Annotated in this window: 111 protein-coding genes and 1 pseudogene (1 of these 112 cut by a window edge); 58 read left to right on the top strand and 54 right to left on the bottom strand. The window is 65.4% G+C overall.

What is annotated here, in order from left to right:
• The 4 genes in view from ACZ92H_RS18600 to ACZ92H_RS18585 are tightly spaced (at most 6 nt apart) and all read left to right on the top strand, a layout consistent with a single transcriptional unit that may run on beyond the window.
• Positions 1–106, top strand: the end of a protein-coding gene (locus ACZ92H_RS18600; protein WP_465050564.1) for an HlyD family secretion protein. Its footprint begins 869 nt before the window's first position; the window shows 106 of its 975 coding nt (coding positions 870–975); the start codon falls outside the window, past its left edge; the stop codon is at positions 104–106.
• A gap of 6 nt (positions 107–112) precedes the next feature.
• Positions 113–1294, top strand: coding sequence for an ABC transporter permease (locus ACZ92H_RS18595; RefSeq protein WP_465050563.1), 1182 nt, complete (start codon positions 113–115; stop codon positions 1292–1294).
• On the top strand, positions 1291–2439 hold the full coding sequence (locus ACZ92H_RS18590) for an ABC transporter permease (protein WP_465050562.1): 1149 nt from the start codon (positions 1291–1293) through the stop codon (positions 2437–2439). The genes ACZ92H_RS18595 and ACZ92H_RS18590 overlap by 4 nt, the downstream gene beginning before the upstream one ends.
• A 2-nt stretch (positions 2440–2441) precedes the next feature.
• Positions 2442–2960: a hypothetical protein gene (locus ACZ92H_RS18585; protein WP_465050561.1), complete on the top strand. Its 519-nt coding sequence runs from the start codon at positions 2442–2444 to the stop codon at positions 2958–2960.
• Here the strand turns inward: ACZ92H_RS18585 and ACZ92H_RS18580 are convergent.
• The gene (locus ACZ92H_RS18580; RefSeq protein ID WP_465050560.1) at positions 2957–3841 is read right to left on the bottom strand and encodes a LysR family transcriptional regulator; all 885 of its coding nucleotides are present in this window, start codon (positions 3839–3841) and stop codon (positions 2957–2959) included. The two genes, ACZ92H_RS18585 and ACZ92H_RS18580, sit on opposite strands and share 4 nt — an antisense overlap.
• Positions 3842–3940: 99 nt before the next feature.
• On the opposite strand from ACZ92H_RS18580, the gene ACZ92H_RS18575 reads away from it, so the two are divergent.
• The 9 genes from ACZ92H_RS18575 (at position 3941) to ACZ92H_RS18535 (ending at position 13362) form a co-directional block, all read left to right on the top strand.
• Complete coding sequence (locus ACZ92H_RS18575) at positions 3941–4792, top strand: alpha/beta fold hydrolase (protein WP_465050559.1); 852 nt, start codon at positions 3941–3943, stop codon at positions 4790–4792.
• 3 nt (positions 4793–4795) lie between these two features.
• Positions 4796–5401, top strand: coding sequence for a glutathione S-transferase family protein (locus ACZ92H_RS18570; protein WP_465050558.1), 606 nt, complete (start codon positions 4796–4798; stop codon positions 5399–5401).
• Positions 5402–5476: 75 nt separating this feature from the next.
• Entirely contained in the window at positions 5477–7057 is a 1581-nt protein-coding gene (locus tag ACZ92H_RS18565) for an AAA family ATPase (protein ID WP_465050557.1), read from the top strand.
• Positions 7054–7533 (top strand): hypothetical protein, encoded by a 480-nt coding sequence (locus ACZ92H_RS18560; protein ID WP_465050556.1) that lies wholly within the window; start codon positions 7054–7056, stop codon positions 7531–7533. Before ACZ92H_RS18565 ends, ACZ92H_RS18560 begins: the two co-directional genes overlap by 4 nt.
• 9 nt (positions 7534–7542) lie before the next feature.
• The gene (locus tag ACZ92H_RS18555) at positions 7543–8514 is read left to right on the top strand and encodes a hypothetical protein (RefSeq protein WP_465050555.1); all 972 of its coding nucleotides are present in this window, start codon (positions 7543–7545) and stop codon (positions 8512–8514) included.
• Positions 8511–10292 carry a VWA domain-containing protein gene (locus ACZ92H_RS18550; protein ID WP_465050554.1) on the top strand — a complete coding sequence of 594 codons (1782 nt, stop codon included), beginning with the start codon at positions 8511–8513 and terminating at the stop codon, positions 10290–10292. The genes ACZ92H_RS18555 and ACZ92H_RS18550 overlap by 4 nt, the downstream gene beginning before the upstream one ends.
• Positions 10293–10379: 87 nt before the next feature.
• Positions 10380–10973, top strand: coding sequence for a hypothetical protein (locus ACZ92H_RS18545; protein WP_465050553.1), 594 nt, complete (start codon positions 10380–10382; stop codon positions 10971–10973).
• Positions 10974–10975: 2 nt separating this feature from the next.
• A complete protein-coding gene (locus tag ACZ92H_RS18540) occupies positions 10976–12337 on the top strand; it encodes an acyl-CoA synthetase family protein (RefSeq protein WP_465050552.1) in 1362 nt (453 codons plus the stop codon).
• Positions 12334–13362 carry an AAA family ATPase gene (locus tag ACZ92H_RS18535; protein ID WP_465050550.1) on the top strand — a complete coding sequence of 343 codons (1029 nt, stop codon included), beginning with the start codon at positions 12334–12336 and terminating at the stop codon, positions 13360–13362. The genes ACZ92H_RS18540 and ACZ92H_RS18535 overlap by 4 nt, the downstream gene beginning before the upstream one ends.
• Here the strand turns inward: ACZ92H_RS18535 and ACZ92H_RS18530 are convergent.
• Positions 13334–13915: a TetR/AcrR family transcriptional regulator gene (locus ACZ92H_RS18530; protein ID WP_465050548.1), complete on the bottom strand. Its 582-nt coding sequence runs from the start codon at positions 13913–13915 to the stop codon at positions 13334–13336. The genes ACZ92H_RS18535 and ACZ92H_RS18530 overlap by 29 nt on opposite strands.
• 175 nt (positions 13916–14090) lie before the next feature.
• Here ACZ92H_RS18530 and ACZ92H_RS18525 point away from each other — a divergent pair, with 175 nt between their 5' ends.
• The gene (locus ACZ92H_RS18525; protein WP_465050547.1) at positions 14091–14894 is read left to right on the top strand and encodes an SDR family NAD(P)-dependent oxidoreductase; all 804 of its coding nucleotides are present in this window, start codon (positions 14091–14093) and stop codon (positions 14892–14894) included.
• A gap of 122 nt (positions 14895–15016) precedes the next feature.
• Here the strand turns inward: ACZ92H_RS18525 and ACZ92H_RS18520 are convergent, their stop codons facing one another.
• The 11 genes from ACZ92H_RS18520 to ACZ92H_RS18470 all read right to left on the bottom strand — a co-directional run bounded on the left by ACZ92H_RS18520 (position 15017) and on the right by ACZ92H_RS18470 (position 30495).
• Positions 15017–16315, bottom strand: coding sequence for an O-acetylhomoserine aminocarboxypropyltransferase/cysteine synthase family protein (locus tag ACZ92H_RS18520; RefSeq protein WP_465050545.1), 1299 nt, complete (start codon positions 16313–16315; stop codon positions 15017–15019).
• A gap of 93 nt (positions 16316–16408) precedes the next feature.
• Positions 16409–17320: a carbohydrate kinase family protein gene (locus tag ACZ92H_RS18515; RefSeq protein WP_465050544.1), complete on the bottom strand. Its 912-nt coding sequence runs from the start codon at positions 17318–17320 to the stop codon at positions 16409–16411.
• Positions 17317–18951, bottom strand: coding sequence for an alpha-amylase family glycosyl hydrolase (locus ACZ92H_RS18510; RefSeq protein WP_465050543.1), 1635 nt, complete (start codon positions 18949–18951; stop codon positions 17317–17319). Before ACZ92H_RS18510 ends, ACZ92H_RS18515 begins: the two co-directional genes overlap by 4 nt.
• A 2-nt stretch (positions 18952–18953) precedes the next feature.
• Complete coding sequence (malG, locus tag ACZ92H_RS18505) at positions 18954–19844, bottom strand: maltose ABC transporter permease MalG (protein WP_131377298.1); 891 nt, start codon at positions 19842–19844, stop codon at positions 18954–18956.
• Between the two features lie 10 nt (positions 19845–19854).
• Positions 19855–21366 (bottom strand): maltose ABC transporter permease MalF, encoded by a 1512-nt coding sequence (malF, locus tag ACZ92H_RS18500; RefSeq protein ID WP_131377295.1) that lies wholly within the window; start codon positions 21364–21366, stop codon positions 19855–19857.
• A 141-nt stretch (positions 21367–21507) separates the two neighbouring features.
• On the bottom strand, positions 21508–22728 hold the full coding sequence (gene malE, locus ACZ92H_RS18495; RefSeq protein ID WP_465050542.1) for a maltose/maltodextrin ABC transporter substrate-binding protein MalE: 1221 nt from the start codon (positions 22726–22728) through the stop codon (positions 21508–21510).
• 98 nt (positions 22729–22826) lie between these two features.
• The gene (locus ACZ92H_RS18490; RefSeq protein WP_131377292.1) at positions 22827–23912 is read right to left on the bottom strand and encodes an ABC transporter ATP-binding protein; all 1086 of its coding nucleotides are present in this window, start codon (positions 23910–23912) and stop codon (positions 22827–22829) included.
• A gap of 84 nt (positions 23913–23996) precedes the next feature.
• The gene (locus tag ACZ92H_RS18485; RefSeq protein ID WP_465050541.1) at positions 23997–25637 is read right to left on the bottom strand and encodes an alpha-amylase family glycosyl hydrolase; all 1641 of its coding nucleotides are present in this window, start codon (positions 25635–25637) and stop codon (positions 23997–23999) included.
• A 326-nt stretch (positions 25638–25963) separates the two neighbouring features.
• Complete coding sequence (locus ACZ92H_RS18480) at positions 25964–26977, bottom strand: substrate-binding domain-containing protein (protein ID WP_131377287.1); 1014 nt, start codon at positions 26975–26977, stop codon at positions 25964–25966.
• A 446-nt stretch (positions 26978–27423) separates the two neighbouring features.
• Positions 27424–28644 (bottom strand): maltoporin, encoded by a 1221-nt coding sequence (locus ACZ92H_RS18475; protein WP_465050540.1) that lies wholly within the window; start codon positions 28642–28644, stop codon positions 27424–27426.
• Positions 28645–28923: 279 nt separating this feature from the next.
• Entirely contained in the window at positions 28924–30495 is a 1572-nt protein-coding gene (locus ACZ92H_RS18470; RefSeq protein ID WP_465050539.1) for an MFS transporter, read from the bottom strand.
• Positions 30496–30601: 106 nt separating this feature from the next.
• On the opposite strand from ACZ92H_RS18470, the gene ACZ92H_RS18465 reads away from it, so the two are divergent.
• The 3 genes from ACZ92H_RS18465 (at position 30602) to ACZ92H_RS18455 (ending at position 34693) form a co-directional block, all read left to right on the top strand.
• A complete protein-coding gene (locus tag ACZ92H_RS18465) occupies positions 30602–31528 on the top strand; it encodes a LysR family transcriptional regulator (RefSeq protein ID WP_131377279.1) in 927 nt (308 codons plus the stop codon).
• A gap of 313 nt (positions 31529–31841) precedes the next feature.
• Positions 31842–32963 (top strand): patatin-like phospholipase family protein, encoded by a 1122-nt coding sequence (locus ACZ92H_RS18460; RefSeq protein WP_465050538.1) that lies wholly within the window; start codon positions 31842–31844, stop codon positions 32961–32963.
• An 89-nt stretch (positions 32964–33052) separates the two neighbouring features.
• Positions 33053–34693, top strand: coding sequence for a methyl-accepting chemotaxis protein (locus tag ACZ92H_RS18455; protein WP_465050537.1), 1641 nt, complete (start codon positions 33053–33055; stop codon positions 34691–34693).
• Between the two features lie 155 nt (positions 34694–34848).
• Here the strand turns inward: ACZ92H_RS18455 and udk are convergent, their stop codons facing one another.
• The 3 genes from udk to ACZ92H_RS18440 all read right to left on the bottom strand — a co-directional run bounded on the left by udk (position 34849) and on the right by ACZ92H_RS18440 (position 37040).
• Positions 34849–35490 (bottom strand): uridine kinase, encoded by a 642-nt coding sequence (gene udk, locus ACZ92H_RS18450; protein WP_131377269.1) that lies wholly within the window; start codon positions 35488–35490, stop codon positions 34849–34851.
• Between the two features lie 114 nt (positions 35491–35604).
• Positions 35605–36144 (bottom strand): hypothetical protein, encoded by a 540-nt coding sequence (locus tag ACZ92H_RS18445; protein WP_465050536.1) that lies wholly within the window; start codon positions 36142–36144, stop codon positions 35605–35607.
• A gap of 74 nt (positions 36145–36218) precedes the next feature.
• Entirely contained in the window at positions 36219–37040 is an 822-nt protein-coding gene (locus tag ACZ92H_RS18440) for a hypothetical protein (RefSeq protein ID WP_465050535.1), read from the bottom strand.
• Positions 37041–37150: 110 nt separating this feature from the next.
• On the opposite strand from ACZ92H_RS18440, the gene ACZ92H_RS18435 reads away from it, so the two are divergent.
• The 6 genes from ACZ92H_RS18435 to ACZ92H_RS18410 all read left to right on the top strand — a co-directional run bounded on the left by ACZ92H_RS18435 (position 37151) and on the right by ACZ92H_RS18410 (position 41714).
• Positions 37151–37417: a hypothetical protein gene (locus ACZ92H_RS18435; RefSeq protein ID WP_465050534.1), complete on the top strand. Its 267-nt coding sequence runs from the start codon at positions 37151–37153 to the stop codon at positions 37415–37417.
• A gap of 455 nt (positions 37418–37872) precedes the next feature.
• Positions 37873–38613, top strand: coding sequence for a creatininase family protein (locus tag ACZ92H_RS18430; RefSeq protein ID WP_465050660.1), 741 nt, complete (start codon positions 37873–37875; stop codon positions 38611–38613).
• Between the two features lie 55 nt (positions 38614–38668).
• Positions 38669–39943, top strand: coding sequence for a YncE family protein (locus ACZ92H_RS18425; protein WP_131377260.1), 1275 nt, complete (start codon positions 38669–38671; stop codon positions 39941–39943).
• A gap of 144 nt (positions 39944–40087) precedes the next feature.
• Positions 40088–40459, top strand: a complete 372-nt coding sequence (locus ACZ92H_RS18420; RefSeq protein WP_465050532.1) for a VOC family protein — start codon at positions 40088–40090, stop codon at positions 40457–40459.
• 27 nt (positions 40460–40486) lie between these two features.
• Complete coding sequence (locus tag ACZ92H_RS18415) at positions 40487–40816, top strand: DUF2628 domain-containing protein (RefSeq protein ID WP_465050531.1); 330 nt, start codon at positions 40487–40489, stop codon at positions 40814–40816.
• 262 nt (positions 40817–41078) lie between these two features.
• Complete coding sequence (locus ACZ92H_RS18410; RefSeq protein ID WP_131377255.1) at positions 41079–41714, top strand: phasin family protein; 636 nt, start codon at positions 41079–41081, stop codon at positions 41712–41714.
• A 158-nt stretch (positions 41715–41872) separates the two neighbouring features.
• On the opposite strand, the gene ACZ92H_RS18405 is transcribed toward ACZ92H_RS18410, so the two are convergent.
• On the bottom strand, positions 41873–42856 hold the full coding sequence (locus ACZ92H_RS18405; RefSeq protein WP_465050530.1) for an alpha/beta hydrolase: 984 nt from the start codon (positions 42854–42856) through the stop codon (positions 41873–41875).
• A 93-nt stretch (positions 42857–42949) separates the two neighbouring features.
• Positions 42950–43867, bottom strand: coding sequence for a LysR family transcriptional regulator ArgP (locus ACZ92H_RS18400; RefSeq protein WP_465050529.1), 918 nt, complete (start codon positions 43865–43867; stop codon positions 42950–42952).
• A gap of 205 nt (positions 43868–44072) precedes the next feature.
• On the opposite strand from ACZ92H_RS18400, the gene ACZ92H_RS18395 reads away from it, so the two are divergent.
• Entirely contained in the window at positions 44073–44678 is a 606-nt protein-coding gene (locus ACZ92H_RS18395; protein WP_131377246.1) for a LysE/ArgO family amino acid transporter, read from the top strand.
• Here the strand turns inward: ACZ92H_RS18395 and ACZ92H_RS18390 are convergent, their stop codons facing one another.
• Positions 44679–46115, bottom strand: coding sequence for a coniferyl aldehyde dehydrogenase (locus tag ACZ92H_RS18390; RefSeq protein WP_131377244.1), 1437 nt, complete (start codon positions 46113–46115; stop codon positions 44679–44681).
• Between the two features lie 139 nt (positions 46116–46254).
• Here ACZ92H_RS18390 and trxC point away from each other — a divergent pair, with 139 nt between their 5' ends.
• From trxC to ACZ92H_RS18365, 5 genes are all read left to right on the top strand, one after another.
• Positions 46255–46707: a thioredoxin TrxC gene (gene trxC, locus ACZ92H_RS18385; RefSeq protein WP_465050527.1), complete on the top strand. Its 453-nt coding sequence runs from the start codon at positions 46255–46257 to the stop codon at positions 46705–46707.
• A 146-nt stretch (positions 46708–46853) separates the two neighbouring features.
• Positions 46854–47363: a MarR family winged helix-turn-helix transcriptional regulator gene (locus ACZ92H_RS18380; protein WP_465050659.1), complete on the top strand. Its 510-nt coding sequence runs from the start codon at positions 46854–46856 to the stop codon at positions 47361–47363.
• Positions 47360–48142, top strand: coding sequence for a HEAT repeat domain-containing protein (locus ACZ92H_RS18375; protein WP_131377235.1), 783 nt, complete (start codon positions 47360–47362; stop codon positions 48140–48142). The genes ACZ92H_RS18380 and ACZ92H_RS18375 overlap by 4 nt, the downstream gene beginning before the upstream one ends.
• A 77-nt stretch (positions 48143–48219) precedes the next feature.
• Positions 48220–48555, top strand: a complete 336-nt coding sequence (locus tag ACZ92H_RS18370) for a DUF6616 family protein (protein WP_465050526.1) — start codon at positions 48220–48222, stop codon at positions 48553–48555.
• A gap of 64 nt (positions 48556–48619) precedes the next feature.
• Entirely contained in the window at positions 48620–49213 is a 594-nt protein-coding gene (locus ACZ92H_RS18365; protein WP_465050525.1) for a DUF1287 domain-containing protein, read from the top strand.
• On the opposite strand, the gene pdxR (ACZ92H_RS18360) is transcribed toward ACZ92H_RS18365, so the two are convergent.
• The gene (gene pdxR, locus ACZ92H_RS18360; protein ID WP_465050524.1) at positions 49182–50654 is read right to left on the bottom strand and encodes a MocR-like pyridoxine biosynthesis transcription factor PdxR; all 1473 of its coding nucleotides are present in this window, start codon (positions 50652–50654) and stop codon (positions 49182–49184) included. The genes ACZ92H_RS18365 and pdxR (ACZ92H_RS18360) overlap by 32 nt on opposite strands.
• A gap of 104 nt (positions 50655–50758) precedes the next feature.
• On the opposite strand from pdxR (ACZ92H_RS18360), the gene ACZ92H_RS18355 reads away from it, so the two are divergent.
• A complete protein-coding gene (locus ACZ92H_RS18355; RefSeq protein ID WP_131377223.1) occupies positions 50759–51199 on the top strand; it encodes a carboxymuconolactone decarboxylase family protein in 441 nt (146 codons plus the stop codon).
• Between the two features lie 80 nt (positions 51200–51279).
• Positions 51280–51582, top strand: a complete 303-nt coding sequence (locus ACZ92H_RS18350; protein ID WP_465050523.1) for a hypothetical protein — start codon at positions 51280–51282, stop codon at positions 51580–51582.
• Between the two features lie 100 nt (positions 51583–51682).
• Here the strand turns inward: ACZ92H_RS18350 and ACZ92H_RS18345 are convergent, their stop codons facing one another.
• Entirely contained in the window at positions 51683–52858 is a 1176-nt protein-coding gene (locus ACZ92H_RS18345; protein ID WP_465050522.1) for a multidrug effflux MFS transporter, read from the bottom strand.
• Positions 52859–53047: 189 nt separating this feature from the next.
• On the opposite strand from ACZ92H_RS18345, the gene ACZ92H_RS18340 reads away from it, so the two are divergent.
• Entirely contained in the window at positions 53048–54037 is a 990-nt protein-coding gene (locus ACZ92H_RS18340; RefSeq protein ID WP_465050521.1) for a serine O-acetyltransferase, read from the top strand.
• A gap of 212 nt (positions 54038–54249) precedes the next feature.
• On the opposite strand, the gene ACZ92H_RS18335 is transcribed toward ACZ92H_RS18340, so the two are convergent.
• From ACZ92H_RS18335 to ACZ92H_RS18315, 5 genes are all read right to left on the bottom strand, one after another.
• On the bottom strand, positions 54250–54729 hold the full coding sequence (locus tag ACZ92H_RS18335; protein WP_465050520.1) for an META domain-containing protein: 480 nt from the start codon (positions 54727–54729) through the stop codon (positions 54250–54252).
• A gap of 73 nt (positions 54730–54802) precedes the next feature.
• Positions 54803–55741, bottom strand: a complete 939-nt coding sequence (gene bla / locus ACZ92H_RS18330) for a subclass B3 metallo-beta-lactamase (RefSeq protein WP_465050519.1) — start codon at positions 55739–55741, stop codon at positions 54803–54805.
• Between the two features lie 100 nt (positions 55742–55841).
• Positions 55842–57233, bottom strand: coding sequence for an LLM class flavin-dependent oxidoreductase (locus ACZ92H_RS18325; RefSeq protein WP_465050518.1), 1392 nt, complete (start codon positions 57231–57233; stop codon positions 55842–55844).
• Positions 57234–57236: 3 nt separating this feature from the next.
• Positions 57237–58064, bottom strand: coding sequence for a MetQ/NlpA family ABC transporter substrate-binding protein (locus ACZ92H_RS18320; protein WP_131377201.1), 828 nt, complete (start codon positions 58062–58064; stop codon positions 57237–57239).
• 21 nt (positions 58065–58085) lie between these two features.
• Positions 58086–59300, bottom strand: coding sequence for an acyl-CoA dehydrogenase family protein (locus ACZ92H_RS18315; RefSeq protein WP_465050517.1), 1215 nt, complete (start codon positions 59298–59300; stop codon positions 58086–58088).
• A 275-nt stretch (positions 59301–59575) separates the two neighbouring features.
• Here ACZ92H_RS18315 and ssuE point away from each other — a divergent pair, with 275 nt between their 5' ends.
• Genes ssuE through ACZ92H_RS18290 form a run of 5 tightly spaced genes read left to right on the top strand, consistent with a single transcriptional unit; the run spans position 59576 to position 64047 of the window.
• The gene (ssuE, locus tag ACZ92H_RS18310; RefSeq protein ID WP_465050516.1) at positions 59576–60196 is read left to right on the top strand and encodes an NADPH-dependent FMN reductase; all 621 of its coding nucleotides are present in this window, start codon (positions 59576–59578) and stop codon (positions 60194–60196) included.
• A 25-nt stretch (positions 60197–60221) separates the two neighbouring features.
• The gene (locus tag ACZ92H_RS18305) at positions 60222–61226 is read left to right on the top strand and encodes a sulfonate ABC transporter substrate-binding protein (protein ID WP_465050515.1); all 1005 of its coding nucleotides are present in this window, start codon (positions 60222–60224) and stop codon (positions 61224–61226) included.
• Between the two features lie 15 nt (positions 61227–61241).
• Positions 61242–62402 carry an FMNH2-dependent alkanesulfonate monooxygenase gene (gene ssuD / locus ACZ92H_RS18300; protein WP_131377192.1) on the top strand — a complete coding sequence of 387 codons (1161 nt, stop codon included), beginning with the start codon at positions 61242–61244 and terminating at the stop codon, positions 62400–62402.
• A 1-nt stretch (position 62403) separates the two neighbouring features.
• Positions 62404–63195: an aliphatic sulfonate ABC transporter permease SsuC gene (gene ssuC, locus ACZ92H_RS18295; protein WP_131377189.1), complete on the top strand. Its 792-nt coding sequence runs from the start codon at positions 62404–62406 to the stop codon at positions 63193–63195.
• Positions 63196–63216: 21 nt separating this feature from the next.
• The gene (locus tag ACZ92H_RS18290; protein WP_131377186.1) at positions 63217–64047 is read left to right on the top strand and encodes an ATP-binding cassette domain-containing protein; all 831 of its coding nucleotides are present in this window, start codon (positions 63217–63219) and stop codon (positions 64045–64047) included.
• On the opposite strand, the gene ACZ92H_RS18285 is transcribed toward ACZ92H_RS18290, so the two are convergent.
• Together ACZ92H_RS18285 and ACZ92H_RS18280 are read right to left on the bottom strand one after the other, a co-directional pair.
• Entirely contained in the window at positions 64004–64714 is a 711-nt protein-coding gene (locus tag ACZ92H_RS18285) for an HAD-IA family hydrolase (protein ID WP_131377183.1), read from the bottom strand. The genes ACZ92H_RS18290 and ACZ92H_RS18285 overlap by 44 nt on opposite strands.
• 55 nt (positions 64715–64769) lie before the next feature.
• Positions 64770–65237, bottom strand: a complete 468-nt coding sequence (locus ACZ92H_RS18280) for an META domain-containing protein (protein ID WP_465050514.1) — start codon at positions 65235–65237, stop codon at positions 64770–64772.
• Between the two features lie 150 nt (positions 65238–65387).
• Here ACZ92H_RS18280 and ACZ92H_RS18275 point away from each other — a divergent pair, with 150 nt between their 5' ends.
• The 5 genes from ACZ92H_RS18275 (at position 65388) to ACZ92H_RS18255 (ending at position 70558) form a co-directional block, all read left to right on the top strand.
• A complete protein-coding gene (locus ACZ92H_RS18275) occupies positions 65388–66329 on the top strand; it encodes a hypothetical protein (protein WP_465050513.1) in 942 nt (313 codons plus the stop codon).
• Complete coding sequence (pdxR, locus tag ACZ92H_RS18270; RefSeq protein WP_465050512.1) at positions 66326–67801, top strand: MocR-like pyridoxine biosynthesis transcription factor PdxR; 1476 nt, start codon at positions 66326–66328, stop codon at positions 67799–67801. Before ACZ92H_RS18275 ends, pdxR (ACZ92H_RS18270) begins: the two co-directional genes overlap by 4 nt.
• A gap of 182 nt (positions 67802–67983) precedes the next feature.
• Positions 67984–69126: a benzoate/H(+) symporter BenE family transporter gene (locus tag ACZ92H_RS18265; protein WP_465050658.1), complete on the top strand. Its 1143-nt coding sequence runs from the start codon at positions 67984–67986 to the stop codon at positions 69124–69126.
• A 96-nt stretch (positions 69127–69222) separates the two neighbouring features.
• On the top strand, positions 69223–69975 hold the full coding sequence (locus tag ACZ92H_RS18260) for a CPBP family intramembrane glutamic endopeptidase (RefSeq protein ID WP_465050511.1): 753 nt from the start codon (positions 69223–69225) through the stop codon (positions 69973–69975).
• A 40-nt stretch (positions 69976–70015) separates the two neighbouring features.
• The gene (locus ACZ92H_RS18255; RefSeq protein WP_131377165.1) at positions 70016–70558 is read left to right on the top strand and encodes a gamma carbonic anhydrase family protein; all 543 of its coding nucleotides are present in this window, start codon (positions 70016–70018) and stop codon (positions 70556–70558) included.
• On the opposite strand, the gene ACZ92H_RS18250 is transcribed toward ACZ92H_RS18255, so the two are convergent.
• From ACZ92H_RS18250 to ACZ92H_RS18220, 7 genes are all read right to left on the bottom strand, one after another.
• Entirely contained in the window at positions 70531–71481 is a 951-nt protein-coding gene (locus ACZ92H_RS18250; protein WP_465050510.1) for an acyl-CoA desaturase, read from the bottom strand. The genes ACZ92H_RS18255 and ACZ92H_RS18250 overlap by 28 nt on opposite strands.
• Positions 71481–71798 carry a DUF3144 domain-containing protein gene (locus tag ACZ92H_RS18245; protein WP_131377159.1) on the bottom strand — a complete coding sequence of 106 codons (318 nt, stop codon included), beginning with the start codon at positions 71796–71798 and terminating at the stop codon, positions 71481–71483. The genes ACZ92H_RS18250 and ACZ92H_RS18245 overlap by 1 nt, the downstream gene beginning before the upstream one ends.
• A gap of 76 nt (positions 71799–71874) precedes the next feature.
• The gene (locus ACZ92H_RS18240) at positions 71875–72375 is read right to left on the bottom strand and encodes a gluconokinase (protein ID WP_465050509.1); all 501 of its coding nucleotides are present in this window, start codon (positions 72373–72375) and stop codon (positions 71875–71877) included.
• A gap of 2 nt (positions 72376–72377) precedes the next feature.
• Positions 72378–72881, bottom strand: coding sequence for an outer membrane lipoprotein YfiB (gene yfiB / locus ACZ92H_RS18235; protein WP_465050508.1), 504 nt, complete (start codon positions 72879–72881; stop codon positions 72378–72380).
• A 17-nt stretch (positions 72882–72898) separates the two neighbouring features.
• Positions 72899–74164: a diguanylate cyclase DgcN/YfiN gene (gene dgcN / locus ACZ92H_RS18230; RefSeq protein ID WP_131377153.1), complete on the bottom strand. Its 1266-nt coding sequence runs from the start codon at positions 74162–74164 to the stop codon at positions 72899–72901.
• Entirely contained in the window at positions 74161–74766 is a 606-nt protein-coding gene (gene yfiR, locus ACZ92H_RS18225) for a regulatory sequestration protein YfiR (RefSeq protein ID WP_465050507.1), read from the bottom strand. Before yfiR ends, dgcN begins: the two co-directional genes overlap by 4 nt.
• Before the next feature lie 182 nt (positions 74767–74948).
• Positions 74949–76601, bottom strand: a complete 1653-nt coding sequence (locus ACZ92H_RS18220; RefSeq protein WP_131377150.1) for a Na+/H+ antiporter — start codon at positions 76599–76601, stop codon at positions 74949–74951.
• A 190-nt stretch (positions 76602–76791) separates the two neighbouring features.
• Between ACZ92H_RS18220 and ACZ92H_RS18215 the strand changes: the two genes are divergently transcribed.
• From ACZ92H_RS18215 to ACZ92H_RS18200, 4 genes are all read left to right on the top strand, one after another.
• Positions 76792–78102: a c-type cytochrome gene (locus tag ACZ92H_RS18215; RefSeq protein WP_465050506.1), complete on the top strand. Its 1311-nt coding sequence runs from the start codon at positions 76792–76794 to the stop codon at positions 78100–78102.
• Between the two features lie 29 nt (positions 78103–78131).
• The gene (locus tag ACZ92H_RS18210; RefSeq protein WP_131377144.1) at positions 78132–78599 is read left to right on the top strand and encodes a (2Fe-2S)-binding protein; all 468 of its coding nucleotides are present in this window, start codon (positions 78132–78134) and stop codon (positions 78597–78599) included.
• Positions 78592–80910, top strand: coding sequence for a xanthine dehydrogenase family protein molybdopterin-binding subunit (locus ACZ92H_RS18205; protein ID WP_465050505.1), 2319 nt, complete (start codon positions 78592–78594; stop codon positions 80908–80910). The genes ACZ92H_RS18210 and ACZ92H_RS18205 overlap by 8 nt, the downstream gene beginning before the upstream one ends.
• A 179-nt stretch (positions 80911–81089) precedes the next feature.
• Positions 81090–81755, top strand: coding sequence for a dienelactone hydrolase family protein (locus tag ACZ92H_RS18200; protein ID WP_131377138.1), 666 nt, complete (start codon positions 81090–81092; stop codon positions 81753–81755).
• A 9-nt stretch (positions 81756–81764) separates the two neighbouring features.
• Here the strand turns inward: ACZ92H_RS18200 and fghA are convergent, their stop codons facing one another.
• The 6 genes from fghA to ACZ92H_RS18170 all read right to left on the bottom strand — a co-directional run bounded on the left by fghA (position 81765) and on the right by ACZ92H_RS18170 (position 85609).
• Positions 81765–82631, bottom strand: a complete 867-nt coding sequence (gene fghA, locus ACZ92H_RS18195) for an S-formylglutathione hydrolase (RefSeq protein ID WP_465050504.1) — start codon at positions 82629–82631, stop codon at positions 81765–81767.
• A 56-nt stretch (positions 82632–82687) separates the two neighbouring features.
• Complete coding sequence (locus tag ACZ92H_RS18190; protein WP_465050503.1) at positions 82688–83551, bottom strand: NAD-dependent protein deacetylase; 864 nt, start codon at positions 83549–83551, stop codon at positions 82688–82690.
• A gap of 47 nt (positions 83552–83598) precedes the next feature.
• Complete coding sequence (lepB, locus tag ACZ92H_RS18185; protein ID WP_131377130.1) at positions 83599–84270, bottom strand: signal peptidase I; 672 nt, start codon at positions 84268–84270, stop codon at positions 83599–83601.
• Between the two features lie 175 nt (positions 84271–84445).
• A complete protein-coding gene (locus tag ACZ92H_RS18180; RefSeq protein WP_131377128.1) occupies positions 84446–84691 on the bottom strand; it encodes a hypothetical protein in 246 nt (81 codons plus the stop codon).
• On the bottom strand, positions 84688–84939 hold the full coding sequence (locus ACZ92H_RS18175) for a hypothetical protein (protein WP_131377126.1): 252 nt from the start codon (positions 84937–84939) through the stop codon (positions 84688–84690). The genes ACZ92H_RS18180 and ACZ92H_RS18175 overlap by 4 nt, the downstream gene beginning before the upstream one ends.
• A gap of 130 nt (positions 84940–85069) precedes the next feature.
• Complete coding sequence (locus ACZ92H_RS18170; protein WP_465050502.1) at positions 85070–85609, bottom strand: GNAT family N-acetyltransferase; 540 nt, start codon at positions 85607–85609, stop codon at positions 85070–85072.
• An 83-nt stretch (positions 85610–85692) separates the two neighbouring features.
• On the opposite strand from ACZ92H_RS18170, the gene ACZ92H_RS18165 reads away from it, so the two are divergent.
• Positions 85693–86085 (top strand): VOC family protein, encoded by a 393-nt coding sequence (locus tag ACZ92H_RS18165; protein WP_131377120.1) that lies wholly within the window; start codon positions 85693–85695, stop codon positions 86083–86085.
• Position 86086: 1 nt separating this feature from the next.
• Here the strand turns inward: ACZ92H_RS18165 and ACZ92H_RS18160 are convergent, their stop codons facing one another.
• On the bottom strand, positions 86087–86671 hold the full coding sequence (locus ACZ92H_RS18160; RefSeq protein WP_131377117.1) for a DinB family protein: 585 nt from the start codon (positions 86669–86671) through the stop codon (positions 86087–86089).
• Between the two features lie 159 nt (positions 86672–86830).
• Between ACZ92H_RS18160 and ACZ92H_RS18155 the strand changes: the two genes are divergently transcribed.
• Positions 86831–87829, top strand: a complete 999-nt coding sequence (locus tag ACZ92H_RS18155) for an HDOD domain-containing protein (protein WP_465050501.1) — start codon at positions 86831–86833, stop codon at positions 87827–87829.
• A 40-nt stretch (positions 87830–87869) separates the two neighbouring features.
• Here the strand turns inward: ACZ92H_RS18155 and ACZ92H_RS18150 are convergent, their stop codons facing one another.
• From ACZ92H_RS18150 to ACZ92H_RS18115, 8 genes are all read right to left on the bottom strand, one after another.
• A complete protein-coding gene (locus ACZ92H_RS18150) occupies positions 87870–88571 on the bottom strand; it encodes an ABC transporter ATP-binding protein (RefSeq protein ID WP_131377464.1) in 702 nt (233 codons plus the stop codon).
• Positions 88572–88575: 4 nt separating this feature from the next.
• On the bottom strand, positions 88576–89289 hold the full coding sequence (locus ACZ92H_RS18145; protein ID WP_131377111.1) for an ABC transporter ATP-binding protein: 714 nt from the start codon (positions 89287–89289) through the stop codon (positions 88576–88578).
• Complete coding sequence (locus tag ACZ92H_RS18140; protein ID WP_465050500.1) at positions 89282–90256, bottom strand: branched-chain amino acid ABC transporter permease; 975 nt, start codon at positions 90254–90256, stop codon at positions 89282–89284. The genes ACZ92H_RS18145 and ACZ92H_RS18140 overlap by 8 nt, the downstream gene beginning before the upstream one ends.
• On the bottom strand, positions 90253–91125 hold the full coding sequence (locus tag ACZ92H_RS18135; protein WP_131377105.1) for a branched-chain amino acid ABC transporter permease: 873 nt from the start codon (positions 91123–91125) through the stop codon (positions 90253–90255). Before ACZ92H_RS18135 ends, ACZ92H_RS18140 begins: the two co-directional genes overlap by 4 nt.
• Before the next feature lie 103 nt (positions 91126–91228).
• Positions 91229–92395 (bottom strand): ABC transporter substrate-binding protein, encoded by a 1167-nt coding sequence (locus tag ACZ92H_RS18130; protein ID WP_465050499.1) that lies wholly within the window; start codon positions 92393–92395, stop codon positions 91229–91231.
• Between the two features lie 112 nt (positions 92396–92507).
• Entirely contained in the window at positions 92508–94049 is a 1542-nt protein-coding gene (locus ACZ92H_RS18125) for a class I adenylate-forming enzyme family protein (RefSeq protein WP_465050498.1), read from the bottom strand.
• Positions 94050–94060: 11 nt separating this feature from the next.
• Positions 94061–95215 (bottom strand): acyl-CoA dehydrogenase family protein, encoded by a 1155-nt coding sequence (locus ACZ92H_RS18120; protein WP_131377097.1) that lies wholly within the window; start codon positions 95213–95215, stop codon positions 94061–94063.
• A 50-nt stretch (positions 95216–95265) separates the two neighbouring features.
• A complete protein-coding gene (locus ACZ92H_RS18115; RefSeq protein WP_465050497.1) occupies positions 95266–96090 on the bottom strand; it encodes an IclR family transcriptional regulator in 825 nt (274 codons plus the stop codon).
• A 274-nt stretch (positions 96091–96364) separates the two neighbouring features.
• Between ACZ92H_RS18115 and ACZ92H_RS18110 the strand changes: the two genes are divergently transcribed.
• Together ACZ92H_RS18110 and ACZ92H_RS18105 are read left to right on the top strand one after the other, a co-directional pair.
• Positions 96365–98371, top strand: coding sequence for a TonB-dependent receptor plug domain-containing protein (locus ACZ92H_RS18110; protein ID WP_465050496.1), 2007 nt, complete (start codon positions 96365–96367; stop codon positions 98369–98371).
• Positions 98372–98404: 33 nt separating this feature from the next.
• Positions 98405–98944: a molybdopterin-dependent oxidoreductase gene (locus ACZ92H_RS18105; RefSeq protein ID WP_465050495.1), complete on the top strand. Its 540-nt coding sequence runs from the start codon at positions 98405–98407 to the stop codon at positions 98942–98944.
• 56 nt (positions 98945–99000) lie between these two features.
• Here the strand turns inward: ACZ92H_RS18105 and ACZ92H_RS18100 are convergent, their stop codons facing one another.
• From ACZ92H_RS18100 to ACZ92H_RS18090, 3 genes are read right to left on the bottom strand one after another with little or no spacing between them, the layout of a single operon-like run.
• Positions 99001–99930, bottom strand: coding sequence for an alpha/beta hydrolase (locus ACZ92H_RS18100; protein WP_465050494.1), 930 nt, complete (start codon positions 99928–99930; stop codon positions 99001–99003).
• Positions 99927–100793: an alpha/beta fold hydrolase gene (locus tag ACZ92H_RS18095; protein ID WP_465050493.1), complete on the bottom strand. Its 867-nt coding sequence runs from the start codon at positions 100791–100793 to the stop codon at positions 99927–99929. Before ACZ92H_RS18095 ends, ACZ92H_RS18100 begins: the two co-directional genes overlap by 4 nt.
• Positions 100794–100829: 36 nt before the next feature.
• Positions 100830–101891, bottom strand: a complete 1062-nt coding sequence (locus ACZ92H_RS18090) for a sugar phosphate isomerase/epimerase family protein (protein ID WP_465050491.1) — start codon at positions 101889–101891, stop codon at positions 100830–100832.
• Between the two features lie 140 nt (positions 101892–102031).
• On the opposite strand from ACZ92H_RS18090, the gene ACZ92H_RS18085 reads away from it, so the two are divergent.
• Positions 102032–102631 carry a TetR/AcrR family transcriptional regulator gene (locus tag ACZ92H_RS18085; protein WP_465050490.1) on the top strand — a complete coding sequence of 200 codons (600 nt, stop codon included), beginning with the start codon at positions 102032–102034 and terminating at the stop codon, positions 102629–102631.
• A gap of 25 nt (positions 102632–102656) precedes the next feature.
• On the opposite strand, the gene ACZ92H_RS18080 is transcribed toward ACZ92H_RS18085, so the two are convergent.
• Positions 102657–103028 (bottom strand): flagellar basal body protein, encoded by a 372-nt coding sequence (locus ACZ92H_RS18080; protein ID WP_465050489.1) that lies wholly within the window; start codon positions 103026–103028, stop codon positions 102657–102659.
• 260 nt (positions 103029–103288) lie between these two features.
• On the opposite strand from ACZ92H_RS18080, the gene ACZ92H_RS18075 reads away from it, so the two are divergent.
• The 7 genes and pseudogenes from ACZ92H_RS18075 to ACZ92H_RS18045 form a co-directional block, all read left to right on the top strand.
• Positions 103289–104383 (top strand): alpha/beta hydrolase family protein, encoded by a 1095-nt coding sequence (locus tag ACZ92H_RS18075; RefSeq protein ID WP_465050488.1) that lies wholly within the window; start codon positions 103289–103291, stop codon positions 104381–104383.
• Between the two features lie 112 nt (positions 104384–104495).
• Positions 104496–106004 carry an NYN domain-containing protein gene (locus tag ACZ92H_RS18070; protein WP_465050487.1) on the top strand — a complete coding sequence of 503 codons (1509 nt, stop codon included), beginning with the start codon at positions 104496–104498 and terminating at the stop codon, positions 106002–106004.
• A 140-nt stretch (positions 106005–106144) separates the two neighbouring features.
• Complete coding sequence (gene trhA / locus ACZ92H_RS18065) at positions 106145–106762, top strand: PAQR family membrane homeostasis protein TrhA (RefSeq protein WP_131377069.1); 618 nt, start codon at positions 106145–106147, stop codon at positions 106760–106762.
• A gap of 108 nt (positions 106763–106870) precedes the next feature.
• Positions 106871–107752, top strand: a complete 882-nt coding sequence (locus ACZ92H_RS18060; RefSeq protein ID WP_131377066.1) for a LysR substrate-binding domain-containing protein — start codon at positions 106871–106873, stop codon at positions 107750–107752.
• Between the two features lie 9 nt (positions 107753–107761).
• A complete protein-coding gene (locus ACZ92H_RS18055) occupies positions 107762–108001 on the top strand; it encodes a hypothetical protein (protein WP_465050486.1) in 240 nt (79 codons plus the stop codon).
• A gap of 565 nt (positions 108002–108566) precedes the next feature.
• The gene (locus tag ACZ92H_RS18050; RefSeq protein ID WP_465050485.1) at positions 108567–110936 is read left to right on the top strand and encodes a membrane-bound PQQ-dependent dehydrogenase, glucose/quinate/shikimate family; all 2370 of its coding nucleotides are present in this window, start codon (positions 108567–108569) and stop codon (positions 110934–110936) included.
• 142 nt (positions 110937–111078) lie between these two features.
• Positions 111079–111187: pseudogene (locus tag ACZ92H_RS18045) on the top strand (IS1595 family transposase); the annotation flags it as partial.

Below are 111187 nucleotides of genomic sequence, written 5' to 3'. Positions count from 1 at the left end.
CCGCCCGGGCGGCACGGACTTGCGCACGTTTGAAATCCGCCTGCGTCCCGCCATCAAGGTCGACGGCTTGCGCCCGGGCATGTCGGTCGTGTTTCCGCCGCTCTGATCGGCGATGAGCGAAGCGGATAAAGTAGCGGGTTCGGCGCTGGCGCGCGAGTGGGGGCGGCTGCGCGGCGACTTCTGGGATATGGGCATGCTCAGCTGGATTCCCCTCGTCCTGTGTGCCATCCTGTGGCTGGTGTTTTCTGCAGGCATCGCGCGCGATTTGCCCATCGTCGTCATCGATAACGATAACTCCACCCTGTCGCGCCAGCTTACGCGCTGGCTGGACGCATCGCCCGGCATCGCCGTGACGGCGAAAGTGGCGTCCAGCGACGATGCCTTGCATCAGTTGCGCGAGCGCACGGCGTTCGGCTACCTGGTGATACCGGGCGACTTTGAAAAGAAATTGCTGGGCGGCCGCCAGGCCACCGTGCAATGGATGTATAACGCGCAGTTTTCCTCGCACGCGGGCGCCTTGCTGCGCGACGTGCGCACGGTCAGCACGACCTTGTCGGCCGGCATCGAGATGACGGCCCGCGTGAAGAAGGGCATGGCGCCCCTGCAGGCGGCGGCCCAGTTCGAACCGATCCGCACCACCCTGAACAGTTTGTATAACGAAAACATCAGCTATGAAGCCTTCCTCACGCTGGCCCTGATGCCGTCCATGCTGCAGATTTTCATCGTCGTTGCTATCGTCACCAGCATCGGCCGCGAATTGCGCGACGGCACCGTGCCGCAATGGCTGGCCTCGGCCCGTGGCAGCTGGCTGCGTGCCGTGGGCGCCAAGCTGCTGTTTCCCCTGATCGCCTATGTGGCGCTGGCGCTGCTGTATCTGCTGTTCTTCAGCCTGGCGCGGGGCTGGGCCGTGGCGGGCAGCTTGCCGGCGCTCATGCTGAGCATGCTGCTGCTGGTGCTGGCTTACTGCGGCCTGGGCACCTTGCTGATCGCGGCAACCCTGTCCATGCGGCTGGCCCTGTCCGGCGCCGCGTTCATTACGGCGCCGGCGTTTGCCTTCGCGGGCCAGGCCTTTCCTTTGCTGTCCATGCCGCCGCTGGCGCGCGCCTGGGCGGAAGCCTTGCCGCTCACGCATTATCTGCAGCTGCAAACCAAATACTGGCTGGCCGGCGCGCCGTGGCGTTATGGCGTGCAGGAAATGCTGATACTGGCCGGCATCGCCATCGGCTGTGGCGCCGTGGGCCTGTTGCTGTTGGCGCGCCGCGCCAACGCGTCTGCCGCCTGGGGGCGCACATGACCTGGGCCGCCTTCCGCGCCACCTGGCGCGCCATGCTGACGGACAAGGGCGCGCTGACCTTGCTGTTCATCGGCGGCATCATTTACTCGTTCTTTTATCCCTTGCCGTATTCGACGGAAATCGTCCAGCGCGTGCCCGTGGCCGTCGTCGACCAGGACCGCAGCGCCATGTCGCGCCAGATGACGCGCTTTGCCATGGCCCACCCGTCGCTGCAGGTGGTCGCCGTCACGCCCGACCTGCCCGTGGCGCAGGATTTGCTGTGGCGCGACCAGGTGATGGGCGTGCTGATCATTCCCGACGGCTTGCAGACGGACGTGCTGGCCGGGCGCGCCGCCCACGCGCAAGTGGCGGGCAACGGCTTGTATTTGATGCTCAACAAGGTGGCCTTGAATGGCCTGGCCGAAGTGGTGGGCACGGTGTCCGCCGGTATCGAACTGAAACGTCTTGGGGCGGGTACGCCATCGACGGTGCAGGCCAATGAGCAGCGCTCGCCCATCGCCTTCGACGCCGTGCCCCTGTTTAACGTGAAGGAAGGTTATGGCGCCTATGTCGTGCCCGGCGTGGCCACCCTCATCGTGCAGCAGACCTTGCTGATCGGCATGACCATGCTGTTCGGCACCTGGTATCAGCGCAAGAGTTTTCCCCTGGCCGGCAAGCGCACGGCCGGTGGCTACGCGGGCATGCTGCTGGCATTTGCTTCCGTGGCCTTCCTGAATTGCTGCTATTTCTTCGGTTTCGTCTTCTGGTTCCAGGATTACCCCCGTGGCGGCAACTTTGGCGGCATGCTCCTGCTGCTGGTGCTGTTCTCGCTGGCCGAAGCGGCGTTCGGCATGCTGCTGGGCATGCTGTTCCGCACGCGCGAGCGGGGTACGCAGCTGATGATCGCCACCTCGATGCCCGTGCTGTTCCTGGCGGGCCTGACCTGGCCCGTGTCATCCATGCCCGTCGTGCTGCAATGGCTGCGCTGGCTGCTGCCGTCGACGGCCGGCATCCAGGGCTTTGTGGCGCTCAACCAGATGGGCGCCTCGCTGTATGAAATCCGCCATGAAGTGGCGGGCTTGCTGGCCTTGCTGCTGGCCTGCGTGGCGCTGGGCTGGTGGCGCTGGCGCGCCGAGGCGCCAGCACCCGTCATCAAACAAGGGTGAGCATGCAATCAGAGAAAGCGCTGGAGCCCCCACTGGCTGTGGCGGAAGAAAGGTATGCCACGATTTTGGCATCGATACTGGCTTATACGCAGTTCTGTGATACACATGGCGACGACGACAACGCCGAATACGACAGACTCGCGGATCAATTGCAGGCACTAAGCGGAAAGGATATTTCCCGCTTCAATTTGCGCGAGTGGTGGGAAGAGGAGGGCGCGGAAGTGCTGGCGTTCAGGGTCGCCTTGCCCGACCCCGTGAAACGCGACGGCGTCAGCAGGACAGACATCGCGCACATCGTTGCCAGAATAGGCCGCTTCGAGTTGCCCGAAAAAGACGCCAGCGAACCACGCTTCCAGCAGGTATTCAGCGCTTTTCTTGATGACTACTACCACGCCTGGCTGAAGCTGCACTGCCAGACCTACAACTACCAGAAAATATTCGGTGTGCACAAGGACAAGGACGGAAAGCGCTGGTGGTTGACCGACGACGAGAAGGTTGACCTGCTCTGGTCGCATCGCTAGCGACGGGATCCATCATGCCTCGTGTTCTGCAATGCTGCCAGCAGCAGCTGGCAAAAACCGTCACGCACGGGGTCGGGCAGGTTGTCATTGGCCCGCAGCAGGCTGGCGACACGGGGTAGCGGCGCCAGCCGCTCCAGTGCCGCATGCCGGTGCACGCCCTGGCCCAGCTTGCGTTCATTGACCACCGCCATGCCCAGGCCGGCGGCAATCGCGGTCAGCACGCCCGCCACCGACGGGCATTCCAGGCCCACGCTCCAGGCCATGCCGGCCAGGCCCAGTTTTTCCTCGGCCAGCCGGCGGTAAAAGCAGTGCGGCCCGTAGGTGATCAGCTTGACGGTCTCGCCCGGCAAAGTCTGTTCTGCCGTGGCAGCGCACCAATGCAGCGTTTCTATCCATAATAGCGTGTCGGCCGGCGCCGCCATGCCGGCAAAATCCTGATGCAAAATCACATCGAACACGCCGTCGGCAAAGCGTTCGCGCAATACCTGGCTTTGCTCCACCACCAGTTGCACGTCCACCTTGGGGTGGTGATGCGAGAACTGCGACAGCACCGCGCACACGTCCGTCAATGAAATCTGCTCCGTCACGCCGATGCGCAGCCGGCCATGCATCGCAGATGGCGAAAAATGGGCGACGGCGTCATCGTGGGCATCGAGTATGTTGACGGCATGCCGCAGCAGCATGGCGCCCTGGTCGGTCGTGCCAAACAGCCCGCCGCTGCGCGCCAGCAGCAGGCAATCGAGCTGCTGCTCCAGTCGCTTGATTTTCCAGCTGACGGCCGACTGGCTCAGATGGAGCAGGCTGGCGGCCTGGCTCATGCTGCCGGTTTGTACCACTGCCCTGAACACACGCAGGGCATCGACGGATAGGCGCACATTCATAGGTTATGACAAAAGTTGTATTGAGGAGAAAAATAATGTCACTGGCGTCATGTTCAGTCAAGCCTTAGCCTGCAGGTTCCGCAAACAAAAGGACATCTGATGACGAGTCAAGAACCGCTGTTGAATGGCCATGCCCTGATCTACGGCCACCGTATCGCCACCGGCATCCATGGCGCAGGCACGCCGCTGGTGCTGGTGCATGGCACGCCGGCGAACAGTATTATCTGGCGCGAACTGGTGCCGCTGTTCGTCGATGCCGGTTGCCAAGTGCACCAGTATGACTTGCTGGGCTTTGGACGGTCGGAGCGGCCCGTAGAGGCCGATACCTCGGTAGCGGCGCAGGTGGCCTTGCTGGCGGCCTTGCTCAACCACTGGCAACTGCCGACCTCCCATTTGTTCGGCCACGATATCGGCGGCGCCATTGCGCTGCGCCTGGCGTTCGACCACGCGTCGCGCCTGCGCAGCTTGAGCATCGCCGACGCGCCCAGCTACGATTCCTGGCCGTCGCCCACCTGGAAGCATCTGCGCGATGATTTCGCCCGGTGTGCGTTGACGCCCGCCAGCGAGCATCGCGCCACGATGGCGCGCCAGCTGGGCATGGCCGTTTTCCACAAGGATCGGATGCAGGGCGAGCTTCTGCGGTGTTACCTGGAGCCGCTGTGCGGCGTGGTGGGCCAGCCCTCGTTTAACCAGCACCAGGTGGCGCACTATAACGCCTGTTATACGATGGACTTTGCCGAAAAACTGCCGCAGCTGACCGTGCCGGTACAGATATTATGGGGCCAGCAGGACGAGTGGCAGCCGGTGGCGTATGCCCATCGCCTGCAGCGCGATATTCCCGGCGCCAGCTTGCACCTGTTTGACGAGGCCGGGCACTTCCTGATGGAGGATGCGCCAGCGGCCGTCGCGGCGCAAGTGATCGCGTTTATTCATCAACTGGAGAGGAGTTAAACCATGATATTGATCGGCATGCTCGATTCGCCCTACGTCAGGCGCGTTGCCATCGGTATGAAAGTGCTGGGTCTGGAGCATGAACACCGGCCCCTGTCGGTGTTTTCCGATTTCGACCAGGTACAGGCCGTCAATCCTGCCGTCAAGGTGCCGACCCTGGTCGCCGATGACGGCCAGGTGCTGATGGACTCGACGTTGATCCTGGCGTATCTGGAGGAACTGGCCGCGCATGCTCCCCGCATCAGGCCGGAGCCGGGCCGGGCCAGCCTGCGCGCGCTGTGCCAAACCAGCTATGCTTTGGCAGCCTGCGACAAAGCCGTGCAGATCGTCTATGAGCGGCGTCTGCGCCCGCAGGAAAAGCAGCACCAGCCCTGGCTGGACCGCGTCCAGCTGCAGTTGCATGGGGCCTGGACCCAGCTGGAAGCGTCACTGCGCCAGGAGGCGCCAGACTGCTTGAGTATTGCCGGCATCACCATTGCGGTGGCCTGGAGTTTTGCTCAGCAGATGGTGCCCGACGTGATGGCGGCCAGCGATTATCCGGCTGTGGCCGCGCTGGCGGCCCTGGCCGAGCAGCAGCCGGTGTTTTTGGCCACGCCAATGGCGGGCTGAGTTGCTTGTCATCTGAACCGGTGCTTGCAGGTGGCTTGTGCAATAATTTCATTTCCTTAACGGAAGAGTATTGCCATGCCGTCTTTTAATCTGTTCCAGCGCCTGTCCCAAGCCCCCACCAAGCCCAAGGCGGCGCCTGCCGCGCGGCAGTTTGACGTGGCGGATTTATACCAGGGGCCCATCGCGCTGGACGGCGACGGCGAGGCGCAAGCGCGACCGTTTGACGAAAAGCTGCGCCAGGCCTATTTCTGGATCGTCAACCACGCCATCATCAGCCCCCATTACGACATCGAGTACAACGACGGCCCGTCGCAGACGTATGCCGTGGGCGACAGCCGGCGCACCCTGAACCTGCCATCGGCGCAAAGCTATTCCAGCTTCATTCTGCTGCCCCTGCTGACGTTCGCCACGCGCCGCAAATGCCTGTTCGTCGGCGGTCCGGGACGGGGCAAGACGGCCAGCGCCTTGCTGATGGGCGTGCTGGCCGGCTCCACCGTCAAGGAAGTCAAGCGCGCCATGCAGCATGGCCACCCGCAGATGACGGTGGCCGACCTGCTGGGCAACCCGCTGCCGGCGGACCTGGTGAACGCGCAAAGCATGGACGACATCCGCATCGCCTGGCGCGCCTGGCTGGGCATGCGCGTGAAGATCGTCGATGAATACAACCGCATCCCCACGCGCACGCAAAGCGCGCTGCTCACCGTCATGGGCGACAACTACGCGGAAGTGCTGAACCATATCTACGAGTGCCCGGAAGCGGCCTGGTATCTGACGGCCAATGACGACCAGGGCGGCGGCACCTATCAGGTGATCGAGGCGCTGCGCGACCGGGTCGACGTGACGGTGCAGGCGCTGGCTTTCAATCCGCGTTTTTTAAACGAGCTGCTGCTGCGCGTGGAAGAAAATGTGCGCCCCGAGGAGCTGGTGCCGCCCGATATCATCTTCACGGAAGCGGAAGTGGACCGGATTGGCAACGATATCCGCCAGGTCGTCGTGCCCGACGCCGTGCGGCGCCGGCTGGAATTTTTCGCCAGCCAGTTCGAGCTGTTCGAGACGGCGGGCGGCCAGTTCGAATACATGACCAAGGATACGGCGCGCCTGGCTGGCGCCGACCGGGGTGCCGCGCAGGCGGCCGACAATGGGCGCGACCGCCTGAAGGACCTGGGCTGCCAGACCTTGAATGGCATTTCCGTGCGCACCCTGATGGCGCTGCTGATCTATGCCAAGGCCATGGCGTATTTCCGCGGCAACGGTGAAGTGGCGCTGGACGACTTGCGCCAGGTACTGCCGTTCGTCCTGCATAACAAGCTGCAGCCGGACCCGGATGCGCCATTCTTCGCGCTGCCGGAAAACGCCGCCTACCGCAGCGACAGGCTGGGCTGGCTGCGCCGCCTGTTCGATTTGTCGAACGATGAATTCAACCGCCTGGACCTGGACCGCGACGATCCCGTGGGCGTGCTGTCCGCGGAATTCGACCTGGGCCTGGACGGCGTCAGCGAACGCGAAACCCTGGCGCGCCTGAACCGCATCGAAAAACTGATCGGCGAGCGCACGAAGGGACGCAAGCTGTATGGCCCCCTGTACGACGACCTGCTGAAATTGAAGTATCTGCACCAGCGCTATACGAATTACCGCAGCTGGCTGCGTTCGCAATGAATGACGCGCTGAATATCGATCACTGCCGCGGCTTTCTCGACGCGCTGGCCAGGTTGAACAGCGAGGCCAGCGACCTGTGCGCGAGCTATGAGCTGCAGCGCCTGCCTGATGCGCCCGACCTGGCCACGGCGCTGGGCTTGCGCGTCGAGGAATACGCCTTGCATGCGAGCGCCCCGGCGCGCGAACTGCCGGCGCTCCTGTGGCAGATCACGGTGGCACCGTGCGGTCGCGCGCAGCTGGAGCAGGCATGCCAGCGCTGGTTCTTCTCGTCGGACCACATGCGCGCGGCGCCGCCGGAGCGTTTTCGCGCCTGCCTCGTCAACGCCTTCCTGGAAGCGCTGGACATGTCGCTGGCCGGATTCGCCGCGCACGCCGTGACGATGACGCCGCCAATATGGTACGCGATCCACTGGGACGAGATCGCCTTCGAGCGAGATGGCGAACGCTATCTGCTGCACTTTTCGCACAGTGATTGAGGGACGGCGATGATTTCTCCTGCCTTTGCGGCCATCCTGGCCAGCGGCCGCGCCCAGTTCAACGGCCGCGCCGCGGAAGCGCGCCGGCGCTTTCCGGCGCTCGACATGGCCGCCTTCGGCGCCTTCTTGCGCGACGGCGTCGATCCGCTGGTGGTGGCCGTGGCCGCCGCTGCGCCCGAGCGCGCGGGCAGCGTCGCCCTGGCCGCCTACGACATGGCGCTGGAACTGGTGGGCCATGGCCTGGCTGGGCCGGCCGCAAAAAATCCTTTTCTGAACGGCGTGTGGCGCGAGCTGGCACCGGCCTTTGCGCCGCTGCTGGCGGCGGCGCCCGTCGAGGCGCTGGGCATGCTCAGCAATGCCGCCATCCACCTGGGCGGCGTGGCAGGCGCGCGGTCCGCGCAATGGCAGCGCGAACTGGCCGCCCTGGCGCCGCAGGTCGCGACCCTGGCGCAGTTGCGCGCCGTGGGCCAGGTGCTGGCGTGGCGCGCCGGCGTCGCGCAGTTCCGCCTGGGCGCGCTGGCCGCCGCCGACACCTTGCCGCCCGCGCTGGCGCTGGCCGCCTTTGGCGAGCCGGGCGCGCACTGGCCGCAGGTGCATGCGCAGCTCATGGCCAATCCCTGGCGCGGCAATGCCGATGGCCGGGAGTTCGGCAGCTTTACTGGCCTGGGCGGCGGCTTCGGCACGCCGCCGCAGGTGCGCGCCACGCCGGACGGTTTTGCCGTGCGCAGCGCCGAGCGTCATTATTTGCTGGTGGCCGACGCCTATGGCGCCGTGCTGCATGGCGCCACGGCGCAGGAATTTGAGTCGGCGCAAACCGGCGTGCCGGCATTCGTGCGCCTCGATGGCGCCACCGTGCATGTCGGCGCGCGCAGCATCGCGCTCGACCTGCCGCCCGGCGACATCGCGCTGGCCGCGAATACGCATACGCTGGCCATCACCTCGCCGTGGACGCATGCCATCCGGCTGCTGCCGCTCGTATGAAGAGCGATGCCGATACCGCGCTGATCGACGCCTGGCGCGCCGCCTGGCCCGAGGCGCTGGCCGTATGGAGCAAGTTTACGCGCTTGCGCGATCCCAGCCTGTGCGCCAGCCGCGTCGAGGCCAGCGGGCAGGGCTTGTCCGGCAGCTTCGCCATGATCCGGCTGCTGGACCAGAGCGTGGTGGTTGACTTGCCGCTGGTGACGGAGCTGGGGCTGGACGACTACGCGCTGGAAATCCTCGCCCATGAAATCGGCCACCACATCCTCGCACCGGCCAGCGCCACTGACCAGTTCCGCCTGCTGGCCCGCATGCGCCGCGCCTTGCCGACTCTGGAGCAGCACGCACCCATGGTGGCCAACCTGTACACGGACCTGTTCATCAACGACCGCCTGCAGCGCCAGGCGAACCTGCGCATGGCCGATATCTACCGCAAGCTGCAGCAGGGGCGGGAGGCGGCGCCGGACGGCAAAGCCAGCGGCGGCGTCTGGACCTTGTACATGCGCATCTACGAAAACCTGTGGCAGTTGCAGAAGGGAGACCTGGGAGGAGGGGCGGCCGACGAGCGCCTGGACACGGACGCCTGGCTGGGCGCGCGCCTGATCCGCGTGTACGCGAATGACTGGATGCTGGCGGCGGGCCGCTTCGCCACCTTGCTCCTGCCCTACCTGGTGGAAGACACGGATGCCCTGGGCGGCGGCCTGGATCCCAGCCGCTATCTGCAGGACACGCGCGATGCGGCCCGCGGGTGCCAGACATATGGCGCGCAGCAGATCGAGGATGACGAGGAGGGCGGCGCCATCCATCCCGTCCACGACACGCGCATTTCCGGCCTCGATGGCGAAGAGCCGCAGGGCGATGCGCCGGCCAGGCCGGGCGGCGGCCAGCTGCGCGAGCCGTTCGAGCTGGGCGACATTTTGAAGGCGTCGGGCGTAGACCTGAGCGACCATGAAATCGCCATCCGCTATTACCGCGAGCGAGCCTTGCCGCACCTGGTGGCATTCCCCAGCCGCCCCGCGCCGGAATCGCAGGAGCCGCAGATGGAAGGGCTGGAAGCGTGGGAGACCGGCGATCCGCTGGAAGACGTCGACTGGCTGCAGTCGGTGCTGCAGTCGCCGCACCCCGTGCCTGGCGTGACCACCGTGCGCCGCGTGTATGGCCGCGAACCGGCGCGCGCCGTCGACGCCGTGCCCGTCGACCTGGACATGTACGTGGACAGTTCCGGCTCCATGCCGAACCCGCAGGCGCACACCTCGTTCCTGACCCTGGCCGGCGCCGTCATTGCGCTGTCGGCTCTGCGCGCCGGCGCCAAGGTGCAGGCGACCCTGTGGAGCGGCAAGAACGAAGTGATGCAGACGCCCGGCTTCGTGCGCGACGAAGACTTGATCCTCGGCGTGCTGACGGGCTTTTTTGGCGGCGGCACCTGTTTCCCCATCCACCGCCTGCGCCAGACGTATGCGGCCCGGCGCGAACGGCCGGCGCATATACTGATGATTTCCGACGATGGCATCACCACCATGTTCGACAAGGATGAACTGGGCAACAGCGGCTGGGATGTCTCGGCGAAAGCGCTGGCCCAGGGCGGCGCGGGCGGCACCATGGCGCTGAACCTGGCGCGCGACTGGGATGGCGCGGCCAGCCACACATGGCTGCAGCAGACCTATGACGATTTGAAACGCGCGCGCCGCGAACAGGGCTGGGATATCCATGCCGTCGAGCGCTACGAGGATTTGCTGGATTTTGCGCGGGCGTTCAGCCGCAGGCACTATGTGAAGAGCTAAACAAGATGAATATGCGCAGCAAAATTCCGGGGGCAGACCCGGTGGGTCTGACCCCAGTATTTGCCGTTGGGTTAAGGTAACGACATCATGATGCAAATTGGTCCCGACCTCGAAACCCTGACCCACCGCCTGGCCGACACGCCCGTCGAATTCCTCGCCGAGCCGCGCATTGCCGGCGTCGCCAATGCGCAGGCGGTGGCCGTTGCCGCGCTGGTCAACGACATTTTGCTGCTGCATGGCGCCCGCGCGCCGGCTTCTTCCCTGCAGGGTTTTATGGGCGCGCAGGTGAAGGCGGACCGCAACCGCCTGGCGCTGGCCATGATCGCGTGCTGGCTGCTGGCCGACGCGTGGTTCATCGCGCAGGGCCTGGCACAGCAGGACTTGCTGCAGGTGCTGGGCGAGGCGGCGCGCGAGCTGGCCGCTGCCACGCCGGCCCACCAGTTCACGCAAGACCCGGAGCGGCGCGAGGAACTGGCGCGCATCGTGCTGGCGCGCCTGGGTTTCCGGCCGCGCGACGAAAGCGTGGCGCAGGCCACGGACAGGCTGTCCGCCATCAGCGGCACGGAGCGCCGCAGGCTGCTCGAAGCGAGCCGCCTGGCCGAACAGCGCGCGCGAGAGATACGCGAAGCGCTGGCGAAGAAGGCAGCCGAGGAATCGGCCGACAAGTGGTCGCGCGAATGAGCGTGGAGAGTAATCAGCCCGCCGGGGCCTGGGAATCGGACCGCGACTACTGCCCCACGTTGACGCGCGACGGCGCGCGCATGCTGGAAACACTGCGCAGCCATCCTGCGGCCCCCCGCTACCGCAACCGCAGCGGCAACAAGCTGCTGGCCGCGGAGGTGGCGGCCTTGCGCGTCTACGAGCAGGAAGTGATGCTGGCGGATATCGGCTGGAGCACCGATGCGCCGCCAGTCTGGCTGCCGGGGTTCCTCAAGGCGACGTATGCCACGGTGCCCCATTACCGCGCCTGCGGCTCGCCGCCGGCGCGCTTGCAGGACGTGCAGCCCGTCAGCCGCGCCGAGCTGGCGCACGACATCGCCGCCTTCGTGCCCGACGACGCGGACCTGGCGCGCATGATCAATTTCCAGACGACGGGCACCACGGGACATCCGCTGCTGATCGCTTCGCACCCGCTGGTGGCGGGGCGCTACCTGGCTTTCCACAAGCGCGCGCTGGCGCGCTTCGGCGTGACCCTGCGCCATGGCGCGGGGCAGGTGGGCGTGATGCTGCTGGGGCATCAGCGCCGTTGCTTCACCTACGTCTCCGTCACGCCCACGATGGGGGAATCGGGCCTGGCGAAGATCAACCTGCACGTGGACGACTGGCGCGATGCGGACGACCGCGCGCGCTATCTGGACGCCATGGCGCCCGAGCTGATCGCGGGCGACCCCATCTCGTTTGCCGAGCTATTGACCCTGCCGATGACGCACAAGCCGGCCGCGCTGCTGTCCGTGTCGATGATGCTCCTGCCCGGCATGCGCGCGCGCCTGGCGGCGGCCTTCGGCTGCCCCGTACTCGACATTTATTCGCTCAACGAAGTGGGCCCCGTCGCCGTCTACGACGAGCGGGCGGGCGGCCACGTGCTGCTGCAGCACCGGCTGTACGTGGAAATCCTCGATGGCCAAGGCAACGTCGTGCCCGACGGGGAGCGCGGCGAAATCACCGTGACGGGCGGCTTCAATTTCTGCCTGCCCCTGCTGCGCTACCGCACGGGCGACTACGCGTCGCTGGCGCATGGCCCGCATGGTCCCGTGCTGGCGGGGCTCGCCGGACGCAGTCCCTTGCGCTACCGGACGGACAATGGCGACTGGATCAATAATATCGACATCACGCACGCCCTGAAACCGCTGGCCATCGCCGTGTTTGGCGTGCACCAGCATGCGGACGGCAGCATTGCGCTGCGCCTGGCGCCGAACGCCATGCCGCAGGCGGACCGGGCGCGCGCCTTGCTGGCGCCATTTTTCGGCGCCATCGCCGTCGAGACTTTGCTGGCGGAAGACAAGATCATTCAATACACCTCGGATTTGCGGGAAGCGGCAGTATGAGCAGCTATAAACGGGGCCTGGTGGTGGGCAAATTCTGTCCGCTGCACCTGGGCCATGAACTATTGATACGGCGCGCCACGGACGCCTGCGAAGAACTGCTGGTGGTCAGCTACACCCGGCCCGAGTTTCCCGGCCTGGAGCCGGCGCGGCGCGAAGGCTGGCTGCGGGCGCGGTTTGCGCGGGCGACTGTCGTCGTGCTCGATGATGCGCGCCTGGCCGCCCTGTGCGCGGCGCGCGGCGTGCCGGCGCGGACCTTGCCGCACAACGAAGACGACGGCGAGCTGCATCGCCACTTCATGGGCTGGCTGTGCTGGACGGTGCTGGAACTGCCCGTCGATGCCGTCTTCAGCAGCGAAGAGTATGGCCCCGGCTTTGCGCAGGTGCTGCAGCAGCATTACGCGCAGGGCGCCGTGGCGCATGTCAGCGTGGACCAGTCCAGAACACTGGTGCCTGTTTCAGGAACGCTGGTGCGGCAAGACCCGCATGCGCACGGCGCGTTGTTATCGCCCGTGGTGCGCGCCAGTTTCGTCAAGCGCGTGTGCGTGCTGGGCGGCGAGTCGAGCGGCAAGACGACGCTGGCGCAAGCGCTGGCGGCGCATTTCGAGGCAGGCTGGGTGGCCGAATATGGGCGCGAGCTGTGGGAAAGCCAGGCTGGGATATTGAGTTATGACGATCTGCTGAAAATCGGCAGGGAGCAGCTGCGGCGCGAAGCCGCGGCCGCGGGGCAGGCGCGGCGCTGGCTGTTTTGCGATACCTCGCCCCTGACCACGTATTTTTACTGCGTCGAGATGTTCGGCAAGGCGGAGGCGGAACTGCTGGAACTGGCCGGCCATGGCTATGACCTGGTCGTGCTGTGCGCGCCCGATTTCCCCTTCATCCAGGATGGCACGCGCCGCGACGACAGCTTCCGGCTGCGCCAGCATGCGTGGTACCAGGCCGAACTGGCGCGGCGCGGGATCGCCGTTGTCCATGCGTCAGGTTCTGTGGACGAGAGGGTCAGGCAGGTGGCGCAGGTGCTGGGCTAGGCGCATACGCGGCCTGCACCGCCGCCAGTATCTCGTCCGACAATGCGCCATCGTCGACGGCGCGCGCCAGCGCCACGGCGCCCACCATGGCCGACAGCATGACGATGGCTTCCTGGCGCGGGTTGCGTTTTTTCGGCCACGGAAAATGCGCCGCCAGCTTGCCGATGATGGATTTCAGGTGGAAGGTGAAGGCAGGCAGCACTGCCGGCTGCTTGCGCGCGTCGCCGGCCAGCGCCGCCAGCAAGCAGCCGTTGCCCGGGGCATCGCGGTGGGCCGCGCTCACATAATCGCGCACGTACTGGCGCATGGCGTCCGGGCTGGCCGTGGCGGCATCGAGCGCCGCGCGCGAGTGCGCCGAGCCGTGCAGGGTGCTTTCCGCCATCAGCGCTTCCTTCGATGCGAAGTGGTTGTAGAAGGGGCCGTGCGTGAGTCCCGTCGCCTTCATGATCTGTCCCACGCTGACGCCGTCAAAGCCCTGTTCGCGGAACAGGCGCGCCGCTTCCGTCAGGATGCGCTGGTGTTTTTCAGCCGTTTCGGCCGCTGGGTATCGCATGCTGTGCTCCTGAATAATTTCTGTTGACATCATACATGATGTGCCTCATGCTTGCGGCATTAAGCATGATGATCGTCATGTTTAATGCCGCAGCAAAGCATGATGATTATCATGCTTGAGCCATCCTGTTGCAGGTTTATCCAATGAAGTGACGCACTCTTATAAAGGAATCACCATGAGCACAACGAACGCACAAGGCACGGCCCTCGTCACCGGCGCTTCTTCCGGCCTGGGCGCCGTGTATGCGGACCGCCTGGCCAGCCGCGGCTTTGATTTGATCCTGGTGGCGCGCCGGGTCGAGCGCCTGGGCGTGCTGGCCAGGTCGCTGGCGGAAAAGTACGGCGTGGCCGTGCGCGCCATGGCGGCCGATCTGTCCGCGCCGGACGACCTGCAGCGCGTGGCCGACGAACTGGCGTCGAATGCCGCCATCACCATGCTGGTGAATAACGCGGGCGCATCGACCCTGGCGCCTGTCATCGATACGCCGAAGGCGGGCATCGCCACCATGGACAAGGTTAACGTGACAGCCGTGGCGGAGCTGAGCTACGCCGTGCTGCCGCAGTTCAAGCAGCGCAACAGCGGCACCATCATCAACATCGGTTCCGTGCTGTCCTTCCACATCCTGCCCGTCAGCACGGTCTACAGCGCCACCAAGGGCTATGTGATGAATTTCACGCGGGGCTTGCAGCAGGAGTTGGCGGGCACGGGCATCGTGGTGCAGCTGGTGCTGCCCGCATCGACGGCGACGGAAATCTGGGAATTGAGCGGCGTGCCGCTGGCGCAGCTGGACCAGGCCACCATCATGCGCGCGGAAGACTGCGTCGATGCGGCGCTGGCTGGGCTGGACCAGGGCGAACTGGTGACCTTGCCTTCCGTGGAAGAGCAGGAGCTGTGGGAGCGTTTCGACGCGGCCCGCCTGGCCCTGTTCGCGGGCGCGATGCGCGGCAAGCCGGCATCGCGCTACGGCATCGCGGGCTGAGACTCGCGAGAGAGGAAGCTACAGGGGGCGCACGGGGATGCAGATGTTTCGCCCATCCAGGAGGGGACTTCATGCCGCCGATGATGGCATGAAGTCCCCTCCGGGCGGCGTGGAAAAGAGGCTTACGCCGCGTTCAAGGCCTGCTCCAGGTCTTCCCGCAAGTCGTCGATATGCTCGATGCCCACGGACAGGCGCAGCATGTCTTCGGACACGCCCGCCTTGGCCAGTTCGTCGGCATTGAGCTGGCGGTGCGTGGTGGACGCCGGGTGGGTGGCCAGCGACTTGGCGTCGCCGATGTTGACCAGGCGCGTAAACAGCTGCAAGGCGTCGAGCACGCGGGCGCCGGCCGCGCGCGGGTCCGAGTTGACATTCGCACCGGCGGCCAGCTTCAGGCCGAAGGACAAAATGCCCGAGGCGCGGCCACCCATGTATTTTTTCACCAGGGCGTGGTCCGGGTGGTCCTCCAGGCCAGCGTAGTTGACCCAGGCGACTTTCGGATGGTTTTTCAGGTGCCTGGCCAGGGCCAGCGTGTTGTCGCAGATGCGGTCCATGCGCAGGGCCAGGGTTTCGATGCCCTGGATCAGCTGGAAGGCGCTCAAGGGCGAGATGGCGGCGCCCATGTTGCGCAGCGGGACGACGCGCGCGCGGCCGATGAAGGCGGCCGGGCCGAACGCTTCCGTGTAGACGACGCCGTGATACGACACGTCCGGCTCGTTCAGGCGCTTGAAGCGCTCCTTGTGTTCTGCCCACGGGAAGGTGCCGCTGTCGACGATGGCCCCGCCCACGGTGGTGCCGTGGCCGCCCAGGTATTTGGTCAGCGAGTGGACGACGATGTCGGCGCCATGCTCGATGGGACGGAACAGATAGGGGCTGGGCACCGTGTTATCGACGATCAGCGGGATGCCGTGCGCATGCGCGATCTCGGCCAGCCTGGCCACGTCCGTGACGTTGCCCAGCGGGTTGCCGATCGATTCGCAGAAGATGGCCTTGGTGCGCGCGTCGATCAGCGCGGCGAAGGTCTCGGGCTGGCGCGCATCGGCGAAGCGCACTTCGATGCCGATCTGCGGCAGGGTGTGGGCAAACAGGTTGTAGGTGCCGCCATACAGCTGGCTGGCGGAGATGAAATTGTCGCCCGCTTCGGCGATGGTCTGGATCGCATAGGTGATGGCGGCCATGCCCGAGGCCACGGCCAGCGCCGCCACGCCGCCTTCCAGCGCCGCGACGCGCTTTTCCAGCACATCCTGCGTGGGGTTCATGATGCGCGTGTAGATATTGCCGGCCACCTTGAGGTCGAACAGGTCGGCGCCATGCTGGGCATTGTCGAAGGCATAGGCCACCGTCTGGTAGATGGGGACGGCGGCGGCCTTGGTGGTGGGGTCGGGTGTGTAGCCGGCATGCACGGCCAGGGTTTCGATTCTCATGGGGTCTCCGGTTGCTATGGTCTGTGTGGTGAAATCCGCAGCCATTGTGCCATGCGACCATTGTCTCGATGCTACGCTTGATAGAATATTAAGTCATAAGCTAGTGCATGCTTGATATAAGCCGTGCAGCTCTTCCCGGTTGATGAAACGTTCATGCGTGCCATGGCTGGCACAGGCAAAAGCGCCGGCGATGGCGCCGCGGCGCATGGCGGTGTCCAGGTTCGCGTCATCGAGCCATGCCTGCAAGAAGGCGGCCACGAACGAGTCGCCCGCGCCATTGCTGTCGATCACGGGCAGCTGCAATCCTGCCGCCGGGTAGTGGCGCACCTCGCCGCTGTCCCGATCCAGCAGGTAGGCCCCATCCGCGCCCGCCATGGCCACGACGATTTGCGCGCGGCCATCCGAAACAATCGCGCGCATGACGGACTCCGTGCGCTGGCCCAGCGCCGCCGTGCTGAGGAAGACCAGGTCGGAGCGCAGGGCAAAGACCTGGTGATGGGGATTGAGGCCATCCCAGTCGTGCAAATCGGTCGACACCGTCGTGCCGCACAGCAGCGCATCGTCGTACAGGTCGGCTACCCAGCCCATGATGGAAAAGTGCGCGTGGCGCGCCGGTCCCAGGTAGGGAAGATAAAAAGCGGAGGGCATGCGCACGTCGTCAGGATGGCGGCCGTCGTACAGCGACAGCCGGCGTCCTTGCGGGTCGACCAGGTTGACGCTGCGGCGCGTGCCGGACGGCTCCACGATGTGTGAAAAATCGAGCCTGGCTGCCTTGTAGCGCTGCAAAATCGCCGCGCCTTGCGCATCGTCGCCGAGGAAATCGATGAACTTGCAGCGCAAGCCCAGTGCATGGCAGCCCAGCGCCACGCCATTGCCCGTGTGCGCCACGTAGTCGCGGATGGGCGGCACGTGCACGGAATCGGCCACGGGCAGTTGCAGGGACGGGACGCGCACGATGGTGTCGATGCCGGCGCCGCCGACCACTAAAATGTCATAGGTACTCATGGTGCTGCCCTTTCCAACAGGACGGTGCCGGCCGCGCTTACCGCGACGGCGCCATCGTTGACGATGTAAGTTTGGTTCGTGTAGGCGTCGCGCAGCAGGGCGCCATCGGCGAACACGCCGTGCACCTGCAGTGCGAGCGCGCCTTGCGCTTCGGGCACGGCGATGACGGCGTCGTCCGCCGTCACGCGGGCAAACGCATACGGTTTTTCAGCGACCAGGCGATGCTCGCCGCGCGCCAGGGCAGGGTGGCGCAGGCGGAACTGGCCCAGCTTGCGCGCATGCGCCAGCGTGGCAGTGTCCAGCGAGGCCCAGTTCATGTCGGAGCGCGTCGCCTGCTGCTCGTCGCCGGCGGGCGCCGCGCCAGGCGGGCGCGCGCTTTCATCGCCATAGAACAATTGCACGCCGCCGGGCGCCAGCAGCAGCGCGGACAAGCCATGCCTGATGCGCTCGCGCGGGAACAGGCTCGTGTCGTGCGACGAGATATACGACAGGATGTCGTGGCGGGGGCTTTTATCCAGCAGGCCCGCGTACTGGCGGTAGACGCCATCGATGCTTTTCCAGTCGCCGCTCGCGCGATGCTGGAAATCGAAATTGATCATCGAATCGAAGCCCGCGTCATGCCAGCTGCTGCGCTCGGGGCCATGGCCCCACGCTTCTCCCGTCATCCAGAAAGGCGCATCGTCGATCTTTTGCTGCGGGTGGCGCGCCTTCCAATCCTTGAGCGCATCGGTGGCGGCCGCGCGCAGGGCCAGCCAGCTGGCCGGTTCCACGTGCTTGACGGTGTCGGCGCGGAAGCCGTCGACGCCGAATTCGCGCACCCAGTCGGCCAGCCAGTGCACCAGGTAGCCGCGCACGGTCGTATCGGGCAGGGCCACGGCGCGCGTGTCGGCCTTGCGCTGCAGGATGGGCGGCAAGCCCACGGCCTTGCCGCTTTCCGTGCGGAAGTCGGGCAGATAGGCCAGCTGCATGGTGAAATCAGTCTCGCCGCCGTCCGGATAGCCGGGCAGGCCGGCGCGCACCCAGTCCGGTCCCCACCACTGCTTGAACTCGAAGTTGTTGTAGTCGATGAAGCTGTGATAATCGCGCAGGGTGGCTGTTTCATGGCCTGGCCACAGCACGGGCACCTTGTATTCGGCCAGGGTGCGCAAGTCCGCGTAGCCGGGGTGGTTCAGCACCACGTCGAACAGCACGCGGATGCCTTGCGCGTGGGCCGTATCGATCATCTCGCGCAGCTCGTCGCGCGTACCCATGCTGGCATCCATGGTGGTGTAGTCGAGGGCCCAGTAGCCGTGGTAGGCGTAGTGCCGGAATTGCTGCTTGCCGCCTACTACCCAGCCGTGGATCTGCTCGTAGGGCGCCGTGATCCACAGGGCGTTCACGCCCAGCGCCGTGAAATAGCCGGCCTTGAGCTGCTGCGTGATGCCGGCGATGTCGCCGCCGTGAAAGCTGCCGACATCGCCGCCTTGCGGGTCGGCGGCGCGGCCGTAACTGTGGTCGTTGCCGGGGTTGCCGTTGGCGAAACGGTCCGTCACGGCGAAGTAGACGATGGGATTGTCAGCGAAGCCGACGCTCCCTGCCTGCGCCGAAGCGCTGAGTAACAGGGCGGCCAGCGTAGTCAGGGTGCGCCGCATGGTCAGCCTTTCACGCCGCCGGCCGTCAGGCCGGAGATCATCCATTTTTGCGCCAGCAGGAACACGGCCGTGATGGGCAGGCCGGATAGGATGGCCGCCGCGGCGAAGTCGCCCCACAGGTATTTTTGCTCGTACAGGAACAGCTTCGAACCGACGGCCAGGGTCAGGTTGTTCTGTTCATGCAGCAGCACGGAGGCGATCGGGTATTCGATGATGGCGCCGATGAAGGACAATAAAAACACCACCATCAGGATGGGCACCGTCATCGGCAGCAGCACGTAGACGAAGGCTTGCCACTGGGTGGCGCCGTCGACCTTGGCCGCTTCCTCGATCTCGACGGGGATGGTTTGATAGTAGCCCTTGATGGTCCAGATATGCAGGGCGATGCCGCCCGTGTAGGCCAGTACCAGGCTGCCGTGGTGGTCGATGCCCAGCCACGGCACGTAGCTGCCCAGCACGTCGAAGATGGCGTAGATGGCCACCAGGGCCAGCACGGCGGGGAACATTTGCAGCAGCATCAGCGCGGACAGGGTCTGCGACTTGAAGCGGAACTGCATGCGCGCGAACGCATAGGCGCAAGTGGTCGACAGCAGCACGGTGACGGTGGCGCTCATGCTGGCCACCTTGATGGAGTTCCACAGCCACAGCAGCACGGGGAAGTCCGGCTCGACCAGGGTGCCGTTGGGCGCCTGGTAGGACATGCCCAGCGCCAGGCGCCAGTGCTCGAAGCTGATCTCGGGCGGTATCAAACTGCCCGAGGCGAAGTTGCCTGGGCGCAAAGAGATCGACAAGATCATCAGGAAGGGGAACATCACGAGCGCGATCAGCGCGATGACGGCGACGTGGGCCGCCAGGATGCGCCAGCGGTTGGAGCGGTCGACAACGATAGCCATGGTCGGTCCTTTATGCTTTGTTCATGCGCGTCAGGCGCATGTTGACCAGCGAAATCGCGGCCACGAGGAAGAAGATCAGGGTCGAGATGGCGGCGGCCAGGCCGAAGTTCTGGCCCGAATCCTCGAACGCGATGCGGTAGGTGTAAGACACGAGCAAGTCCGTCGTGCCGGCCGGCAGGGTGGTGTCAAGGAAATCGGGACGTCCGCCCGTCAGCAAGCTGATCAGCACGAAATTATTGAAATTAAAACCCAGGCTGGCCACCATCAGCGGCGTGAGCGGCTTGATGATCAGCGGCAGGGTGATCTTGAAGAAATTTGTCAGCGGTCCGGCGCCGGCCAGGGCCGAGGCTTCGTACAGGTCCGCCGGAATCGCCTTGATCAGGCCCATGCACACCACCATCATGTAGGGGTAGCCCAGCCAGGTGTTGACGATCAAAATCATTGCCTTGGCCAGGGTGGTGTCCGAGAACCAGGCTGGCTTGATGCCGAACAGGGCGTCGAGCACCAGGTTGATTTCGCCAAAGTTATTGTTGAACAAGCCCTTGAAGACGAGGATGGAAATGAAGCCGGGCACGGCATACGGCAGGAACAGCAGGGTGCGGTACAGGCCGCGGAAGCGCAGCGCGTCCCAGTTCAAGAGCACGGCCAGCACCATGCCCAGGCCTGTCGTGGTGGCCACGCTGATCAGGGCGAAGACGATGGTCCACACGAAGATGCGCAGGAAGGGCCCGCGGAACGCTTCATCGGAGAAAATCTTGACGAAGTTGGCGAAGCCCACATTGACCTTGAAGCCCGGTTCCAGCTTGGTGCCGTCCGGCATTTCATAAAAGCCCGTCTTGAAATTCGGCTTGACCAGTTCGCCCGTGGCGACTTTCTTGAGCGTGTTGTCCGGCAACTGCTTGTAGACGTGCGCGACGGGGCCGAATTCGCGCAAGCCCACCATGCGCAGCTCGATCCTGTTCGGCAGCACGAGGGTGAGCAGCTTCAGATCCTTTTGCAGGGCGATGATATCCTTGATGGGCAGCGGCGGGGCCAGCACGGGCGCCTGCACGGGATCGAGCGGCGCCACTTCCACGGTCAGGGGCACGGCGCGCTTGAGGGCCAGCGGCTGCGTCAGCAGCACTTCGCCCGTGTCCGGGCTTTCCAGGCGCAAGCGGTATTCCTTGTCGTCCGGATGCACGGTCAGGGCATAGCCCGTGCTTTCCACGCGCTGCGTCTCGTCCAGCAGATATTGCGTGGCCCGCTCGTAGGTGAGCAGGTTGCGCGAGCTGAAATTGGTAAAGCCGATCGACACCGTGTACACCATCGGCAGCAGCACGAAGACGATCACCGCCGTGATGCCGGGAAACAGATAGCGGTAGGCATAGGCGCGCGGCGACGTGAAGACAAACGTCGTCAGGGTCAGCAAGCCGAGGAAGACGGCGGCCAGCATGGTCTGGCCGGAAATGTACAACATGAAGAGCAGATACAGACCCAGCGCCATGCTGATGGTCAATACCGTAGGGCCGATAAACTTGCGCACGATGGGATACCTGTGAAGATGGAATGATACGAGATGGCGTAGGTCGGATTAGCGGCCATGCCGCGTAATCCGACAACATTGTTGGCTGCTGGTGTCGGATTACGGCCCTTCGGGCCTAATCCGACCTACGCCTTGACCTGCTTAATTGGCGGTCGTAATCCGCTTCGCCGCCGCATCCAGGCCATCCTTGGTGGTCTGGCGGCCTTGCGTGATGTTTTCCAGCGCCGATTGCATCGACGACCAGAAGCGGCCCATTTCCGGGTTGTTCGGCATCGGGCGGCCCGCCTGCGCGCTTTCCATCGTCGCCTGGATGTTCGGGTTGGCTTTCAGTTCCGCGAACAGCACCTTGTTCGCTGGCGTGCCCAGCGGGACGTCGGCGTTGATGGTTTTCAGCCCATTAATCTGCAGCATCTGGTTTTCCAGGAATTCCGTCGCCAGGTCCTTGTTCGGGCTGGCTTTCGAAATCATCGCGCCCAGCACGCCGACGAATGGCGTGGCCGTCTTGCCGGCCACGGTAGGGATCGTTGCCACGCCGAAGTTGATCTTCGACTTGCGCGCGTTGTCCCACGACCATGGGCCGTTGATCATCATGGCGATCTTGCCCTGGTTGAAGCCCGCTTCCATCTCGGCGTAGCCGGCGCCCTTCGGCATGGCGCCGCTGTTGATCAGGGCCATGACGGCGTTCACGCCCGCCTGCGAGCCGGCATTGTTCACGCCCGTCTTGGCCGCATCGTAGCGGCCGTCGCTCTTGACTTCAAACGGGAAGCCGCCGCCCGCGCCCAGCAATGGCCAGGTGAAATAGGTATTCGTGTAGTCCCACAGGATGGCTTTCTTGCCCTGGCCCGAGAGTTTTTTATCCAGCGCGGCGATTTCCTCGAAGGTTTTCGGCGGAGTCGGCACCAGGTCCTTGTTGTAGACGAGGGCGACGGCTTCGATGGAGATCGGGTAGCCCCAGGTCTTGCCGCCGACGGTAAACGCGTTCCATGCCAATGGCAGGATGGCGGCGCGCGCTTCCTTGCTTGGCGTCAAAGGCTGCAGCAAGCCGGCGTCGATCCAGGTACCGATGCGGTCATGCGGCCAGATCCAGATGTCCGGGCCCTTGCCGGCGGCGGCGGCCTGCTGGAATTTGTTCGGCGCATCTTCCGGATGTTCGACGACGACCTTGACGCCGGTCTTCTTGGTGAATTCCTCGCCGACCTTGGCCAGGCCCTTGTAGCCCTTGTCGCCATTGATCCAGATCAGGAGGGTGCCTGCTTCGGCCGCGTTGGCCAGGCTGGCGGCGGCCAGGTTGCCAATGCCGGCCAGGGCGGCGGCGATCAGGGTGGTTTTGATGAAGCTGCGTTTCGGGTGCGTGATGGACATGTCAATCTCCAGTAGTTTTTTTTTGATGTGTATCAAGGCTGAAACAGTGCAACCAGGCCAGGCGGCGCCTGTAGCGCCTGGCCCGCAAAAAAAGAGGGTCAGGTACGGGTCTGGCCGTGCTCGTCGAACACGTGGACGCGGGCGGGCGCCACCTGCAGCGCCACGGACTGGCCAATCGCCCAGTCCGTATCGGCATCGGCGCGCACCACCAGCGGCTCGTCGCCGCCCGGCACTTGCACGTACAGATAGCTGATGTCACCCAGTTTTTCCACCGCCTGCACGGCCGCCGTGATGGCGGACGCGACGCCGGGCGCGCAGGCCTGCACGTGTTCCGGGCGCGCGCCGACGGTCACTTGCGTGCCGCTGGCCAATGGCTGCGCCAAGGCCGCCTGCAGCATGCCGCCCGCGCTGGTGGCGATGGTGGCGACGCCGTCCGCGTAGCTGTGGATTTTGCCCTTGAGGAAGTTCATGCGGGGCGAACCGAGGAAGCCGGCAACGAACAGGTTGGCGGGGTGGTGGTACAGGTCCAGCGGCGCGCCCACCTGTTCGATGCGGCCCGCGTTGAGCACGACGATGCGGTCGGCCAGGGTCATCGCCTCGACCTGGTCATGCGTGACGTAAATCATGGTCGAGCGCAATTCGCGGTGCAGGTTCGCCAGCTCGATGCGCATCTGCACGCGCAGCGAAGCGTCGAGATTGGACAGCGGTTCGTCAAACAGGAAGACGTCGGGCTTGCGCACGATGGCGCGGCCGATGGCCACGCGCTGGCGCTGGCCGCCCGACAAATCCTTGGGCTTGCGTTCGAGCAAGGGCTCGATGCGCAGGATCTGCGCGGCGCGCTGCACGGCGTCGGCGATCTGGACCTTGCTCATGCCGGCCAGTTTCAGGCCGAAGGCCATGTTCTGCGCCACGCTCATGTGCGGGTACAGGGCATAGCTCTGGAAGACCATGGCGATGCCCCGCTTGGCAGGGGGCACGTCGTTCATGCGGGTCTTGCCAATATACAAGTCGCCGCCGCTGATCTCTTCCAGGCCGCAGATGCTGCGCAGCAAGGTTGACTTGCCGCATCCCGATGGTCCCACGAAGACCATGAACTCGCCATCGGCGATCTCCAGGTCGATGCCGTGCAGGGTTTGCACGTCGCCATACGCTTTCTTCAGTCCTGCCAACTTCAGTCCCGCCATGTCGTCCTCACTGTATCAATTCGTCCCCGCTGATGCGCGGGGCTCGTTATTGTAATTGGCGGCATGGCCGCCAAAGCCTGCGATTTACGCCAGGGTGCCGAACCAGCCGCCATGTGGCGGCAGGGTGATCTGCCCGGCTTGCTGGCTGCCCGGCAAGCCGTGGCCGGCCAGGTCGGCCGCCGGCGCCGCATCGGGCCAGGCGAACGTGACGGCTTGCGTGCCCAGGTTGAAGGCGGCCAGCACGGATGGCTGTCCTGGCAAGTCGCGGCGCAGGGCCAGCACGGGTTCCGGGGCGTCGAAGAAACTGATGTCGCCGCTTAGCAATTGCGGCCGGGTACGGCGCCAGGCGAGGATCGCTTGCGCAAAGTGCAGGGGCGAGCTTGCATCCTGCTGTTCCACGTCGACGGCCCGCTCCAGATGCTCGGGCGGCACGGGCAGCCAGGGTTTTGCCGCGCTGAAGCCGCCGTGCGGCGCATCGGCCACCCATGGCATCGGCGTGCGGCAGCCGTCGCGGCCCTTGAACTGGGGCCAGAACGGGATGCCGTACGGGTCTTGCAGCGCTTCGAAAGGCAAGTCCGCTTCCGTCAGGGCCAGTTCGTCTCCCTGGTACAGGCACGGCGTGCCCTTCAAGGCCACTTGCACGGCCAGCACCACCTTGGCCAGGGAGGGCGACGGGTTCTCGCCGCCCCAGCGGGTCATGACGCGCACGCTGTCGTGGTTGCCCACGGACCAGGAGGCCCAGCCGTCGGTCACTTTGGCTTCGAATTCTTCCACTTGCGTGCGGATGTGCGCGGCCGAGAATTCCGCCGTCAGCAAATTGAAACTGTAGGCCATGTGCAGCTTGTCGCCGCCCGTGGTGTAGGCGGCCATCGTCGCCAGCGCGTTGTCGTCGCCCACTTCGCCGATGGAAATAGCCTTGTATTCATCGAGCACGGCGCGCACGCGCTGCAGGTAGGCGATGTTTTCCGGCTGCGTCTTGTCATACAGGTGCGACTGCATGCCGTAAGGATTGATGGCGGACACGCTGCTGGCATCGCGCTGGGCGGCCGGCGGATTGTCGCGCAGCTGGGCATCGTGGTAGGGGAAGTTGCACGAGTCGAAGCGGAAGCCGTCGACGCCCCGTTCCAGCCAGAAGCGCAGGTTGTCCAGCTGCGCCTGCTGCACGGCCGGGTTATGGAAATTCAGGTCGGGCTGGCTGGCGAGGAAATCGTGCAGATAATACTGGCCGCGGCGCGGCTCCCATTGCCAGGCCGAGCCGCCAAACACGGACAGCCAGTTGTTCGGCACGGTGCCGTCCGGCTTCTGGTCAGCCCACACATACCAGTCGGCTTTCGGATTGTCGCGGCTGGCGCGGCTTTCCACGAACCACGGATGGACGTCGGAAGAGTGCGACAGCACCTGGTCGATCATCACTTTCAAGCCCAGTTCATGGGCGCGCGCCACCAGGCGGTCAAAATCGGCCAAGGTGCCAAACATGGGGTCGACATCGCAGAAGTCGGCCACGTCGTAGCCGAAGTCCTTCATCGGCGACGTGAAGAAGGGCGAGATCCAGACGATGTCGGCGCCCAGGGCGGCGATGTAATCGAGTTTCGAGGTAATGCCGGGCAAGTCGCCGATGCCGTCGCCATTGCTGTCGAGGAAGCTGCGCGGGTAGACCTGGTAGATGACGGCGCTGCGCCACCAGTCGGCGGGCAGGTGGGCGAGATTGTTCTGGATGGTCGGCATGAATGATTTCTTAAAAGTTGCCTGAGCTTGTCAGGGCGAGCGCTGCTGGTTGGTAGGCGGGCGTCTTATTTTAAAATTCAAAGCGCTTTGGGTGTGAAATGAGTATAGTTCAAAGCGCTTTGAAAAGTAAAGCGATACACGCGCAAGACATACGATTTTTTTATGAGGGTAATTCAGGGAGGGGATGTTCATCCCCTGGCCGGAGATGCAACCCGCAGCAAGGGTGGGGGTCAGACCCGCCGGGGGCATGCGTCCCAATGGGACGCATGCCGATCACGCAGCGACTGCTCCCGGCATTTCGCGGGTGGCGCGGTGAGAGGCATGAATCATGCGCGCATGACGGGGCCCGCCGACTCGCCCGGCAGCAGTTCGCACGGCCACAGTTCCTGCAAGTCGGTGACGGGCGTGCCGTCCATCAGGGCCAGCAGCATGTGGATCATCTTCGCGCCGGCGCCGCGCGGGTCGGGCTGGACGACGGTGGTGACGTTGTGGCCGGCCAGCGAATCTTCCATCACGCCCCAGACGATCAGCGACATGTCGCGGCCGATGCCGATGCCCGCGTCGAGCAGCGCGCGCACGGCGCCCACGCCGGACATGTGATTGTCGACGATGACGGCCGTGGGGCGGGGCGAGCGCGCCAGCAGGCGCTGCATGGCCTGGTAGCCGGCGCGGCGGTCGTGCGCGTTGTCGACCAGGTTGTCCGGATCGACGGCCAGGCCGCCCGCCTGCATGGCGCTCTGGAAACTCTCGACGCGCTGGCGCACGAAGTTCAGGTCCGGCGTGGCGCTGATCAGGCCGATGCGCTGGTGGCCCAGCTGCGCCAGGCGCTCGACGGCCAGGCGCATGCCCGCCTCGTTGTCGTAGTCGAACCAGGCGTGCGGCTGGTTCAGCTGCGTGCGGCCATGCGCGACGAACGGCATGCCCTGCTGCGCCAGGTAGGCGATGCGCTCGTCGAACGGTTTCGTGCGGCCCACGACCAGGCCATCGATGCGGCGGCCCTTGACCATGCGTTCATAGGTGTGGAATTCATTGGTGGCCGAGGCGGGCGCGATCATCATGTCCATCTGCTGCGCTTCCAGCGCTTCGGACATGCCGCCGACGATCTCGATGAACATGGGGTCGGCCAGGTCGTTGGGCATCAGCGGATAGATGATGCCGACGATATTCGTGCGGCCCACGGCGAGGCTGCGCGCCATGGGATTGGGCCGGTAGCCGGCCGCCTGGGCGGCGGCCATCACCCGTTCGCGCGTGCGTTCACTCACTTCCGGATAGCCATTCAAGGCGCGGCTGACGGTGGTTTCGGAAATTCCTAGCGTTTTGGCGAGATTTTTGAGGTTCATGGATGCTGCAGTCGGGATCTATCCAGGGTGAGTCTTGCCGCTGCCGGCGTCCGGCGGGTGGGCGGAGGCGGCGCGGTGCGATGTCGGGTAGTTTATCTGATAAACGCCGAGTCGATCAGGGTCGTGATCGCTGGCGGCAATGCCCAAAAAAATACGCGGGCAAACCCAGGGGCGCCCGCGCTAAAAGAGGATACTGCTGAATCACTACAGTGAAGCTGCCGGCCATTGCGTGCAGCGGCGAAATGGTGGGTCCGGATAAAACATGCCCCTGGATAAGCGGGCGGTGTTGCTGCCTTTCATGACACTTGACCAGACCTCCTGCGCGGCGCGATTTGCGGCCTGCGATGCTCGCTGACCCGGCGTCCCCGTACCTGCGTACGGCTGCGCTTTTCAGCCGCAATTCCCTGCCGCTCGTTACGGCCTGCTCAGGTGTCGACAGTGCTGGATTACCACCACGACTCGACCTGGAATCCCATCGAGCTGCCGTTGGTCTTGCCGCCAAACACGCCTGTCGACGACAGTGCCGATTCCGCGGCGGCGGCCGACTGGGCTGCCTTGTTCCATTTGGCATAGGTGTAGAAGGCGCGCAGCACGGGGCGCGACCAGAAGCTGTTGCCGGCCGACAGTTGCGGCGCGAACGTCAGCTTGGTCAGGTTGCGGCTCTCGCCGCCTTCCGGCTTGACGATGTCGTGGCCCAGTTCCACGGCCAGGCTGTAGTTGTCCGTGAAGTGGTAGACGGGGCGCGCGCCGATCGACGTCCATTTGCTGCTCACGCCCGCCGTTTCCTTGTCTTCATACACGAACGTCGCCATGCCCGACCAGGCGCCTTTCGGCTGGATCATGATCTGTTCCGTCAGGCGCGTGACCTTGTCGTCCTTGTCGGCGCCCAGGCTGAAGCCGCCCGTATTGGCGGCGCTGCCTTTGCCGAACTGCAAAGCTACCTTGTTGAAGCCGCCCAGCAGGTTGCCTTGCGTATGCATGACGGTCAGCAAGTGGCCGCTGGCGACGGGGGCTGCGCCTTGCGCGTTGCGCTTCTGGTTGAATTGCAGGCCCAGGGTCAGTTCGCCATCCGGGTTGACCTTGATGCCGGAGAAACGCAAGTCGTGGGACAGGCCCATGCGCTTGCTGTCGCCGTCGTCGGCCGTGCGCACGATGGCGTAGGCCAGCTTGGCCGCGCCCAGGTCGATGTTTTCCAGGCCGGCGCCGGGGCCGCTGTTATTCCAGAAGTAGTAATCGGTGATGTGCACGTCCTGGCGGTCGTAGTAGCGCTTGCCGACCCAGGCGCGCGCGTCGGCGAAGGCGCCCGAGCCGATCTTGTCGGCCACCACGTTCATTTCGCGCCACGACGGGTCCGATTGCTCCCAGTCCTGGTTCTGGTTGACGGAAAACGCCACCAGCGTATTGATGCGGAAGGTGGTGCCATTGCTTGCCTTGAACGCTTCGCCGCCGAATTTCAGCTCGCCGTAGGTCTCGCACTCATTGCCCAGGCGATACTTGGACGAGGCGCCAGCCAGGCCGAAACAGGCTTCCTTGCCACCTTCGCTGCTGGTGCCGAAGCCCGAGCGGATGTAGCCGCCGAAGTCGATCGGCAGGGCGGCCTGGGCGGCAGAAGCGCTCAAGGCCAGCGCCACGGCGGCAGGCAAAGCTTTCAAGAAATGTTTGTTCATTGCGTCTCCAGAGTTTTTTATAGGTTTATCAGTGCAGGATCGGCGTGCAGGAACTTGCTTATGCACAGCCAAAGCGCTTTAAATATGTTTCAAAGCGCTTTGAGTATAGTTCAAAGCGCTTTGATAAGTAAACTCGTTTTATTCTTGGAAACTTTTGTGGTGTTGCGAAGAAACATCAGGGCAGGCGGCGGCGCGTGGGCGCCGCCGTGCAGGGGAAGGGGCAAGCCGCGCAGCAGTCTCCGCGCGGCGGACAGGGCGCGGTGTCGTTGCGCGCCGCGATCAGGCGCAGGTCTTGCCCGCAGGCAGGGTGGACGTGGCCGATGCGCACTGGCTGCGGGCCGGATGGCGCAGGAACGCCAGGATCAGCAGGGCGGAAACGGTGGTGATGCCGGCCAGCACATACAGCAGGTGGCGGAAGGCCGTGCCATATGCCTGCGCCAGCTCTGCAGCGCCGGCCTGCGGCAACAGCGCGCCCGCATGGCGCAGTTCACCCAGCGCCAGGAAGGGCGCGGCCAGCGCGGCCTGCTGCGGTGCCAGGCCGGGCACGCTGCCCAGCGCCGCCACCGTGAGCGTGCCCAGCAGGGCGCTGACGATGGCCAGCGCCAGTCCCTCGCCCGCCACGCGCGTCGTATTGAAGATGCCTGCCGCCATGCCGGCCCGTTCCACGGGCACGACGCTGATGGCCAGGCCATCCATCAAGCCCCACGGCAGGCTGATGCCGCAGCCGATCAGCAGCAGCGGACCCAGCAAGGTGGCGGCGGACACGCCTGGCGCGCACGTCGACAGCCACAGCAAGCCACCCGCCGCCAGCAGCAGGCCGGCGGCACAGATGCGGGCGGCGGCAAAGCGCTGCGCCGCCATGCCGGCCAGCATGGGCAACACCAGCATGGGGGCGGACAGGGCGATCATCATGCGGCCCGCGTCGAAGGCGCTGTAACCTTCGATGCCGATGAAGCGGGCCGGCAGCAGCACCAGCAGCACGACGAAGGAAAACGCGGGCGCGGCCGCCAGCAGTTGCACGCCGGCAAAGGCGGGCAGGCGGAACAGGGACAGGTCCAGCATGGGCCGCGCGGCGCGCCGCTCGGCGCGGATGAAGGCGGCCAGCAGCAGCGCCGCGCCGGCGAACAACGCCAGGCTGCGCGCGCTGCCCCAGCCGCTGTCGGGCGCCTGCAGCAAGCCATAGGTAAACAGGGAAAGGGCGCCCGTAAACGTCAGGGCGCCGGGCCAGTCCACGCCCTGCGCCTGCGGGTCGCGCGATGCGCGCATGGCGCGCGCGGCGGCCAGCAGGGCGGTCAGGCCCGCTGCGGCGGCGACAAGGAAAATGGCGCGCCAGCCCGTGCGGGCAATGAGCGCGCCCGCCAGGAAGGGGCCGAACGCCAGGCCCACGCCAAAGGCCGTGCCGATCAGGCTGAAGGCGCGCGCCCGGGCCGGGCCGTCGAATTCCTGCGCCAGCGCCGCCAGGCCGCTGGACAGGGCCATGGCGCAGCCGAGGCCCTGCACGGCGCGCAGCACATCAAGCAGGGCAAGGGAAGGCGCCGCCGCCAGGGCCAGCGCGGCGGTGGAAAACACACCCATGCCCAGCACAAACACGCGCTTGCGGCCGTAACGGTCGGCCAGCGCGCCGGCCACCATCAGGCAGCCGCCAAAGCTGAGCATGAAGGCATTCGTGATCCACGCCAGGGCCAGCGGGCTGCCGTGCAGTTCAGCGGCGATGGCGGGAATGGCGATGGCCGGTCCCGTAAAACTGAGCGGCATGCACAGGGCGGCCAGGCAGACGGCGGCCAGCACCAGGGCGCGCCGCGCCGGGGCCGCAGCCTGTTCCGGGCGGCGTGCGGAGAGATTCGTATCCATGGGATTGATTCCAGAAAGAGGGAATCTGATGATAATATGGACGCAATGCGTGAAAAAGTAGCTGAAAATCCGCTCATAGCGGACATTAATTCCTGAATGAGGCGGCATGGATAATTTGAATGGCATCGCCGCCTTCGTGCGCGCGGCGGAAACGTCCAGTTATGTGGCGGCCGGGCGGCTGCTCGGGGTTTCGGCCTCGGCTGTCGGCAAGAGCGTGGCGCGGCTGGAGGAAAAACTGGGCGTGCGCCTGCTCAACCGCAGCACGCGGCGCATCAGCCTGAGCAACGAGGGCGCGCTGTTCTACGAGCGCTGCCAGCGCATCCTCGCCGACCTGGGCGATGCGGAGGCGGAACTGTCGCACCTGGCCGAGGCGCCGCGCGGCAAGCTCAAGGTCAGCCTGCCCGTGATCGGCTACCGCATCATCCTGCCGCTCTTGGCCGATTTTACGCGGCAATATCCCGAAATCGAGCTTGACCTCGATTTCAATGACCGTCTGGTCGACGTGGTGGCCGAGGGCGTGGACGTGGCCGTGCGCAGCGGGACGCTCACCGATTCGCGGCTGATGGCGCGCGAACTGGGGCCGTTTGCCTTTGCCATCGTGGGCGCGCCCGCGTATTTCGCCCGCCACGGCGTGCCGGCCACGCCGCGCGCGCTGGAAGGACACGCCTGCGTGCGCTATAAATTTCCCACCACGGGCAAGCTGCAGGAATGGGCCGTGCAGCACGCCGAGGGCGAGGGCGGCGGCGAATTGCGCCTGCCGACCGCCTTGACCTGCAACAATATCGAAGCCTTGATCGGCGCCGCCACGCAGGGCGTGGGCCTGGCATATTTGCCGGACTTTATCGTGCGCGACGCCATCGCGCGCGGCGAGCTGCGCGCCGTGCTGGACGACTACCTGCACACTGCCAGCAAGTTCTGGGTACTGTGGCCATCGAGCCGCCACTTGTCGCCGAAAATCCGCGTCTTTGTTGACCATTTGTGTACCCATCTGCACTTTTCCGCGCCACTTTCCTCGCCTCCATCCCCCTCCTGAGTGGCTGGGCCGCTGCAGTGGCGGCCACTTGAGGAATATTCCTACCCCAAAAGAGACTTTTCCTAACGTTGCAACATTTTTATTTGCTGCGCCGCACCACGCTATGCCGCGTGCCATCAGCTTATGCCCTTGCTGAATATCCGTTATGCGTTATCTAAATTGCCATGTGGAATTTATTTATGTTAATTTAATATCTGTTTCTGCAACATTGTTTCCTTTTAATGTAAACGGAAACATGGGCGTGATTAAGCGGGATAAGAGCGTAGTAACCAACAATTAGGGGCGCAAGCCCTGTTTCCATCAGGGAGTGTGCATGAAAACAGTCACCACGACGCCACCGAAGCCGGCGCCAGCCGCAACGCAAAAAACTGCCCGCAAAACAGGCTTGCTGCTCGGTGGCGGCGCACCAAATTCCACCTTGATCGCCGGTGCGCTGGCGGCGTTCCTGGACGAAGGCATCGAGTTCGACGTCATTTCCGCCTCCGGCGCCGGTGTCCTGATGGGCCTGCTGTACACGTCGCCGCACGAAGCGACGCCGCGCCAGGCGCTGCAGAGCTGGGCCGATACGGGCGTGGCCGACAGCATCTACAAGATGATCCCGATCAATTACAAGGTCTTCCAGAAGCCGGGCATGCATGCCAGCACCTTCCGCGATGCCTTCCAGCCACCGGCCAACAATCCTTTTTTCCAGGCCTTCCAGCAAACGTTTGCGGGCGTGCCGACGGCCTGGTCGGACTGGGGCAAGCTGATGCTGTCGTCGCTGTCGCCGTCCGACCTGTCGGCGAAAAGCCTGGGCCTGTGCGCGCACTTGCCGTTCCTGGAAAAAGCCGTGGACTTTTCCGGCGTGGCGCGCATGCGTCCCGATTTCTACATCAACGCCTACAACCTCAGCGAGCACCGCATGCAAATCTGGGGCAAGCACGAGATCGAACCCATTCACGTGCGCGCGGCCCTGTCCTTTCCCTTCCTGTACGCGCCCACGACCATCGCCGGCGATGACTACATCGAAGGCGCGGCGCTCGACACGCTCAATTTCGACCCCTTCATCGAAGGCAAGGGCGAGCACCATGACGCCGATACCCTCGTCATCCTCGATATCCTCGGCGACGAACGCCTGCTGCGCAAGCCGCGCAACCTGTACGACGCCTGGGTGCGTTCCATCATCACGCCGCTGGTGAAAATTTCCAAGAGCGAGCTGCGCCTGTTCGAGCTCGAGCACAACACGGATGCGCGCACGGGCCAGCCCAAGCGGCGCCTGCTGAAGCTCGACCTGATGGGCGGCATTCCCGAGCAGCACTGGCCCGACACCCTGGACTGGTCCAGCTCGAACATGCAGCTGCTGTTCGACGTGGGCCACAAGGCGGGCCTGGCGTTTTGCCGCCAGCATGGCGACTTGCTGCGCCGCACGCCGGACGCCTCGCCGCTGGCGGCCTAGCGCCTGCCCGCTTCCCGATTCCGGCCACCCGATCGGCAGCTACTTATCCTGCCTGGCCTTGCCAGGCCCCCTTTTTACTGCGAATCACCATGAATATCACCAAGCAACTCATTCTCACCCTTTCCATCGCCTTGCTCGCCCTGCTGGCGCTGGGCGCCGGCGGCGCCATGCAGCTGCAGCGCGCGCAGGAGCGTTTCGACACCGTGCAAAACCGCATCATTCCCAGCATCCAGGGCTTGAACGCCGCCAAGGGCTTCCTGGCCGACTCGCGCCTGGCCGGCTACCGCCTGTCCGTGTTCTCGAACCTGGCCGACAAGACGGCGCTGGACAAGGCCGTCGCCGATGCCAACACGAATTTCGACAAGGTCATCGCCACCTACCGCGCCGAGCGCCTGTACGACGCCACGGACAGCAAGATGCTGGATGCCGACCAGGCCGCCATGGAAGCCTACCGCCGCGCGCTGGTGCCATTCTTTGCCGCCGCCTACGCGGGTGACATGGATGGCGTGCGCGCCACCTTGCTGGCCGGCACGCCGCTGGCCATCACTGCCGCCGCCGCCAAGAAAAGCATGGATGACCACATCGCCTATAACAACAAGCTCGTCGATGACGTGAAGGCGGAAAGCCTGGCCGCCTACGACACGGCCTTCAACACCATGCTGGCCGTGCTGGCCGTGGCCGTGCTGCTGACGGGCGCGCTGGCCTGGCATATCTACCGCACCATCAGCGGCGGCCTGGGCAATATCGAACACACCCTGGAGCGCGTCAGCGCCTCGCTGGACCTGTCCGCGGCCATGCCCGTCGAGCGCATGGATGAAGTGGGCCGCACGGCCACGGCCTTCAATAAATTCCTCGAACGCATCGTCGACGTGATCGCCACCGTGCGCACGTCGGCCGATACGGTCAGCGTGGCGGCCGCGCAGATTTCCGCCGGCAATGCGGACTTGTCCGTGCGCACGGAACAGCAGGCGTCGTCGCTGGAAGAAACGGCCTCCAGCCTGGAAGAGCTGACTTCGGCCGTGCGCCAGAATACGGACAATGCGCGCCAGGCGAATACCTTGGCCGTGTCCGCCTCGGACGTGGCGCGCAAGGGTGGCGCCGTGGTGGCGCAAGTGGTGGGCACCATGGGTTCCATCAATGAATCGGCGAAGAAGATCGCCGACATCATCGGCGTGATCGACGGCATTGCCTTCCAGACCAATATTCTGGCGCTGAATGCGGCCGTGGAAGCGGCGCGCGCGGGCGAGCAGGGCCGCGGCTTTGCCGTCGTGGCCACCGAAGTGCGCAACCTGGCGCAGCGTTCGGCCGCGGCCGCCAAGGAAATCAAGGGCTTGATCGAGGATTCCGTCGACAAGGTCAACACGGGCAGCGTGCTGGTCGACCAGGCGGGCGCGACAATGGAAGAGATCGTCGCCAGCATCCGTCGCGTGACGGACATCATGGGCGACATCGCCAACGCCAGCCACGAGCAGAGCGCCGGCATCGAGCAAGTCAACCAGGCGATTTCGCAGATGGACCAGGTCACGCAGCAAAACGCGGCCCTGGTGGAAGAGGCGGCCGCGGCGGCGTCCTCGCTGCAAGACCGCGCCGTGGAACTGGTCGACGTGGTGGCCGTGTTCCGCCTGCGCGGCGATGCCCAGGCTAAATCGTTGACAGTGGCGGGGGGCTTGCCGGCGGCGCCGGGCGCCAGCCGGCGCCTGGCACTGCCCGGCCGCAGCGCCCGCGCCTGACCATGGCAAAAACCCCGGCATGCCAGGGTTGCGCTATTGCGGTCAAATGTGGCAACGCTGCCAGCGTTGCCTTCAGTGAATTTTTTGGTTAAGGCCTGCGCCCGGCACCGGGCATCGGTCGAGCCCGGTTATCGGCAGGCATCCATGGGATGCCATCAGGGGCGCTGCATCTGGCCGATCACGCTGGCCACCTTGGCGGTAATCATGTCCACGGCGGGACCGTTGGCGCCATGCGGCAGGATGACATCGGCATTGCGCTTGGTTGGCTCGATGAATTGCTTGTGCATCGGGCGGACCGTTTCCAGATATTGCTCGATGACGCTTTCCACTGAGCGGCCGCGTTCCGTAATATCGCGCTGCATGCGACGGATGAAGCGCACGTCGGAGGCCGTGTCGACAAAGATCTTCAGCGACATCATGTCGCGCAAGTCCTCGTCGTACAAGGCAAACAGGCCTTCGATCACGATCACGGGGGCGGGCTTGACGGAGATGGTCTTGTCCGAGCGGTTGTGGAGCGTGAAGTCGTACACGGGCATCTCGATCGATTCGCCGTTGCGCAAGGCCTGCACGTGCTGTACCAGCAATGGCCACTCGAATGCCTGCGGATGGTCGTAATTCTGCTGGCGACGGACTTCAGGGGAAAGATGGGTCTGGTCGCAGTAATAGTCGTCCTGCATCACGACAGAGACCATGTCGGCGCCAAACGACGCGAGCACTTGCTGGGATACTGTTGACTTGCCGCTGCCGCTTCCGCCAGCGACACCAATGACAAATGGTTGGAAAGGAATATTATTCATGCCGAATGATACCGGAAACGGGCCCGCTCTGACAGGGGGCGGCTGATCCCGCATGTGCCATTTGGCCGTCCATGCGCGACTCGAGGCGGGCAAACCGTTTCCCTGGCCGCGCGCTTAGCGCTTTTCCTTGTTGATCTGTTGTAAAAGCGTGAAGGCTTCGTGCTCGATCGCCGGTTCCGCTTCCGCCAGTTCCTTGCTCGCCTTGACATAGGCGGCGCGCTTGCGCTCTTTCTTTTCTTCCGGTGCCACGGCCGCCGTCATGCCCGGCATGAGAATCTGGGCGCCGGAGTTGTATTTCTTGTGGATGACTTGCTTGCCATAGGGCGTGCTGTAAAAGCGGCTCATTTCGAGCGCCGTGTCGGCGGAAATGCTGCGCGTCAGCGCTGGCGCCAGGCGCTGGTAAATTTCTGCCGGCGGCACCTTGGCGAGCTTGGCGAGCACGGCCTGTTTCTGGGCTTCATTGGCGTAGCGGCTGCGGGCCGCCACGCCATTGAGGACTTTTTCAATCTGCATCGTGGCCAGCAGATCCTGCACGGCTTTCAGGTGTGCCGGGTTGATGGCCGCCGATTGCGCGGCAGGCGCCGTGGTAGCGGCAAAGGCGGGTGTGGCGATGGACAGCGCCAGGCCCAGTACGACGTGGACGGCAAACTTCATGAATTTCCTTTGGATGAGAACATCAATGCCTATGTGTGCTGCTTGACGGCGGACAGGGCAAGGGCTGGCCACCATTAATCCTGGTCGATCGTTTTGTCGAATTGTAATTCGATTATGCTGTCGTCGCTCCACGCCGTGTCGCGCAGCGGTGGCGTGAACGACTGGCCGTTGAATGGAACGGCTTGCGTTTTTCCGTTGAAACTGATCGTCGCGCTGGCGATGTGTTGCGATTCGGAAAAACTGTACGTGCCTTTTGCTGATACGAAATTGCACGGGCCGCCCAGCGCGCCCATGGCGGTACGCATCGCGAAAGGCAAGGTGTCCTTGTCTATGGCCCAATGTACTTCGCACGCCAGTCGCAGGTCTCCCAGGCGGCGGGTATCGCCGGTCGTCGCGCTCCTGACGTAAGGAATCCACCTGACCGAGCCGCTCTTGCGGTTGATGGTCAGCTCGGCCTTGGCATCGATCTGGCCTTGCTCCACGGGCAGGGTGAAGACATTGCCTTCTTCCAGCGGTATTGCCGTGCTCGACTCCTCGCTTTCCAGCCGCAGCAGGAGCGCGCGCATGTCAACATCGGGCCGGCGAGGCTGCAGGATCAACTTCAGCTGCGCAGCCGGCGCCAGCGCGTGCTTTTCATTGAATCTTTTTACCCCCTTGAGCATGGCACTATAGGGTTTCCAGTCCGGGTCCCTGAGTCCCTTCACATTGACTGAAGCGGCTGTTTCCTCCGCCGAGGCCTCCATGGGCGGTTCAGCACAGGCGCATGCCGCCGCCACAACGCCGCACAGGCACGCGAGAAGACGGGCGGTGGTTAATGCATGCATTTTCATTATTTTCATTTTGAATGCCTTGTCGGTGGTCAGCCGGACATATCCGGCCGGGCAGGGTGTGGACATGTTATATTGAATAACTTTCCATGTGGCAACTATGTCTTGGATGACGTTGCATAATAAACCATTTTTTCCTGCCGATGACTTGTCCAGTATGTAATGCCCAAAATTCCGCCATGAGCGCGCGCTGCCTTGAATGCGGCACGCTATTGATTCAGGAGGCCGTTGCGCGTCCGGAAGGATTGCAGCAAACGGCGGATAATCTGGACCGGCGCATGTATGCGGGATACGGCGGATTGGCGGGCTTCGTGGTCGGCATCGCAAGCTGGATGGTTCTTTCCCGGGACGAAAGCGAAGCCAAGGGCTGGATCATGCTTGCGGTCGTGGCAGGCGTCCTCCTGGGGCGGCTTATTGCGCGTCGCCGGCGCGACTCGCTGGGATGAACCCTGGCTGACGTGCCATTGCCCGTCGTTCACGGGGTGTCGCAATGCCAGGTGGCGCGAGCCTCTGCCGGCGGCTGACACGGCCTGCGGGCCGATTGCTTTCCATTCGCTGGCGCCGGCTTCCGATCTTCATCGGTGGCGGCGCTTTGTGGTTAACTGCCTTGCGTCAATTCTTTGTCAGCCGCCGCGCCAAATTAACGTGCCGATCGCGCCATGATGGAATACAATTCCTGCGTGGCAGCCAGCTTGCCTGGCAAGGCCGGGCACGGCGTCACGCTTTGACCTCGGAAAGATGTTTGCTTATGACTCTGCAGTTCCCCCTGCTGAACGTGCCCCTTGCGCCCCGCGCGCCATCTGTTCAGTCCAGGCCGTTCGGCTCCCTGCTTGCCCTGACCCTGTTCTGCCTGATAGCCACCGCGCCCGCGCTGGCGGCCGCGGCCGCCAACAGCAGCGTCATGCTCGAAGAGCTGACCAGCACGGAATTGCGCAGCCGCATCGACCATGGCGCCACGACTGTGCTGGTGCCGATCGGCGGGGTGGAGCAGAGCGGGCCGTATATCGCCTTGGGCAAGCACAATGTGCGCGCGGCCATCCTGGCGCGGCAGATTGCGCAAACCCTGGGCAATGCCATTGTCGCCCCCGTCGTCTCCTATGTGCCGGAAGGCAGTATTACGCCACCGGCCGGCCACATGCGCTTTGCCGGCACGATCTCGATTCCGCCAGCCGCCTTCGAAGCCGTGCTCGAGGGGGCGGCCGCCAGTTTGCGCCAGCATGGTTTCCGCGACATCATTTTCCTCGGCGACCATGGCGGCTACCAAAAGAACGAGCAAAACGTGGCGAACAAGCTCAACCGCGCCTGGGGCAAGGGCGCCGCTGGCAAGGAGGCGCGCGCCCATGCCTTGCTCGATTACTATGACATCACCCAATCGGCCTATATTGCCGAGCTGCAGAAGCGCGGCTACAGCAGCGCGGAGATCGGCCTGCACGCCGGCTTGGCGGACGCGGCGCTGATGCTGGCGACCGATCCGTCGCTGGTGCGCAGCGAGGCGATGGCGCATGGCCCCAAGCCGGGCGTCGCCGATGGCGTGCGCGGCGATGCCGCGCGGGCAACGAAAGAGCTGGGCCAGATCGGCATCAAGCTGCAGGTTGACACGTCGGTGGCGGCCATCAGGCAACTGCTGCAACGTAATAAATAATTTCCGCTGGAAGTCCGTAACTTCCGGCATTTGCAACGAAACGACGCGAAAACACATGAAAAAATCTCAACGACGCACCATCGTCACCTTGTCTGTCCTGGCTGCCGCACTGGCCGGCCTGGGCGTGGCCAGCCAGGTCATCGGCGCAAGCGCGCCCGCGCCTGCCGTGGCCGCCGCTGCGGCCGCCGCCTATTCGCCGCTGCCCGGCATGCCGCCGCTGGTGGATCCGAAAAACGTGTATGGCAGCATTGCCAGCAGCAATATGAGTGCCGTGGTCAAGGATCATTTGCGCCGCGTATACGTGCCGAACCTGCGTTCGAACGACGTGTACGTGATCGACCAGGACAGCCTGAAGGTGGTGGACAAGTTCAAGGTCGGCAGCGGCCCGCAGCACGTCGTGCCATCGTGGGACCTGCGCACCTTGTGGGTGGCGAATAACGCCGAACGCACGGACAAGGGCAGCCTGACGCCCATCGATCCGCTCACGGGCAAGCCGGGCAAGGAAGTGCCCGTGGATGATCCCTACAATATGTACTACACGCCGGACGGCAAGTCGGCCATCGTCGTGGCCGAAGCGCGCCACCGCCTCGATTTCCGCGATCCGAAGACCATGGCCGTGCAATACGCGATCGACACGCCGCAATGCGGCGGCATCAACCATGCGGACTTCTCGAACGATGGCCGCTACGCCATGTTCACGTGCGAGTTCGACGGCACCATCGCCAAGATCGACCTGGTGGGCCGCAAGGTCGACGGCTATTTGAAATTGCAGATGCCGGCCAAGCGCTTTGCCGAATCGGGCCCTGTGGGCGGCCCGGCGAATGAAATCTGCAGCGTCAAGAAGGGCATGCCGCAAGACATACGCATCTCGCCGGACGGCAAGAAATTCTTCATCGCCGACATGGATGCGGATGGCGTGCACATCGTCGATGGCGCCACCCTGAAGGAAATCGGCTTCATCCAGACGGGCGTGGGCGCGCATGGCCTGTATCCGAGCCGCGACGGCAAGAAGCTGTACGTGGCCAACCGCGGCACGCACCGCATCCATGGCAAGCCGAAGGGCAAGGGCAGCGTCAGCGTGATTGATTTCGCCACGGAAAAAGTGGTGGCGAACTGGCCGATTCCCGGCGGCGGCAGCCCCGACATGGGTAACGTCTCCGCCGATGGCAAGTATCTGTGGCTGTCCGGCCGTTTCGACGACGTGGTGTACCGCATCGATACGAACAGCGGCGACGTTTCCAAGGTCAAAGTGGGCCAGGAGCCGCACGGCCTGACCGTGTGGCCGCAGCCGGGCCGCTATTCGCTGGGACACACGGGCAACCTGCGCTAGGGAAGAGGCGGACGGCAGGCTGAGCGCAGGCAAGACTGCGCGCCCGTCGTCCGCCGGCCATGCGTGCGATGGCGTTTTGCTTGGCAAGACGGCAACGCTGCGGCATACTGCGCTTCCTGTCTTTTACTTGCATGGAAGGCCATCATGATTCTTGATCACATCGGTTTAAACGTCAGCGATACCCAGGCCAGCAAGGCCTTTTTCTCCGCCGCCCTGGCGCCCCTGGGCGTCTCGGTCGTCATGGAAGTGCAGGGCTGGGTCGGCCTTGGCAAGGATGGCAAGCCTGACTTCTGGTTCGGCGCGGGCGCGCAGCCCCATGCCGGCATGCATCTCGCCTTCACCGCAGGCAGCCGCGAGCAGGTGCGCGCGTTTTACGCGGCGGCGCTGGCCGCTGGCGGGACGGACAATGGCCCGCCGGGCATCCGCGAAATCTATCACCCGAATTATTACGGCGCCTTCGTGCTGGGCCCGGATGGCCACAATGTCGAAGCCGTCTGCCACCTGCCCGAGGACTGACATCGCTTACTATCTGAAAAGAACAGCATGACGCACACTGCCACCTTGTTTGCGGACGGCGCCGGCCGCTATGCCTATGTGAAGTCGGGCTTTTCCTGGCCGGCTCTCTTGCTTGGTTCGTTCTGGGCCGTGGCCAAGCGCCGCTGGTGGCTGTTGCTGCTCATGCTGGCGATGGATGCGTGCCTGTGGTTCGGCAGCCAGCTGGCGACGGAGATGCGCATCGGCCCCATGATGTTACTGATGGCGGGCGCCGAGCTCAGCTATCTGCTGGCGCGCGGCTGGTATGGCAACCGCTGGCTCGAAGCCTCCTTGCGCAGCCACGGCTACCGGCCGGTGGTGCCAGCCATCAGTCGTTGAGTGTTGCTGACATAAATTTTCCTTCCTGACACTGACGCTCGCCAACGGTGAGCCGTCCAGCCAAAACTTTCTGCGCAGCCTAGCGCACCTTTGATCCAGATCATGCCTCGCCGACGGTGCTCACGTAGCCTTGGGACTCGCGCTGCAAAGCATCTCTCCACCAAACGGATATGTTTTTTCGCGTCCCGTGGCACAGCCCGGTCAGCCGGTGGTGTCGCCATATATTTATGTCCACCCAACTGTTCTTTAATGAGGAAACTCCATGTATCCATATTCCCGTAGTGTTACCCCTGCCGCCAAAAACCACCTGGAAGCCCAACTGGCTTTTTTCAATGGCTTGTCGAAGTCGCTGTTCCAGTCGGCACAGCAATTCAATGATTTGCACATGCAACTGGCGCAAGGCTTGCTGGAAGAAGGCTCGATCACCAGCCAGAACCTGCTGACGGTCGAACGCGTGGAAGATGCGTTCCAGGTTGCCGCCGCCGCGGGCCAGCCAGCCGCCGAGCATCTGCGCAAGTACCAGCAACAGCTGTCGCGCCTGGCCGCCGATACCCAGGTCGAACTGGCTAACGTGGCCGAGCAGCATGTGAATGAAACGAGCCGCACGGCCAAGGCGCTGGCTGAAGAAGTGGCCCGCACGGCGTCGGAAGAAACGGAGAAAAACGTGCGCAAGCAGCAGGAAGCCATGCAGCGTATCGCCGAACCATTCCAGTCGTACCATCAAAATGGCGCCAACCGTGAGCAGCAGCGCGGTGTGCAAAGCCGTGACGGCCAAAGCCTGCAAAGCGCCAGCCACCAGGGCAGCCAGCAGTCCGGCAGCGAAAGCTCGGCCAGCGGCAGCGCAGCACAAGCCAGCGGCGCGCAAAGCAAAAGCAGCAGCGCCAGCCGTAAAGAGTAAGCCGGACGCTGCCGGCGGCTGAGCCGTGCCTCAAGGGCCGAGCCTTGGGGAGTGGCATGGGGCGTCCGGCGGTGATACTTCTGGCCGTGTTGCAGGCAGTGCAGGTCAAGCCATTGCTTGTCGCTAGTCTTTACCAGCCTGGACAGAACGCCCGTCCTTCAGGGGACGGGCGTTTTGCTGTCCGGGGGCGGGATGGGGGCCATGGCCGGTGCAGGCGCTGCGGACATGGCCGCCGTCACAAGCGGCGGCGCCGTTGCGGCGGCGGGGCCGCTATTGGCGTCGATAAAGGCGCTGACGGCGTCGAGCGTGGGCGCCAGCATGCGCAGGGGGCCGGCCAGCGAGGCGACCAGGGTGGCATGGCTGACGCTGTCGTAATAGATTTCCGTCACGGGCCGCTGCTGCGCCCGCAAGGCGGTCGCCAGGCCGCCTGTGTTGCGTTGTGGATTGACCAGCTTATCCTTGCCCGGCGCCGGGGCGATCAGCAGGGCGGGCGGCGCCTCGGCCGTCACGTGGCGGATGGGCTGCGACGACGTGGGCGTGTCCGGGTAGAAAAATACCGGGCGCGCCGTCGGGTTCTCGATGGGCAGGAAGTCATAGGGGCCGGCCAGGCCTATCCAGCCGCGCAAGTCGTGCGGACGCATGCCGTGGCGCGCCAGCAGGCTGGCGTCGAGCGCCACCATGGCCGCATTGTAGGCACCGGCGCTGTGGCCCATGACAAACAGGCGCGACGGGTCGCCGCCATGGCGGCGCGATTCCATCGCGGCCCAGGCCACGGCCCGGGCCGCATCCTGCAGAATTTCCGGGTAGTGCACCTCGGGATACAGCCGGTAGTCGGCGATCACGGCCAGATAGCCGCGCGATGCGAGCGCATGGCCGACGAAGGCATAGTCGGCCCGTTCGCCCGAGGCCCAGTTGCCGCCATAAAAGAACACCACCACGGGCACGGGCCCCGCATGGAGTTTCGGCGCATACACATCAAGTTTTTGCCGGGGCAGGGGGCCGTATGCGAGGCCCCGCGTCACTTGCGAGGCGCTGCCGGAAGACAGGGCATTGATCGCCGTCAGGGGCGAGCAGGCGATCAGGCCGGCCGTCAGCGGAATCGCCGCGAGCAGGCTGAGCAAAGTGGTGCGCACGATCGTCATGCCAGCCCCTGGTGGTTGTGAATCATGTGTGCAGTGTAGGCCAGGCGGGGCCGGATATGCACGCGGAAGTTGTATTCAAGCATATTTAATTGGTTAAAGTGTTACATCAGGGCTGTCCTGTCCATCCTGCAGCAGCCACTTGCGCGCCGTGGCGATGACGGCATCGGACAAGGTGCGCGTGAGGGGTGTCTGGATGTCCCAGGCATGCCAGATCAAGGGCACATCGAGCGCCTGGCCCGCCGCCACGTCGACCAGCCTGCCGGCGGCCAGCGCCGTTTCCGCCTGCAGCAGGGGCACCATGCCATACGCGTAGCCCGCTTCGATGAAGCGCACGAAGTCGCGCGCCGAGCCGAGCACATGGTGCGGATAGCGGCCTGCATAGCCGAGGCGATGCTGCAGATAGCGTTCATGCAGCGCATCCTTGCTGCCGAAGGTGATGGCGGGCGCCTTGCTGACGGCCTCCGCCGTAAACCCCGCGGGAAACCATTGCTGCGCAAATGCGGGCGAGGCCACGCACAGGTAGCGCATGCCGCCCAGCGGCGTGGCCGTGGTGCCGGCCACCAGATCGGTGGCGCTGGTGACGCAGGCAAACACGCGGCCTTCGCGCAGCTGGCTCAGGGTGTGGTCCTGGTCGTCCAGGCGGATGTCGAGCAGGCAGGACGGCGGCGTCAGCAGCGGACCCAGCGCTTCCGGTATCCACGTGGCGGCGCTGTCGGCGTTGACGGCGATGGCCAGTTCCGGCAATTGCGTGGTGGGACCCGGCTGGGTGTCGAGGGCCGCTTCCAGCAGCTTGACTTGCCGGTAGTGGGCGATCAGCCGCTGTCCCGCTTCCGTGGGCGCGGGCGGATGGCTGCGGATGATCAGCAAGGTGCCTTCCAGGTTTTCCAGGGTGCGGATGCGCTGCGACACGGCCGGCTGGCTGATGGCCAGCGCATGCGCGGCCTTTTCAAAGCTGCCCAGGCCGATCACGGCGTCGAGGGCGGCCAATCCACGGTAGTCCACGACGCGCATAAGTTTCTCTTATATATGGTTAGAATCATTCATTATACTTATATTTACTTTTTCTTTACACTGTTGAAATAGGGTAACAACTCCACACTCCCGCGCGGTCCTGCTGGTACCGCTACACCCTCCACCTACCTTTTGATGACTTTGCCGTTGCCGGCAGAGCGTGGGCGGCCGTGCGCGTGATGGAAAGCAATAGAAAGGAATCGATATGGATAGCGCAATTTTCTTGAAAGGCATGGGACTCGGGGCCAGCCTGATCGTGGCCATCGGCACGCAAAACGCATTCTTGCTCAAGCAGGGCTTGAAGCGCCATTATGTGCTCACCTGCATCCTGGTCTGTCTCGTGTGCGACGCCATGCTGATCACGGCCGGCGTGGCCGGCATGGGCACCTTCATTGCCGACAACCCCAATTTCCTGCTGTGGGCCAAGGCTGGCGGCGCCACGTTCCTGATCGCCTACGGCTTGCGCGCGGCCAAGTCGGCCTGGCGTCCTTCTGCCATGACGGTGTCGGCTGCCAAGTCGCCGGAAGGCTACTGGGCCGTGATCGGCGCGGCGCTGGCGTTCAGCCTGCTCAACCCGCACGCCTTCCTCGACACGGTGATTTTGCTCGGGTCGATCGGCGGCCAGCATGAAGGCATGGGCCGTTTCTACTTCGCCGGCGGCGCCATCATGGCGTCGGCCTTGTGGTTTTTCCTGCTGGGCTTTGGCGCCCGCTACCTGGCGCCCGTGTTTGCCAAGCCCATGGCCTGGCGCGTGCTCGACGGCATCATTGCCCTCGTCATGTGGGCCATCGCCGCCTCGCTGTTCCTGTAATCAGCGGGTCAGGAAGGCCAGCACGCGGCTGGCCAGCTTGCCATACGGCGGCCGCAGCAGCGTCAAAGGGCTGTAGCGGGCCTGGTAAAACACGGGGCGCAGCTTGCTGAACGTCTGGAAGCCTTCGACGCCGTGGTAGTGGCCCATGCCGGACTCGCCCACGCCGCCGAAGGGCAAGTCGTGCTGGCCCACGTGGAACAGGGCGTCGTTGACGGACACGCCGCCCGACATCACGCGGTCGATCAGCAATTGCACCGCGCGTGGATCATTGCTGAACGGATAAATGGCCAGCGGACGCGGTCCCGCGTTGATGCTGCCGATCACGCTTTCCAGGTCGGCGTAAGTGCGCAGGGGCAGGATGGGGCCGAAGATTTCGCGCGTCAGCAGCAGGCTGTCCGCGGGCGCATCGAGCACGATGTGCGGCGCGATCTTGCGCGTGGCGCGGTCGAATGCCGGCCCCGGCAGCAATGAAATCACTTGCGCGCCCCGCGCGCGTGCCTCATCGAGTGCCTGCAGCAGGCGCTCGAACGAGGGCTGGTCGATGATGGACGTGTAGTCGGGCGTGTCCAGCCGCGGGTAGCGCACCGGCATGATCTGGCGCGCATGTTCGACGAAGGCGGCGATGCTGGCCTCGGGCAGCCAGGCATGGTCGACGCTGGTGCAGATCTGTCCCGCGTTCAGGTATTTCACGTACAGGATGCGTTCGGCTGCCGTGCGCACATCGAAATCGGCGCAGACGATGGCGGGCGCCTTGCCGCCCAGCTCAAGCGTCACGGGGCACAGGTTCTGCGCCGCCGCCGCCATCACGGCCCGGCCCGTCTGGCCCGACCCCGTAAACAGCAGGTGGTCGAAGGGCAGCTGAGAGAACGCCATGCCCACGCCGCCCGTCTCGTCAATAAATTGCAGTTTCTCCGCTGGAAAATAGGCGGGCATTTTCTCGATCAGCAGGCGGGCCAGATGGCGCGAGTTTTCGCTCATCTTGACCATGGCGCGGTTGCCGGCGGCGAAGATGTACGTCAAAGGCACCAGGCTCAGGTTCACCGGGAAATTCCACGGCACGATGACGCCCACCACGCCCAGCGGCTGCGGGATCACGCGGTTGCGGGCGCCCGGAAAGTTGCGCCAGTCCACGGCGCGGCGCTGCGGGCGCATCCATTTTTTCACGTGTTTCAGCACATGGTCGATGCCGTCGATGGCGGGGAAGATCTCCGCCAGCAAGGTTTCATGGTGGGAACGGTTGCCGTAGTCGGCGCTGATGGCCTCGCACAGGGCCTGCTTGTGGTCGCGGATGAAGCGCTGCAAGGCCAGCAAGTCGCGCTTGCGCTCTGCCAGGGTCGGCACGGGATGGGCCAGGCAGGCGGCGCGCTGCATGGCCAGTGTCGCGCCAAGTTGCGCGCGCGGTGAAGCGGGATGTGTATCGTGAGCGACTGCGGACATGGTTTTCCTTGGCCGGCCCAGCAAATCGCGAGCCGTTGCGAGCTACTATAGTTGACTATTTGTAAGCGTGCCACCGCCGCGCGGCGATACGCCGTAAAATAATCGCTGGCTACTTTCCGGCACGCTTACCAGGACCACCATGACCACCACCACGCCCGACTCCCTGCACATCGTTTGCCCCCATTGCGACGCCGTCAACCGCCTGCCGCAAGCCCGGCTGCGCGAACAGCCCACGTGCGGCAAATGCCAGAAAGACTTGTTTACGGGCCAGCCCGTGGACCTGGCCAGCGCGCGCTTCCTCAAGCATATCGAACGCAGCGACATTCCCGTGCTGGTGGACTTCTGGGCGCCGTGGTGCGGACCGTGCCGCAGCATGGCGCCATTCTATGCCCAGGCCGCCAAGACCCTGGAGCCGGCGTTTCGCGTGGTAAAAGTAAATACGGAAGCGTCGCCCGACATGGGCGCCCGCTTCAATATCCGCAGCATTCCCACCCTGGCCTTGTTCCGTCGCGGCGTGGAAGTGGCGCGCCAGCCGGGCGCTACCGATGCGAATGGCATCATCGCCTGGGCGAAGGACAAGGCACGCCTCTGAGTTTGCGGGAGGTAGGCAACAAAGTACGCAAATAAGTACGCAAGTGAGCGCGGAGGCCTTCGCGCAGGAGGCCGTCGCGGTTTTACTTTCCATTGATGTTTTGCATTTGACATTTAATATTGTGCCATATTATATTGCGCCATATGATAAAACTCGAACAGAAATACACGGCCCTGCTGGGCGACGTGCAGCGGCGCGCCAGCGGCCTCGACATGACAGCATCCACAACGCGGCTGCGGCTGTGCTTTGAAGTGCTGGGGCTGGCGTCGGCCGTCGATGGCGATTGCGCCACGCGCCTGGGTCGGCATGGTTTGTCCGAAGGCAAGTTCGTCATGCTGTTCCTGCTGCGCGGCGAACGGGAAGGCTTGCCGCCGCACGCACTGGCCGAGCGGGCAGGGGTGACGCGCGGCACCGTCACGGGCTTGCTCGACGGCCTCGAACGCGACGGTTTTCTGGCGCGCCACGCGGACCAGCACGACCGGCGCAAGCTGCTGGTGCGCCTGAGTCCCAAGGGCGAAACCGTCGCCGCCCGCCTGGTCGATGAGCACGCGCAATGGATCGCCAGCCTGTTCGCCGATTTCACGGCGGACGAAATGCAGGCATTGAGCGCCTTGCTGGAAAAAGCCTGGCGCAAGACGGACCGGGGCGCGCCATGAGCCGCGCCATGGGCCGCGGCATCGCCGACATCGGCGCCGGACGGCTGGCGCTGCTGAACCAGGGAGCAATCGCCAGCGCCACCCTGACGGAAGGGTTGGCCATTGATTTTGCCGTGCTGCTGGAAGCGGCCGTGCCCGCCATCGGCGCGGCCCGGCTGGACCAGTTGCGCGCGCAAGCGGATGCCGGCATCACGCGGCGCATGGCGCTGGCGGCCCGGCTGCTGCTGGACGCCGGGGCGGATCTGGCGCCCTTGCAGGCACACCCGTCCGACACGGTGCGCGGCTGGGCGTGCTTTGCCATCGCGGCGCAAGCCGGCCTGGACTTGCCGCGCCAGCTGGCGGCCATGCGGCCGCTGGCCGACGATGGGCACTTTGGCGTGCGCGAATGGGCCTGGCTGGCGCTGCGGCCCCGCCTGGCGGCGAATCTGATGGACGCCATCGCCCTGCTGGCGCCGTGGACGGCGGAGCCGTCGGAACGCTTGCGCCGCTTCGCCTGCGAAGCATTGCGCCCGCGCGGCGTGTGGTGCGCGCATATTACCGAGCTAAAACAGCAGCCGCAGCTGGCCTTGCCCCTGCTGCAGCCCTTGCGCGCCGATCCGGCCCTCTACGTGCAGGATGCCGTCGCCAACTGGCTCAACGACGCGGCCAAGAGCCAGCCCGGGTGGGTGCGCGCCCTGTGTGCGCAGTGGCTGGAAGAGAGCGGCAATGCCGCCACGCTGCGCATCTGCAAGCGCGCCCGGCGCTCACTGGCTGAGTTGCCTGTTGACTTGCCTGCATAACAGCTCACTTAACTGCCCGCTTAACTGGCTGCTTAATTGCCCACTTAATTGGCCACTTAATTTATTGGAGGAATACCATGCACTATCTGCTGGAACTGTACAGCCCGAAACCGGCCTGGCTGGCCCTCGACGGCGCCGCGCGCCAGGCGTATTTCGACAGGGTGGGCGCCGGCATGGCGGCGCTGTCCGGCGTGGGAGTGGAAGCGCTGGCCATGGGCGCCATCGCTGACGGCAAGATGCATGGCGCGCCGCAGCAATTCTATGCCGTGTGGCGCTTCCCGGACGCGGCGGCGCTCGATGCCTTGCTGGCCGGTATCGCCGCCACGGGCTGGCATGATTATTTCGACACCATCAATGCGGCCGGCCCGGCCGTGGATTTTCCCGCCCACCTGGCGCAGCTGGCGGCGCTCTAGACAAACGGCGTTTTCCTCCCGCATCAGGTAAAGTGTGCCATATCGCCACCATTGCCTGACTGTCATGCCGCTCAACGTGCCCGCCGTTCTGCTGTTTTTCCTGTTGCCGCTGGCGCTGCATGCCGCCCCGGTGGCCACGCCGCAAGCCCTCGTCGCCGCCGCCCGCAGCCAGGTGGGCGTCACCGTGCAATACGATCCACGCTACGAGCGCCTCGCGTATCCGGGCGGCGACGTGCCGCTCGAGCGGGGCGTGTGCACGGACGTGGTGGTGCGCGCTTACCGCCAGCTGGGGCAGGACTTGCAGGTGCTGGTGCACGAAGACATGCGCAAGGCATGGACCGTGTACCAGCAGCAAGGGCGCTGGCAGATGCAGGGGCCGGACCGCAATATCGACCACCGCCGCGTGCCCAACCTGGGCACGTACTTTGCCCGCCACGGCACCAGCTTGTCACCAAGCAAGGAAGCGGGCGCTTACCGCGCGGGCGACATCGTCACCTGGCGCTTGCCGGGCAAGCTCACGCATATCGGCATCGTCAGCGACAAGCAGTCGCGGAATGGCGTGCCGCTGATCATCCATAACATCGGCGAAGGCGCGCGCGAGGAAAATATCCTGTTCAGCTATCCGATCACGGGGCATTATCGTTGGCAGCCCCGCTGACGGGCAGGGGCGCCATGTCCTGCAAGATCGCCAGCACGGTGGCCAGCGCCGTGTCGATATCGAGCCTGTCGATGGCGCCATAGCCGAGGAACAAGCCTTCATGGCGTGCCTGGCCGTGATAAAAGCTGGCCAGCGCGTACAGGCTGATATCGGCCAGCCGCGCCCGGCGCAGCAGTTCGGCGATGTCCAGCGGCGCCTGCGCCAGGGCCGCCACGTGGAAGCCGGCGCTGGCCGGCACCAGGCGGAACCAGGGTGCCAGGGGGCCGTTGAACCAGTGCTGCAGCCGCTCGCGCCGGCCCGCGTAGATGTCGTGGCAGCGGCGGATGTGGCGCAGCAAGTGGCCATCGCCGATGAACTTGGCCAGCGCATGCTGGCCCAGGCTGGCCGTATGGCAATCTGTCAGGTATTTCACGGTTTCCACGGCCGCCACGATGGCTTGCGGCAGCACGACATAGCCGAGGCGCAATTCCGGCAGCATGATCTTGGAAAAGCTGCCCACATGGGCGACGACGCCGTAGCGGTCCATGCTTTGCAGGGAATCCTCGGGCCGGCCTTCATAGCGGAAGGCGCTGTCGTAATCGTCTTCAATGATGATGGCGCCCAGCTGGTGCGCCCGTTCCAGCAAGGCGTGGCGGCGCCCCATGCTCATCGGCATGCCGAGCGGGAACTGGTGCGCGGGCGTCACGTAGATCAGCCGCGTGCCGTCGGGAATCTGTTCGACGACGATGCCATCCTCGTCCACCGTGACACCCGCCACGCGCGCGCCCTGGCTGGCGAACACGGCGCGCGCCACGGGATAGCCGGGCTCTTCCACGGCAACCGCGTCGCCCGGCTCCAGCAGGGTCTGCGCCAGCAGGCTCAACGCCTGCTGCGCGCCGCTGGTGACGAGCACCTGTTCTGGCGTGCAATGGATGCCGCGGCTGAAGGCGGCATGGCCGGCGATCGCCGTGCGCAGGGCCGGCAAGCCGGCCACGGGCGCGTAGCGGCCGCGCGCCTGGCCATCCTGGCGCAGCGCGTGCAGCACGCAGGCGCGCCATTCATCCTGCGGGAAGTGCGACGGCGTGGCGCGTCCGCCGATGAAGGCATAGCGGGCGGGCGTTTCCTGGCTGGCCCGGCGCAGGGGCGTGGGGGTCGCTTCCCAGCGGGCGATGCGCTGGGCGCTGGCCAGCGGCGTGCTGGCGTGGCGGCGCTGCGGCGAGAGGTGCGGCGTCTGCACGAAGCTGCCCACGCCCACTTTTCCCACCAGCAGTTTTTCATAGCCTAGCTTATCGTACACGTCGGAGACCGTCTTGCGCGACAGGCCCAGCTGGCTGGCCAGCAGGCGCGAGGGCGGCAATTGCTGGCCGTCGGCCAGGCGGCCCGAGCGGATTGCCTCGCTGAGCTGGCGGTACAGCTGGCCGCCCAGGTCGCGCGTGCCGTCGATCAGGATATGTAATTCCATGCTGTGTCTGCTGGTGGTCTGCTGTTTTTCGGGGGGATTGGCCTGCCGCGCCTGCCGCTGGCGGTCCTACAATGATGCATCTCTACTTTATCAAGGAATGCATCATGACACAGCAACGACTCGATTTCGCACAAGCTTCGCCGGACGTGGTCAAGGCCATGTACGCGTTGGAAGCGGCCATCGCCAAGCTGGGCCTGGAACACGCGCTGCTGGAGCTGGTCCGCCTGCGCGCTTCGCAAATCAACGGCTGCGCTTTTTGCGTGGACATGCACACGAGCGATGCGCGCAAGGCGGGCGAAACGGAGCGCCGCCTGCATGCCGTGTCCGTGTGGCGCGAAACGCCCTTCTTCACGGCGCGCGAGCGTGCCGTGCTGGCCTGGACGGAAGCGCTGACCCTGCTGCCGCAGAACCACGCCTCGGACGACGACTACGCGGCGCTGGCAGCCGAACTGACGCCGGCCGAAATGGTCAACGTGACGCTGGCCATCGGCTCCATCAATACCTGGAACCGCCTGGCCGTCGGTTTCCGCAAGATGCCGGAATAAGTCCTGTGTTCGTTCGCGAACAGACACCGTGACAGCCCCTGCGTAGTGTGGCAAGACGACTTATCAGCCAGGGAGCAGCCATGGAAGTACCGATCGGTGACAGCGTCGAGAAGACGCCCGAACAACTGGAAGAAGCGCGCCGCGAGTTCATCGCGGAGCTGTGGCGGCGCTTTGAAGCGCTGCAGGAATGGGCCGTCAGCCATTGGCCCGACCAGCATCATCCCTTGAGTTCCGCCGACTTCGTCGAGACGCGCAAGGAAATCTTGAGTTTGCGTTCGCCGGCCGGTTCCCTGAACCAGCCGGCCGCGCACGACGGGGCGGAGCCGGAACCGGAGCAGGGCGGCGCGCAGTATGTCGATGTGACGCCCGCGCCGTGGCCGTAGGTCGGATGAGGACCGAAGGGCCGTAATCCGACGACATGGTTGGCAGAAGCAGTCGGCGCGGTCGGCGCAGTCGGATTACGCGCTGGCGCGCTAATCCGACCTACGCTTCAGCCTTATCCTGCGCAAACACCCAGCACAGCAAACTTACCAGCAGACCCGCCATCACGCCATACGCCAGGTTCAGGGCGCTGTCGAACAGCAGCGGCGCCACCAGGCCCGACACCAGGGCGAACAGCAGCATCTGGATGAACGACTGCATCGACGAGGCCAGGCCGCTGTTGTTGGGGAAGTGGTTCAGCGCCATCAGGGTCATCGGCGGCATGGCGATCGACAGGGCGAACGAGTAGAAGAACAATGGCAGCACGGCCCATGGCACTTCGGCGGCAAAGAAGTAGTTGTAGCCGATGTTGGCGGCGGCCGCTACCAGCATCAGCACGAAGCCGGCCCAGACCATCTGGCGCTGGCTGTAGCGGTGCGCCACCTTGCCCGACAGGGCCGAGCCGAACACCATGCCGCTGATCAGGGGAATGAACAGCCACGCGAACGCTGTCTCCGGCAGGTGCAGGATGTTGATGATGAAGTAGGCGGCCGAACCGATGTACAGCGCAAAGCCGCCAAAGGCGGCGCCGATGGCCGTCGACAGCAGCAGGAACTGGCGGTGGCACAGCACTTTCCAGTAATTGACGGCGATGTCGCCCAGGTGGAAGGCGTGGCGCTGTTCCTTCGGCAGGCTTTCCGGCAAGGCGCGCCAGACGACGACGAACATCAGCACGCCGAAGGCCGTCAGGAACCAGAAGATCCAGCGCCAGCCCAGGCCCACCTGCAGCCAGCCGCCCAGCACGGGCGCGATGGCCGGCGCCAGCGCAAACACCATCATGATGTGCGAGAGGATCTTCTGCGCAGCGGCGCCCGAATAGCGGTCCTGCACGATGGCGCGGCCGATGACGGAGCCGGCGCCGGCCGACAGGCCCTGCAGCACGCGCCAGGCCAGCAGCCAGCCTAATGACGGGGCCAGCGCGGCGCCCACGGAGGCGATCACGTACAGCACCAGCGAGACGAGAATCACGGGACGGCGGCCGAACGAGTCGGACAGGGTGCCGTAAAACAGCATCATGAAGGCGAAGGTGAAGAGGAAAAAGCTCAGGGTCTGCTGCACCAGCAGGGGGCTGGCATTGAAGTCGTGCACGATGGCGGGAAAAGACGGCAGATACGTGTCAATTGCAAGCGGTCCGACCATCGCCAGGCCCGCCAGGATCCATGTTAATAATTTAGTCATGTTGAAGAGTGTTTTTGTTAGTCCGTCATTTTACGCTAGTGCCAACAATCGGGTTTGGCGCGGGCGTGGTTTGCCTTGCATATGCGTTTTTCGCATATCAAACCTTGAAATTCTTCGTTGGCCTCGCCGGGTGCGCCCGCTAAGCTGGGGCGACCCGGCCTGTTTGCCGTTTTTTGGAAGTGACACACCATGCACAGCATTTATCCCGCGGCGCCCGCCGAGGAATCGGTCCAGTGGAACCTGGGACCCGTGATCCAGGCGCTGCGCAGTTCGCGCGAAGACAAGCACAAGATCCGCCATAACGGCAGGGTGCGCGAACTGCCGTCGCGCGAAGCCTTGACCACCATCGTCAACGGCCTGTCGGCGGCGCTGTTCCCCACCCATTACGGGCGGCCCAATCTCACCGACGAGAGCATCGACTATTTTGTCGGCGATACCCTCAACACCACCTTGAACCGCCTCAGCGAACAGGTGCGGCGCGGCCTGCTGTTTTCTGCCCCGGCTCACGCCGTGCCGGCCGCCGATGAAGAGGGCGGCGCCAGCGACGACGCGGCACTGGCCCAGCAGGCGCGCGACATCACGCGCGCATTCGCCGCCAGCCTGCCCGGCATCCGCGCGCTGCTGGTATCGGACGTGCAGGCCGCCTACGCGGGCGACCCGGCCGCCACCTCCGTGGCGGAAATCATGTTGTGCTATCCGGGCACCATCGCCATCCTGTACCACCGCCTGGCGCACCAGCTGCACGCCCTCGGCGCGCCATTCCTGGCGCACCAGCTGCACGCCCTCGGCGCGCCATTCCTGGCGCGCCTGATCGCCGACATCGCGCACACCCTGACGGGCATCGACATCCATCCGGGCGCGCGCATCGGCGCGTCCTTCTTCATCGACCATGGCACGGGCGTGGTGATCGGCGAGACGGCCATCATCGGCCAGCGGGTGCGCCTGTACCAGGCCGTGACCCTGGGCGCCAAGCGTTTCCCCGCCGACGCTTCCGGCGCGCTGATCAAGGGCACGCCGCGCCACCCCATCGTCGAAGACGACGTGGTGATCTACGCGGGCGCGACCGTCCTGGGGCGCATCACCATCGGCGCCGGTTCGACTGTGGGGGGGAATGTGTGGCTGACGCAGAGCGTGCCGCCGAATAGCAATGTATCGCAGGCGCAGATGCGCAACGACTGAAGGGCGCCCGGGAAAACGTCCATGGCAGTGTTGCCGCGCCTGGCCGTACGGGCGTACTGCCTGCGGCGCGGCGCCTTTGCCCCGAACGTTTTCCGGCCACCCTTCCTGCCAGCATAAGTGGTCTGGCGCGGATGGCATGGCCGAATCCCGGGCCAGGGCCGTACGGGGACGCCGGGCCCCGGAGGGTGCGGCGCCGGTACTTGCGCCGGGGTTTACTTCACCGTCAGCGCTTCATAGCGCGCCACGCGCACGCCATCCTTGAGCAGCAGCAATTCCTGGTCGGCGTAGCGGTAGCCGTTGACTTCGCCCAGGGTGGTCAGCAGCTCGCGTTCCAGGTCCATGTCCTGCGGCTGGCACATCATCATGGTGCCGGCCAGCTGCGAGAAACTCAGGGTGCTGACGCCATCGCTGGTGTAGCCGCCCATCATCTGGTTGCAGCCGCTATGCCCGCTGGCGCGGCCTTCGGCCAGCAGCAGGGTCACGTCGCGCTGTTCCGGCGCCTTGCGCACGACTTTCTTGCCCTTCAATTCCTTCAGCTTCCACTGCGTTTCCGTCAGCTTCGGCGCCGGCTTGGCGGGCGAGGTCGCGCCTGGCGCGGCAGCGGCCGCATCGGAGCGCACGGGCGTTTGCGCGCAGCCGGCCGTGATGGCGACGATGGCGGCGAAGGGAATCAGTCTGGCGAGTTTGAACATGGCATTTCCTTGTTGAAGTGATAGCCTCCAGAGTAGCAGATACGCGCCACGCCAGCGTGCACGGTTGACAAGCTCACTGCGTCTGCTGCGCCTGCGTCTCCTGCTCCAGGCGCGCATCGAGCAGGGTGCGCGCCGCCGCCACGTAGGCGCGGCAGGCTTGCGGATCGACGAAAGCGTCGCTGCCCGCCGTGGCGCTCGCTTCCAGCCGCTCCCATAATTGCGACGCTTCCGGGTGGGCCGAGATCAGCACGTCGCAGGGCAGCTTTTCCAGGGTCTCGAAGCTGTGGCGCAAGTCCGCCAGCGCTGCCGGATACTCGCTGCTGGCGCTGAACCTGAAGCCGGGCCGCGAGACGGCATTGATGCTGTCCGCGTAGACCATGTTCAGGCAGCGGGGACCGTCGCACGATTGCCAGGACCAGCTCAGGCCTCCGGGCGTGTGGCCCGGCGTGGCGTGCGCCGTCAGCGCAATGGGGCCGACGTTGAAATGGCTGCCGTCGCGCGCCAGGCGCATGTCTTTCACGGGCGGATACTTGGGCAGCGCGTGGTATTGCGGATCGTCCGGTCCCACCTCGCCCGAGGCCAGGTCCAGCGCGGCCGACGGGCTGGCGGCCACCAGCGCGTTGCTGCGCTGCTGCAGTTCGGCCAGGCCGCCCGCATGGTCGATATGGCCGTGCGAATTGAGTATCAGCTTGACGTCCTCGATGCGAAAGCCCAGGGCGCCGATATTGGCGATGATCTTCTGTGCCGATTCCGGCAAGCCGCCGTCGATCAGCACATGGCCCTGCGGCGAGGTGATGAGCACCGAACTGAGGCCCTTCACGCCCACGTAATAGGTGTTGCCGAAGATGCGGAACGGCGTCTGGTCGGCGTTCCAGGCGGCGCAGACTTCGCAGTCCGGCGTTGGCGGCGTGGCTGGCGCCTGCGCCAGCGCCGGGGAGGCATGGCCGGCCAGCAGCAGGGCCAGGGCGAAAGCGCCGTGGCCGGCCAGCGCGCGGGGAGAAGTGAGGGGCATTGCAGTCCTTGTCCGTGTTGCCAGGGTGGCGTATGCTGACACGGAACGCAGCCGGATGCAAACGCATCCTTGCATGGCCAGCTGCTGGCGGAGCGGACGCTCAGGCCGCGGCCAAGGCGGCGCTGCCCGACGCGATGCTGACCTGGCGTCCCGCGTGGCCGGCCGGCAGGCGCGGGCCCTGGCCGAAGACCTTGTGGCGCAGGGTGCCTTCCTCGTACTGCGTGCGGTAGCGGCCGCGCCGCTGCAGTTCCGGCACGATGTGGGCGACCACGTCGGCCATGCTGTCGTGCGCCACGGCGAAGGCCAGGTTGAAGCCGTCGATGCCCGTTTCGTCCATCCAGCTTTCCAGCTGGTCGGCCACCTGGCGCGCGTCGCCCACCAGCACCGGGCCGCGTCCGCCCAGGCCGATGTATTCGGCGGCCTCGCGCACCGTCCATTTCCGCCCCGGGTCGGCCTGGCTGAACGAGGCCAGTGCCGAGCGGCCGGCCGGGGAATCGATGTACTCGATGCTGGCGTCGAGCGGGTAGCGGCTGAAATCGACGCCCGTCCAGCCGGACAGCAGCACCAGCGCCGCCTCGATATTCACGTGGCGCAGGTAGTCGGCGTGCTTGGCGCGCGCTTCTTCCTCGGTGGCGCCCGTGATGACGAGCGCCTGGGCGTAGATCAGCAGCGCGTCGCCATCGCGGCCAGCTTGCCGCGCGGCGCCGCGCAAGTCGTCCGCATAGCGCTTCACCACCGTCTTGCTGGGGCCGCTGACAAAGGTGGCTTCCGCGTGGCGCGCCGCAAAGCGCGTGCCGCGCGGCGAGGTGCCGGCCTGGTACAGCAGGGGCGTGCGCTGCGGCGACGGTTCGCACAAATGGATGCCGGGCACCTGGTAGTGGCGCCCGGCATGGTTGATCGGATGCACGCGGGCCGGATCGGCATAGATGCCGCGCGCCTTGTCGTTGACGACGGCGTCGTCATCCCAGCTTTTTTCCCACAGCTTGTAGACGACGTCGAGATATTCGTCGGCCAGGTCGTAGCGCTCGTCGTGGCCCAGCTGCTGCTGCAAGCCCAGGTTGCGCGCCGCGCTATCGAGGTAGCCGGTGACGATATTCCAGCCGATGCGCCCTTGCGTCAGGTGGTCCAAGGTGGACATGCGCCGCGCGAACGGGTAGGGGTGCTCGTACGTGAGGGCGCAGGTGACGCCGAAACCCAGGTGCGTGGTGGCCTGCGCCATGATGGGCACGAGGGCCAGCGGGTCGTTCAGCGGCACCTGCACGCCATGCTCCAGGGCCGCATCGAGGCCACCCCGGTAGACGTCGTACACGCCCAGCACGTCGGCGAGAAACACCGCGTCGAACAGGCCCGCTTCCAGCAGCCGCGCCAGTTCCGTCCAGTGCTGCGGATCGGTATAGCGGTGGCTGCGGTCGCGCGCGTGCGTCCACAGCCCCGGCGACTGATGGCCCAGCGTATTCATCTGGAAGGCGTTGAAGCGAATGGTCTTGGCCATGGCTTATTTCGCCGCCGTCTGCAAGGCTTGCTGGTAGTCGGGTTTCGAATAGCCGGCAAAATGCCTGTTCGTGATGTCGAGGAATTCGCGCGAGCGGTAGGCGGCCGCCAGGTCTTTCGCGAACTGCTTGTCCTTGTCGGCCGTGCGGATGGCCACCAGGTTGATGTAGTTGGGCGAAATTTTCTCGGCCACCAGCGCGTCCGTCAGCTTCAGCCCCGACGCCAGCGCGTAATTGCCGTTGATGAAGGAGTAGTCGGTGTCGCCCAGCGAGCGTGGCAGCTGCGCCGCTTCCAGCGGCAGCAGCTTGATTTTCTTCGTGTTGACGGCGATATCCTTTTCCGACGCGCGCACGGGGTCGAAATTGTCGCGCAGCTTGATCCATTTCAGTTGGTCGAGCAGCACCAGCGCGCGCGCCTGGTTGGTCGGATCGTTCGGCAAGCCCACCGTCGTGCCTTCCTTCACGTCATCCAGGGTCTTGTGCTTCTTGCTGTAGATGGCGATCGGTGCCGTGGGGATCGTGATCAGGTCCGTCAGGGCCAGCTTGTGCTCTTGCGCGAATTTTTTCAGGTAGACGATGTGCTGGAAGACGTTGGCGTCCAGCGAACCCTCGGCCAGCGCGAAGTTCGGCTGGATGTAGTCGTTGAATTCCACCAGCTTGACCTTGTAGCCCTGCTTTTCCAGGATGGGCTTGATGCCCAGCTTGATCTGGTCCGCATACGGCCCGGCGCTGGTGCCGATGGTGATGTCCTTCGGATCCCTGGCGTGGGCGAAGGTGGCCGTCAAGGCCAGGGTCAGGGTGGCAAGAAGAACGGTGCGGCGGGCGATGGTCATGGTGGCTCCTTGGTGGGTGAATTACGAATAAGCCGTCGGTTCGGGCAGCGTGCCGGTCAAGGCAAAGCGTCCCAGGTCGCGCAGCTTGTAGTCGATGGGGTCGTGCAGGGTATGCACGCGCACGTTGCGCCAGTAGCGGTCGTAGCCATATCGGGCAGAAGTGGAGCGGGCGCCCGTCAGTTCGAACATCTGGCTGCTGATCTCCAGCCCCGCCTTGTGCGCCAGGCACTTGGCTTCGGCCACGGCCACGGCCAGCAAGCCCCGCTCGCGGGCCGTCACCAGCGCGCCCTTGCGGAACACCGTTTCCAGTTCCTGCGCCGCCGCGTCGGCCAGCACCTGCGCGGGGCGCAGCAGCAGCCACAGCTGGCCATAGCGGTGCTGCACCAGCGGATCGTCCGTGGCGTGTGCCACGCCGGCGGCAAACCAGGCCTTCGCCTGCTCGCCCGTGTAGTGCCGGGCCGCCTCGAACGCGCCTTCGGCGATGCCCAGGTACAGGTTGCTCATGATCAGCTGGGCGATCTGCGAGCGCACGGTGGCCTGCGGCGTGGCCGCCTGCGCGGGCGCCAGCAAGACCAGCTCGCGCGGCAGGGCGACGCCGTGGAAATGCACGTTGCCGCTGTCCGTCTGGCGCTGGCCGAAGGCGTCCCAGTCCGCCTGCACGGTCACGCCATCCTGGCGCGTGGGCAGGGCGGCGATCAGCGCCGTCTGCGTGGGCGCGTGCCAGGCGGAGACGGTGAGCCAGTCGGAACCGACGGAACCGGAAGAAAAGCTCTTGATGCCGTCGAGGAGGTAGCCGTCGGCGCTATCGGTGGCGGTCACCCGTTTGTCGAGAGGATTCAGGGCATTGCCCCAGAACAGGCGCTCGTCGACAGTGAGTGTCAGCAGGCGGCGCTGCTGCTGCGCGCTGCCATACAGCTGCAGGCCTGCCAGCTGCAAATGGTGGAAGCCGAAGATGTGCGCCAGCGCGCTGTCGGCGCGCGCCAGGATGCGGATCACCTGGCAGACGAGGGGCCAGGAGGCGCCCTGGCCGCCGAATTCCACGGGAATCGACAGGGTCAGCAAGCCGGACTCGCGCAGCCATGCGCGCTCCTGCGCCGCGTGGCCGCCGGCCCGGTCGCGCGCATTGGCCGTTTCGGCCAGGCGCGCTGCCAGCTCTGTTGCGACGCGGATGGCGTCCTGCAGTGGCGCCGGTGCCGGAGCCTGGAGACGGGCGGAGTGCAAAAAAGCGGTAGACATGGGTGACATTCCAGTTAGGCGATGCTGCCGATAGTGCACCGCCGGCTGCGCGCCGTACACGAAGAAAACCGCACATGGATATGCGAAAAAAGCCGCACGGGCCCTTGCGCGACGGGACGCGGGGCGTCAGGGCCGGATAGTCGGAAAACGCATATCGAAGCGCGAAAGCATTCGTTTTACAGGAAGCCTGATGGCGATAGGCTGCAAGCATCCAGGCAGCAAAATCCAGCCGATTCAAACCCAATTCACACCATCACGCACGGGACGGGCATCACATGAGCATCTTGTTATTGGGCGGCAGCCCGCAACTTCCATCGAGTTCCAGCCGCTTGCTGCTGCATATCGGCGAACAGCTGGCGCTGCAGGGCCACAGCTACGCCAGGCTGCACGTGCGCGACTTGCCGGCGAGCGCCTTGCTGCAGGCCGACTACGCCGACGCGGCGATCGCCCGCGCCGTGCAGGCCGTGGCCGACGCCGATGCCATCGTGATCGCCACGCCCATCTACAAGGCGTCCTATACGGGTTTGCTGAAGGCCTTCCTGGACCTGCTGCCGCAGGATGGCCTGGCGGGCAAGCTGGTGCTGCCGCTGGCCACGGGCGGCGGCCATGCCCACACCCTGGCGCTCGACTATGCGCTGCGCCCCGTGCTGCATGCGCTGGGCGCCAAGCAGGTGTTCACCAGCATTTACGCGAACGCGCAGCAGCTGGCCTGGCACGAAGAACGTGGACTGAGCCTGGACGCGCCGATCGCCGCGCGCGTGCAGGCGGGCATCGACGACGTGGCTGCCGGCCTGTTCCTGCTGCAGGGCCGGCGTCCGCCCGCGCCGGCCGACATCGCGCTGCCCGTGCGTTCGCTGCAGGACCAGCCTTACGCTCCCCGCTTTCAAGCCGCCTGATTATTCACCGACCAAAGGAACCGCCATGACACACCGCCACGCACAACGCCTCTCGCGCCGTACCACCCTGGGCCTGCTGTTTGCCGCCGCCGCCGGCGTGATGGCGGCCGGCATGCCGGTGGCGGCGCAGGCGCAGGCCAAGGGCGAGGTGCAGGTGCGTATTGGCTACCAGAAGTACGGCACCCTGACCCTGCTGAAAGGGCGCGGCACCCTGGAAAAGCGCCTGGCCGAGCAGGGCGTGGGCGTGAAATGGACGGAGTTCCCGGCCGGCCCCGTGCTGCTGGAAGGCCTCAACGTGGGCAGCATCGATTTCGGCACTGTGGGCGAGGCGCCGCCGATCTTTGCGCAGGCCGCTGGCGCCAACCTGGTGTATGTCGGCAATGAGCCGCCATCGCCAGCCAGCGAAGCCATCGTCGTGCCCAAGGGTTCCAGCCTGCGCACCCTGGCCGACCTGAAGGGCAAGAAGATCGCCCTGAACAAGGGCTCCAACGTGCACTACCTGCTGTTGAAAGCGCTGGAAAAGGCCGGCGTCGCGTATGCCGACATCCAGCCCGTGTTCCTGCCGCCGGCCGATGCGCGCGCCGCCTTCGAGCGGGGCAGCGTGGACGCCTGGGCCATCTGGGACCCGTTCCTGGCGGCCGCCGAAAGGCAGCTGGGCGCCCGCGTGCTGGCCGATGGCAAGGGCCTGGTGGCGAACTACCAGTTTTACCTGGCTTCCCGCGCGTATGCGGAAAAAAATCCCGAGATCCTGCGCATCGTGCTCGATGAAGTGGCCAAGGTCGATGACTGGGGCCGCAACAACCCGGACGAAGTGGCGACGATTCTGTCGGCGCAGACGGGGCTGAGCAAGGAGGTCGTGGCGCTGGCCGCCTCGCGCTACGCGTATGGCGTCAAGCCCGTGTCGGTCGACGTCATCGCGTCGCAGCAAAGGGTGGCGGATGCATTTTCCGGCCTGAAGCTGATCCCGAAACCCATCGTTGTCAAGGACGCGCTGCTGCCCGCGCGCCAGCTGGCCACCAGCACCAAATAATCAAGGAATCCCATCATGTCATTGAATGTCTTCTGGTTCATTCCCACCCACGGCGACAGCCGCTACCTGGGCACGTCGCAGGGCGCGCGTCCCGTCGATGCCGATTATTTGCGCCAGGTGGCCGTGGCCGCCGACACCCTGGGCTACGACGGCGTGCTGCTGCCCACGGGCCGCTCCTGCGAAGATGCGTGGGTGGTGGCGTCGTCGCTGATCAGCGTGACGCAAAAGCTGAAATTCCTCGTGGCCATCCGTCCCGGCCTGTCCACGCCCGGCCTGGCCGTGCGCATGGCCTCCACCTTCGACCGGTTGTCGAACGGGCGCCTGCTGATCAACGTCGTCACGGGCGGCGACCAGGGCGAGCTGGAAGCGGACGGCCTGTTTGCCGACCACGCCAAGCGCTATGAAATCTCCGATGAATTCATCAAGGTGTGGCGCGCCACCCTGGCGGGCGAGGGCGGCGCGGCCGGCTACGATTTCGAGGGCAAGCATATCCAGGTGAAGGGCGCGAAAACCCTGTATCCGCCCGTGCAGAAGCCGTATCCGCCCCTGTATTTCGGCGGTTCGTCGGAACCGGCGCATGAACTGGCGGCCGAGCAGATGGACGTGTATTTGACCTGGGGCGAGCCGCCCGCCGCCGTGGCGGAAAAGATCGCCGACATCCGCGCGCGCGCCGCGAAAAGAGGCCGCACGGTGCGCTTCGGCATCCGCCTGCACGTGATCGTGCGCGAAACCAACGAGGCGGCCTGGCGCGCGGCCGATGAACTGATCAGCCACCTGGACGACGAGGTCATCGCCAAGGCGCAGGCGGCGTTCGGCAAGATGGATTCCGTGGGCCAGCAGCGCATGGCGGCCCTGCACGGCGGGCGGCGCGACAAGCTCGAAGTGTCGCCGAATCTGTGGGCCGGCGTGGGCCTGGTGCGCGGCGGCGCCGGCACGGCCCTGGTGGGCGACGGCCCGACGGTGGTGGCGCGCATGCAGGAATACGCGGACCTGGGCATCGATACCTTCATTTTCTCCGGCTATCCGCACCTGGAGGAATCGTACCGCTTCGCCGAGCTGGTGTTCCCGCTACTGGGCAAGGGCAAGGCCGTGGGCGAGCAGTCCCTGAGCGGGCCATTCGGCGAAATCATGGCCAGCAATATCGTGCCGGTGGCGCCGCAGAAAAAGGCGGCTTGAGATGGCGGCCGGTGCAGCTAGACGCATTCCCGGCACGGCGTGGCGCCACGCCCTGGCGCCGTGGGCCTTGCCCGTGGCGCTGCTGCTGGCCTGGCAGCTGGCGTCGCAATGGGGCTGGCTGTCGAGCCGCATCCTGCCCGAACCGTGGGCCGTGGCGAAGGCCTTCTGGCACCTGGCCGCGTCGGGCGAGCTGTGGCTGCACCTGAAGACAAGCTTGTGGCGCGCCACGGTCGGTTTCGCCGTCGGCGCGGGACTGGGCCTGCTGCTGGGACTATTGACGGGCAGCTTCCGCCATGCGGAAACCCTGCTCGACACGACTTTGCAAATGGTGCGCAACATCCCGGCCCTGGCCCTGATCCCGCTGGTGATCCTGTGGTTCGGCATCGACGAGACGGCCAAATTGTTCCTGCTGGCCGTCGGCGTCTTCTTTCCCGTCTACCTGAATACCTTCCACGGCATCCGCTCGGCCGACCAGGGCTTGATCGAGATGGCGAAAAGCTATGGCTTGTCCGGCTGGCCGTTGTACCGCGACGTGATCCTGCCGGCCGCCATGCCATCCATTCTGGTGGGCGTGCGCTTTTCGCTGGGCCTCGTGTGGGTGCTGCTGATCGTCGCCGAAACCATCTCGGCGCAGGCCGGCATAGGCTACATGACCATGAATGCGCGCGAATTCCTGCAAACGGACGTGGTGCTGGTGGGGATTTTGCTGTATGCCCTGCTGGGCAAGCTGGCGGACCTGTTTTCGCGCCGGCTGGAACGCCATTGCCTGCGCTGGAATCCCGCCTACCGATAGTGACTGACGAAAGAGGACACCATGCTGCTCGCCCCCATCCAGATCGAAACGGATTTCCTGTCGCACTTCGTGCAGTACGACCCGGCCAGCGCGCCGCCGCAGGCGAGGGAAGCGCCAACTTCTCCCTTGCAGCGGCGCGGCGTGCCCCTGGAACTGGCCAACCTGAGCAAGTCGTACAGCAGCCGTCCCGTGCTGAAAAACGTCGACCTGCAGCTGGAAGCGGGCGAGTTTGTCGCCATCGTCGGGCGCAGCGGCTGCGGCAAGAGCACCTTGCTGCGCTCGATCGCGGGACTGGAAAGCATCGACGAAGGCAAGCTCACGGTCGGCGCGGGCATCGGCGCGCCCGACATCCGCATCATGTTCCAGGAGCCGCGCCTGCTGCCGTGGAAGACGGTGCTCGACAATGTGGCCCTGGGCTTGCCCCGTTCCATCGGCGCGGCGGCCGCCTCGCTGTGGACGGTGGGACTGGCCGAGCGGGCGGACGACTGGCCGGCGGCTCTGTCGGGCGGGCAGAAGCAGCGCGTGGCCCTGGCGCGCGCCCTCGTGCACGAGCCGCAATTGCTGCTGCTCGATGAGCCGCTCGGCGCGCTTGACGCGCTCACGCGCATCGAGATGCAGCAGCTGATCGAATCGCTCTGGCTGGCGCGCGGGTTCACGGCCGTGCTGGTGACGCATGACGTGGCCGAGGCCGTGGCCCTGGCCGACAGGGTGCTGCTGATCGAGGATGGGCAGATCACGTTGGACGTGCAGGTGGACTTGCCGCGCCCGCGCCAGCGCGGCACGGCGGCCTTCGCCGCGCTGGAGCAGGCTATCTTGTCGCGGGTACTGCAGCCGTCTCGGCCAGCACAATGAAACCTTCGCCATCGACCGTCGCCACGATGCCTTCATAGCTGGCGATGGACGGGTGGCGCGTGGCCAGCGGATGCGCATGCGTGGCCGTGACCACCATGACTTTCGCGCCAGCCGCTTCGCCCGCCTCAATGCCGACCGAGGCATCCTCGAACACCAGGCAATCCCCGGGCGCCACGCCCAGTTTTTCCGCCGCCAGCAGATAGCAATCGGGCTTCGGCTTGCCCGCCTTGACGTCTTCCGCCGTGATCATGATGGCCGGTATCGGCATGCCGGCCGCCTTCAGGCGTGCCGTGGCCAGCGCGCGCGGCGCCGAGGTGACGATGGCCCATTGCGCCGGCGGCAGCGACGTCAGGAAACGCAGCGCGCCCGCGATTTCAATGATTCCCGCCACATCGATGATTTCCGCATCCGTGATGCCCTGCGACTCGCGCTGCGCGTCGACGCCCGGCAAGCGCAATTTTGCGATGGTGTCGACGGAGCGCGCGCCGTGAATGGTGGGCAAAAAGGCGGCGACGTCCAGGCCCTGGCGCTGCGCCCAGGTGCCCCAGATGCGTTCTGCGGCGGCGATGGAATTGATGACGGTGCCGTCCATGTCAAACAGAAAAGCCCGGTAGCGGCCGGCGGCCGTTGGCGGGGGGACTGCGGACGGCGAGGGCAGGGCGGACATGGCTTCCTTCCAAAAGATGGGCTGGAAGCCATTGTAACGGCAGTCGATTTTTATTTCACAGGTAGACCGACTCAAACCTGGCCACGGGCGCGCCATCCTTGAGCAGGATCAGGTATTCGCCATCGAAGCGGTAGCCGGTGACGCTGTTCAGATTGGCCAGCACGGCGCTTTCCAGCCGCATCAACGGGGGCGGGCACGCCATGCGGGTGCTTGCCAGCTGCGTGAAGCGCAGGGCCGTGCCGGCCAGCGTGTAGCCGCCCATGACCTGGTTGCAGCCCGTGAAGCCGTGCACCTTGCCGTCGTCCGTCAGGGTGATGCGCACTTCGCGTTCCTGCTCCGGCGCCATCGTCACGTCGGCGCCATCGAGCTGCGTCAGCTTCCAGTAGGTATTCGTCAGGCTGTAGCTGGGCGTCAGGCCCGCGTCGGGCCGGGTGCTGTCGCTGGTGGCGGCGCAGCCGCCCGCCATGGCGATGACGGCGGCGAGGGACAGGCATGTGAGGCGATGCGTCAGGCGATGCGGCATGAATGGCTCCTGTATGAGGGGAAGATGCGCCAGAGTAGCAGTTTTCCCGCGCATGCCGGCGTACGGCAGCGGCAAATGTTGCCCTTTTGCCAGTGCTGGCATTACACTCATGCTTTCTGCTGCATTCACTTTGATCCGGGAGCCAGGCCGATGCTGCAAGCGCAAGCGCTGGACAATCGACTGGTCGCCACCAGTGGCGACGACGTACTGGTGGACCGCATCGTGCCCGGGGCGCCGCTGGTGATCGCCTTTGGCTTTGTGTCCTGGACGACGCGTCCCGCCTTCGATTTCTACGGCCGCCTGCGCAAGCTGGAGCAGGCCAGCGGCCAGCACCTGAACAAGATTCTCGTGCGCGATTCGGGCAATGCCTGGTATCACCGCGGCATCGCGGGCCTGGGCAGCCACGTGGATGAATCGGCGCAAGCGCTGCGCGACCTGGTGCGCCGCATCGCGCCAGGCCAGGTCACCACCATCGGTCAGTCCATGGGCGCGTATGCGGCCGTCATGTATGGCTTGCTGCTGGACGTCGAGCGGATCGTCGCCTTTGGCCCGCTGTCTTTCCTGGACGTGGAGCAGGCGCGCCTGTACCACGAACTGCGCTGGCTGTCCGTGATGGAATCGCTGGCGCAGGACCCGCCGCGCTCGGGCTACCCGGACCTGGCCGCCCTGTGCCGCGCCAGGGCGGCACAGGCGACGCAGATCCACCTGGCCTTCGGCACGCGGCCGGACGTGGCCAACGCCGGCGCCAGTGCCAGCGAGTCGGTGAATCTCGACGCCATGCACGCGCAGCGCCTGGCGCCTTTCGGCCGCTGCACCCTGCACCCGTTTCCCCATTCGGGCCACGCGGTGGTGCAGCACCTGATCGACACGAAGCGCATCAACGGCTTGCTGGCGCAATGGATACTCGGCCTGACGCTGGAGGAGGAAGCGATGCCGGACATCGGCCGCGAATGGCGCGACTGGATCGCGGAAAACCTGCGCCTGGGCTGCGCCGGCGCCCAGCTGGTGGCGGTGCTGCAGCAGCATGGATTTTCGCACGCCAGCAGCGTGGCCGCCGTGACGGCCGCCGGCGCGGCGCCGAAGACGACATGACGCCGCCGTTCGAATTCGAGACCCTGAAAATCCGCCTGGCCGACCCGCAATGGGCGGCGCTCGAGCTGCGCGTGCGCGTGCAGCGCGCGCTGCGCCAGCTGATACTCGACGGCGTGCTGGCGCCCGGCCTGCGCCTGCCGGCCACGCGCGCGCTGGCACAATCGCTGGGCGTGTCGCGCGATACGGTGGAACTGGCCTACGCGCAGCTGCGCCTCGACGGCTACGTGCGGCGGCAGGCGGGATCGGGCAGTTTCGTCTCGGCGTCCATCGGCGCCAGCCTGCTGGGCAGGCAGCTGACGCCGCCGTCGCCTGCCTCTGCGCAGCCGGTGGCGCTCAGCGCGCGCGGCGCGCAGATCCTCGCCAGCGGCGGCGTGGCCGACCAGCAGCGCGTGCAGGCCTTTGCCACGGGCTTGCCTGAAACGCGCGCTTTCCCCGTCGATGTGTGGGAGCGGCTGCGGCGCCAGGCAGCCAGCGGGCACGGCGCCAGCGTGCTGCTGCACGGCGACCCGCAGGGCGCGCAGACTCTGCGCCAGGCCATCGCCGACTATGTCAACCTGGAGCGGGGCGCACGGGCCACGGCCGACCAGGTGCTGGTCCTGAGCAGCACGCGCCAGGCCCTGTACCTGTGCGCGCAGGTGCTGGCCGATGCGCACGGCCCCATCCTGATGGAAGATCCCGGCTATTTCGGCGCGCGCAAGGCCTTCGAGCTGGCGCAGTTGCGCGTGGTGCCCGTGCCCGTCGATGCGCAGGGCCTGTGCACGGCCAGCCTGCGCGCCGATACGAGCGGCGCCAATACCGTGTACGTCACGCCGTCGCACCAGTATCCGACGGGCGCCACCCTGGCGCTGGAGCGGCGCCTGGAACTGATCGACTGGGCCGCCGAACGCCAGGGCTGGATCATCGAAGACGATTACGACAGCCAGTTTCATTATGCGGGCTTGCCGACGGCCTGCGTGCAGGGACTCGATGCGCGGCAGCGCACGATTTACCTGGGCACCTTCGCCAAGTCGCTGTATCCGGGCCTGCGCCTGGGCTACATGGTGCTGCCGCCCGCGCTGGTCAAGCCGATGACGTATGCGCGCAGCGTCCTCGATGGCCACACGCCGCAGCTGGATCAGTTGACGCTGGCGCGCTTCATCGCGGACGGCCATTTTGCCGCCCATGTGCGCGCCATGCGCAAGGTCTACGCCGTGCGCCGCGATGCGATGGCGCAGGCCGTGCAGCGGCATTTGCCGCATGTCGTCACGGCGCACCTGCCGCCGGGCGGCTTGCAGATGCCCTGCCTGCTGCACGCGGGCAGGGCGGAGCTGGAAACCATCCGCCTGGCGGCGCAGGCGGGCATCGTGCTGCCGGGCCTGAGCCGGCTGTACGCGAGTCCGCCGGCCAGCGGCGGCTGGCTGCTGGGCTTTGCGGCGCTCACGCCGCACGACATCGACAGCGGCATCGCCCGCCTGGCGCGCGCGCTGGGCTGAAACCCGTCAAGTGGTCTGCTGTGCATGAAGGAATTGGCCTGTCTTGGCAGTCCATGTGACCGCTACCATGCTTCCTTTTCAAGGCAGGGAGCATCCGCATGACGACAAAGGCAACAACACCCACTACCACGGCCGCCGCCACGGCAGGCCGGCCGCGCTGGCGCGATCTCGCGTCGCCCGCCATGGCCGCCTGCATTTCCGTGCTCGTCAATTATGGCGGCACCTTCGTGCTGGTGTTCCAGGCGGCGCAGCTGGCCCAGCTCAGCGCGGCGCAGACGGCGTCCTGGGTCTGGTCGCTGAGCATCGGCGTGGGCGTCACCGGCATCTGGCTCAGCTACCGCTACCGGGCGCCCATCATCACGGCCTGGTCGACGCCGGGCGTGGCCTTCCTGGCCACCGTCATGCCGCACACGCCGTATGCGGAGGTGATCGGCGCCTACATGCTGTCGGCCATCGCCTTCATATTGCTGGGCATGTCCGGCGCCTTCGAGCGCCTGGTGCGCCTGATACCGGGCGGCATTGCCGCCGGTCTGCTGGCCGGCATCCTGCTGCAATTTGGCGTGAACGCGTTTGGCGGCGCCAGCGCCGATCCGCTGCTGGTGGCGTTCCTGCTGCTGGCATATGCCGTGCTGCGCCGCTTTAGCCCGCGCTTTGCCGTGGCCGGCATCATGCTGGCCGGCGTGGCGCTGCTGCTGGCGCAGGGACGCCTGGACGTGCAGGGCATCGAGCTGGCCCTGGCCGCGCCCGTGTTCGAGATGCCGCGCTTTTCCGTGGCGGCGCTGCTGGGCGTGGCGCTGCCCCTGTTCCTGATCACCCTGACGGGCCAGTACATGCCAGGCATGCTGGTGCTGCGCAACGACGGCTACCGCGTCAGCGCCAATCCCATCCTGGCGGTCACGGGCCTGGGCTCGCTGCTGATGGCGCCGTTCGGCGCGCACGCGTTCAACGTGGCCGCCATCACGGCCGCCATCTGCACGGGCAAGGATGCGCATGCGGATCCGTCGAAGCGCTATCTTGCCGGACTGGCTTGCGGCGCGCTGTACATCATGGTGGGCGTCTTCGGCGTCACCCTGGCCAGCCTGTTCATGGTCTTGCCGCGCACTTTCATCACGACACTGGCGGGACTGGCCCTGCTGGGCGCCATCGGCAACAGCCTGGCGCAGGCGATGGCGGATGCGCGCACGCGCGAAACGGCGCTGATCACCTTTCTTGCCACGGCGGCGAACGTGACCCTGCTGGGCGTGGGCGGCGCCCTGTGGGGGCTGGTGGCCGGCTTGCTGGCGCATGCGCTGATGCACGGCTGGCGCAAGGCGCTGCCGGCTTGACGGCGGCACGGGCGGAGCACTTGCCCATTGTGCCAGCCGCCGCATACAATTGCTGCCGCCCGTGCCCGTTGGCACCTTGCTATCGATTTCATCCGAATGATGCCCGAGCTGACCTCCCTGGCGCAGTACCTGCTGGCGATCACGCCCCCGTTTCTCGTCTGCGCCGCCTTGCTGCTGGCGCTGCCGCGACAGGCCATGGCGCCGGCCCCGGTGCCGCTGCTGCGCGTGCTCGTGCATATCCTGTTTTTCGTGCTGGCGCGCGATGCCATGACGGCGCGCGGTTACTGGCAGGTGGCGGCGGGCGGCTTGCGCTTCACGGCGCCGCCGCTGGTCTTGCTGGCGCTGGGTGGCATGTCGCTGGCCCTGGTGGCTGCCACGTGGTGGCTGGAAGCCGGGGCGCGCCGCCAGATCCGCTGGCTGGGCGCGGGTCCGGCCCTGTCCGTGCTGCCGGGCGTGGCGGGCGGATGCGTGATCATCGCGCTGGCCACGGGCTTGAAGGCGCTGGCCGGCTTGCCATCGCTGACCCCCGTGCCCGCTTCCGCGTGGCCCATGCTGCTGGGCTTTGCGCTGGCGGCCAACTGTTACGAGGAATTGCTGTTTCGCGGCTTGCTGCAGCAGCAATTGCGCGCCTGGCTGCCGCCCTGGCGCGCGGCGCTGGCGTCGGGCCTGCTGTTCGGCCTGTGCCACGCCTTCCTCGCCACCACCGTCACGCAGGTGGGCGCGCCCATCCTGGTGTTTACCGTGATCGAAGGGGTGGTGGCAGGACTGGTATATTGTCGGGCCGGCTTGCTGGGCGCCTCGCTCGCGCATGGCCTGGCGATTTTTGCGCTGGCCGCCGGCTGGGTGTGAGGCCCGTGGCTTAATTTGATGAAGTGAAAGTGAAAATACGATGCCTGTCAGTTCTTACCTGAATACCCGCCCCGTGCTGGGCGAACGCGTCTACCTGCATGACACGGCGCAAGTGATTGGCGACGTGCAGATCGGCGACGACTGTTCCATCTGGTGCAACAGCGTGCTGCGCGGCGACGTCAACCGCATCGTCATCGGCGAGGGCAGCAATATCCAGGATTTTTCCATGGGCCATGTGTCGCACAAGAATGCGGCCAAGCCCGACGGTTCACCGTTGACCATCGGCAAATACGTGACCATCGGCCATTCCGTGATCCTGCACGGCTGCACCATCGGCGACGAGTGCCTGATCGGCATGGGCAGCATCGTCATGGATGACGTGGTGGTGGAAAAGCACGTGATGCTGGGCGCGGGCAGCCTGGTGTCGCCAGGCAAGGTGCTGGAAAGCGGCCACCTGTACGTAGGCCGCCCGGCCGCCAAGGTGCGCCCGCTCACGGAGGCCGAGATCGCCTACCTGCGCTATTCGGCGGAACACTATGTGCGCGTGAAGAACAATTACCTGGCCGGCGGCGACGACGCCTGAGCTTGATGTCCGCCGAGGTCGTCCAGGCGGCGCAGTTCCGGCCGCGCCGCCAGGTCGTGCGGCAGGCGCAGGCTTGACACCAGGCCCATGCGTTGCAGGAGCAGCAGGGCCCACCAGCCGGGGTCCCATTCGCCCGGCTGCAAGCCCAGCCTGGCCGAGCCCGGATAGGCGTGATGGTTGTTGTGCCAGCATTCGCCCATGGTCAGCAGCGAGGTGAGGCGGATATTGTGGCCCTGCACGGCGGCGCCATCGACGTGATAATGCCGCTGGCCATGGTTGTGGGCGAAGTAGCCGACCAGCCAGTGACCCAGCACGCCGGCGCTGACCCGCGCGCAGACGCCCCAGCAGACAAAGCCCCAGCCGCCGCAGAGGAAGCACAGCGCGGCCCACGGCAGTTGCTGCAGCATCCACGTCGCTTCCAGGAAACGGTAAAAGCGGTCATGCGCGAGGCGCGGCTCGATGGCGATCCGTGGCGGGTGGTCGAGGTCGAGGCAGCAGTGCAATTGCCACCAGGCATCGCGCCAGAAGCGGGCGCCGTGGCGCAGGTAGGGGTGGCAAGCTGGCAGGCGCTGGGCGTAGTCGCGCAGTTCGTGCTGGCGCAGCAGGCCCAGCGGGCCGCTGAGGCCCACCAGCACGCCCAGGTAGACGAGCACGTATTCCAGCCAGCGGGGGCACTGGTAGCTGTCGTGGATCAGCTTGCGGTGGCTGCCCAGCGAATGGCCGAACAGCAAGACGATGGCCGTGCTGATGATGAAGAGCGCCAGCGCCGTCCAGCTGAAGTAGAGGGGGCCACCGAGGATGGCGCCGGCCAGCATGGCCATCAGCCAGAGCGAGGTCAGCGGTGCGTAGCGCACCGAACCGTTGAGTACGCTGTCGGCATGGGAGGCGCTGGCGCGGTGGCCGTCCAGGCTGGCGGCCAGCATCAGCCCTTGGGGGCGGACGACGGTTGCGTGTATTTGTCGAAGTTGGTGATGTAGTCGTTGAAGTTATCGGTCAGCATGCGCTTGTACTGTTCCGTGAAGAAGGCCACGGCGTCATCTTTTTCTTGCTGCATCTTCGCCACGTCGTTGCTTTTGCTGGCGACGAGGAAGGCGTTGAAGCGGGCCGCCGCGTACAGCAGCGAGGTGGCCACTTCGTTGCCGCGGCTATGTTCGCACTGCTCGTTGGCCAGGGCGATGACCTGGTCGGCACGTTCCCAGAACTCCGGACCCGGCGCGGGTTTTGTTGTTGGTGTGTTCATGTGATCCCTCATAAAAGTGCGTGCCAGTCTACACAGCGGGCCGCTGGCTGTCCAGCGCGCGGCCCCGTGCAGCGCTTCAGCGCGCCTGCAGGATCTGCTCCACGAGGATGGCCAGCGGCTGGCGGATGTCGAGCGCGATGCCCGCCTCGTCCGGCTGCAAGGGTTGCAGGGTGGCCAGCTGGCTGTCGAGCAGGCTGGGCGGCATGAAATGGCCGGGCCGCTGCATGCGGCGTTCCAGCACGTCGCGCGGACCGTCCAGGTGGACGAAGCGCAGGGCCGGGTCGCCCTCGCGCAGCACGTCGCGGTAGCCGCGCTTCAGGGCCGAGCAGGACACGACGAGGCCGCCGCCATGCGCGCGGGCGCCGGCGATGCGTTCGCGCAAGGCGGCCAGCCAGCCGGCCCGGTCGGCATCGTCGAGCGGGATGCCGGCCGCCATCTTGGCCACGTTTTCCGGCGGATGCACGTCGTCGCCTTCCACGTAGGGCACGCCCAGCGCGCCGGCCAGCAGGCTGCCGACGGCGCTCTTGCCGCAGCCGGACACGCCCATCACGACCCAGCGCGCGGCGGGTGGCGCCATGTTCACGGCGCCGTGACGATAATGGTGACGCGGCGGTTTTCCGCCTGGCCCGACTTGGTGGCATTCGAGGCAACGGGCTTGCTCATGCCCAGGCCTTTGACAATGATGTTGTTGCGTGGAATGCCCGTCGCGCCCATCGCATCGGCCACCACGTTGGCGCGCGCCAGCGACAGCTTGTTGTTGTACGCTTCCGTGCCTTCGTTATCCGTGTGGCCTTCCACGCGCATGTGCGTGATGCCCACTTTCAGCAGGGCCGCGCTGATCTTCTGGATGGCGCTGCGGCTGGGCGGCGTCAGCTTGGCGGCGTCGAATTCGAACAGCAGCTTGTCCGTGAAGCTCAGTTCCCAGCCTTCATCCGTCTGGCGGAAGCCCTGCTCCGTCAATGTGGCGATCTGCTCGGCATTGAACGGCGATTTCTTTTCAGGCGCGCTCTGGCAGGCGGCCAGCAGGCCCACGAAGAACAGGCCGAGAAAGCCGAGGCGTAATTGCTTGTAGATAAATTGCATGGTGATGCTCCTTGCGGTCAGGGGTGAATGTGGGGCAGGCGCGCCACCTGGCGCGTGCCGCGCTGGGCCTGCTTGGCGCGGTACATGGCTTCGTCCGCCGCGCCCACCAGCGAGGCGGCGTCGATGGCGTGGTCGGGAAAGACGGCCACGCCGATGGTCAGCGAACTGACGATGCTATTGCCCGTCGGCAGTTCAATGGCTTGCGCCATGGCGGCGATGATGTTGTCGGCGATGTGCATGGCATCGCTGCTGCTGCGCAGGGGCTTGAGCAGGATGGCGAATTCGTCGCCGCCCAGGCGCGCCACCAGGTCGCCTTCGCGCAGCTGCTGCTTGATGCGGGCGGCGATCGTCACCAGCACGCGGTCGCCCGAAGCGTGGCCGAAGGTATCGTTGATGTACTTGAAGCGGTCGCTGTCGAGGAACAGCACGGCCACCTTGCCATTGCCGACGCGCGCTTCGATGATGGCGCGTTCCAGTTCCGCTTCCATGAAGGCGCGGTTCGACAAGCCCGTCAGGCTGTCGTGGTTGGCGCGGTGCGACAGCGAGGCGTTTTCCTTCTGCAGATGGCTTTGCCATGCTTCCAGTTCGTCGAGCAGGGCGTTGAAGTCGTCATTGATCTGGTTCAGTTCGGCAATATTGGCCGGCGGCACACGCAGTTCGAAGGAGCGGTCGCGCCGCACGCGGTGCGCCGTTTCCGCCAGGTGACGCAGCGGCGCCGTGATTTCCGTTTCCATGCGGCGCGACAGGCGCACGGCGACGATCAGGCTCAGGGCCAGGCAGGCCAGCAGGCAGGACAGGCCGCTGAGCAGGAAGGGCAGCAGGCTGCGGCTGTGCGGTATCAGCTTGATGCTGCCGATCATCTGTTCATCGTGGGTGATGGGGAAGGTCAGCGAGTCGGGCAGCATCCAGCCCGTCAGGGTGCGCTCGATGTAGTAGCGCGTGCCATGCTCGCCCCGTTCCCAGCGGGCCAGCAGCTTGCCATTCCGGTCGCTGACGAGCGCCTGGTCGATGTCTTCATTGACGCCGATCAGGGCCAGCGCTTCTTTCGCGGCCATGGGGTCGCCAAAGACGACGGCCGCTTCCACCGTGTAGCTCATGGAACGGGCCACCAGGCGCAGGTTCTGGTCGGAATACACGCGCAAGGCCAGCAGCGCCACGGCCGTCAGGGTCAGGCCGGCGGCCAGCACGGCGATCAGCGACACGCTCAGGTGGGCGCGCCGCAGTACGCTGTCGAGCGTGGGACGCGGCTTGCGGATCAGTTTGCCATTCACCCGGGCGTTCATGGCTGGGGTCCCTTGCGACGTGCAATTTGCAAGGCATTCGGATGCACGCGCAGGCCGCTGCGGGCGATGGCGTCGAGGTTGACGTCAAAGCCGATCTGCGCGTCGAGCAGGCGCAGGCAGAACATGGTGCCCACGGGACAGGCCGTCCCCGGTTCGCTGACGGACAGGATGGGTTTGCCGATGACTTGCGACAGCAGCGCTTCGCGTTCGCTGTCGGGCAGGCCGCCCAGGTAGACGACGTCGCATTCGCCGATGGCGCCGGTGGCCGGCTGGATCTTGACGCGGATGCGCTGCCCTGCGGTCGAGGCGGGGGTGTCGACGATGGCGGCGTCGAGGCGGGTGGCGCCGACCTTGCAGACGCGCACTTCGGGCCGGCTCACGGGCCAGCGCACATAGCTGATGATGCCAAACAGCACTTGCGCCACGTCCGCGGAGCGCTTGGCGTCCTGCGTGGCGCCCCCCTGCGCCCAGGCGGCGCGCGGCGCCAGCAGGGTGCCAGCCACCAGCGCGGCGAACAGCACGGCCGGCAGCACGGTGGCGAACCGTGCAGTGAAGAGTACGGGCGGCGCGGCGCGCTGCCGGTGGCAGGAGATGGAGAGCACGGCTGGGCGTATCTTTAGTCAGGTCAGAAATTGCTACTCATCAACACAGACTGTACGGAACTGCGTGCTGAAAGTAAATTGCTGCGTTATATAACCTTGCATTATAAACAGCAATGTTAAAACTTGCATTCTTTGCCATGAGAATTGCTGGTCAACATTGCATAAGCCGTGCCCAACTGTCTCTATTCTTCCAACGTCGCCTCCAGCAAGTCGATTTCGCGCAGCAGGCGCAGGTGGATGGTGTCGTCCAGTTCGCCCGAAATACGGCGGCGGAACAGTTCGTCGCGCTCCGCATTGAGCGCTTCCAGGCGCAGCGCGCGCTCGGCCTTGGCCAGTTCCTGCATGCGCGTCGCTTCATCGTTGCTGCTTTCGCCATACGCGAGGCGGCGCCGGTACGCTTCGATCAGGCGGTTGGCCGCTTCCGTGACGACTTGCTGCTTGTCTTCCTTGTCGATGCCGTCACAGACTTTTTCCAGCCGCGCGATGGCCGCTTCCGCCGCGGCGGCGCGCGCGTTGCGCTCTTCCGTGGAACGCCGGGCCGGCGGCGCGAACACCAGGCCCTTGGTCAGCAGGGGCAGGGTGACGCTGGCCAGTATCAGCGACAGCAGGATGACGCCCATGGCCAGGAAGATGACCAGGTCGCGCGCGGGGAAGCGCGTGCCGTCGGGCAGGAACAGGGGCAGGGTGAGGATGCCGGCCAGGGTCAGCGCGCCGCGCACGCCCGCAAACGACGCCACCAGCAGCAGGCGCAGGCTGGGGCGCGCCAGCATGGCCGCTTCCTTCGATTCGCCCGCCACTTTCTTGTTGTGCTTGAACAAGGTCAGCTTCATCGAGATGAAGACCCACAGGAAGCGCATGAAGGTCAGGCCCACGGTGATGGCCAGCACGAACAGCGGCAGTTTCCACGCGCTGCCGGCGCCCACTTCGGCGGACGCCGCCGGCAAACCGGCGACGGTGGTGGGCAATTGCGCGCCCAGCATGACGAAGATCACGCCATTCAAGACCAGTTGTATCGTGTCCCACACGGCCTTGCGCTGCGTGCGCGTGGCGGCCAGGGGGCGGCCGATCAGGTCGGCGTAGTGCATGGACACGCCCGCCGTGGCGGCCGCCAGGATGCCGGAACCGTGGATTTGTTCGGCGCCCAGGTAGGCGGCGAACGGGAGCAGGATGCTGATGAGGATCTGCAGGCCCGGCTCTTCGCCAACCTTGCTTACCAGCCATTTATTCGCCAGACCCACGCCCCACGCAATGGCCAGGCCGATGACGATGCCGCCGCCTGCTTCCTGCACAAAGCTCAGCGAGGCGGCGCCGATCGAAAAGCCGCCCGTCATCATGGCGCCCACGGCAAACGTGAAGCACACCAGGCCGGACGCATCGTTCAGCAGCGATTCGCCTTCCAGGATATGCATCAGGCGCGGCGGGATCGGGTTGCCTGCGGCAATCGCCGACACGGCCACGGGGTCGGTGGGCGAGAGGATGGCGCCCAGGGCGAAGGCGACGGCCAGCGGCACGCTGGGAATCAGCCAGTCGATGAAGAAGCCCATGCCCAGCACGGTAAACAGCACCAGGCCGATGGCCAGCATGAGGATCGAGCGCGCATCGGAAAAGAAGGCGCCCTTGGGAATGCGCCAGCCGTCGAGAAACAGCAGCGGTGGAATGAAGAGCAGGAAAAAGATGTCGGGATCGAGCGGCACTTGCACGCCGAACATGGCCAGGCCCGTGCCGCCGGCGATCTGGATCAGGGGCAGGGGCAGCTTGACCCAGCGCGAACGGGCGATGAAGCCGCACAGGACGACGGTCAGGACCAGGATGAGAATAATGGTAACGGTATGCATGTGGGGCAGGAGGGCGGGGAGCGTGCTGAAAAGGTGATTATAAGGTGCGGCCCGCTCATGGGGCCGCCTGCGTCCCATTGCGTACATACAACAAGTCACAATCGCGGTAAGATTGTCATTGTGGCCCTGTTGCCGCCGCCAGTCGCTGGCGGCAGGGTCCGCCTTGCTTTCACTCTGACTGGTCCCTGTTTTGTTCAAAAAGATTTTCACCGGCTTGCTGCTCCTGCTGGCACTGCTCATCCTGGCGGCGCTGGCCGCCTATTTATATTACTGGCGTCCCGCGCTGGCGCCCGTCAACCCGCCTGCCGCCACGGCGTTTTCGCCGCAAGTGGTGGAAAAGGGCCGCATCCTGGCCGGTATGGGCAATTGCGCCGCCTGCCATACGGCCAGGGGCGGCGCTGCATTTGCGGGCGGCCACGGCCTGGCCACGCCGTTTGGCACGATCTATGCCACGAACATCACGCCCGATACGCAGACCGGCATCGGCCGCTGGTCACTGGCCGCCTTCCAGCGGGCCATGCGCGAAGGCGTGGGCCGCGATGGCGCGCACCTGTACCCGGTGTTTCCCTACACGCATTTCAGCGGCGTCTCGGAGGCCGACCTGACGGCCCTGTATGCCTACTTCATGACCCGCGCGCCCGTATATGCCGTGGCGCCGGCCAACACCGTGCCCTTTCCCCTGAACCTGCGGCCCTTGCAGGCGGGCTGGAAGTTGCTGTATTTCAGGCCCGCCAGTTTCCAGCTGGATGCGGCGCAAGGCCTGGACTGGAACCGGGGGCGCTACCTGGCCGAGGGCCTGGCCCATTGCGCCGCCTGCCACACGCCGCGCAATGCGCTGGGCGCCGAGATTGCCGGCTCGTCCTACCTGGGCGCCTCCATCGACCACTGGTATGCGCCCGCCTTGACCAGCGCCAACACTGCTCCCCTGCCATGGACGCAGGAGGAGCTGTATGCCTTCTTGCGCACGGGCGCCACGGCCCTGCACGGCGTGGCGGCCGGACCCATGTCGGCCGTGGTGCACGAGGGCATGGGCGCGTCGCCCGACGCCGATATCCGCGCGCTGGCCGCTTATTTTGCCGGCGTTGCCGGCGCGGCCGGACGCAAGGTCGATGCGGATGCCGTGATCAAGGCAGGCATCGACCGCACGCAGCGGGTCAGCCTGGTCGACAATGACCGCGGCGCCAGCCTGTACGTGGCCGCCTGCGCATCGTGCCATTCCAACAGCAATGGCCAGCCCGTGGCCCTGCGCCCGGAACTGAGCTTGAACAGCGCCGTCAGCGCGCCCGATCCCGCCAACCTGATCCAGGTGATCCTGCACGGCATCGGCAAGGACGCGGCCATGCCCGGCGTGCTGATGCCTGGCTTTGCCGCCTCGCTGACGGATAACGATGTGGCCCAGCTGGCCGCCTATCTGCGCCGCAGCCGCAGCCACCAGCCTGCCTGGACGAATCTGGAAGCGGCCGTGGCACGCGCGCGCGCCACGCCGGGCGCTGGCCGGTAATTATTGAAAGTTTCTTATGTGTAATTCTTATGTATAACATTACCGTCAATGGCCAGCCCTTCGGCACCGAGGCCGACGCCGCCACGCCGCTCCTGTGGGTGCTGCGCGATGAAGTCGATTTAAAGGGAACCAAGTTTGGCTGCGGCATCGGCATGTGCGGCGCCTGCACCGTGCACGTGGATGGCCGCGCCATGCGCTCGTGCATCACGCCGATCGCCGCCGTGGCCGGCTGCGCCATCACCACCATCGAAGGCTTGTCGCCGGACGGCACGCACCCGCTGCAGCAGGCGTGGATCGCCACCCAGGCGCCGCAGTGCGGCTATTGCCAGTCGGGCCAGATCATGCAGGCGGCCACCTTGCTGAAAGACTATCCGCAGCCGACGGATGCGAACATCGACGCCGTCATGAGCGGCAACCTGTGCCGTTGCATGGCGTATGTGCGCATCCGCAAGGCCATCAAGCTGGCAGCCGGCCTGCCGGAGGCGCCGCATGATTAAGTTGCCAAAGGAAAATGCCGGTGCGCGTCCCAGTTCGCTGGGTCGGCGCGGTTTCCTGATCGCCGCCGCCGGCACGGGGTTTACCCTGGCTTTCCTGCGGGCCGACAGCTCCCTGGCCGACAGCAAGGTGGCGCGCGTGCCGCCGGCACCGGCCGCCGCGCCCGTGTTCGATCCCACCATCTGGTTCGAGATCGACCGCGACGGCATCGTTACCGTCAATATCGCCAAGGCGGAAATGGGCCAGCACATCGGCACTGCCCTGGCGCGCATCGTGGCCGACGAGCTGGAAGCGGACTGGAGCAAGGTGCGCCTGCATTATGTGGACACGGACCCGAAATGGGGCGTGATGGTGACGGGCGGCAGCTGGTCCGTCTGGCAGAATTTCGATCCCCTCAGCCGCGCCGGCGCGGCCGGCCGCCACGCGCTGGTGGAAGAGGGCGCCCGGCTGCTGCGCGTGCCGGTGGCCGCCTGCCACGCGAAACTGGGCGCGGTGCATGGACGGGGACGGTCGATTTCCTATGGCGAGATCGTACGCCGTGGCAAGCTGGCGCGCCAGTACACGCCGGCGCAATTGAAAGCCATCGTGCTGAAGACGCCGCAGCAGCGCACCCTGATCGGCCAGCCCGTGCAGGCGCTGGACATTCCTGCCAAGACGGATGGCTCGGCCGTGTACGGCATCGATGCGCAGGTGGATGGCATGCTGTACGCGCGGCCGAAGATACCGCCCACGCGCTACGGTGCGAAAGTGGTGTCCATCGACGACTCGGCCGCGAAAAAAGTGCAGGGCTACCTGCGCTCGCTGGCCTTGCAGGACCCCAGCGGCACGGTGCCCGGCTGGGTCATGGTGGTGGCCGAGACATATGCGGCCGCCATGCGCGCGGCCGACCTGGTGCAGGTGAAATGGCGGGCCGGCGCGGCGGCGCACGTCTCGGAGCAGGATATCGTCAATTATGGCGCCAAGCAGCTGGCCGACGCCAGCCTGGGCGCGCGCGTCGTCGATGATGATGGTGTGGAGCAAGCGTTCAAGGATGCCAGCCTGAAGCTGGAGCGCCACTATACGACGAGTACCGTGCTGCATTTCCAGCTGGAACCGGTGAATGCGCTGGCACAGGAAATCGACGGCGTCTGGCATATTCATGCGGGCAACCAGTGGCAATCCCTGATCCTGCCCGTGCTGGCCAAGGCCTTGAACGTGCCGGAAGACAAGGTCATGCTGCACACCTACCTGCTGGGCGGCGGCTTCGGGCGGCGCCTGAATGGCGATTACTGCGTGCCGGCCGCGCTGGCGGTGCAAGCCGTGGGGCGGCCCGTCAAGATGATCTGCACGCGCGCCGACGATGCGCGCTTCGATTCGCCCCGCTCACCGTCCGTGCAGCATGTGCGCATGGCCTTTGATGCGGATGGCAAGGTCTCGGCCATGGTGCATGAAGCGAGCGCGGGCTGGCCCACGCAGGCGATGATCCCCGCCTTGCTGGCCAAGGATAAGCAGGGCCATCCGTATGACCCGTTCGCCATCGCCGGCGCCGACCACTGGTACACGGTGGGCGCGCAGCGCGTGCGGGCCGTGTCGAACGACCTGGCCAACAGCAGTTTCCGCCCTGGCTGGCTGCGTTCCGTGGGGCCGGGCTGGACGAATTGGGCCGTGGAAAGTTTCATGGACGAGGCGGCGCAGGCGGCCAAGGTCGATCCGCTGGCCTTCCGCCTGTCGCTGCTGCAGGCGACGGGGCGCAACGAGGGCAGCGCGCCGAACGCCGTCGGCGGCGCCGCGCGCCTGGCCCACGTATTGCGCCGGGCCGCCGAGAAGGCGGGCTGGGGCACGGCCATGCCGCCCGACACGGGCCTGGGCATCGCCGCCACGTTCGGCCAGGAGCGCGACATGCCTACCTGGACGGCGTGCGTGGCGCGGGTGAAGGTCGACCGCAGCACTTGCATGGTGAAAGTCGAAAAACTCACCATGGTGATCGACGCGGGCGCCATCGTCGATCCCGATGGCGCGCTGGCGCAGGCGGAAGGGGGTGCCCTGTGGGGCGTGAGCATGGCCATCCATGAGGGCACGGCCTTCCTGAATGGCGAGGTCAGGGATACCAACCTGAATACCTACACGCCGCTGCGCATGGCCGACGTGCCCGAGCTGGACATCGAATTTGTCGCCAGCACGGCAACGTCCACGGGCATGGGCGAGCCGCCCACCACGGCCGTGGCGCCAGCCATCGGCAATGCCATTTTTGCCGCCGTGGCGGCGCGCGTGCGGCACTTGCCCATCCGTCCGGAAGCCGTGCTCAAGGGGCTCGACCGGCACGGTGCCGTGTAGCGGGGCCGCGGCCCCCGCCTGTGGCGCACTGCGGCGCGAACGGCCGCGCAGGAACGGCCGCAGGCTGCTACACTGACAACTGCCGCGCAGGGCATGCAGGCACCGCCCGGCCCGGCAAGATCAGCTCAGCTGCAGCTGGATGTGCGCAGCTGGATTTCAGCTCGATAGCGGAGGCAGCCATGCAAGAACAATTTGTCAGCATCACGGCCGATGAACTTCAGATGGACGGCGTGCTTGAAATGCCCGAACACCCCGTGGGCATCGTCCTGTTTGCCCACGGCGCGGGCGCCGATAGCGACTATCTGGGCGCCTCCAGCCACGCCACTGCCCAGGATTTCCTGCGAGCGGGCATCGCCACCCTGCGTTTTGACCAGGCCGGCATCGAACCGGGCGGCGGCAGCAATGGCCATGCGTATTTCGTGCGCAGCGATATCGTGCTGCTGGCGCGCCAGCTGGAAAAAGCCCTGGGCTGGCTGCAGGTGGACCCGTCCACGCGGCGCCTGCCGTGCGGCCTGTACGGCTATGGCACCAGCGCGGCCGTCGTGATGCAGCTGGCAGCCTGGCGCAGCAGCGACATTGCCGCGCTGGCCGTTTGCGATGGCCAGGTGGAAATGGCGGGCAAGGCCGCCCTGGAAAACGTGCGCGTGCCGTCCCTGCTGATCGTGGGCGGCCGCGATCCCGACGTGGCGGGCCTGAACCGCATGGCCTTTGCGACCTTGCGCTGCGACAAGCAGCTGGAACAGATCGCCGCACCTGCCGGACCCGACGTCCATCACCAGGCGGCCGTGCTGGCAACGGACTGGTACACGCGTCATTTCAACGGGCACACCAGTTCGCTGCAATAGCGGGAAAGGTCAGGCCGCGCGCAGGTTCTTCGCGTGGAAGCGCAGGTGCTCTTCCATGAAAGTGGCGATGAAGTAATAGCCGTGGTCGTAGCCGGCATGGCGGCGCAGCTGCAAGGGCTGAGACGCGGCCTGGCATGCGGCCTCGAACACCTCGGGATACAGCTGCTCGGGCAGGAACTTGTCGGCCAGGCCCTGGTCGATCAAGATTCCATTGGGAAACAACGCCGGCTTGCCCTGCAGGCCGTGCATCAGCGCGCTGGCGTCGTACTGCTGCCAGCCGGCTACGTCGCTGCCCAGGTAGCCCGTGAACGCCTTCTTGCCCCACGGACACTGGCTCGGTGCGGCGATGGGGGCAAAAGCGGAGACGGAACGGAACAGCTGCGGATTGCGCAGGGCCAGTACCAGCGCGCCATGGCCACCCATGGAGTGGCCGAAGATGCCCGTGCGCCGCGCATCGATATGCAGTTCCTGCTCCAGCAAGGCGCGCAATTCCAGGATGTAGCTGTACATGCGGTAGTGGCCGCTCCATGGCGCCTCGGTGGCATCCACATAAAAGCCGGCGCCCGCGCCAAAGTCCCAGCTGTCGGCCTCGCCCGGTATGCCAGCGCCGCGCGGGCTGGTATCGGGGGTGATCAGGATCAGGCCTTCCTCGGCCGCCACGCGCTGGGCGCCGCCCTTGATCATGAAGGTTTCTTCGGTGCAGGTCAGGCCCGCCAGGTAAAACAGGGCCGGGCGTTTGGCGCTCGGGGCGGCGCCGGGTGCCGTGTCCGGAATGAAGGCCGAAAAACGCATGGGCAGGCCGATGGCTTGCGCGTCGTGGCGATAAAAACGTTGTACGCCGCCAAAGCAGGCGTGTTCACTCAACAGTTCCAGCATGAATTCTCCTCGTCAATCCCACAGTATAGCCAGAGTGGCCCGCCGCAGGACGGGGATCAGCCCAGCATGGCCGCTACTGCTGGCAAGATGTCCTGTGCCGGCGCTTGCGTCTTGAACGCGAGCAAATGATCGGCGCGTGTTTTGCCCAGGTTGATGGCGGCCACGGGCTTGCCCGTTTCGGCCGCCATGCGGCACAAACGAAAGCTGGAGTACACCATCACGGACGAGCCGACCACCAGCAGGGCGCTGGCCTCGCGCATCTTGCGTTCCGCTTCGGCCGCGCAGGCGGGCGGCACGCCATCGCCGAAAAACACCACGTCCGGCTGCAGGGTGCCGCCGCAGTGCGGGCAGCGCGGTACATGAAAAGTGGCCAGCTGCGACGGTTCCAGCAGCGCATCGCCATCGGGCGCCGGCGTGGCCGTGGCGCCCCGCATGTGCGGATTGTCGCGTTCCAGCATGTCTTGAACCGTGCGCCGGGCAAAGCCGGCGCGGCAATCGAGGCAGACGACGGCATGTATGCTGCCGTGCAATTCCGTCACGCCCGTGCTGCCGGCCTGCTGATGCAGGCCATCCACATTTTGCGTGACCAGGCTGCCTATCTGCTGGCGCTGCGCCAGCCGGGCGATGGCCAGGTGGCCGGGATTCGGCACGGCGCGCGCCAGGCTGGGCCAGCCCACCATGCTGCGCGCCCAATAGCGGCGCTGGACGGCATCCTGGCGGCGGAAATCGGGGCCTTGCACGGGGGCATTGCCGCGCCGCACGCCGTCCGTATCGCGGTAGTCGGGGATGCCCGACGCCGTGCTGATGCCGGCGCCCGTCAGCAGCAGCACCTGCGGGTGGCGTTGCAGGAATTGCGCCAGCTGCTCGAGGGCATGGTGCGTGCTGGCGGACGGCGGGCTGGCAAGGGAAAAGTTAGGCATGATGCGTCATGCTAACCGAAAAGCAGGGTGCCTTGCAGGGGGCGGGCTTACTCCAGCTTCATGCCGAAGCGCTGCAGGCGGGGTTGCCAATGCTCCTCGATATTCGCCGAAACGAGGATGCGCTCAGCCTTGCCGATCAGCAATTCGCGCGGCACGAAGCCGAAATAGCGCGAGTCGGCGCTATTGTCGCGGTTGTCGCCGAGCATGAGAAAATGGTCGGCCGGCACCGTCACGGGAGCGAAGTTGCGGGCCGCGCCGGCGATTTGCGGCAAGACCTGGATGCGGTGCTGTTCGGTGCTGTTGCGTTCGCTGACGCGCTGCGCCGTCAGCCGGCCCACATGGGCGATGGTCTCGGGGGCCGTGTCGAGCGTCGTGTACTGGGCGGCGTGGCCATTGATGATCAGCTGCTCATCGCGCATTTCCACCGTGTCGCCGGGCAGGGCGATGATGCGCTTGATCAGCCGCGTGCCATCTTTCGGCGAAGAAAAGGTGACGATGTCGCCGCGCGCCGGTTCGCCCAGGCGCTGCAGCACGATATCGGTCAACGGCACTTTCAGGTTGAAGGCCAGGCGGTTGACGAAGACCACGTCGCCTTCGAGCAGGTTGGGGCGCATGGACGCCGACGGAATCGGATTCCAGTCCGCCACGGCCGTGCGGAACACGCCGAACAGCAGCAGAAACATCAAAAAACCCTTGTTGGCGCGCATCCATGTTTTCATCTTGTCCCGCTTTCTGCCAGTGGCTGTGATCGTTAGGTAGGGCGCCCTTGCCGCTGGCGCACTATCCACGATGCATGGCGAGGCTGAAGCCAGTCTTAAATGACGGCGCCGCGGGCGCCTGCGCACGTTCCATGGCATGCGCCTGTTGCGTGCCAACATCACCAGCATGCCTGTCTCAGGGATGCCGGCACGGCGCCTGCGTGTCGTCATTGCCGTTCGACAGTTGCTTGCCAGATATTTCATCCCACAGTTCGCCCAGCGCCACCAGCAAGCCGCCGGCCACGAACGGGATCGCCACCAGCCATGGCACGCTGTCTAGCCAGGGGCCCAGCAGGATGGCCGAGGCCACGGCGATGAGAAGGGCGGTGCACCAGAAGCGGCGCGGATGCCTGAGGGTGAACAGGTAGTGAAGGTCGCTCATAGATCCTCCTTGGTGAGCATGCGGAACAGCCTGGCGGCCAGGATGCTGCTGACGGCAATGACGATGCAGCCGTCCAGGAAAAACAGCACCTTGCCTACGAGGTGCATGCCTTGCACGAGGTAGGCGGGCAATTCCTGCACCTCCGCCCACTGTGTCATGCGGGCCAGCACGATGGCGGCGGCGAAGATGACCACGGCCAAGGCCAGGACCAGCAGCACATGTTCAAAAAGGCGTAGCCGCAGTTTCATGTTGGACTTGGCAAGATATTAAAGATTCCCGAAGCCTGACGTTATCAGTCCGCTATCGTCCTGCTTTGCGCTGTGACAAAGTGGCGGCCGATAGGCTGAACGTGGCGTTGGCGCCGGGACATGCCGCGTTTCAGCCCAAGCCCTGCTCGTTGCGCCGTTCGAAATACAGCAGGTCCGACCATATTCCCTGGAACAGCATGGCCTGTTCCGACTTGCCATATTGATGAAAGCCATTGCGCCGCATGACGGCGACCGAGCCCAGGTTTTGCGGCCGCGCCGTCGCTTCCAGGCGAAACAATGTCAGCGTACCGAACGCTTCTTCCAGCAGCAGGGCCACGGTGCGCGTGGCGTAGCCGCGGCCGCCGAAGCGTTGGCCGATGCGGTAGCCCAGTTGTGCCTTGTTGAAATAGGGACGCGTGACGGCCGTCAGGTTGACCCTGCCGATGATCTGGCCGTCCAGCTTGGCCAGGTATTGGTGCGCCGCATCGTTTTCATGTTCGCGCCGCGCCTGTTCGATGGCGGCGGCGATGGCGTCACGGTGGTAGTAGGAGGGCGCGCGGGACGTGACCCAGGATTCGAAATATGCGCGGTTCTCCACTTCGAAGGCCAGCAGGGCGTCGAGATCGGCGCTGGCGGGTGGCTGCAGTTGAAGGCGGTCGAGGTCGGACATGGCGGCGGCTTAAAACGAGAAGCGCCATTATAATCAGGCGGCGCGCCTTGGCGCATGCCGGCGTCAACTCACGAAGGAGCAGCATGCTGTCCCATATCTGCATCGGTACCAACGACTTTCCCCGCGCCTACGCGTTTTACACGGCCTTGCTGCGTGAACTGGCGCTGGTCGAGAAATTCCATGACGGCGCCAAGCCGTGGGCGGGCTGGATGGCGCAGGATGCGCCGCGGCCCCTGTTCGTGCTGGGCGCGCCGCATGACGGCTTGCCCGCCACGCCTGGCAACGGGCAGATGACGGCCTTGCTGGCATCGAGCCGCGCGCAGGTGGACCGCTGCCACCGGGCCGCGCTGGCGCTGGGCGCCGCGTGCGAAGGGCCGCCGGGACTGCGGCCCCATTACCACGCCAACTATTATGGCGCCTATTTCCGCGACCTCGACGGCAACAAGCTGTGCGTCTGCTGCCACGCCGAAGAATGATTCAGCGCGGGCCCCAGACGTCTTCCTCCGTCCAGCCCAGCTGCGCAAAATCCTGCGCCCGTTCGTCCGCTTCGCCGGCACAAAAGAATTCGTCGAGCTGCGGCGGCGCGATGCGCGTGCCGGCCAGCATGGCATGTACTTGCCCGCGGTGGTGGATCTGGTGCTGGAACAGGTGCGCCAGCAGGCGCAGGCGCGTGTCGACTTGCGGCGTGTCGCGCAGGATCGTCACGGGGCGCGCCAGGTCCGCGTCGCACAGGCTGCGGCAATGCGCGATCAGGCGCGCGTCGGACGCCTGCTGCGCCTGCTGCAGCGCGGCGCAATCCGTGTAGGGCTCGTCTTTTTCAAAAAAGGCGTAGCAGTCCGGATGCGGCGCGTCGCCGCGCAATTCGCGCTCGAGCGCATCGAGATAAAACCAGTCGCACGTCAGGATATGGTTCAGGGTGAACTGGATGGTGGGGAAGAAGCTGACCCGCGTGGCCTGGAACTCGGCGCAGGTCAGCTGGGCGCATGCCTTCAGCAGGCGGTGGTTGGCCCAGGCGTTGTTATACGCCTGGCTGGTGACGTAGTGGGCCAGCATGTTGCTCATGATGTACCTTGCAAAGCAGGGGGGCCTGCGGGAGTGCTACTGTAGCAGCTTGCGGCAGGAGGACAAGGCCGGCCACGCCGTTCGCACCGATGCGGCTGCCATCAAGTAAAATCGCGGCGCGGATGTCGCGATAGTGATGCATATGGGGCAAGAAGAGCAATGGGTTGGATAGGAAAATTACTGAACGGCGGCGACGACAAAAACAAGCTGGCGCCCGCCACGGCAGCGGCGGCGCCCGAACCGGCAAGGCAGCCAGCGAGCATCGCTGAAATCGATGCCGTTTACTACCGCTGGCTGGCGGCCGCGGGGGCGACGCAGGCGACAAAGCAGGCGGAACAGCAGATCCTGGACGAATTGACGCGCCTGGCCCGTGAACCGGTCGCTGGTGCCGCGCTGGTGCCGCGCATTCCCGCCATCATTCCGCAATTGATGCGTTCCTTGCAGGATGAAAACATGAGCGCGGCCGAATTGTCGCGCCAGCTGGCCCAGGACGTGCCGCTGGTCGCCGAGGTCTACCGGGAAGCGAACCGGCCCCGCTACCATTCCCGCTACAACGCCAGTCCGTCGATCAACAACATGGAAGGCGCCATCATGCTGCTCGGGCAGAACGGCATGCGCATGCTGTTGGCCCGCGTCGCCTTCCGTCCCATCGTCAGCATGCAGAGCGGCGGGCTGACCATCCGCACGGCGCCGCTGATCTGGCGCCAGTCCGAGAAATGCGCGCTGGCCGCCAACCTGGTCGCGCCCGCCATGCAGGCAGACGCCTTCGACGCCTACCTGGCGGGACTGATGGCCAACGTCGGCCTGGTGGTGGCATTCCGGCTGATCGACCAGATGCATGCGCCCGATGCCTTTCCGCAATCGGACGCCTTCATCGCCCAGGTGTTTGCGCAAGCGCGCATCCTCTCCGTGCGGATCGCCGAACTGTGGGAGTTCCCCGATTCCGTGACCCGCGCGATCGGGCAGGCCGCCGCTGATGCCCGCGCCGATGCCGATCCGCAGGCGCGAGCGCTGGCGCAGGGCGAACGCTTGAGCAAGCTGCGCATGCTGGTCGATACGGGCCGCTTTCCTGCCGACGATCCCTTCGTGATGGCCGGACTCGGCAAGAGCGAGCTGCTGGTGTTCGACAAGCTGGCCGACGACGAAGACGAGGAGTGACGGCCGCAGGCCGTCACGATGGGCGTGCGGTGGATATCGCTCAGCGCGCAAAGTACAGCGCGTGCAGGTGCTCCAGGTCGACCTCGGCAGCGGCCTGCGACAGCGCCACCTTGCCGCTTTGCATCAGGTACACATGGTCGGCCACGCCCACGGCGCGCGCCGTGTTCTGTTCCACGAGGATGATGGTGCGCCGGCCGTCGTTCAGGCGCGCGAGGATCTCGAACAACTCGTTGACCACCAGCGGCGCCAGGCCCAGCGACGGCTCGTCGATGATCAGCAGCGACGGGTCCGACATCAGTCCGCGCGCCATCGCCAGCATCTGCGCCTCGCCGCCGGAGAGCGAGCCGGCCAGCTGCCTGCGCCGCTCGTGCAGGCGGGGGAACATGGCGTAGGCTTCGGCCAGGCGCGCCGGCATGTGGCGGCGGTGCTCCTTGGGAAACGCCCCCATGATCAGGTTTTCTTCCACGCTCATGTCGCGGAACGTCATGCGTCCCTCGGGGATCATGGTGACCCTCGCGTCGCTCATTTTCCAGGTGGGCGTGCCGTTGATGGCGTGGCCGTCGAGCGCGATGCTGCCCGCGCCCACGGGCAGCAGGCCCATGATGGCGCGCAGCAGGGTGGTCTTGCCGGCGCCGTTCGGGCCGATGATGGTGGTCAGCTTGCCCTTCCGGATCGACAGCGAGACATCCCACAGCACGTTGATGGCGCCATAGCCGGCGCGCAGTTTGCTTATTTCCAGCATCGTTTCAGGCATGGGCTGCTCCCGTGTAGCTTTCGATGACGGCCGGATCGCGGAACACGGCATCGGGCGTGCCGTCGGCGATCAGCTGGCCAAAATTGAGCACGGCCACGCGCTGGCACAGATTGCTGATGGTCTCGATGTCGTGCTCGATCATGACGATGCCCACGCCAAACTGCGCATGCAAGTCCTTCAGCATGCCCATGAAGCGGCGCTTGCCGTTCGTTTCCAGCCCCGCCAGCACTTCGTCGAGCAGCAGCAGTTTCGGGTTCGTCGCCAGCGCCTTGGCCACTTCCAGCGCTTTGAGTTCCGTCAGCGCCAGTTCGCTCGCCGCGTCGCGCTGCGCCTTGTCCGCCAGGCTGGTGAAGTCGAGGATTTCATCGATCTTGCGCTGGTCCACCTTGCCCGTGCCGAAGCGCTGCGCCACGACGAGGTTTTCGCGCACCGTCAGTTCATGCATGGGCTGCGGGATCTGGAAGGTGCGGCCCAGTCCCAGGCGCGCGCGCTGGTACATGGGCGTGGCCATGATGTCGCGGCCCTCGAAGCGGATGCCGCCGCCGGTGGGGCGCACCAGACCGGAAATGGCATTGAACAAGGTGGTCTTGCCGGCGCCGTTCGCGCCCACCAGGCCAATGACGTCATGGCTGCCCACGTTCAGGGTGACGCTGTCGACGGCCGTCAGGCCGCCGAAGCGCACGGAGACATTGTCGAGTTCAAGCATGGGCTTTCTCCTTGGCGCTGAACGCTTTTGTCAGCCATTTCTGCAGCAGCGGCAGCAGGCCGTTCGGGCTGAAGACGATCATCGCCACCAGCAGCACGCCCAGCACCAGCTGGTGCCCGGTCGGAATCAGCGATTTGAAGATCAGCTGGTCGACCAGGTAGACCGCCACGGCGCCCAGCACGGGACCGAGGATGGTGCGGTAGCCGCCGAAGATGGCCGCCACGATCGGTAGCGTCACCCACAGGCTGTTGAAGGCGTAATCGGGTTCGAGGAAGTTGATGTAGTGGGCGTTGAAGGCGCCGAACAGGCCCGCCATGAAGGCTGACACCAGCAGCATGGCGCCTTTCAAAAGAGTGCTGTTGACGCCGACGACGCGCGTGGCGTCCTCGCTGTCATGCATGGCGCGCAGGGCGATGCCGTAATGGCTGGCGCGGATGCGGCTATAGGCAAATGCGCAGCACACCACCAGGGTCAGCACCACCAGGTAGGCGCCCGTCTTGCTGGCCAGGTCGAAGCCGAAGACGCTGGGCAGGGCGGGGATGTTGTTGACGCCGCCGGCGCCGCCCGTGACGGAACTCCATTCCGTGGCCAGGATGCGGAAGATGTGCGCGTAGGCGAGGATGGCCAGCGCAAAATACGGCCCGCGCAGGCGCAGCACGGGCAGCATGATGACGGCGGCGATGGCCGCGCCGGCGCCGCCCAGCAGCATGGCGGCAAACACGGGCAGGCCCAGTTTCACGGTCGTCAGGGCGGAGACGTAGGCGCCGACGCCGAAGAAGGCGGCGTGGCCGAAGCTCACCATGCCGCCCAGGTTGCCCAGCAGGGCCCAGGACATGGCCACGCCGCCGATGATCAGGGCCGCCACCACCATGCTCATGACATACTGGTTGGCGCCCAGCGCCAGCGGCACGGCGACATACGCGGCCAGCAGCAGGCCCGCCGTTGCAATGACTGTCGAACGCTTCATCCGCGCCTCCGTTGTGCGCCGAACAGGCCGTTCGGCATGATGAACAGGACCAGCAGGAACAGCACCATGCCGGACAATTCCTGCAGCGCGGAGCTGGCCAGGGTGACGGTCAGCGCCTCGGCCACGCCCAGCAGCACGGCGGCGAGCAGCACGCCGGGGATGGAGCCAATGCCGGCCAGTACCGTGATGATGAAGGCTTTCACCGTCAGCGCGCCGCCGTAGGCCGGCTGGATCACGCCATAGCTGAACAGGGCCACGCCCGCGAAGGCGGCCAGGATGCCGGCGACCAGGAAGGACACCAGTTCCGTGCGGCCCGGGTCAATGCCCATCAGCTTGGCTGCATCGCGGTTGCTGGAGACGGCGCGCACGGCGCGGCCATACCAGCTGGTGGACAGCCAGCGCCACAGGGCCGCCATCAGCACCAGGCTGACGCCAAAGAAGATCACTTCGCTGCGCATGCTGAAGAAGGGGCCGATTTCAAAGCCTTCCTGCAGCCAGCTCGACGACGTCGAGCGGATGTCGGCCTTCCATACCAGCAGGATGAAATTGGTGAGGATGACGCCGATGCCGTAGGTGAGGATCAGCGAATTGATTTCGCGGTCCTTCTTGATGCGGCTGACGATCAGGTAAACGCCCACCGACGCCAGGCTGACGATCACCAGCGCGATGGGGATGGCGAACATGGGACCGAGGCCCAGTCCCGACTCCACGCTGTAGGCGATGTAGGCGGCCAGCAGCACCAATTCGCCGTGCGCCAGGTTGATCACTTTCATGGTGCCGAACACCAGCGCCAGACCCAGCGCGATCAGGGCGTAGGAGCCGCCCTGCAGCAAGCCCGAATACAGGGCCTGCAAGATTAATTCCGTCATGTCGTCATCCCGTCAGGCAGGCCGGCGCATCGCGCGCGACGCGTGGCGCTGCCGTTCATCGGTGCGTGCCGTGGCACGCGCGTGTGCAGCGGGAGGCTGCGGCTTACCAGGGCACGGCCGGATACATCAGCTTGCCCGTGGCCTGTTCCCTGGGCCAGACGATCACCACTTTCTTGTCCTGGTGCTGCGCCATGCGGTGCACGAAGTTCTGGTTGTCGCCGTTGGCGGCAAACTGCACGCGGCCGATCAGGGTCTCGCGGTCCGTCTTGCGCATTTCCTCGGCCACGCCGCCCTTCTTGATGGTGCCCTTGTCGGCCGCGCGCGCGATGGCTTCGAACAGCAGCATCGACTGCACATAGCCGAACTGGCCCAGGTAGTCCGGTTCCTTCTTGTACAGCTGCTTGTAGGCGTCGCTGAAAGCCTTGCCGTCGGCCGTCTTGAATTCCGTGGGGAAGGGCAGCAGGGCCGTGCCGAAGACGTTCGGCATCAGGTCGGGGAAGTCGGCCGCCATTTTTGGGGTGGCCAGCGACCATACGCCCACCATGGCCTTGATCTTCGGTTTGAGCACGCGGGCGGCACGGATGATGCCCACATAATCGTTTTCATAGCCGACCATGGCCACCACTTCGGATTTGTCCTGCAGCTTGATCTTGTTGATGATGGGCTTGAAGTCGGTGATGGCCGGGTCGAACGAGTGCGTCGTCACTTTCACGCCCTTGGCCGCCAGGGCTTTTTCCACGTCCCTGGCCAGGCCCGTGGTGGCGTCCTTGGTCGAGTAGATGATGGAGACGGACTTGGCGCCCACGTCGGCAAGCATGCCCAGCATGGCTTTTTCGTAGCCGGCCGTGTTATTGATGCGGAAAAAATTCTTGCGCCCGCTGGCCACCAGGCTGTCGTCCACGCCGCCCGAGGTGATGTAGACCAGGCCCAGCTTGTTCGCCGTGTCCGAGGCGGGCGAGATATTGTTCGAGCCGTAGCCGCCCGTGATGGCCACGACGCCCTGGCTAGCCAGCTTTTCCACGGCGGCGATGGCCTTGGCCGGCGCCGATTCGTCGTCGACGGTGACGATCTTGACCTTGTGCTTGCCGTTGGTCTTGTTGAACACTTCGGCCGCGACCATGATCCCTTCCTGCATGCCCGCGCCGACGCGCGCCAGGTTGCCCGTCAGGGGGATTTCCGCGCCGACCAGGAATTCGTCGGCGCTGGCCTGCGTCATCCAGGCGCTGGCAACCAGCGCTGCCATCGCGATGCGTGTGTATGTGCGTTTCATCGTGTCTCCTCCGGTGATGTGACTTGATCTGCCGGCGCCAGGATCGGCGCCCGCAAAACTACCCGCCTGGCTTTTATTGTCGGGTCTCTTGAAACCAACTGCAATGCCGCATTTATTCTCCGCGCTGCGCCATCTGGCGCAGCTGTCCTTTTAAAATCTTGCCGGTCGCCGCCGCCGGCAGTGCTTCCATGACGATGATGGCGGACGGGCATTTATAGGGCGACAAGGTCTGCGCCAGGTAATCCTGCAATGCCTGTACCGTCACGGGATGCTGCGGGTCCAGTTCCACGTAGGCGATGACATCCTCGTTGCCATCGCTCTGTGTACGGCCCACCACGGCCGACTGCACCACGGACGGGTGGGCGTTCAGGGCCGTTTCCACTTCCAGCGGATACACATTGAAGCCGGAGCGGATGATCAGTTCCTTGGTGCGGCCGACAATGAACAGGGCGCCGCCGGCTTCCTGGCGCGCCATGTCGCCCGTATTGAGCCAGCCGCCATCGCGCATGGCGGCCGCCGTCATGGCCGCTTCGCGGTAATAGCCGGCCATGACGTTCGGCCCGCGTACCCACAATTCGCCCGGCTCGCCCGGCGCCACGTCGATGCCATCGAGGCTGACGACGCGCACCTCCACGCCGGGAATCGGCGTGCCGACGGAATCATCCATGCGCGGCGCTTCCAGGCGCGTCTGGCTGATGGTGGGCGCGCTTTCCGTCATGCCGTAGCCGTTGTGCAGCGCGGTGCCCAGCAGCTTTTCCACCGCGTGCTTGAGCGACGGCGCCAGCGGCGAGCCGCCCGCGTACGCAAAGCGCAGCCGCGTGGACAGCGGCGTGTCCGCGCCGCCCAGGGTTTGCAGCAGCTTGGCGTACATGGCGGGCACGCCCTGCACGATGGTCAGCTCGTCGTCCTTCAGCGCCGACAGCAGGCCATCGACGGAAAAACGCGGCACCAGGTACAGGGCGGCGCCCGCGTACAGGGTGCCCAGGGCCACGGAGGCCAGGCCATACACGTGCGAAATGGGCAGCACGCCATACGCGCGGTCGCTGCGCGTCAAGCCGCGCAGGGTGCTGGAAACGGCGGCGATGAACAGCAGGTTGCGGTGCGTGAGCATCACGCCTTTCGACTGCCCCGTCGTGCCCGTCGTGTATATCAGCGCGGCCACCTGTTCGTTGCCGGGCACGCCCGCTTCCACGATGGCAGCGTCGTTCAATTCGCCCGCCAGCAGCCGGCCCATGCCGTCGACGGTGACGGCGCTGGCCGCGCCCAGACGTGCGGCGTGCGCGGCCGCTTCCGGCGAGGCATCGCCCAGGAACAGCACGCGCCGCGCGCTGGCATGCGTGGCGATGGTATCGATCTCGCGTGCCGACAGCCGCGCATTGACATTGACGATCCAGGCGTCGATGCTGGCGGCCGCAAAAATCAGCGCCACCTGCAGCGCGCAATTTTCGCCCACCACCATCAGGCGGTCGCCGGCGCGCACGTCCAGCTCGCGCAGCAGCCGTGCCGCATTTTCCACAGCGTGCTGCAGCTGGGCGTAGGTCCAGCTGCGGCCGTTTTCATGCAGCGCCGGCGCGTCCGGCGTGCGCGCGGCCCAGTGGGCGGGAATGGCCGACAGGCGCGCCGGCAAGCCTGCCAGCAGGGCTGGAATGTCCATCGCGGCCTCCTTCACTTTTGCGCTGCCTTGATCATGTTGCGGGCGATGACGATCTGCTGGATCTGCGTCGTGCCTTCGTAGATGCGGAACAGGCGCACGTCGCGGTAGAAGCGCTCGGCCGCGTATTCGCTGATGTAGCCGGCGCCGCCGTGGATCTGCACGGAACGGTCGGCCACCCTGCCGCACATTTCGGAGGCGAACAGCTTGCAGCACGACGCTTCCGTCGAAATGTCTTCCTTGTTGTCGCGCCGGCGCGCGGCGTCGAGCACCATGCTGCGCGCCGCGTAAATCTCGGCCTTGCTGTCGGCCAGCATGGCCTGGATCAGCTGGAATTCGGCGATGGGCTGGCCGAACTGCTGGCGCTCCATGGCGTAGGCCAGGGCGTCGGCCAGCATGCGTTCGGCCGCGCCCACGCAGACGGCGGCGATGTGCAGGCGGCCCTTGTCGAGCACTTTCATGGCCGTCTTGAACCCCACGCCTTCCTTGCCGCCGATGATGTTCGCGGCAGGGACGCGGCAGTTCTCGAAGATCACGTCGCAGGTATGCGCGCCTTGCTGGCCCATTTTTTTATCGATCTTGCCCAGCGAGAGGCCGGGCGTGTCCTTTTCCACGATGAAGGCGGAAATGGCCGAGGCGCCCCGCTTGACGGGGTCCGTGCGCGCCATGACGGTAAAGATGCTCGCTTCGGGCGCGTTGGTGATATAGCGCTTGCTGCCGTTGAGGATATAAAAATCGCCTTCGCGCACGGCCGTCGTGCGCAGGGACGCCGCGTCGGAGCCGGAACCGGCTTCCGTCAGCGCGAACGAGCCGATGATCTCGCCGGCCGCCAGCTTGGGCAGGTAGTATTGTTTTTGCGCTTCCGTGCCGTCGATGACGATGCCTTGCGAGCCGATGCCGTTGTTCGTGCCGATCAGCGAGCGGAAGGCAGGCGAGGTACGGGCGATTTCAAAGGCGACGCGCACTTCTTCTTCCATGCTCAGTTCCAGGCCGCCGTAGGCTTCCGGGATGGACAGGCCGAACAGGCCCAGTTCGCGCATCTGCGCCACGATGGCGGGCGGGATGGCGTCCGTTTCGGCCACCAGCGCCTCGTTTGGCACCAGCACTTCGCGCACGAAGCGGGCAATGCTGTCGAGCAGGATGTTCAGGGTTTCTTCGTCGCGTATCATCGGGGTCCTCGGCGCTATGTTTGGAACGGTAATCAAGAGGGGGGCGCAGTCTAACCGCGTCCCAGGTTTTTTTCCACTGTCTTGACCAGGGCCGCCAGGCGCGGTCCCAGGTCGGTTTCGAGTTTTTCGCGCGACAGCAGAAAGGCGGGGCCGCCGCAATTGAAGGCCATCACCTGTTCGCCATCGGCACCCAGCATGGGCACGCCGACGGCGTGCACGTCGTTCTGCCATTCGCCGGCCGAGATGCAAAAGCCCCGGTCCTGGTAATCCTTGAAGCCTTGCTCGATACCCGCCTTGATGCGCGGCCAGCGTTCCGTCTCGTGCAGCCTGGCGTGGTCCATCAGGTAGTCGCGTTCGGCCTGCGGCAGGATGCACAGCAGGGCCTTGCCCATGGCCGTCGTCATCAGCGGGATGCGCGAGCCGACATCAAGGCGCAGGGTGACGTTGGCGCTGCTGCGGCAGGTTTCCACGTAGACCATGCTGAGGCGGTCGCGCGTGCCCAGCGAGACGGAGGCCTGCGCGTGCTCGGCCAGTTCTTCCATCAGCGGGCGCGCCATCTTGCGCACGTCCAGGTTCGACAGCATGCGGTAGCCGAGGGCCAGCACGCCGGCGCCCAGCTGGTACTTGCCCAGGCTGTCCGAGTAATTCAGGTAGCCGAGTTTCGTGAGGGTATAGGTCAGGCGCGAGATGGTCGGTTTGGGGATGGCCGTGCGCTTGGCCATGTCCGCATTCGACAGGAACACTTCGCCCGGGCGGAAGCAGCGCAGCACTTCCAGGCCCCGCGCCAGCGCGTTGACGAACTGGCGGTCCTTGCCTTCCTCGTCGTCGCTGAAGACGATGAGTTCCGGATCCGTTGCGGCTTGAATATTTGTCATATTGGTATTCATTGTCACGCTCCCTGGAAACCAGTTTGCCTAGCCAAAACAGCCGTGTCAATCGTTTTGTGAAACATTCGTTCGCACAGCGAAATGGTGCGCCGCATAAAAATCGCCAGAAAAATTGACCTGCGCAAGCGTTGCAGCGCTTGTCGCTTGAGCATCGCTATATACGTCTGTATATTGCGCTGTTGGGTGACGGCCGCCGCGCGGGTGGCCGCTTTTTTGAATATCGCTATATAAGACGATATATAACGAGAGTGGAAAGATTTAGATGATGTTGAAACAGGTAATGGCAGGCGCCGTGATGCTGGCGCTGGCGCAGATGGCGCAGGCGCAGATGCAGCAAATGGCGGGCAAGGACGATGCGGAGGCGGCGGCGCCGTTCGTGCTGGGCACGGTGACGGTAATTGGCCAGCGCGACCCGGCAGGCCAGCAGGAGCAGCAAGTGGGCACGCAAGTGAGCCGCGCCGAGATGCGCCGCTTCAACCGCGACAACGTGGGCGACGCCTTGAACCTGCTGTCGGGCGTGACGCTGTCGACCAATTCGCGCAACGAGAAGACCGTGGCCATCCGCGGCTTCGATGCGCGCCAGGTGCCGCTGTATATCGACGGCATTCCCGTCTACGTGCCGTATGACGGCTACGTCGATTTCAACCGCTTCACCACAGCCGACCTGGCCGCCATCCAGGTGGCCAAGGGCTTCAGCTCCGTGGCCTACGGCGCCAATACCCTGGGCGGCGCCATCAACCTGGTGTCGCGCAAGCCGACGGCGCGCCTGGAAGGCGACACGGCGATCGGTTTCGGCTCGGGCAGCGAGCGCCAGATGTCGGCCAACGTGGGCACGAACCAGGGCCTGTGGTATCTGCAGGCGGGCGTGTCCTACATCGACAGCGACGGTTTTCCCATGTCGTCCGATTTCCGCCCGACGGCCACGGAAGACGGCGGCACGCGCAACAACGCGTATCGCAAGGACCATAAATTGTCGTTCAAGGTGGGCGTGACGCCCGATGGCGCACGGGCGGGCGACGAATATGCGCTCAGCTACTACAAGCAGCATGGCGAAAAGGGCCAGCCGCCGTCGACTAATCCCGCCGGCGCGCGCTACTGGCAGTGGCCGTACTGGAACAAGGAAAGCGTGTATTTCGTCTCGCAGACGCGCCTGGGCGAAGCCGAACGCCTGAAACTGCGCCTGTACCACGACAGCTACGACAATGAAATCACCTCCTACACGAACGGCAGCTACACGACCCTGAAAACCAGCGGCCAGGGCAGCGTCAGCGGAGGGCGCAGCATCTACAACGACCGCACGAATGGCGGCGCGGCGGAACTCGAATCGTTCCGCCTGGCCGCGCACAGCCTGCGTCTCGTCGCCAGCTACAAGGCCGATGAACACCAGGAACTCGACGCCAAGGGCGTGCGCAACACCTGGTACAAGGATGCCCTGTGGACCCTGGGCGCGGAAGACAGCATCGCCCTGACCGGGACGACGGAACTGTCGCTGGGCGTCTCGCGCAACGCCCTGCGCCCGGACACCGTCTACAGCGCCGGCAACGCCTATACCTTGCCAGGCAATCAGGCGGCCACCGACTTGCAGGCGGGCCTGTTCCGCAAAATGGGTCCCGAGGCGAAGGTGTACGCCACCGTCGCGCGCAAGTCGCGCCTGCCGACTCTGAAGGACCGCTACTCGCAGCGCCTGGGCACGTATATCGAAAACCCGTTTCTGCGCGCGGAAGAGGCGATGAATTACGAACTGGGCTACCAGGCTAGCGTGCGCGGGCTGGCGCTTGACGCCGCCCTGTTCTACAGCGACGTGAAGGACAAGATACAGAGCGTGGCGAATGTGGCGGGCGCGCGCGCGCAGATGCAGAACGCGGGCAGGGCGCATATCAGCGGCGTGGAACTGGGCTTGCGCGGGCGCGCCGGCGCCTGGCTTGATTTCGGCGGCAACTACACGTACACGGACATGAAAAATGTCAGCGACCGCGCCATCCGCCTGACGGACGTGCCGCGCCACAAGCTGACGGCGCACGCCGTGCTGCACGCGGCGCGCCAGGTCGACGTGGTGGCGATCGCCGAATCGAACAGCGGCCGCTGGGTCTCGAACACGCTGGAACTTGGGGGCTTTGCCACCGTAAACCTGAAGGCCGTGTACCGCCCCATGCCGGCCCTGAGCCTGGAAGCCGGCGTGAGCAACCTGGGTGACCGCAATTACGCTCTGGCCGACGGTTTCCCCGGCGCGGGCCGCGCGTGGCTGGCCAATGCGCAGTACCAGTTCTGATTTTTTGACTTTTATTGAAGGGAAGGACACTGCATGATCAAGAAACTATTCGCAGCCTGCACGGCTGCTTCGCTGCTGGCCGCGGCACCGGCGTGGTCTGCCGCCCCCCCGCCGGCGCGCGACAACATGAGCCACGCGCTCAAGGTGACGGGCATGGTGGAAACGCCCTTGAACCTGACGCTGGCGGACTTGCGCAAGCTGCCGCCCGCCAATGGCGGAGAAATCGCCGTCACGCGCCACAATGGAGACAAGGCCGAGACCATCTCCAGCTATCGTGGCGTGCGCCTGCGCGACATCCTCGACAAGGCGGTGCTCGACGCGCCCGGCCACAACGACGTCAAGAAGATCGCCATCATCGCCACCGCCACCGATGGCTACGCGGTGGTGTTTTCCTGGGGCGAGCTGTATAACGCGCCGGCCGGAGAGGGCGTGATCGTCTACTATGAAAAAAATGGCAAGGCCCTCGACGACAACGATGGCGAGATCGCCCTGATCTCGGCGCAGGATATCCGCACGGGCCCGCGCCATGTGAAGTGGCTGAATGGCATCGAGGTGCGCAAGCTGGTGGAGTGATGCGCAGCTGATGGGAAAAAACGCGCCGCGGAGCCATCCCCGGCGCGTTTTTTTTGTTATGCCGCCAGCGCCGTGCGCATGGCCGGGCCGGCCACGTCGAACAGGCCGCGTGCTGCCGGCGTCAGGCCCAGCATGTGGATGGACGCATGGATCATGCCGTCGAGCCGCACGCATTGCGCCGCCACGCCATCGTCGCACAGGCGCTGCGCATAGGCCACGCCCTCGTCATGCAGCGGGTCGTATTCGCATACCAGCACCGTGGCCGGCGGCAGATCCTTGAGCGAGCCGGCCCGCAGCGGCGCCGCGTAGGCGTTCGCGCCGTCGGCCGGGTCGTTCAAATACGCGGACCAGCAAAAACGCATGGCTTCCCGGGTCAGCGAATGGCCTTCCGCATAGCGCTGGTAAGACGCCGTGTCGAAGGCGAAATCGAGCGCCGGGTACAGCAGCAGCTGGTGCGCCAGGGCAGGACCGGCCTGGTCGCGCGCCATCAGGGCCGCCGCCGCCGCCAGGTTGCCGCCGGCGCTGTCGCCGCCCACGGCCAGGCGCGTCGCATCGATGCCCAGCGCCGGTGCCTTGTCCGCGACCCAGCACAGGGCCCGGTAAAAGTCGTCCAGCGGCACGGGGAACTTGTGCTCGGGCGCCAGCCGGTAGTCGACGGAAAAGATCACGCAGCCGGTGGCATTGGCCAGCGCGCGGCACGGGTTGTCGTACAGGTCCAGCGAACACAGGCACCAGCCGCCGCCATGCGCGAAGACGATGGCGGGCAAGGGCTTGCCCGTCGGCGCGCCGGCCGGCACGTAGGCGCGCACGGTCAGCGCATGCTCGCCCGGCACGATGTAGTCGCGCACCGACGCGACATCTTCCAGTGGCCCGTGCAGCTGGCGCAGGCCTGTTTCCGTGGCGGCGCGCAGATCCGCCAGCGAAGCGGGCGGCGGCGCGTCTTTGGCCTGCGCCAGGAATGCGGCGATCAGCGGGTCGAGGCTCATGCGGGCTCTCCGGAAAGGAAGGGCAGCAGGTGGGCGATGAACGCTTCCGGCTGTTCTTCCATGATGAAGTGGCCGCATTCGGCCACGATGGCGCCTTGCAGGTTCCTGGCCTTGCCCTGCATGGTCAGCAGCGGCGCGTCGTTGGTGGCGTGGTCGGCGCCGATGGCCAGCACGGGCATGGACAGGCTGCGCTTGGCGCGCTCGAGGTTTTGCCGGATGGTTTCCGGAATCGCCCGGTAGTAGGCGAAGCCCGCGCGCAGGGCGCCCGGCGTGGCGTAGGCATCCGCATACACGTCGACGGCCACCTTGTCGCGGCGGTACGACCAGCGGTCCAGGATGAAGCGGATGTATTCGCGTTCCTTGCCGGCCGTGAGCATTTCCGGCAAATCGAGCACCTGGTTGAACATGAAGTGCCACAGGAAGATGTTGTCCGATGGCGCGACAAAAATGGGCGGCGCGGGCGCCAGGCCGGGAATCACCGCTTCCGTCAGCGCCAGTTTCGTCACGGCCTGCGGGAAGTCGCTGGCCAGCGCATAGCCGACCCACATGCCGATGTCGTGGCCGACGACATCGTACTGCGCATGGCCCAGGGCCAGCATGGCGCGGTGCAGGGTGGCGGCAACGGCGCCCGTGTCGTAGCCTCCGGCCGGGCGTTCCGAGTGGCCGCTGCCGGGCGGATCGATGGCGATGGCCTGGTAGCCCTGGGCCGCCAGGGCCGCCATCACATGGCGCCAGGCATACCAGGTTTGCGGCCAGCCGGGGATCAGCAGCACGGGTTTGCCTTCGCCTGCGATGACGCAATGCAGGCGCTGGCCGTCGATGCGCACGTAGTCGTGGGTGTGGTTGTCTTCATTCTGATGCATGGCAAGTCCTTGTATTGATTCAGTTAATTTGCTTGATTAGTTGTGCGTGATGCCCAGCAGGGTATTGATCTGTTGCGCGCTGACGGGGGCGCCGGCGAAGTCGTCGAAGATCTTGTCGGTGACGGGAATGATGTGGGCATTGATGAAAGCCACGCCTTCGCGCGCGCCCACCTCCTGGTCCTTCAGGCAGCATTCCCATTCCAGCGTGGCCCAGCCCGCGTAGTCGTTCTGCGCCATCTTCGAGAAGATGGCCTTGAAGTCGACCTGGCCATCGCCCAGCGAGCGGAAACGCCCGGCGCGGTTTTCCCACGACTGGTAGCCGCCGTAGATGCCTTGTCGTCCCGTCGGATTGAACTCCGCATCCTTCACATGGAACATGCGGATATGGTCCTTGTAGATGTCGATGAATTCCAGGTAGTTCAGCTGCTGCAGCACGAAGTGGCTGGGATCGAACAGCATCTTGCAGCGCGGATGGCGGCCCACGCGCTCGTAGAACATCTCGAAGCTGATGCCGTCATGCAGGTCTTCGCTCGGGTGGATTTCGTAGCACAGGTTGACGCCCTGTTCCTCGCACACGTCGAGGATGGGCAGCCAGCGGCGCGCCAGTTCGTCGAATGCCGCCTCGATCAGGCCGGGCGGGCGCTGCGGGAACGGGAACAGGTAAGGCCAGGCGAACGAGCCGGAGAACGTGCCCATGTCGGTCAGGCCCAGGCGCTTCGAGGCCATGGCCGCCAGTTTCACCTGCTCGATGGCCCAGGCCGTGCGCGCTTCCGGCTGGCCATGCAGGTGGGCCGGCGCAAAGCTGTCGCACAGCGCGTCGTAGGCAGGGTGCACGGCCACCAGCTGGCCGAGGATATGCGTCGTCAGTTCGCTGATGACGAGGCCATGGCCCGCCAGCATGGCGACCAGGTCGTCGCAGTATTGCTGGCTGTGCGCCGCTTGCGCCACGTCGAACAGGCGCGCATCCCAGGCGGGAATCTGCAAGGCCTTGAAGCCCATGCCGGCCGCCCATTCGGCGATGGCGGGCAGGCTGTCGAAGGGCGCCGTATCGGCGGCGAATTGTGCCAGGTGCAGGCTTGGTCCTTGGATGGTTTTCATATCGGCTCCTATTGTTTGTCGATCGACAAAGAATAGGCGAAATTTTCTGCGCGGTCAAGCCCGTGATGCAAAATAAATGGGGAACGCGCCGCGGGTGCCAGGCGTTATACTGGCCGCCAGTTTGTGAAAAGAGGGTAGACATGGCAGGAAGACCGAGGGAATTTGACCGCGCGCTGGCGCTGGAAAAAGCGCGCGACGCGTTCTGGACGCGCGGCTACGAAGGCGTGTCGATGGCCGACCTGGTGGCGGCGCTGGGCATCGCCTCGGCGCGCATCTATGCGGCGTTCGGCTCGAAAGAGCAGCTGTTCCGCGAAGCCGTGGAATTGTATGAAACGGGCGAGGGCGCCTTTGCCGTGCATGCGCTGGCGGCCAGCCTGAACGTGCGCGACGCCGTGGCGCGCATGCTGGAGGAAGCCGTGCTGCTATATACGCGCAGCGGGCAGCCGCAAGGCTGCATGGTGGTCACGGCGGCCACCAACACCAGCGCGGAAAACGCCGGCATCGCCGACTGGCTGGCGCAGCACCGCCGCGCGCGCACGCAAGCCGTCATCGAGCGCTTGCGCGCGGCGCAGCTGGCGGGGGAATTGAAGGAACAGGCGGACGTGCAGGCGCTGGGCGACTATTATGCGGCGCTGCTGCATGGCCTGTCGGTGCAGGCGCGCGATGGCATTCCCGCCGAACGGCTGCTGGCGCTGATCACGCCTGCCATGGCGCCGCTGGCGCAGGAAATGAAAAACTAGACTATCTTGCCGATAGTTACCCTGCTCAGGTCTTGACGTCGATCAGGCTGCCCAAGGCCTGGTCGGCCGCCTTGACGACATTCGCCGACAGGTTGAAACCGGCCTTGTAGACGAGATTGTCCGTCAGTTCGGAAGCCAGGCCCACGCCGTTCGGCCGGCTTTCGGCCGCCTTGGCCGCATTCGCATTGGCGCCGCTGACGCTTTCGCTGGCGGCCAGCTTGCGCCCTTCGACGGAGAGGGTGACGCCCGTGCCGGCCGGGCTGCTTTCCTGGAATTGGGCCTGCTGCGGCTGGAAGCCCGGCGTATTCGCATTGGCGATATTGTTGGCGGACACGTCCAGCGCGCGCTGGTTGGCGGTCAGCCCCGAGGTACCGGTGGTGAGGGCGGATATGGACATGGCAGCTCCTTCAGAAGGCCCCTAGTTTACTCCCACGCGGACACGATGTGGTTGGTGCAGGGCAACATTTTTCTGCGCTGGCGCTGGCCGTAAAAAAAGTTGTGGCATGTAACTTTTTAATATTGTCCTGTGGCATTTCACTGCCTAGACTGGCTGGGAAATCTTCCACGGAGCCGACCATTTCCCCCCTTGTCCGCCGCCTACTCCCCAGCTTGCTGCTTGGCCTGTGCTGTGTGCCCTTGCAAGCCCAGATTGTTCCTGTGACACTGCCGCTCGATGCGCGCTTGAACGAGCAGATCATCATGGTGCCGGCCGGCGACGGCATGCGCGAGGTGCTGGAAACGACCGTGTTTCGTCCCGGCGGCCCCGGCCCGTTCCCCCTCTTGCTGATGAATCATGGCAAGCAGGCGGGCCCGGCCAAGCTGCAGGCGCGCGAACGCTTCATCTATATGGCCACCGAATTCGTGCGCCGCGGCTATGCGGTGATGCTGCCCATGCGCGCCGGCTATGCCCAGTCCACGGGCGTTTACCGCGATGCCGGCTGCGACATGCTGGGCAATGCGCAGGGCCAGGCGCGCGACGTGCTGGCCGCGCTGGCATATGCGCGCCGCCAGAGCTGGATCGACCCGCAGCGCATCGTGGTGGCGGGGCAGTCGTATGGCGGCCTGGCGGCGCTGGCGCTGGCTACGCGGGCGCTGCCCGGGGTGCGCGGCGTGCTCAATTTCTCGGGCGGCCTGCGCGTCGATATGCCCGGCTGCGACTGGCAAGCGTCGCTGACCAAGGCCTTCGCCACCCTGGGCGCCTACAACCGCATCCCCAGCCTGTGGCTGTATGGCGCGAATGACTCGTATTTTGCGCCGGCGCTGGCGCGGCGCCTGTTCAATTCCTTCAGCGGGTCCGGCGGCCAGGCGGAACTGATGGCCTACGGGCCGTTCAAGCGCGACGCCCACCTGACCCTGGGCAGCCGCGATGGCGTGGCCGTCTGGCTGCCGCCCACCGAGCGCTTCCTGCAGCAGATCGGCATGCCGGTGCGCCAGGTCTACAGCGTGGTCGATCCGCCAGCGCCGCCCGAGACGCATTTCGCGCTGCTCGATGATATCGCCGCCGTGCCCTACCTGGCGGCGCCGGGCCGGGCCGCCTACCGCGCTTTCCTCGACAAGACGGCGCCGCGCGCCTTCGCCCTGTCGGCCAGCGGTGCGTGGGCCTGGGCCGAAGAAGGCGAGAGTCCCGACGTGCGCGCGCTGGCCTCGTGCCAGCGAAGCAGCAGCGCGCCGTGCCACCTGTATTCGGTCGACGAAAGCGTGGTCTGGCCTCTGGGCGGCGGCAGCGCGGCGGCGGCCGGCGGAGCGGAATAAGCCCCCGCGCACGATAGTTGTCGCCGAAACGGGCGGCGGGCGAATATACTAGGCGAAAAGGGAGGCCTTGCGCTTCCCGCCCGCCCTTATCATCAAGCGAGAATTCACCCTTATGGCGTCATCCCCAGAAAACCTCAGCATGGCCGTGTTTTGCGACTTCGAGAACGTCGCGCTCGGCGTGCGAGATGCAAACTACGAAAAATTCGATATCAAACCTATCCTGGAACGCTTGTTGCTCAAGGGCAGCATCGTTGTCAAGAAGGCATATTGCGACTGGGACCGCTATAAAAGCTTCAAGGGCACCATGCACGAGGCGAACTTCGAGCTGATCGAAATTCCCCATGTGCGCCAGTCCGGCAAGAATTCGGCCGACATCCGCCTGGTGGTCGATGCGCTGGACCTTTGCTACACCAAGGCCCACGTGAACACCTTCGTCATCATCAGCGGCGACTCCGACTTTTCGCCGCTGGTGTCGAAGCTGCGCGAGAACGCCAAGCAGGTGATCGGCGTGGGCGTCAAGCAGTCGACGTCTGACCTGCTGGTGGCCAACTGCGATGAATTCATTTTCTACGATGACCTGGTGCGCGAAAGCCGCCGCACGGCCGCCAAGCGCGACGCGCGCGACACGCCGGCCGCCAAGCGTTCGCCCGACGAGGAAGTGCGCCGCAAGGAAAAATACGAGTCGCGCAAGACGGAAGCGATCGAGATGGCCGTCGAAACGTTCGACGCGCTGGTTTCCGAGCGCGGCGACAGCGGCAAGATCTGGGCCTCGATGCTGAAGGAAGCGATCAAGCGCCGCAAGCCCGACTTCAGCGAGTCGTACTACGGCTTCCGCACCTTCGGCAACCTGCTGGAAGAAGCGCAGACGCGCGGCTTGCTGGAATTTGGCCGCGATGAGAAATCGGGCGCCTATGTCTACCGCAGCAGCGGCCTGGCGGCCGTGCCGGCCGCCGTGAACAGCGACGTGGCCAGCGAGGCGGGCGCCGCCGGCGAGACGCCCGTGACGGCGGAAGAGGGCAACCGCGAAGGCGGCAGCCGCCGCGAGTCGCGCCGCAATGGCCGTGGCGGCCGCAAGCAGAACGAGCATCGCCGCAACGAAGCGCCGCAGGCCTTCGTGCCCGTGGCCGACGCGGAAACGGTCGCCGTCGAAGAGTATGCGCCGGTGCCCCAGCCGGAAGTGCTGCATGAAGTGGCCGAGGCCGCAGTGGACGCAGTGGCGGAAGAGGGCAATGCCAAGCGCGGCTCGCGCCGCAACGGCCGTGGCGGCCGCAAGAATGGCGATGGCGCCCGCGAAGCGCGCGCCGAGGCTGTCGAGGCAGCGCCGGTGGTGGAAGCCGTGCCAGAGCCTGTATTTGAGCCGGTATTGGAGCCGGTAGCGCAAGCGGTAGTGGAAACGGTCGCCGAGACGAAGCCGAAAGCCAAGCCGCGCACGCCGGCCCGCAAGGCGGCAGCGGCGAAAAAACCGGCCAAGAAGGCGGCAGAGGCGGTTGTGGAAGCGGCGCCCGTGATGGTGGAAGCGGTGCCGGAGGATATCGCTGCCGTCGCCGAAGACAAGCCGGCCAAGGCGCCACGCAAGACGCCGGCCCGCCGTCCTGCGCGCAAGAAGGCCGAAGCGGCCTGATTGACACCCGCGCCTTCGCCGTGGGCAGGCCCGCCGGCCTGTCCCGGCCTTCGGCGTGCACCTGCCTTGGCCAGGCGCACGACCGCCAATCGCGCAAGCGTGTACGATGAGCCTGTCTTTAACGCGGCGGGCGGTGGTGCATGTATCACGGTGAACGGTTCAACAGCATTTCCCATACGGTGGGCGCCGCCCTGGCGGCCATCGGCGGCGTCCTCCTGATCGTCGTGGCGGCCCGCACGGGCGACCCATGGAAAATCGTCAGCTGCAGCGTCTACGCGGCCATGCTGCTGACCTTATATCTCACATCCACCCTGTACCACAGCGTGCGCGGCAAGGCCAAGGCCGTGCTGCAGCGGCTCGACCACTGCGCCATCTATCTGCTCATCGCCGGAACCTATACTCCCTTCATGCTGGTGACCTTGCGCGGGCCGTGGGGCTGGTCGCTGTTCGGCGTCGTCTGGGGCCTGGCCCTGATCGGCATCGTGCAGGAATATCTGTACGCCCGGGGGGCGCGCATCCTGTCGCTGGTGATCTACGTGGCCATGGGCTGGCTCATCGTCATCGGCATCAAGCCCCTGCTGGCGGCGCTCGAGTGGAACGGTTTTTTATGGCTGGTGGCGGGCGGCCTGTGCTACACGGGCGGCATCGTCTTTTATGCCACCGACCACAAGCTGCGCCACGGCCACGGCATCTGGCATCTGTTCGTGCTGGCCGGCAGTAGCTGCCATTTTGTCGCCATTTTGTTCTACGTTGCCTGAAGTAGCCTGCCGCCCTCACTGTTGCCATGATTCCACTATAATGGCGCGATATGTGAAGCATGGGCAAGAATAAAGCAGCAAGAATAAGGCAACAAGAATAAGGCAACAATGGATATCAATTCGGACGATCTGAAAATCTTCGTCACCGTCATCGACAGCGGCACCCTGAGCGCGGCCGCCGTGCACCTGGGACAAACCACTTCGGGCGTCAGCCGCGCCCTGTCCCGCCTGGAAGACAAGCTGGCCACCTCGCTGCTGACGCGCACCACGCGGCGCATGGAGCTGACGGAGGAGGGCCAGCTGTTCCTGGAAAAGGCGCGCGCCATCCTCGCCTCGATGGAAGACGTGGAGGAATCGATCCGCATCCGCCGCCAGAAGCCGGCCGGGCGCCTGTCCGTCGATGCCGCCTCGCCCTTCATGCTGCATTGCGTGGTGCCGCACGTGGCCGAGTTCCGCGCCATGTATCCCGAGATCCGCCTGGAGCTCACCAGCAACGACCAGATCGCCGACCTGCTCGAGCACCGCACCGACATCGCCATCCGCATCGGCGCGCTGGTCGATTCGACCCTGCATGCGCGCGCCTTGAGCGCCAGCCCGCTGCACGTGCTGGCCACGCCCGCCTACCTGGCGCGCCACGGCACTCCCGCCACGCCGGAAGAGCTGTCCGGCCATGCGCTGCTGGGCTTTGCGCAATACGAGCTGGGCAACAACTGGCCGCTGCGCCACGAGACGGGCAACAGCCTGCAGATCGTGCCCGCGCTGGCCGCATCCAGCGGCGAAACCCTGCGCCAGCTGGCCCTGCACGACCAGGGCATCGTCTGCCTGTCCGACTTCATGACGAAGGACGACATCGCCGCGGGCCGCCTGGTGAAGGTGCTCGAGCCGTTCTATACGGGCTACCGCCAGCAGATCCACGCCGTGTACTACCGCAATACGCAACTGGCGCAGCGCATCAGCTGCTTCCTCGAATTCCTGCAGCACAAGCTGTAGCCCGTGCGCATGGACGACGCCGGCATGCAATGTCCGACGTGCGGCGCATACGGCGATCTGCTGCGCGCCACGGTCCGCAAGACGGGGTGGCAGGCGATCGTCTGCACGGAATGCGATTTCCTGTGGCCGCATCCGGGACAGCCTGCCGACCGGGCCCGCGCCACGGACGTGGCTTCGTTCCTGGCGCTCGCCGGCCTGGATGACGACTGGGACGAACTTGCGCTCGGCGCGAGAGTGGCGCCGCCTTAGCGCTGTCATGCTCCTGCTTTCATTTCCCGTAGTACTACGTAAATACAAATGAATAGTTCAGGAGTATAGTATTCATTCGTATGGAATATGCCGGACCCGGCACATCGACCAAGGCGCTGGCGCCAGGCAGGGAAGGCGCGTCCTCTGCCGGCGCAGCTGGCAACATGCAGCGGTCGAAATGCGGGAGCTGGATGCCATACGGCGTGCTTCATGCAGCGCACGGTGCCGGGCGACGTTTATTGCCTGGTCCGCGGGCGCCGCGGTGGAGCGCATGACGGTGGTGCTGATCAAATGATGAGCGACTCCCCGACCCCGAGCCGTTTTTTTGTGCTCCTTCTCCTGGACCCACGCGCCCGACCCACGCGCCGCGCCGATCCGCTGATCCCACAAAAACAGTCGATCATGCTGGCACTGCCGTTATCTCTCTTGTCACCTTGAGCCTGCTGCACATGGCTCGGATGGCTGTGTATAGACTAACGGAGTACAACATAAAATGATGAATGATCTTCATTCAAAACCAGGGAATTCTTCAGCGGCAAATCTAGGCAGGATACTGTTTTCCCTCGTGGTCCTGCTGGTGGCGCTGGCGCTGGTGTATGGCGGCGGCAAGCTGCTGGGGCTGGGCGGATCGAGCTATTACTTGATCGCCGGCCTCGCTTATCTGCTCTTGGCCGTGCTCGTCTTCCTGAAAAAACGCAGCGGCACGGCGCTGTCCGTCCTCATCTTCCTCGCCACTTGCGTCTGGGCCTTGTACGAGGTCGGACAGCTCAGCTACTGGGAACTGCTGCCGCGCGTGGTCGTCCCGGCCGTGATCCTGATGTTCAGCCTGTGGGTAGGGGCGGCCTTGCCGGGCAGTTCCCTGCGCCGGAAGCGTGCCGCCAACTGGGGTGGACTGGGCCTGTTCGCGGCCTTGCTCGCCACCCTGGCCGCCGCGTTTTTCCCGCACGGCGTGATCGCCAATCCCGGCGCCAAGGCCGATGCGGTTGCCGGTACCCAGGCGTCCGATGGCGCGCCCGAGAACTGGGAATTCTTTGGCCGCGATGCCTCGGGCACGCGCTTTGCGCCCTACACGCAAATCACGCCGGACAACGTCAAGGACCTGCAAGTGGCCTGGACCTACCGGACGGGCCGCCGCACCACCGGTGCGGGCGCCGGCGTCGATGAAAACACCCCGCTGCAAATTGGCAACGTGCTGTATTCGTGCACGCCGGAAAATGTGGTGACGGCGCTCGACGGCGACACGGGCAAGCCGCTGTGGAAATTCGACCCGCACGCGAAAAGCGCGGAACACGTGACGTGCCGCGGCGTGGGCTATCACGACATCGACAAGGACAGCAGCCTGGGCGCGGCCGTCAAGGCATCGTATGCGCCGCAGGCGCAATGCCGCCAGCGCATCCTGGTGTCGTCCGTCGACGCCCGCCTGTTCGCGCTCGATGCGCACACGGGCGCCCTGTGCCAGGACTTTGGCGACCAGGGCTACGTCGACCTGAAGAAAGGCATGGGTCCGACGGAAAACAGCAAGCGCTATCATCCCACCTCGCTGCCGGTCGTCATGGGCCACCTGACGGTGGTGGGCGGCTGGGTGCGCGATATCATCGCCGGCGAGCCTTCCGGTGCCGTGCGCGCATTCGACGTGCTGACGGGCAAGCTGGTCTGGGCCTGGGATGTGGGCGCTCCCGAGAGTGCCGATGCCACCGCGCCGGCCCACCAGTTCGCGCTGGACACGCCGAACGTGTGGACCGTGCCGACCTATGACAAGGCCTTGAACCTGCTGTATCTGCCGACCGGCAATGGCCCGCCCGATTACTGGGGCGGCGACCGCAACGCCGTCAAGGAAAAATTCGGCACGGCCATCGTCGCCGTCGATGCCTCGACTGGCAAGGCCAAGTGGGTCTATCAGATGGTGCACCACGATGTGTGGGACTATGACCTGCCGTCGCAGCCCGTGCTGTACGACATGAAGAATGCCCAGGGCGAGAAGACGCCCGTGCTGATCCAGACCACCAAGACGGGGCATATCTTCGTGCTGGACCGCCGCACCGGCAAGCCGTTTACCCAAGTGGAGGAACGCGCCGTGCCGACCGCGCCGGCCGCCCACGGCGAGCATCTGTCGCCCACGCAGCCGTACTCGGTCGGCATGCCCGTCATCGGCGCCGATCCGCTGACGGAAAAATCCATGTGGGGCGTGACCACCTTCGACCAGCTGTATTGCCGCATCCTCTTCAAGGATTCCGTCTACGTGGGGCCGTTTACGCCGCCGACCGAAAAGCCGTATATCGAATGGCCGAGCTTGTTGGGCGGCATGAACTGGGGCGGCATGTCCATCGATGAAAACACGGGCATGATGTTCGTCAACGACATGCGCATGCCGCTGCGCATGTCGCTGGTGACGCAGGAAAATACCAAGAAGTTCAAGGTCTCGACCGATGAGGTGCCGGGTTTCATGGGCACCATCCGTCCGCAAGTGGCCGGCATCTATGGCGGCGTGAAGATCGACATCATGCAGTCGCCGCTGGGCGTGCCATGCAACAATCCGCCGTTCGGCAGCATGAGCGCCATCGACCTGAACACGCAGAAGCTGGTGTGGCAGGTACCGCTGGGCACGGTCAAGGACACGGGCCCGCTGGGCATCAAGACGCACTTGCCGATCCCGCTGGGCATGCCGACGCTGGGCGGCCCCACCTCGACGGCGTCCGGCCTGGTCTTCTTTGCCGGCACGCAGGATTACTATCTGCGGGCGCTCGATTCGGCCAGCGGCAAGGAAGTGTGGAAGGCGCGCCTGCCGGTGGGCGCCGTGGCCGCGCCGCTGATCTACAAGTCGCCTGCCAGCGGCAAGCAGTACGTGGTCATTTCCGCGGGCGGCATGAGCCATTCGCCTGACGTGGGCGACTACATCATCGCCTATGCCTTGCCCGATAGCCTCACGAAGAAATAATCCCCCGCGGTAGGATGTCACCCAATAATCCCCACTTGCTGGGGATTATTTTGGCTCTGTCCTCGTAAAATAGGGGAAATGCAGGAATCTTTCCTTGGCGCTGCTGTCTGACTCTGCATACCTACCACACAGGGAGCAGACCATGCAGCCAGCCGAATGGATCAGCTTTATCGCGCAGTTTGCGCAGTTGAACCGGCGCCAGCGGCAGGCGGGCATGGCCCTGCTGCGTGGCAACACGCCACACGACGCGA

The sequence above is a fragment of the Janthinobacterium foliorum genome (assembly GCF_978021625.1).
Note: the sequence above shows the minus strand (reverse complement) of the source record. Positions and strands in the feature narration are given on the sequence as shown.

Coding starts and splice junctions, on each gene's coding strand:
- trhA (WP_131377069.1), top strand. CDS start 106,145: ATGTATCACGGTGAACGGTTCAACAGCATTTCCCATACGGTGGGCGCC.
- ACZ92H_RS18355 (WP_131377223.1), top strand. CDS start 50,759: ATGACACAGCAACGACTCGATTTCGCACAAGCTTCGCCGGACGTGGTC.
- malG (WP_131377298.1), bottom strand. CDS start 19,844: ATGGCTATCGTTGTCGACCGCTCCAACCGCTGGCGCATCCTGGCGGCC.
- trxC (WP_465050527.1), top strand. CDS start 46,255: ATGACCACCACCACGCCCGACTCCCTGCACATCGTTTGCCCCCATTGC.
- ACZ92H_RS18110 (WP_465050496.1), top strand. CDS start 96,365: ATGATGTTGAAACAGGTAATGGCAGGCGCCGTGATGCTGGCGCTGGCG.
- ACZ92H_RS18395 (WP_131377246.1), top strand. CDS start 44,073: ATGGATAGCGCAATTTTCTTGAAAGGCATGGGACTCGGGGCCAGCCTG.
- ACZ92H_RS18305 (WP_465050515.1), top strand. CDS start 60,222: ATGACACACCGCCACGCACAACGCCTCTCGCGCCGTACCACCCTGGGC.
- ACZ92H_RS18120 (WP_131377097.1), bottom strand. CDS start 95,215: ATGATACGCGACGAAGAAACCCTGAACATCCTGCTCGACAGCATTGCC.
- ACZ92H_RS18125 (WP_465050498.1), bottom strand. CDS start 94,049: ATGGACATTCCAGCCCTGCTGGCAGGCTTGCCGGCGCGCCTGTCGGCC.
- ACZ92H_RS18515 (WP_465050544.1), bottom strand. CDS start 17,320: ATGAGTACCTATGACATTTTAGTGGTCGGCGGCGCCGGCATCGACACC.
- ACZ92H_RS18250 (WP_465050510.1), bottom strand. CDS start 71,481: ATGCTGGCCGCCAGCCTGGACGGCCACCGCGCCAGCGCCTCCCATGCC.
- ssuD (WP_131377192.1), top strand. CDS start 61,242: ATGTCATTGAATGTCTTCTGGTTCATTCCCACCCACGGCGACAGCCGC.
- ACZ92H_RS18290 (WP_131377186.1), top strand. CDS start 63,217: ATGCTGCTCGCCCCCATCCAGATCGAAACGGATTTCCTGTCGCACTTC.
- ACZ92H_RS18560 (WP_465050556.1), top strand. CDS start 7,054: ATGAATGACGCGCTGAATATCGATCACTGCCGCGGCTTTCTCGACGCG.
- ACZ92H_RS18520 (WP_465050545.1), bottom strand. CDS start 16,315: ATGAGAATCGAAACCCTGGCCGTGCATGCCGGCTACACACCCGACCCC.
- ACZ92H_RS18375 (WP_131377235.1), top strand. CDS start 47,360: ATGAGCCGCGCCATGGGCCGCGGCATCGCCGACATCGGCGCCGGACGG.
- ACZ92H_RS18525 (WP_465050547.1), top strand. CDS start 14,091: ATGAGCACAACGAACGCACAAGGCACGGCCCTCGTCACCGGCGCTTCT.
- ACZ92H_RS18070 (WP_465050487.1), top strand. CDS start 104,496: ATGGCGTCATCCCCAGAAAACCTCAGCATGGCCGTGTTTTGCGACTTC.
- ACZ92H_RS18080 (WP_465050489.1), bottom strand. CDS start 103,028: ATGTCCATATCCGCCCTCACCACCGGTACCTCGGGGCTGACCGCCAAC.
- ACZ92H_RS18115 (WP_465050497.1), bottom strand. CDS start 96,090: ATGACAAATATTCAAGCCGCAACGGATCCGGAACTCATCGTCTTCAGC.
- ACZ92H_RS18275 (WP_465050513.1), top strand. CDS start 65,388: ATGCTGCAAGCGCAAGCGCTGGACAATCGACTGGTCGCCACCAGTGGC.
- ACZ92H_RS18480 (WP_131377287.1), bottom strand. CDS start 26,977: ATGAACCTCAAAAATCTCGCCAAAACGCTAGGAATTTCCGAAACCACC.
- ACZ92H_RS18055 (WP_465050486.1), top strand. CDS start 107,762: ATGGACGACGCCGGCATGCAATGTCCGACGTGCGGCGCATACGGCGAT.
- ACZ92H_RS18490 (WP_131377292.1), bottom strand. CDS start 23,912: ATGGCGGGACTGAAGTTGGCAGGACTGAAGAAAGCGTATGGCGACGTG.
- ACZ92H_RS18325 (WP_465050518.1), bottom strand. CDS start 57,233: ATGGCCAAGACCATTCGCTTCAACGCCTTCCAGATGAATACGCTGGGC.
- ACZ92H_RS18130 (WP_465050499.1), bottom strand. CDS start 92,395: ATGAAACGCACATACACACGCATCGCGATGGCAGCGCTGGTTGCCAGC.
- ACZ92H_RS18365 (WP_465050525.1), top strand. CDS start 48,620: ATGCCGCTCAACGTGCCCGCCGTTCTGCTGTTTTTCCTGTTGCCGCTG.
- ACZ92H_RS18445 (WP_465050536.1), bottom strand. CDS start 36,144: ATGAAGTTTGCCGTCCACGTCGTACTGGGCCTGGCGCTGTCCATCGCC.
- ACZ92H_RS18590 (WP_465050562.1), top strand. CDS start 1,291: ATGACCTGGGCCGCCTTCCGCGCCACCTGGCGCGCCATGCTGACGGAC.
- ACZ92H_RS18485 (WP_465050541.1), bottom strand. CDS start 25,637: ATGCCGACCATCCAGAACAATCTCGCCCACCTGCCCGCCGACTGGTGG.
- ACZ92H_RS18415 (WP_465050531.1), top strand. CDS start 40,487: ATGACGCACACTGCCACCTTGTTTGCGGACGGCGCCGGCCGCTATGCC.
- ACZ92H_RS18420 (WP_465050532.1), top strand. CDS start 40,088: ATGATTCTTGATCACATCGGTTTAAACGTCAGCGATACCCAGGCCAGC.
- ACZ92H_RS18255 (WP_131377165.1), top strand. CDS start 70,016: ATGCCTGTCAGTTCTTACCTGAATACCCGCCCCGTGCTGGGCGAACGC.
- ACZ92H_RS18570 (WP_465050558.1), top strand. CDS start 4,796: ATGATATTGATCGGCATGCTCGATTCGCCCTACGTCAGGCGCGTTGCC.
- ACZ92H_RS18410 (WP_131377255.1), top strand. CDS start 41,079: ATGTATCCATATTCCCGTAGTGTTACCCCTGCCGCCAAAAACCACCTG.
- ACZ92H_RS18550 (WP_465050554.1), top strand. CDS start 8,511: ATGAAGAGCGATGCCGATACCGCGCTGATCGACGCCTGGCGCGCCGCC.
- ACZ92H_RS18585 (WP_465050561.1), top strand. CDS start 2,442: ATGCAATCAGAGAAAGCGCTGGAGCCCCCACTGGCTGTGGCGGAAGAA.
- ACZ92H_RS18595 (WP_465050563.1), top strand. CDS start 113: ATGAGCGAAGCGGATAAAGTAGCGGGTTCGGCGCTGGCGCGCGAGTGG.
- ACZ92H_RS18145 (WP_131377111.1), bottom strand. CDS start 89,289: ATGCTTGAACTCGACAATGTCTCCGTGCGCTTCGGCGGCCTGACGGCC.
- ACZ92H_RS18260 (WP_465050511.1), top strand. CDS start 69,223: ATGATGCCCGAGCTGACCTCCCTGGCGCAGTACCTGCTGGCGATCACG.
- yfiB (WP_465050508.1), bottom strand. CDS start 72,881: ATGCAATTTATCTACAAGCAATTACGCCTCGGCTTTCTCGGCCTGTTC.
- dgcN (WP_131377153.1), bottom strand. CDS start 74,164: ATGAACGCCCGGGTGAATGGCAAACTGATCCGCAAGCCGCGTCCCACG.
- ACZ92H_RS18190 (WP_465050503.1), bottom strand. CDS start 83,551: ATGCCTAACTTTTCCCTTGCCAGCCCGCCGTCCGCCAGCACGCACCAT.
- ACZ92H_RS18440 (WP_465050535.1), bottom strand. CDS start 37,040: ATGTCCACACCCTGCCCGGCCGGATATGTCCGGCTGACCACCGACAAG.
- pdxR (WP_465050524.1), bottom strand. CDS start 50,654: ATGGAATTACATATCCTGATCGACGGCACGCGCGACCTGGGCGGCCAG.
- ACZ92H_RS18105 (WP_465050495.1), top strand. CDS start 98,405: ATGATCAAGAAACTATTCGCAGCCTGCACGGCTGCTTCGCTGCTGGCC.
- ACZ92H_RS18280 (WP_465050514.1), bottom strand. CDS start 65,237: ATGCCGCATCGCCTGACGCATCGCCTCACATGCCTGTCCCTCGCCGCC.
- ACZ92H_RS18320 (WP_131377201.1), bottom strand. CDS start 58,064: ATGACCATCGCCCGCCGCACCGTTCTTCTTGCCACCCTGACCCTGGCC.
- ssuE (WP_465050516.1), top strand. CDS start 59,576: ATGAGCATCTTGTTATTGGGCGGCAGCCCGCAACTTCCATCGAGTTCC.
- ACZ92H_RS18100 (WP_465050494.1), bottom strand. CDS start 99,930: ATGAGCCTCGACCCGCTGATCGCCGCATTCCTGGCGCAGGCCAAAGAC.
- ACZ92H_RS18210 (WP_131377144.1), top strand. CDS start 78,132: ATGTATAACATTACCGTCAATGGCCAGCCCTTCGGCACCGAGGCCGAC.
- ACZ92H_RS18430 (WP_465050660.1), top strand. CDS start 37,873: ATGCTCGAAGAGCTGACCAGCACGGAATTGCGCAGCCGCATCGACCAT.
- ACZ92H_RS18565 (WP_465050557.1), top strand. CDS start 5,477: ATGCCGTCTTTTAATCTGTTCCAGCGCCTGTCCCAAGCCCCCACCAAG.
- udk (WP_131377269.1), bottom strand. CDS start 35,490: ATGAATAATATTCCTTTCCAACCATTTGTCATTGGTGTCGCTGGCGGA.
- ACZ92H_RS18555 (WP_465050555.1), top strand. CDS start 7,543: ATGATTTCTCCTGCCTTTGCGGCCATCCTGGCCAGCGGCCGCGCCCAG.
- ACZ92H_RS18175 (WP_131377126.1), bottom strand. CDS start 84,939: ATGAAACTGCGGCTACGCCTTTTTGAACATGTGCTGCTGGTCCTGGCC.
- ACZ92H_RS18535 (WP_465050550.1), top strand. CDS start 12,334: ATGAGCAGCTATAAACGGGGCCTGGTGGTGGGCAAATTCTGTCCGCTG.
- ACZ92H_RS18095 (WP_465050493.1), bottom strand. CDS start 100,793: ATGCATCAGAATGAAGACAACCACACCCACGACTACGTGCGCATCGAC.
- ACZ92H_RS18155 (WP_465050501.1), top strand. CDS start 86,831: ATGGGTTGGATAGGAAAATTACTGAACGGCGGCGACGACAAAAACAAG.
- ACZ92H_RS18140 (WP_465050500.1), bottom strand. CDS start 90,256: ATGAAGCGTTCGACAGTCATTGCAACGGCGGGCCTGCTGCTGGCCGCG.
- ACZ92H_RS18465 (WP_131377279.1), top strand. CDS start 30,602: ATGGATAATTTGAATGGCATCGCCGCCTTCGTGCGCGCGGCGGAAACG.
- ACZ92H_RS18090 (WP_465050491.1), bottom strand. CDS start 101,891: ATGAAAACCATCCAAGGACCAAGCCTGCACCTGGCACAATTCGCCGCC.
- ssuC (WP_131377189.1), top strand. CDS start 62,404: ATGGCGGCCGGTGCAGCTAGACGCATTCCCGGCACGGCGTGGCGCCAC.
- ACZ92H_RS18510 (WP_465050543.1), bottom strand. CDS start 18,951: ATGCGGCGCACCCTGACTACGCTGGCCGCCCTGTTACTCAGCGCTTCG.
- ACZ92H_RS18205 (WP_465050505.1), top strand. CDS start 78,592: ATGATTAAGTTGCCAAAGGAAAATGCCGGTGCGCGTCCCAGTTCGCTG.
- ACZ92H_RS18135 (WP_131377105.1), bottom strand. CDS start 91,125: ATGACGGAATTAATCTTGCAGGCCCTGTATTCGGGCTTGCTGCAGGGC.
- ACZ92H_RS18575 (WP_465050559.1), top strand. CDS start 3,941: ATGACGAGTCAAGAACCGCTGTTGAATGGCCATGCCCTGATCTACGGC.
- ACZ92H_RS18475 (WP_465050540.1), bottom strand. CDS start 28,644: ATGAACAAACATTTCTTGAAAGCTTTGCCTGCCGCCGTGGCGCTGGCC.
- ACZ92H_RS18085 (WP_465050490.1), top strand. CDS start 102,032: ATGGCAGGAAGACCGAGGGAATTTGACCGCGCGCTGGCGCTGGAAAAA.
- ACZ92H_RS18345 (WP_465050522.1), bottom strand. CDS start 52,858: ATGACTAAATTATTAACATGGATCCTGGCGGGCCTGGCGATGGTCGGA.
- ACZ92H_RS18165 (WP_131377120.1), top strand. CDS start 85,693: ATGCTGTCCCATATCTGCATCGGTACCAACGACTTTCCCCGCGCCTAC.
- ACZ92H_RS18470 (WP_465050539.1), bottom strand. CDS start 30,495: ATGGATACGAATCTCTCCGCACGCCGCCCGGAACAGGCTGCGGCCCCG.
- ACZ92H_RS18160 (WP_131377117.1), bottom strand. CDS start 86,671: ATGAGCAACATGCTGGCCCACTACGTCACCAGCCAGGCGTATAACAAC.
- ACZ92H_RS18400 (WP_465050529.1), bottom strand. CDS start 43,867: ATGCGCGTCGTGGACTACCGTGGATTGGCCGCCCTCGACGCCGTGATC.
- ACZ92H_RS18370 (WP_465050526.1), top strand. CDS start 48,220: ATGCACTATCTGCTGGAACTGTACAGCCCGAAACCGGCCTGGCTGGCC.
- ACZ92H_RS18150 (WP_131377464.1), bottom strand. CDS start 88,571: ATGCTGGAAATAAGCAAACTGCGCGCCGGCTATGGCGCCATCAACGTG.
- malE (WP_465050542.1), bottom strand. CDS start 22,728: ATGTCCATCACGCACCCGAAACGCAGCTTCATCAAAACCACCCTGATC.
- ACZ92H_RS18060 (WP_131377066.1), top strand. CDS start 106,871: ATGGATATCAATTCGGACGATCTGAAAATCTTCGTCACCGTCATCGAC.
- ACZ92H_RS18530 (WP_465050548.1), bottom strand. CDS start 13,915: ATGCGATACCCAGCGGCCGAAACGGCTGAAAAACACCAGCGCATCCTG.
- ACZ92H_RS18245 (WP_131377159.1), bottom strand. CDS start 71,798: ATGAACACACCAACAACAAAACCCGCGCCGGGTCCGGAGTTCTGGGAA.
- ACZ92H_RS18580 (WP_465050560.1), bottom strand. CDS start 3,841: ATGAATGTGCGCCTATCCGTCGATGCCCTGCGTGTGTTCAGGGCAGTG.
- ACZ92H_RS18435 (WP_465050534.1), top strand. CDS start 37,151: ATGAGCGCGCGCTGCCTTGAATGCGGCACGCTATTGATTCAGGAGGCC.
- ACZ92H_RS18545 (WP_465050553.1), top strand. CDS start 10,380: ATGATGCAAATTGGTCCCGACCTCGAAACCCTGACCCACCGCCTGGCC.
- ACZ92H_RS18315 (WP_465050517.1), bottom strand. CDS start 59,300: ATGTCTACCGCTTTTTTGCACTCCGCCCGTCTCCAGGCTCCGGCACCG.
- bla (WP_465050519.1), bottom strand. CDS start 55,741: ATGCCCCTCACTTCTCCCCGCGCGCTGGCCGGCCACGGCGCTTTCGCC.
- ACZ92H_RS18350 (WP_465050523.1), top strand. CDS start 51,280: ATGGAAGTACCGATCGGTGACAGCGTCGAGAAGACGCCCGAACAACTG.
- ACZ92H_RS18460 (WP_465050538.1), top strand. CDS start 31,842: ATGAAAACAGTCACCACGACGCCACCGAAGCCGGCGCCAGCCGCAACG.
- ACZ92H_RS18405 (WP_465050530.1), bottom strand. CDS start 42,856: ATGACGATCGTGCGCACCACTTTGCTCAGCCTGCTCGCGGCGATTCCG.
- ACZ92H_RS18285 (WP_131377183.1), bottom strand. CDS start 64,714: ATGTCCGCCCTGCCCTCGCCGTCCGCAGTCCCCCCGCCAACGGCCGCC.
- ACZ92H_RS18455 (WP_465050537.1), top strand. CDS start 33,053: ATGAATATCACCAAGCAACTCATTCTCACCCTTTCCATCGCCTTGCTC.
- ACZ92H_RS18220 (WP_131377150.1), bottom strand. CDS start 76,601: ATGCATACCGTTACCATTATTCTCATCCTGGTCCTGACCGTCGTCCTG.
- ACZ92H_RS18425 (WP_131377260.1), top strand. CDS start 38,669: ATGAAAAAATCTCAACGACGCACCATCGTCACCTTGTCTGTCCTGGCT.
- ACZ92H_RS18180 (WP_131377128.1), bottom strand. CDS start 84,691: ATGAGCGACCTTCACTACCTGTTCACCCTCAGGCATCCGCGCCGCTTC.
- ACZ92H_RS18390 (WP_131377244.1), bottom strand. CDS start 46,115: ATGTCCGCAGTCGCTCACGATACACATCCCGCTTCACCGCGCGCGCAA.
- ACZ92H_RS18200 (WP_131377138.1), top strand. CDS start 81,090: ATGCAAGAACAATTTGTCAGCATCACGGCCGATGAACTTCAGATGGAC.
- ACZ92H_RS18335 (WP_465050520.1), bottom strand. CDS start 54,729: ATGTTCAAACTCGCCAGACTGATTCCCTTCGCCGCCATCGTCGCCATC.
- pdxR (WP_465050512.1), top strand. CDS start 66,326: ATGACGCCGCCGTTCGAATTCGAGACCCTGAAAATCCGCCTGGCCGAC.
- ACZ92H_RS18240 (WP_465050509.1), bottom strand. CDS start 72,375: ATGGCGCCACCCGCCGCGCGCTGGGTCGTGATGGGCGTGTCCGGCTGC.
- ACZ92H_RS18340 (WP_465050521.1), top strand. CDS start 53,048: ATGCACAGCATTTATCCCGCGGCGCCCGCCGAGGAATCGGTCCAGTGG.
- fghA (WP_465050504.1), bottom strand. CDS start 82,631: ATGCTGGAACTGTTGAGTGAACACGCCTGCTTTGGCGGCGTACAACGT.
- ACZ92H_RS18170 (WP_465050502.1), bottom strand. CDS start 85,609: ATGTCCGACCTCGACCGCCTTCAACTGCAGCCACCCGCCAGCGCCGAT.
- ACZ92H_RS18265 (WP_465050658.1), top strand. CDS start 67,984: ATGGCCGCCTGCATTTCCGTGCTCGTCAATTATGGCGGCACCTTCGTG.
- lepB (WP_131377130.1), bottom strand. CDS start 84,270: ATGAAAACATGGATGCGCGCCAACAAGGGTTTTTTGATGTTTCTGCTG.